This window comes from Psychrobacter fozii (genome assembly GCF_003217155.1).
In the GTDB taxonomy this organism is placed as follows: domain Bacteria; phylum Pseudomonadota; class Gammaproteobacteria; order Pseudomonadales; family Moraxellaceae; genus Psychrobacter; species Psychrobacter fozii.
Genome location: NZ_QJSU01000011.1, coordinates 1 through 101,245, shown reverse-complemented (window position 1 = coordinate 101,245; position 101,245 = coordinate 1). Strand labels below are relative to the sequence as shown.

The following is a 101,245-nucleotide window of genomic DNA, read 5'->3' as shown; positions in this document are numbered from 1 at the left end:
TTTTACCGTGGTCAACGTGTCCGATGGTACCAACGTTGACATGCGGTTTTAGACGTTCAAACTTGGCCTTTGCCATGGGTATTTCCTCTTTTTTTGGGATCAAATGCTTGGCTCGTATAAATACGACAACTAAGGCAATCTTGACCTCATTAAGATAATTGTTAAAAAATCACACATACTAATGTGCAGATATTATAAGAAAATAACAGCCAATAACAAGTCTTTTAACGAGTTATTGGCGTATTTTTCGATGACAATATAATGATATTAGCTATATTGCCGTCTTTAATAAATTTTTACTTACTCGTCATCATCTTTATTATTGAACTTAGAGATGATTTCAGCAGCAACTGATTTTGGAATCTCAGCGTACTTTTGGAATTCCATTGAATAAGTAGCACGGCCTTGTGACATTGAGCGCATTTGTGTGGCATAACCAAACATTTCCGCTAATGGTACTTCAGCACGAATCTGTTTAGTACCACCAGGTAAGTCTTCCATACCCTGTACTAAACCACGACGACGGCTAAGATCGCCCATGATGTCGCCCATGTAATCTTCAGGCGTTTCAACTTCTACTTTCATTACTGGCTCAAGTAGTGCTGGGTCAGCTGCCATGAAACCTTTTCTGAAGGCCATAGAACCAGCCATCTTGAATGACAATTCATCAGAATCGACATCATGATAAGAACCATCATACAAGGTCGCTTTTACGCCAACTACTGGGTAACCAGCAAGTACGCCGTTTTTCATGCGCTCTTGGATACCTTTATCAACGGCACCATGGAATTCTTTTGGTACAGTACCACCAACAACTTCTTCAGCGAATTCATACTCAGTATCGCCAGCTGGATCAAGTGGCTCAAGACGTAACCAAACATGACCGAACTTACCACGACCACCTGTTTGACGTACGAATTTGCCTTCTTGTTCGACAGTGTTACGAATCGTTTCACGATAAGCAACCTGTGGTGCACCGATGTTTGCTTCAACGTTGAATTCACGCTTCATACGGTCAACAAGAATTTCTAAATGCAGCTCACCCATACCACTGATGATTGTCTGACCAGATTCTTCGTCAGTATGTACACGGAACGATGGATCTTCTTTGGCCAAACGACCTAAAGCGATTGACATTCTTTCTTGGTCAGCTTTGGTCTTAGGTTCAACCGCTAGGCTGATAACTGGATCTGGGAATTCCATGCGCTCAAGCGTGATAACATTTTGCTCATCACATAGCGTATCACCAGTCGTTACGTCTTTCATACCAACCAATGCAGCGATGTCACCAGTACGGATTTCTTGCAACTCTTCTTGAGAGTTAGCCATCATCTGTACGATACGGCCAACACGCTCACGCTTCATTTTAACTGGGTTATATACGCTGCTACCTTGCGTCAAAACACCTGAATAAACACGAACGAAGGTTAAGTTACCAACGAATTTGTCATTCATGATTTTGAATGCTAAAGCTGAGAACGGTACATCATCAGATGCTTCACGGAAGCCTTCTGATTCATCTTTGTCATCAAGAATACCGCGGATAGCAGGTACATCCATTGGTGCTGGAAGATACTGAATAACCGCATCCAACATCTTCTGTACACCTTTGTTCTTAAAGGCAGTACCACAAAGCAATGGAATAATTTGGTTATCAATAGTCAACTGACGAATAGCAGTATTGATCTGTTCTACAGTCAATTCACCATTTTCAAGATATTCGTTCATCAACTCTTCGTTTGCTTCAGCAGCATTTTCTACAAGAAGCTCACGATATTCTTCAGCTTTTTCTTGTAATTCAGCTGGGATTTCGCGCTCGTCATATTCCATGCCTTGAGACGCTTCGTCCCAATAGATAGCTTTCATGGTTACTAGATCAACAACACCTTCGAAGTCATCTTCTTTACCAATTGGAATAACCAATGGTACAGGGTTGCCGCCTAAGCGGGTTTTGATCTGTTCGATAACACGATAAAAATCAGCACCAACGCGATCCATTTTGTTTACGAATGCAAGACGTGGAACTTTATATTTGTTAGCCTGACGCCAAACAGTCTCAGACTGTGGCTGAACGCCGCCTACTGCACAGTAAACCATGCAAGCGCCATCAAGTACACGCATAGAACGTTCAACTTCGATCGTGAAGTCAACGTGACCTGGGGTGTCAATGATATTGATACGATGTTCATCAAACTGTTTTGCCATACCTGACCAAAAGCAAGTAGTTGCCGCTGAGGTGATAGTAATACCACGCTCTTGTTCTTGCTCCATCCAGTCCATGGTGGCTGCGCCATCATGTACTTCGCCAATTTTGTGGCTAACACCGGTATAGAATAAAACACGTTCGGTAGTGGTTGTCTTACCAGCATCGATGTGCGCTGAGATACCAATATTGCGATAGCGTTTTAGGGGAGTTTTACGAGCCATAGTGTTTTCCTAGGAAAAGTCGTGTATATAATAATGTATTGTGTCTCTACCTCATACTCTATGACAAAGCGGACAGCTTCGTAATATTACTTACTGATTATTAAGCCTAATACGGACAAAAAAAGAGCAAATACTAAGAATAGTGTGGTATCAAATTTGGGATACTCTCTCGTTAAACCTAGTTAATAGTTAAATAGTGTCTTTTTAGAGAAGCATCTTGATAGATGTCCGCCATCTTAGTTGTAAATAGCTTTTGACTATTAGCAACTAAATAAATAATGGCGGCAATCAATAGAATAAATAACAGTGTAAGACTGGTTAACTTTAGCCAACCAGTCTAAAGCTACTAGTAAACAGTAGCTTAGAAGCGGTAATGAGAGAATGCTTTGTTAGCATCTGCCATGCGGTGAACTTCGTCACGCTTTTTCATAGCAGCGCCTTTGCCATCAGCAGCATCATTCAATTCGCCTGCTAAACGCAGTGCCATTGATTTCTCAGAACGCTTAGCAGCAGCTTCAGCTATCCAACGCATAGCCAATGCAGTACGACGGGAGGGGCGTACTTCCATTGGTACTTGGTAGGTTGCACCACCAACACGGCGAGCTTTCACTTCTACCATTGGGCGTACATTTTCTAAAACGTCTTCGAAGAAAGATACTGGATCTTCGATTTTACGTTTTTCGCTTACTGTTTCAAGTGCACCGTAAACGATACGCTCAGCAGTAGATTTTTTACCATGACTCATTACATGGTTGATGAATTTTGCAACAGTTTGGCTACCAAACTTAGGATCCGGTAGGATCTCACGGGTAGCAACGACGCGACGTCTTGGCATAATAAATTTCCTTGTCTTCAGGAGTGTCTGACATTCACAATCTCGCACCAGTTATTAATCAGGTGGCGTTATATCGAGTTGTCAGTCAGCCTTACTGCACGGCGGTATGTTTTAACAGTGAATTACTAATTTAATAATACTGTCAACACCAGACCCATGCACAGTTAATGTTTGGTATAAAAAGCTTATCTAATAACGATTAGTTATTAAACTTTAGGCTTCTTAGCACCATATTTAGAACGACCTTGCTTACGGTCTTTAACGCCTGCGCAATCCAATGCACCACGAACGGTGTGATAACGTACACCTGGTAGATCTTTTACACGACCACCACGGATAAGAACAACACTGTGCTCTTGTAGGTTATGACCTTCGCCGCCGATGTAGCTTGATACTTCATAGCCTGAAGTCAAACGTACACGACATACTTTACGCATGGCTGAGTTAGGTTTTTTAGGAGTCGTAGTATATACACGAGTGCATACGCCGCGACGCTGTGGGCACGCTTCCAACGCAGGAACTTTTGACTTTTCCTTGATGGTTTTGCGACCTTTACGAATCAATTGGTTAGTTGTTGCCATGAGGCATCCTTCTCCCGTTTGGTATAAAACAAAAAAATGGGGTAATGCACCATCCATCTGACGTTAATGACAGATTTTCGGAGCACCCATTTTTAGGACAGTGTATTATAAAGAGTTGTTGCTGCTATTTCAACCACTTATGAGTGATTGTACTTTACAACATTTGATAGATATGCATTCAGCCTGTTGCTGTACCCACTTAGCTGCCTTTAATTCAAAGCCAACTAGAAAATAAGTCACTAAACGTGGCATAAAAAACAATATCACATGTGGTCTGAATAAGATGTTTGGTGATAAATAGACATCTATGATAAGTAAATGGCGATATTATCTAAATTTTCAAGAGTTAAAAGATAATACCACCAATATTAATAGTTAGCGATTGGCCTATAATGACTTATAAACGCAACCTTATATAGAAAACTAAAAAATAGAGATGTTTAAATTGTCTTTATTTACTTTGCTTATCAGCAGACTTATCTTTTGCGTCGCTTGACGAGCTATCAGATGATTCATCTTGCTCGTCTGTGCCATCTTTATTTTCAGTATTGCTATCTTTGGTATGGTTGTCAGTACTTTCTTGCTCATCGCTGCTAGCCGCTTTGTCTACTTTTGCTTCGCTACTGCTGTCATCCGTAATTGCACGATTTGCCAGCTTGGCTTCTGGTGCAAAAGTCGCTTGAGCCACGCCGATTACTTCATCAATTAACTGACTGTTATAGTGCATGCCAATGACGACCGCTGTGGCCGGTAAGAAACGACGTACCCATGATAAGTTGATTTGATCCAAATCAATGCCAACCTGACTGGCGATATTATCAACTTGTTCTGCATAAAAATTAACGTTTTTGTTTTTTAGGCCTAGATTTTTGAGCTCGTTATGCAAACCACTATTTTGCGCATTATCGAGCAAGCCTTTACCAATACCGATACCAGCCAGCAATGCTTGTTTTTCTTGCATCTTGCTTAGGTCTGCATTTGATAGCAATTCATAAGCCATCTTGATACCTTGGCTGCCTGTCAACGGTTTGTTATAGACAGCAGCCAACTGATAAACGGTACGTAATGATACTAGTAACAACCACAACGTATCAGCCAACAATCCTAGCAAACCCGCCAATCCTGTCAAACCACCTATTGTCGCAAGCGCGCGGTTTTGATTGGCGATATCAGTGGCTAGCGCATAACGCTCCTCGTCATCTAAGTTGGCGATATTGGCAAAACGATGCTCACTAGGCAAATCAATCTGACTCCAGTTAGACGCAAGCTTTGCTATTTGCGCAAAAGCACCATCAACGGTTGTCTGAAAAAAGCTATTTGGCACTACTTTTTTGGCATATTTGCCATAAGTCGCAAAACGTGGTCCTAGCAATTGCTGAGTCGCTTTAAGTGTTTGCTCACGAAACAAATCTTGCTGATAATCTTCGTCGCCCAAATTGACCGCTTTGTATTGACGCGGCTTGCTTGTCTTAGCATTGACACCGTCAATGATTGCACCCATGCGCTCTAGATTATTACGGGTCAGAGAGCCAACGGTTTTAATGCTTTTAGAAAGAATGCTACGCTTTGCCATCGTGATGTCCTTAATGTGGTGATTGATTTTATAATAATAGATTTTTACTTATAATTGATATGCTATCTTAGCGAATGACTGTATTCAGTGTCAGTGCGAACAATGTTATCACCATTACAAACTTTGTATCTAAAAGTATAACTGAATCGATAACTGATGCTATGTTAAAGTTTATTTGTTCAGTGACATCCAAGCACAGCCTCATATATCTCTGGTCGATGTATCGATGACTGCCCTCTTCATACCACCTTTTATGTATTTAATTTTTGGATAACTTTTAACCTTAAGCGCTATTTTGTCGTTATTTTGCACTTGTACAAAGATTTTGGACGCTTGATACGTTATCATATGCCATAATTCACAGTACAGTTGTACTCGGATTTATAAAATATCCTTTATAAGAGTACATCTAGACAATATATCATTTAATTATGACAGCAATTATAGCTGCAACAGAAGCATTTGATAGTCAAAAATACGCTTTCTTTAACACACTGTTTTGACACATTGTGTGTTATGAGAGAGTGGTATGTTTGAGATCAAATAATAGAAGTAGATATTAAAAACGATTATTAAAAATAATTTATTAACAGTAATTATCAAAAAATCGTTATTTATAAGGAATAGAATATGCGCCGCGTTGTTATCACTGGAGCAGGGATTGTCTCTTGTATCGGACATGATTTAGCCACTGTTACTGCTGCTCTTAAGCACGGACAGTCTGGTATTACGTTCAATGACTCTTATGCTGAGCATGAGTTTAAGTCACAGGTCAGTGGTAGTATTGATAAATCAGTACTGGACACGTCTGCTATCGACCGTAAGCTTAAAAGGTTTTTTAGTGATGCCAGTCTCTATGCTTATGTTAGTGCGTTAGATGCCATCAAACACTCTGGATTATCACTTGATGTCATCAGCCAAAACCCACGTGTCGGTGTGGTTGCCAGCTCTGGCGGCGCTTCAACAGAAAATGTAGTCGCTGCTGTCGACGCCATGCGTGAGAAAGGTCTACGCGGTGTCGGCGCAATGGCAGTACCTAAGACTATGGGCAGCTCAGTATCAGCAGCGCTCGCAACAGGTCTAAAAATCCACGGTATCTCCTACTCTATCTCCTCTGCTTGTGCGACTTCAACACATTGTATCGGGCATGCTGCCGAGCTTATTCAACTAGGCAAAGCCGATGTCGTCCTAGCAGGTGGTAGTGAAGCTGAGCATTGGACTCAATCATGTATGTTTGACGCAATGGGTGCGATGAGTACTCAATATAACGACACGCCTAAGCAATCCTCGCGCGCGTATGACAAAGACCGTGATGGCTTTGTGATTGCAGCGGGTGGTGCGATGGTCGTCGTAGAAAGTCTCGAGCATGCACAAGCGCGCGGTGCTAATATCTTGGCTGAAATCGTCGGTTATGGTGCTAGCTCTGATGGTGCTGAAATGGTAGCGCCAAGCGGTGAAGGCGCCGTACGTTGTATGCAGCAAGCATTAGCCGAAGCTGGTTTGGAGAGCGTTGATTATATTAATACTCACGGTACCAGCACGCCTTTAGGTGACATCACCGAACTTAAAGCAATTGCTAAAGTGTTCGGTGGTGATGTCAGTAAAGTACCTGCTCTTAGCTCAACCAAGTCTATGACTGGTCATAGTTTGGGTGCGGTCGGTGCTCAAGAATTAATCTACTGCTTACTAATGCTACAAGAAGGCTTTATCGCACCAAGTATCAATATCGAAGAATTAGACCCTGCTGCTGAAGGCTTTGATATCGTCGCCCAAATGCGCGAAACCAAGCTTGAGACACTCATGAGTAACAGCTTTGGCTTTGGTGGTACAAACGCAACGCTAATCATCAAAAAGTTCGACGCGTAACCGATGCACGCAAAAAATCACAAGACTACTGAGCAGACAGATTCTGCCCTATCGCCAGCTACTAATCCTAGCTGGCGTTTTGGTGAGCTGCCTGCCGCAGAATTAATGCCGCATCTACAGCGTTATTTGCTAGCACAAGATGCTAAAGCAAATTGGCAGCTGGTTTGGCTGAATAATAATGGACGGCCCGTAATCGGCTTACTTCCTAAGGTGAGCTGGTCTGTCTATTTTAATACTGCTAATAATCAATTACCTGACACACAATTGGCTGCTTATAAAGTTATTCGACATGGCCGTGATGTTGAAACGACTAACGATGCTGATAATAGTAATGCCATCACAACGGCCTATATGAGCTATGCGGAATGGCAAAACAGCTTAACGACTTATAGTAAAGCTTATGAGACTGATGACAGAACATCGACAACTGATATCACTGAAAATCCCAATTATCATCATGGCCTAATAGGGTTTATCGGCTATGACATTGCGGCTCATGAGCTAAGTCCAGCTGCCAATATCGAACTCGCAGCACAGCCTTGTGCGGTATTGGGTCATTACGATATTTATCTGTCACCTAAAGAAACCAGCAGAACTGGTTGGCAGTTAACTGTCAATACAACGGCTGACAGCTCAGGCAAAACCGTTGATGACGAGTGTAGTGACAAAGCCGTCGTAGCGCTTATCTCATATCTAGACAGACTAGATAAAACGTTGTCTGACACATGTCTGAGTCAAAAATACCTTGAATCATCAAAACCTGCTCCTTTAATATTGCAAGCACGATGGGGCAAGCATGATTATCAGCAAGCATTTGACCGCACTCAGGACTATCTGAAACAAGGCGACTGCTATCAAATAAATCTGACGCAAGAATGGCACGGTCAGCTCTCTCATAAGACAAGCAATGCCCAATCAATATCTAATTTGATTGATTATTTACCTATGCTATATCGTAATACGCAGGCGCCCTTTGCAGGATATCTGTCAGTTAATAGCATGCATGACAGTCTAAACGCTCCTGATATACTTACGAATTCGTTTGAATTATTAAGCTGCTCACCTGAACTGTTTTTTACCTTCAAAAAAGATACCAACACTGGCAAACATCACATCATTACTAAACCTATTAAAGGTACGATGCCGCGTGGTGCAACGAGTGAACAAGATAACCGCTATAAAAACCAACTAAGCGATAGTGAAAAAGATCGTGCTGAAAATGTGATGATTGTCGATTTATTGCGTAATGATTTAGGCAAATATGCCAAAATTGGTAGCGTAAAAGTACCACAGCTATTTGCAATAGAAAGCTTTAGCAATGTGCATCATATGGTCAGCACCATCACCGCTGAGCTCAAAGAGAATACCCATCCGTTGGCAGTATTGTTCGGCAGTTTGCCTGCTGGATCTATTACTGGCACACCAAAAAAACGTGCCGTTGAGATTATATCTGAATTAGAAACAGCACCACGTGGTGCCTATTGCGGCACTATGGGTTATATGAATTTTGATGGTAGTGGTCAATGGAATGTACTGATTCGTACGCTGCAAGCCAACGCTTCATCACATAATGATTTGAATAGAGAAAAACACATCAGCTTATGGGCTGGAGGTGGTATTACTATCGCTTCTGACTGCGATGCTGAATACCAAGAATGTTTGGATAAAGTGGGTAATTTGCTATCAGTTCTTGCCCAAGAGAGTCCGAGTAAACAACATTGAGTGTTGTTTTGAGAAGTACATAAAAATAAAGCCTGCTCAACACAATGTCAGCAGGCTTTACTTTTATTAGTCAATATCAATACAACAGCGAAGATTCGTTAATTCGCAGCATCTTCAGTATGCGCATGCAATATTCTCAAGGCATTTATTAAAGACATATTGCTCGATACATGACATCCGTTCGTAACACATATTTAACACCTGATATCACTGGTGCACCTTCATGAAGCTGTAGATGTGCAAACAATAATGCTTGGCCTTTTTTCGGTGTAACAATATAAGTTGGCGTATCATTATTATACCAACCACCTTGCCATTGATAAAATTTTGTCTCGCCACCTTCGAAGTCGTCATTCAAATAAAACAATAGCGTTAAGAAGCTTTTATGAAACTTACCTTGCTCATAAGCACCATCAAAGTGTGGTTTGAACGTTTGGCCTTCGCCATAACGATAATAACGAAAACGCTCATTCAGCCCCGACAACTCCCATAAACCTTCATCCCATGTTTTTGGCAAATAACACGCTACTTGGTCAAAGAGTTCTTTTGCTAAGTCAGCATCATCAAATATGATACGGTCATTATTTCGGACACTCGTATCTGTTCGAAACTGATCATTCCCTAACGTAATTTGTGCCTGTTCATACTGCTGAACTTCACTTTTTTCAATGAGTTTCTCACATTCCAGCTCATTGAAAACGTGATCAATAGTGCAAATCAATGGTAAATTACGAATCACATTCAGATTTTTCATCTATATGCTCATCGCTCGCAGCGTAGTTAATGCATTGATCAAACGCTCATTCTGCTCTGCTGTACCAACGGTAATACGCAGGTACTCATTGATGCGCGGCTTATCAAAATGACGAACGATGATGCCTTGCTCACGTAACGCACTGGCCACAGCACTGGCATTACCCTCTTTGGGACGCACAAATACAAAGTTGGCGTGTGACGGCAGCACTTTATAATCCAAGGCTATTAGATCTGCTGTTAGTGACTCACGCAGGTCAATAACCTGCTGACGCGTTTGCTCAAAGTATTCAACATCTAAGACACTGGCAGTCGCACCCGCTTGCGCTAACTTGTCTAATGGGTAGCTATTAAAGCTGTTTTTCATACGGGTCAATGCTTCAATCAATGAGGCATTACCAAAGGCCATACCGACACGCAATCCAGCGAGCGAGCGTGACTTTGAAAAGGTCTGCGTCACAAGAATATTGTCATAATCATTGATTAAGCTTATGGCTGAGACAGTAGCATCTGAGCTATCCGCTTCTATCTGGGCAAAGTCAATATAAGCTTCATCAATCACGATCACTGAATTAGAGTGCTCACTCGCCAACTTACTGATATCTGCAAGCGATAGTAGCAGTCCAGTTGGAGCATTAGGATTGGCGATAATGATACCGCTACAAGGCTGGCGATACGCATCTGGGCTGATACTAAAATCAGCATCTAAGGCAATTTGTACCAACTCGATACCAAAGGTATGCGCGTATACGGGATAGAAACTATAACTAATATCAGGTGCTAAAACAGGACGCTCTTTTAAGAAAAAGCTAGCAAACACCAATGCCAATACTTCATCTGAGCCATTACCGACGAATACTTGATTGACATCGAGATTATATAATCCTGCCAATGCATTACGCAACTCATCAGACTCAGGTGCTGGATACAAGCGCAAATCATCTGCTTGACGTTCCAACACTTTAGCGATGGCTTCCCCTACTTTTGGAGAAGGTGGAAATGGGTTTTCATTGGTATTTAGTTTGCATAAATTGTCGTGTTGCGGCTGCTCACCTGGTGTATAAGGTGACAAATTGCGTGCTTTAGATGACCAAAGTCTCGTGTCTATCTTTAATTCACTCATAAGTTATCCTACTATTAGCCACAAAAATTATTAAAAAAGATGTCAACATAAATGACAAAATTAAATTTTACAGTATTCAAAAAATATTACTGATAACGATAACGAGCTGAGCGCGCATGGGCATCTAAGTCCTCACGCTGCGCTAAAATATCTGCTGTTTCCGCCAACGGTTTACTGCCTGCTTCACTACAATAAATAATAGATGATTTCTTTTGGAAGTCATAGACACCCAGCGGTGAAGAAAAACGCGCCGTACCTGAAGTTGGCAACACATGGTTAGGACCTGCACAGTAATCACCAATCGCTTCAGGCGTATGACGACCCATAAAAATCGCCCCAGCGTGACGAATATCATTGAGCAGCTCATCAGGATTGTCTACTGACAATTCTAAATGCTCAGGTGCCACCCGATTGATCACTGCAATACCTTCCTGACGGTCTTTAACTAAGATAAGCGCGCCACGGTTTTGCAATGAATCACGAGCGATATCAGCTTTTGGCAATTCTGCCAATGCTTTTTCGATCTCAGCAGCAACTTCAGCTAGCTGCTCTTCACTGGTCGTCACAAAAATAGCTTGGGCAATACGATCATGCTCAGCTTGTGACAATAAATCCATCGCCAACCAATCTGCACGATCTTGCGCTTCACCTTCTGCATAAACCAATACTTCAGAGGGGCCCGCAATCATATCGATACCAACTTGACCGAATACTGCACGTTTGGCAGCCGCCACATACTTGTTGCCCGGCCCTGTAATTTTATCCACTGCTGGAATTGTCGCGGTGCCATAAGCCAATGCGGCCACAGCTTGTGCACCACCAATAGTAAAGACACGATCAACCTGTGCCAAATGCGCTGCTGCCAATACCAGTGGGTTTAGTACACCTTTGGGTGCTGGCACGACCATGATGACTTCGGCGACGCCTGCTACTTTGGCAGGAATGGCGTTCATCAATACTGACGATGGATAAGAGGCCAGACCACCAGGGACATAAATACCTACACGATCAAGCGGTGTGACTTTTTGACCGAGACGATTGCCTAGCTCATCTTCATATTGCCACGTCTCTTGTACTTGGCGCTCATGAAATGTCTGTACGCGTGTGGCCGCTGTCGTCAATGCCCTCTTGACGGTCTCATCAAGGTTGGCAAATGCCTCAGCAAGCGATTCTTTGGATAGCTCTAGCTCTTGCATCGTCGTCGCTGGATGCTTATCAAATTGCTGAGTCAAGGCTAGCACCACACTATCACCATCATGGCGAACTTGCGCGATGATGTCATCAACGGTCTTCAACAAGTCGGCATCATTAACGGTTTCAAAAGCAAGCAACTCTGTCAATTGACTGTCAAAATCGGCATCTTGGGTACTTAGTTGGCGCATGACCTAATCCTATGGCTGAAATGAATAATGTAATGGTAGCGTGTATTGAATATTAACAATAATTTGGTGGCTTATACATCAGATTATACTGGGCTTTTATTCTCTGACAAGCAAATATGAAAAAACCAGTTTAGCACGCTATATCTATCATAGAGCACTAAACTGGTTTAAAAATTTGCATAACCATGCTTTATATTACCAATGATTGCCAGTGGCTTACGATGCACTAGCAATACTGTTTTTAAAGCTATCTAAAATCGGCTCAAGTAGTGCAAATTTACGCTTATAGCTGACTTGATTGACGATAAGGCGAGATGAAACATCACAAATGTGATCACGAGCTTCAAGCCCATTCGCACGTAAAGTATTGCCAGTATCGACCACATCCACGATCAAATCGCCGAGACCGACCAACGGGGCAAGCTCCATCGAGCCGTACAGCTTAATGACATCTACTTGCTTACCTTGGCTAGCAAAGTAAGCGCGCGCCACATTGACGTATTTGGTCGCGATACGTAGGCGACGATTTGGCAGTGGAGCACCTTTTACGCCAGCAGTCATCAGCTTACATTGAGCAATTTGCAAATCCAACAACTCATAAACATGATTGGCACCATGTTCAAGCAAAACGTCTTTACCTGCCACACCAAAATCAGCTGCACCGTGTTCTACATAGGTCGGCACATCACTGGCACGCAAAATCAATACACGTACATTGGGATTTGAGGTTGGGAAAATAAGTTTGCGCGAGGCTTCAGGATCTTCTAATAACTCAACACCAGCTGCGCGTAGCAGTGGCATGGTTTCTTCTAGAATACGGCCTTTTGATAACGCCAATGTTAAGCCTGAAAACTCATCATTTACTTCGTTTAATACACCGCTGGTTGGTAAGGCTTTGGTTGCTTCAGTCATAATGACATCGTATCCATGTACAGTTGACAGCCCCACTGAAGGGGGCTTTTAGTTGTATATTACTGAGCTTTTCGTGATAACACCAATTACATCCGTAGTGGACGAATTGGTGCTAGACAAGCCAGTTAATATTAATCGTTGGTATTAATACGTTCGATATTCACACCTAGCGCGCGCAGCTTGTTTTCAACGTCTTCGTAGCCGCGATCAATATGGTAAATACGGTCGATTAAGCTTTCGCCTTCAGCAGTCGCCGCCGCCATGACCAATGACATAGAAGCACGCAAATCAGTCGCCATTACTGGTGCAGCAGTAAACTTTTCAACACCTTTGACCACAGCAGTATGACCATCAACCTGAATAGAAGCGCCTAAGCGATTAAGCTCAGGGACATGCATATAACGATTTTCAAAGATATTTTCGATGAAAGTACTCGTGCCATCCGCAAGACAGCTAATCGCCATCAATTGCGCCTGCATATCAGTCGGAAAACCTGGATGTGGTTGGGTGCGAATATCAACAGCCAATGGACGGCCTTTCATCTGCGCACGAATCCAATCATCACCAGTGGTAATCACGGCACCCATGGCTTCAAATTTTTCTAACACTGGCGTTAATAATAGTGCAGATGTATTTTTGGTCAATACATCACCGCGAGTCATCAACGCGCCAGCAAGGTAAGAGCCTGTCTCGATACGATCTGGTACAACTGAATACTCACAGCCATGCAAGCGTTCAACACCTTCAATGGTCATGACCGATGTACCGATACCGCTTATTTTAGCGCCCATCGCCACCAGCATATTGGCCAAATCAACCACTTCTGGCTCTAGAGCACAGTTACCTAAAACGGTCGTGCCTTTAGCAAGCGCTGCTGCCATGATCACGTTTTCAGTACCGCCCACGGTAACCATATCAAATGAGAAGTTACAGCCTATTAGCCTGCCACCTTTTGGTGCCTGCGCTATGACATAACCATTCTCTACGCTAATCGTAGCACCCATCGCTTCAAAAGCTTTTAGATGCTGATCAACAGGGCGTGAACCAATGGCACAACCGCCTGGCAATGACACTTCTGCTTCGCCAAAACGTGCCAGCAATGGCCCAAGCACTAATATCGAGGCACGCATGGTTTTGACCAAATCATACGGTGCATAAAAATTATCGATATCTTTGGTATCGCACGTAACAGTATCGCCCTGTTTTTGGATTTTGATGCCCATGCCGCCGATCAATTCAATCAATGTGCGCACATCTTGTAGCGATGGCACATTGTGCAATGTCGTTGGGGTCTCGGCTAATATCATAGCTGCAAGTAACGGCAACGCGGCATTTTTGGCGCCTGAGATAGTAACTTCCCCTGCGATACGACTACTACCAGTGATTAAAAATTGATCCATAGAGGTGACAACCTAGCGATGAGTGTAGAAAATGGTGAAAATTAAACTTATAACCAACCACCTAAATGGTTAGTTTAAAATGTTCAATCGTATATATAACGGTTTAGCCTTTTGACTGGATATCCCATTCAGCAGGCGTTAATGCTTGAATATTGAGCGCATGAATATCCCCACTCGCAATCTTATCATTGACCAATGCATAAATCGCTTGTTGACGTTGAACGGCACGCTTGCCCTCAAAACTGGCATCAACCACACGTACATCAAACTTATTACCTTGATTAGCAGCTTGAATAAAAGCATCTGGGAAGTGTGTTTGTAAAAAGGCAATCAAATCGTCAGCGTTCATGCTCATAGAATATCCTGTTAATAGCGGTAAAAAAGGGTTTTATTTTGAATGCAGGTATTATAACAAGAGTTTGAACATCTTACAGCACTGTCTGTGTATAAGAAAACCTGAGCTATATATACAATACCTGCTGAACAATAAAAGCAGTAAGTGTTTAAGTAATCAGTACTTAAAACTACTTCAGCTCTTTATCCAAATACGTCAGCACTTGCGAGCGCACATCGTTCAACCAACGCAGTGGTGGTGCCATCGCACCGATACTGGTGGCATGACTGGCACCTTCTATTTCACTGACTTCCACCCTCGCACCATAGTCTTTTAGCGCTTTTGTCATATTGATCGTATTGGTGTCATAGACAATCTTGTCATTTTCAGCGGTCAATAATAGATAAGGCGGCTGCTCGCCTTTTAACTGTCTGTCGGGCATCACTTGATCAGGAGTCGCATCGGTAGGAAAAGCAGTAGCACTATCAAACTTTCTAAAGTCATAGCTATAAGGGCCTGCAATACCAACAACTGCTTTGATATCACTTGGTTTAATGCCGTAAGGTGCTAAGAAATCTTCGTTAGAGACTGCGGCAACTGCATTAAACGCGCCAGCTGATTGTCCCATAACGGCCATGCGCTGAGGATCTGCATGCAAGCTTTTGGCATTGTTATAGCTCCATGCAATCGCTTTTGCCGTGTCTTCTACATAATCAGGATATGGATGTTCGGGTGCTTTTCGATAGTTAATAACCGCGGTCACGTAGCCTGCGCGCGCCAGACTCTTACCCACGAAAGCATATTCTTCTTTGGTACCGTTTTCCCATGATCCACCATAGACAAACACGACCATAGGATAAGTATCAGTGATCGCAGTTTGGGCTTTCATGGCTTTTGCCAAAGGCTTCGGGTAATAGATATCTAAATCTTGTGAAGGCTCATCACCGTAGAGGATGTCTTTACTAACGCCAACGCCACCACTCGATGTAATGCCATTGACGATAGCCAGTGGTGATACAGCTTGCGCACTATGTGACGCTAGCGCGATACCCCCTATTGCTAGTACTGCTGTGAATCCTGCTCCGGTGAGTTTTAGCGTGCGTGGCTTTTTATAAGACGCTTTGCTATTAGAGGCTTGTTCATTAGATGTATTGCTATGATTGTTTGCGCTCTGCTGTGCGCGTTTCTCTAAATCCTTCATTTACCAGTATTCCTATTATATTTATAAACAATGATGAGCATTACCACAGCCACTTTATAAAATATCATTCACTAAAATTACCATTATTTATTGAAAGTACCATTCATTATTTGGTTGGCTGTTCTATTGCTGACTGTCTATATATTACTGGCTCGCTAAGGATTTATCGTGTTTTTCCTGTTAGTACTGTTTAGTCTTCTTGTCATTAAAATCCAATCACTTAACAGCCATCACTTATCTATCGGGTTTATAAATAATGACTGCTTTGTCAACCTAACTACTTCATCAACTTTGGCTTTACTGCTGATCTTTATACAGATCAATATAAGGACTAGAGGATGGCTGCTCACCTGTTGTGCCCTCTTCTGTCACTATAACTGGCGTGGCTGTATTGTTTCCTGCAGAGTTGCTAGGACTAAAATTATTAGTAGCAGCGGCACCTTCAACGACTGGTGTTGAATCAGCATTGCCCAAGTTATTATCAGTCATAATGTCGTCGTCGTTTATCTTTACCCCTCGATCATCCACGACTGTCGTCAGTAGCACCAGCTCTGTCACACCGACCGTCGTGTTGGCAATATCAATGAGATTACTCTGTTGAGTAGGTGTCATACGTCCCATAATATAGACCACGCCGTTATCGCTCACTGCCTTAACCTGTGAAGAACTAACACCGTTACTAGCGGCCACTTTTGCCAGCAATTTTGAAGTGATATAACCGTCTTGCACAGTAGAGCTATAACCTTTCGAGGCACTGACGTTCAATTCGTTATAAACGCGGCGCACATCAGGCATAGAACTAATAACTTTTTCAACTTCTACTTTGAGCGCCTCAGTCGGAACTTCACCGGTCAATAGCACCTCACTGTTGAAGCTATCAATGCCCATACGGCTGGTTTGTTGCAGGTTTTCTTGTAAACCATAGACATTAATTTTGGCAGTGTGTTCGATACTACGATCAAGCAGACGCTGCGGAATAGTGCGCTCTGTCATCGGCACACCATACGTGCCTTCTGTGCTATTGGTCAGATAGTTGGTCGTACAGCCAGTAACAGCGATACTGGCTAGTAGTATCATACCAATCGCTGTGCGGCTTGATGAGCCAAAAATAGCAGTGCGCAGATGCATCCGTGTCATGATTTACCTCTTAGGACATGATTGTGACAATTATATAAACTTAATGGATTGAACAATTTTGATCTAGCGGCTTTTAGGGCGTGTCATCAATTAGATTATGAGGCTTAAAATGAGAAAAATTGTAGATAAACAAGGAAGAAATTGCCGTGAATATGTACATATTGGCAAAATTTCTAACGATGTTTAGCAAAATTTAGCCATTTTAAGACCACTAAATGTATTAATGCGCTAATTGATGACACGCTCTAACATAGCTGCTTATAACAACTTGTAATACAGCTACTTATAACATAGCTACTTTACTGAATTTTTGCTGAAGGCGGTTAGGTTTTTGGTAACGATAGCTGGATACCAAATTCTATGTGCTGTTTTATTAGTTCTATTCACTGTTTAGCCGTACCGCTTCTATATATTGTCACCATGCCTCTGCTACGAAGGCACCCTGAAACCATTCTGGTTGAGTATCTATCTGTTGGTTTTTTTTGCTCACACTGTTAGCCGTATTATAAGCAATCACATCAAACCGACATTCATAATCGCTATATTCAGGATGCTGCTGCAAAAAATAGCGCGCAGCTTTGATAACTTTGCGTTGCTTACTCGCTGTAATACTAATGGCAGCATCGCCAAATCCTGACTGCTTGCGCTGACGAACTTCGATGAATACCAATGTTGACCACGCCTGTCCTGTTTCCATCATAACCAAATCTAGCTCGCCCACTTTCGGCTGTTGCCAATTTTGGACAATTAGTCTTAACCCTTGCGCCTGCAAAAACTCACGTGCATGCTGCTCAAACAAGCTGCCTTGGCGCTGTTTTGGTGAAGTGAGTGTCAAAGGTTTATGGTTCGCCATGATGTCGATTGGTCTGGTTAACATTTCAGAATTATCATAGCACATCATGCTAAACTAGCCACTTTCGCGTGCAGATGCTGGTATGGTTTTTTATGCTTTGCTTAAGTTCTATTTTTAACCAGTTTTGTCAGTCAGCTCGCCACATTATATTTTAATTCCCGCTTTTAATACTCCGAGGTTTTCATGTCTAGCCCTACCGCGATGCCAGCTTGTCTATATATCGTTGCCACGCCGATTGGCAATATGAGCGATATGACGCCGCATGCAATTGATGTCCTAAAGCAAGTCGCCATCATTGCCTGTGAAGACACCCGTACCTCAGGTAAGCTACTGTCATATTTTGGTATTGATACCAAAGGCAGCAAAACCGACGATGCTAAAGCATCAACGCCTCATCATAATGAAAACAGTGGTGCCGACGATACGGATACCACCCCAAAGCAAAAAGGCCATAACAAGCTGTGGGCCTATCACGAGCACAATAGCGCGATTCAAACACCGAAGATTATTGAGATGATTGAGCAAGGTCATTCGGTTGCTTTGATTAGTGATGCTGGGACGCCACTAGTCAGCGACCCTGGCTATCAATTGGTACAAGCAGCACATGCCGCTGGCGTCGCCGTGTCACCTATCGTTGGTGCCTCTGCTGCTATTGCCGCGCTATCAGTCGCAGGATTGCCGTCAGATCGCTTTAGCTTTATTGGATTTTTGCCAGCCAAAACTCATGGTCGCCAAAAACAACTGAGCGCATTAATCGCTCGTACCGAAACCCTGATATTTTACGAAGCACCGCACCGTATTATCGCCAGCTTAGAAGATATGGCAACGATATTTGGTACAGATCGCGAAGTCGCGTTTTGCCGTGAATTAACCAAAACCTTTGAGACGGTACGTAAGAGTACACTTGGCGATTTGGTTGAGTTTGTCAAAGCAGATGACAATCAACAGCGCGGTGAAATAGTCGTTGTCGTCGCTGGCGTGAATGTGGCTCAGGATTCAGATGACATCAGTATCCATGACAAATTATTGCAAAGATTGCTAGAAGACTTATCGGTCAAAAAAGCTGCAGCATTGGGCGCTGATATCACAGGCGTCAAAAAGAATGCGCTATATCAACGCCTACTTGAACTACAGGCCGAATAGCTTTTAAATATAAAAATGGGCGTTTATCACTTAATTGAGGAGAAGTAAGCAATGTACGATGTAATGGCGATAGGGAATGCGTTGGTTGATCACGAATATGTGCTATCTGATGCAGCATTAGATGAGACAGAACTGACCAAAGGTCATATGACGCTGGCTGGTATCGAGGAGCAACAACAATTACTCGCTTATTTTAAACTTGCTAACATTGACCCATCAAAACAAGCAGGCGGTGGCTCAGCTGCCAATGCGATGTATGCCTTTGCCAGTCTAGGTGGTAAGCCTTTTTATGCGTGCCGTGTCGGTGATGACGATCAGGGCGCATTTTACCTCAGAGACTTGCACGAAGCAGGCGTGGCCACCTCAGACAAGTCTATCCACGCAGGCGGTGTGACCGGTTCATGTGTGGTCGCGGTTACAGAAGATGGTGAGCGTACCATGCAGACTTATCTTGGCACCTCAAGTGAGATTGTCGCCGACAATGTTGATTTTGATGCATTGACGCAAGCAGACTGGCTATATCTAGAAGGCTATCTAGCGATGTCTGCGAGCATCCAACCAGCGATGACTCAGTTACGTCAACAAGCCGGTATTCATAATGCAAAAATTGCGGTGAGCTTTGCTGATCCTGCGGTAGTGCAGTTTGCGAAAGAAGGCTTGCTTAATATGCTTGGTAATAAAGTTGCCGTTATATTTTGCAACAGTGAAGAAGCTAAATTGTTTACGGATAAAAAACAAGTTAAAGCTGCTGCACGTGCCTTGCTTGAATACTGTCAAACTGCCGTCGTAACCGATGGTGCCAATGGAGCTATCATCGCCCATAAATCTGATGACCATTCAGACGTTGAGGTTTATGAAGTTGCTACACCAGTAGTTGCCGATGTCATTGATACCAATGGTGCAGGTGATAACTATGCTGGTGCATTCCTCTACGCGCTGTCACAGCAATATAGTCTGCCAGAGTGTGGTCGACTTGCCAGCGAAGTGTCAGCACAAATTATCCAACAGTTTGGGCCACGCCTTGCTTCACAAGACTATAAAGATATTGCTCAACGTATCTTATCAGCGTGATATAAATAGACGTTTTTGATATAAACAAAAAGCCCATAGCAAATCGATATGGGCTTTTTGTTTGTCACTCAATAAGCAAGTTACTCAGTTCAATGAGAGTATTAAGCTGAAGCTAGTGCCTGCTCTAAATCTGCTTTAATATCTTCAATGTGTTCGATACCAATCGATAGTCGAACCATGTCAGTACTTACGCCAGCATTGGCAAGTTCTTGCTCATTCAACTGACGATGTGTCGTCGTCGCTGGATGACAAGCTAGTGATTTGGCATCACCGATATTGACCAAACGCGTAATTAGTTGCAGTGCATCGATAAAGCGTGCACCTGCTTCCAAACCACCTTTAACCCCAAAGGTTAAAATAGCAGATGGCGTGCCTTTCATATATTTCTTAGCAAGCTCATGCTCAGGATGATCCGGTAAACCCGCATATTTCACCCAAGCAACTTTATCATGGTCACGTAGATATTCCGCAACGGCTTGAGCATTCTGCACATGGCGCTCCATACGTAAACCCAGTGTCTGCAAGCCTTGTAAAATACTAAAAGCATTCAATGGGCTAAGTGCCGCGCCAGTATTACGCAGCGGTGCCACACGAGCACGAGCGATAAAGGCTGCTGCGCCCACATCTTTGACAAAGTTCACACCATGATAACTGTGATCTGGCGTGTTTAATAATGGGAAACGCTCAGGATAATCACCCCATGCGAATTTACCACTATCGACAATCGCACCACCAATCGACGTGCCTGTACCACTCATATATTTAGTCAACGAATGAATGACAATATCAGCACCAAACTCAAAAGGACGACATAGCGCAGGTGTCGCAACCGTACTATCAATCACGACTGGCACGCCATATTCGTGAGCAATATCACTCAACGCCTGAATATCTACGATGTTACCCAATGGGTTACCGATACTTTCTGCAAAGACCATCTTAGTCTTATCATCGATTAAATCACGAATCGCTTCAGGATTTTTGTGGTCAAAGAAGCGTACTTCGATGCCTTGACGTGGCAACGCATGAGCAAATAAATTGTAAGTACCACCATACAAGGTCGACACAGCAACGATATTGTCACCCGCTTCACAGATGGTCTGAATTGCATAAGTGATAGCAGCCATACCAGACGCCACCGCAAGTGCACCGATGCCACCTTCAAGCGCTGCGACACGCTCTTCTAAAACTGCATTGGTCGGGTTCATGATACGGGTATAAATATTACCTGCGACCTTTAAATCAAACAAGTCTGCGCCATGCTGAGTATTATCAAAGGCATACGAGCTGGTATGATAGATAGGCACTGCGACGGCTTTGGTGGTGGGTTCAACGCTATAACCTGCATGAATCGCTAAGGTTTCAAGACGTTGAGTGGTCTCTGATTTTTGGGCTGCTTGCTGGTCTGCTTGTCCATCACTCATTATATATTCCTTTATTTCGATAAAAGTTATTAATCAATAAATGACTAATCAACAAATTATTAATCAATAATCTACCACTGAAAATTCAGCTAAAAAATAATCTACCAAATCATAGCAATAAAAAAAGCCAAGTTCATCAAAACTTGGCTTTTTAATTAAAATAACTTTTCGCTATTACTTAAGTCTGCAACTTCCAGCTAGACTTTTATTTGTAATAAGCGTTTTCAGTACGGGTATGATCCGTCTCATCAATGACTTGGGTCAACTCTGGTATTTGCTGCTTGAGCTGTACTTCAACGCCTTGACGCAAGGTCATGTCGACTGCTGAGCACCCTTGGCAACCACCACCGAATTTCAATACCGCTGTAAGGCCAACACCTTCTTCATCAATCAGCTCAAGCAACTGTACGTCACCACCATGGGCGGCCAGACCGGGATTAATCTCCGACTGTAATACGTAGTTGATGCGCTCTTCTACACTGGCATCCGCACCCACTTTAGGTACTTTAGAGTTTGGCGCGCGGAAAGTCAGCTGACCACCGAAACGGTCTTTATTATAATCGATAACGGCATCTTCTAGATAAGGAACTGAAGCCGCTTCGATAAATGCAGAAAAACTATCATACGTAAAACGCAGATCAGCGCTGTCTTCTTCGCCTGGCTGGTTGTACGCCATACAGCACTCTGCACGAGGGGTGCCTGGATGCTCAACGAAAATACGTACGCCGATACCGTCTGTATCTTGCTTAGATAACAAATCCGCTAAGTACCCTTGGGCTGACTCAGTAATAGTAATATTACTTTTTGCTTCAGTCTGATCAGTATCTAGCGCTGATTCATAGTCTGCTGATGGCGCTACTGGGCTATCAACTTGGTCATGCTCACTCATAATGTTTCCTATGCGTTATGACACAAACGCTATATCTATTATGGCTACTGTGTCGTGAATTTGAATGTTTAAAATTTTTACAGCTTGTATAAGACATGCAGGCTAGCAATATTTGAGATTTATTATTGTATGACGCTGCCCGCCATGAGTATAAAGTTTAATTCGTCTATAGCACTCATTATACCTGAATCAAGCATCAATTCCGACCACGCTACTGTGAATTGAACGGTGCCCACTGTAAATGGTTGTCATTGGTTTTTTTAATGATGCTACCTACTGGCAAAGTAACTCAATATTTAAACAATGAAAAACAAACATGTCTAATAGTTGTGTTGCTTAGTTGTGTTGGCTGCCAAGTTATTCTCTATATAAAGACAGCTATACCATTTATCAAGCATACTCAGCATTTTCGCTATGCGATACCGTTCACATCTCGTTTGAGCAAGTCATTTAGATTTGACGTAGTATTGATAGTTTGAATAACTTTGTGCACTGGCTTTATGAGCATGGTAGCTTTGATGGCCTTGTATAAATATTACGTATTTTTCGGATAGGATAATTTTTATGATGACACGGACGTTGCACCTAATAACTACCAAGGATGATGAGAAAATTGCCGTTTGGAAAGTAGTTGATACTATAGAAGACAGTACGATAGCCAACACATTAGAAAACAGCTTGCCTATTATAAAACCTCAAAATATATTTTTGACGCACGGGACCTTTTCGGACAAACAAACTTGCTTAAAAATCGCTGAGTATCTGGCTGGCCTTGGACACCACTGCTACATCATGGAGTGGCGCGGTCATGGTGATAGCTCAATGCCAAAAGAACAATTTAATTTCGAGACGGTTGCTACTTATGACTATGAAGCAACTTTCCGCTATTTTTTTGATGAATTAAAATTCGATAATTTACATTGTATTACTCATAGTGGCGGCGGTATTGGTTTGATTATGTTTTTAATTCAAAACCCACGCTATATCGATAAACTAAACAGCATCAGCATGTTCGCCTGCCAAGCTTATGGTGCAGCGTCAAAGCCTATCAGTCATGCGAAAATTATTGCAGCCAAAATACTCACGCGACTGCTTGGCTTCATCCCTGCCAGAAAATTAAAGATGGGCGCTTGTGACGAAAGCTATTATACGATGAGTCAGTGGTACAACTGGAATCTGCAAAGGAACTTTAAAAGCAGCTTCATAAAACAAAGCACGTTTAATGAAAGTGCGTTTAATGAAAGTATTGTTAATCAAGCGAGCACTGATACAACTGCCACTGACGACGAGCTTTTAGACTATCGACATCAGATGCCAAACATCACCATACCTGTATACGCCATCAGTGCCAGAGGAGATACATTCATCTCCCCTACTCATGGCTGTCAGATGCTCTTTGATGATTTTAAAAACCCTGCCAATGTCTTTCGCGAATACGCGCTCAGCCATGGTGATTTAGACGACTACACTCACAGCCGCATTATGATCAGCCGTAACGCTGCCAAAGAGATTTGGCCAACGGTGACCGATTGGATTGAGCGTCATGCTCGGTAGTTACTATGCCACTTAGCCACTTAGCCACTTAGCCACTTAGCCACTTAGCCACTTAGCCACTTAGCCACTTAGCCACTTAGCCACTTACTATAATAAACGCTTTATTATGTACAACAACTGCAAGGGTTGAAACTATTATGGCTGATAGTGGCTATCAAATAGTCTGTAGCGGTAGAATGATAACCAATCAAAACTAATGGTATGAGAATTATGCTTATGAACCAGCTTTTGAGCACTAGGTCGAACGAAGGTGTCATAGACCATAACCATCGCTGGCAACAGCGTTACAAGTCAATATTAGTCGCAGGCTCTATGAGTCTAGCCGGTCTGATGATCGGCTGCCAGTCAACTGCGACTACTCAACTTACGACTCCCCCATCCTTACCGCAAAATGCAGTCTTGATTAATAAGGCGACCAATTTATATCAAGTTGATAAGCTACTGTTTCGAAGTGAGCAGTTACGTGCAGCTGATATCCCTTTACTTAAAGCCAATCGTATTGACGCTATCCTTAATTTACGCTTTTTTGATCGAAATGATGATGAAAAATTACTAGCTGATATTATTAATGAGACGTCCTTAGACTTATATAATCAACCGCTTAAATCATGGTATGTTACTCCAAAAGAAATCGCTAAAGCCTTAAATACGATAAAAGATTTGCAGGCACAAAATAAGAGCGTACTAGTACACTGCTATCATGGTGCTGACCGTACAGGACTGATTATCGCTATGTATAGAATCATTGAGCAAGAGTGGTCTATTGAACACGCTAAGCAAGAGATGGTCGCTGGTGGATTTGGCTATCATGCCGTTTGGATAAATCTTGAGAACATGCTAAACCCTAAAACCGTGGCTGCTGTCCGTATAGAGATGTAGCCAAAAATTTTGTGATATGGCACTCAAGCTAGTAACTTTAAAAATCCTGCCAATGTCTTTTGTGAATACGCGCTCAGCCATGGTGATTTAGACGACTATATCATGGCTGCATTATGATTAGCCGTAACGCTGCCAAAGAAATCTGGCCAACGGTGACTGCTTGGATTGCAAAGCATTCTCCTTAAAATTATGGGTGTATTTATTTAACCTTGTCAGATCATGATGCACATCATCATTGACCGTTATACTATCCCAAACATCTTTCCACTTGTCAGCGAGTCATCGGCTGTGTCAGTATTGGCATTATTAATTTTTTACCAATGAAATATAAGTCGTAGGAAATTGGCGTCTATGAGTGAATTATCAGAGCAAAGTTCAGACACACAAACCCCTGATCAGAAAAGCAGTAAACACTATCGTTATTTGGTTTTCATTGGGCGTTTTCAGCCGTTCCATCGTGGACATAAAGCCGTCATCGACGAAGCATTAAAGCGCTCGGATGATGTGATTATGCTTATTGGCTCAGCCAACCTGCCACGTAGCTTACGCAATCCATTCAGCGTCGCTGAGCGTGCGGCCATGATTAAAGACGCCTACTCAGCAGAGGAAGCGGTACGTATTCACTGCGTTGGTCTAGATGATGCACTCTACAACGACACGCGCTGGCTACAATACGTGCAAGCAGGCGTAAAATCTGTCACTGGTGATTTGCAGGGCGATATTGGGTTGATTGGTCATTCAAAAGACAGCTCATCATATTATTTATCGCTATTCCCCAACTGGGACTCGGTCTCGGTGCCCAATTATCATAATCTATCAGCCACGCCGATTCGCGATAGCTATCTGATGGGTGCCACACCGACACCTGAGCGAACACCCGAATCAACCCGTAAAGTGCTGAATGACTTCAAAAAAACTGACGATTATCATCAGCTGCATGAAGAAGCAGATTTCATTGACAAGTATAAAAGACAGTGGGAATCCGCCCCCTATCCGCCTACATTTATGACGGCTGATGCTTTGATTGTGCAGTCTGGACATATCCTGTTGGTAGAGCGCCGTAGCATGCCAGGGCGTGGATTATGGGCATTGCCTGGTGGATTCTTGAATCCAAAAGAGACGTTGTTTGATGCCTGTATCCGTGAGCTACGGGAAGAAACACGCCTCAAAGTTCCTGAGCCAGTATTGCGCGGCTCTTGTCACAGTCAGCATACCTTTGATGATCCCTATCGCTCGGCACGTGGTCGAACGATTACCCAAGCATTTTATTTTCAGCTTAAAAATGACCCAAAAGGTCTACCAAAAGTAAAAGGTGGCGATGACGCAGCCAAAGCTTTTTGGTTACCGCTGGCAGAGCTTGATGCCACCATGATGTTCGAAGACCACTATGCGATTATTACCAAAATGGTTGGATTGTAAATTTACATAACGTTGACCGACTAGTACATCATTTACAACCTTATAATCAACTATAGTCTATATAATTTATTTTCTTAGTCTTTTATTTTTAAAACCTGATTTATCATTTTTGCACACGTTTTTGTACAACAGCTTTCACCGCCCGAGTCGATAGACGGCAAGGGTTAACCGCTGCAACTGCTCTTTCATCAAAGCAGCTGCGGCATTTCAAAGCAGAGGAGTTCTGTGATGTATACCAGTAATCTAAATAATTTAATTCTTAACAGCGACAGCTATAAAACCTCACATTGGGTGCAATATCCAAGCGGTAGCGAATATCTGTCAAGCTACATTGAGGCGCGTAAAGGCGACTATGATGTGGTATTTTTTGGCTTGCAAGCCTTTATCAAAGAATACCTAAGCACCCCTATTACCCACCAAGATATCGACGAAGCCGAAATGGTCGTTCAAGCGCATGGCTTGACTTTCAATCGTGCTGGTTGGGAGCATTTAGTAGACAAACACAATGGTTATCTACCATTACGTATCGAAGCCGTACCCGAAGGCAGCATCGTACCAGTGTCCAATGTGGTCTGCCAAGTCATCAATACCGACCCTGAATTTTACTGGCTACCAAGCTATATCGAAACCGCTTTATTACGTGCGATTTGGTATCCATCAACGGTCGCCAGCGTCTCGCATTATTGCAAAGACATCATTCGTAAAGCATTAGAAAAATCAGCAGACAACACCGAATCACTTACGTTCAGACTGCATGATTTTGGCTCACGCGGTGCATCTAGTCAGGAGTCTGTGGCACTCGGTAGCTTGGCGCATTTGGTCAACTTTGCTGGCACTGACTCAATGACGGCGCTAGTAGCTGCCAGTCGTTGGTATCAAATGGATAAAGACATGCCAGCGTTTTCTATCCCTGCAGCTGAACACAGTACAATGACTGCATGGGGCCGTGACGGTGAGACAGCAGCCTTTGCCAATATGATTGAACAGTTTAGTGGCGAAGGTAAAAGCTTCTCAGTGGTCTCAGACAGTTATGACTTATGGAATGCCATTGATAATATTTGGGGTGGCAGCCTAAAAGACGACGTAAAAAACATGGGCGGTACGTTAGTCATTAGACCAGACAGTGGTGAGCCTACCAAAGTTGTCCGCGAAGCATTAGAGCGCTTGGCAGTGAAATTCGGCACGACTGTGAATAGTAAAGGCTATAAAGTATTACCAGATTATGTACGGGTCATCCAAGGTGATGGTATCAGCCCACAAAGCCTAACCAAGATTATTGATGTCATACTAAAAGCAGGCTTCAGCGCTGAAAATGTCACCTTTGGTATGGGCGGTGGCTTACTACAACAAGTCAACCGTGACACCATGAGTTGGGCAATGAAAGCCAGTTCTATCTCTATCGATGGTGCATGGAAAGATATCTATAAAGATCCCATTACTAGCCGCTCGAAACGCTCAAAAAAAGGTCGATTGGCTTTGGTTAAAGACAGCAACGGACAACTAAAAACCATTAAGGCCGATGATTTAGCTGCCGATGCGGAAAACCTGTTGCGTGACGTTTATGTCGATGGTCAATTGCTAATTGAAGATAACCTAACGACTATTCGAGAGCGTGCTGGATGGTAGCAATATGATAAATAGTAATAAAATAGCGACAGTGGCAAGAGATGTCCTCCTTGCCCCTGTTTATCTTTATCAAGGTCGCAGAATTAAGCGCGATACCATCCGCTTGCCTGAGCCACACGGTGAAAGACATGGTCATCTCCAATTAAACCAAGCTATCAATACCCTGTCTGCTAATACACAAAAAGATGGCGTCCGAAAAATGCTAAACATCATGGTGGTTGGTGACTCAGCCGCCGCTGGTGTTGGTAGTCAAACGCAGCAAGAAGCATTAGTAGGCAAGCTGATCCCTACTCTGCAGCAGCAGTCTGCTATTCATACTCAGTTTGATGAGCTGACATGGTCATTGCAAGCAACTACGGGTCACACTAGCTTTGATATCTTGCGTCGGCTTTATATCCTACCCACTCCTAGCCAAGCGGTTGATGTCATGGTGCTGAGTGTCGGAGTTAATGACACCACTGCTAATGTCTCTGCGCGTAAATGGCAGCAGCAAATTGAAGACATCATTGCTATTGCTCAGCGCAAGTTTGGTGTGCGAGAATTGATTTTTTCAAGTCTACCACCGATGGCACAAATGCCTGCAATACCTACCCCGCTCAATAATTTCATTGGCGCCAAAGCATCGACTTTGGATAGCATACTGCAGCAGGTCTGTACCGAGCATGACAGTGTCACTTATATGGAAACTGACTTTCCGCGAATGATAGAAGAGCACTTTAATGGCAAACCTATCGATATTGCTGTGATGTTTGCCAGTGACGGCTTTCATCCTAGCAGCCTAATGTATGGCTATTGGGCGCAGCAATTATCAGAGCTGATAGTACAGGTATTAGACACTCCGACTGCTTAGGGCTTGCCTTAATTTCACCTTTCAAAAACACTACTCTAAAATTCAAACAAAAAAAACCGCTGAATATTCAGCGGTTTTTTATTGCTTTGCGAAATATATTTACACAATAAGTGTAAATTATTCTGCAGCGTCAGTATCAGCAGCTTTCTTACGGCCACCAAACGCACCAAAGCGTTTGTTGAAGCTAGCAACACGGCCTTCAGTAGAAGTTTTGCGTTGTTCGCCAGTATAGAATGGATGCGACGCACTTGAGATATCAAGTGGGTAGTATGGATATTCTGTACCTTCGTATTCACGAGTAGCTTTGGTTTTAGCAGTTGAACGAGTCAAAAAGAAAACGTCAGCGTTAGTGTCGTGGAATAAAACTTCTTGGTAATTAGGATGGATATCTTTACGCATAATAAACTCTCTATGTCCGATGTATGTATAGTGCTTTTGAGCAACATCTTAAATGATGTGCCAAATCAACAATGGCATACGTAACTGAGGCACTAAGGACATTTATAAGTATGGCAGCTGCATCACTGGCTTATTCCAGCACCCAACACCATTCCTCTGCTCACTTAGCCTTTCCCCAGCGGGAAAATCAAACCGCGATTTTAACGGTTTTCGGCGTCCGATGCAAGTCAGTCGGGCGCTAAGACTGTAATGATATGCCAATACAATCTTGATAAAGACCAATCAGTTCTAGAACACCAAAGAATAGTATGCCAATGGTAGTAAAAGCTATAGCAGTCGATACCCTAGAGTAGTGATCGAGATGAATACCGTAGTAATTGCATCATAGTTATATAGCTAATAGACCATAGCATGCCATATTATTCCGTTAGCAATTTGGCTAGCGTTAATACCCCTGATGCCAGCGGGCTGTCTTTACGATAAACAATCGATAGCTGAACTTGCTTTGACCCATGACTGAGTGGTGTCATGACCAATGATTTTTCATATCGACTACCGACCACCATGTTTTTACCAATGATGGTGTAGCCCAATCCCGCAGCGACACACCCCAATACACCGTCAGCGCTACTCATCAGCATCAGCTCATCACACCCTCTACCTGCTTCTTGTTGCCAAATAATGGCCTGTGTCCTATAACCGCAACCTTCGTCACGTACAAATAAGACAGGATCATGCTCACTATCTAGTGGCGTCACCATCATCAGCTCTTCTCTGACAACAGGAATCACCACCAGATCTTGATGCTTGGGTGCATTGCCGATTGCAGCACAGTCTACTTTATTATTTAATACCGCTAAGACCAACCTATCACTGGTATCTGTATAGATTTTAGCGCGAATCTCAGAGTGGTTTAACTTCAGTTGTTTCAGTGCCAATGGCATATGAACAGCAGCAAATGTCTCAGGCATACCGATTATTAATTCATAACTGTCTTTATTTCGCAGCATAGCCGATGTGGCTTGATACTCTAACTGTAAAATTTGATCAGCATAATCGCACAGCTGTCGCCCGCTCGGGGTTAATTGCAGCTTTCGACCAATGATATTGAATAGCTTGGTATCCAACTCCCTTTCGAGTTTTTTGATACGGTTGGTAATATTCGACTGAACGGTATGCAGTTTTTCAGCAGCCCCTTTAATACCGTCTTCATCAACAACCGCTTTAAACGTCTTTAACGTCAAAATCTCCATGTGAAAATCCTTATTCACTTATCAAACAGTTCTTATAATGAGAATACTTTGTTCTAGATAATTCAATTTTTAAGATTAACAGAGTCACGTATTCTTTGTTAATAACTTTCCGATATGAAGTAATAAAAATGTCAATAGAACTCACGAAAGTCCGTGTATACATGGCTGGAATTTGCAGTTTGATAGTGACCGTAGGGGTTGCTCGATTTTCGTATAGTCTATTGCTACCAGTCATGCAAGAAGGCGCTGGCTTAACAGAGTTAGGTGGTGGGTGGTTAGCCAGCACGAACTTTATGGGTTATATGTTTGGCGTTTTGATTGCTGCGAGCATGCATAATCTGAATTATAAATATCACTTACATCGTGTTTATCTTGTTTTAAGTGTGGTCACCTCTGCAGCTATGGTTCTGACCACAGATATAACCACTTGGGCGATATTAAGGTTCATCGCTGGTGTCTGTGCTTCAGGCGGATTTATTATTGCTTCAGGATTGATATTGAAATGGCTGGTAAAGAATAACCACCGTGCTGAGCTCGGGATTCATTTCGCAGGTGCAGGCTTGAGCATTGTGATTACCTCGTTATTGTTTGAGGCAATGCAAGCCCTATCAGCAGATTGGCAACAGCAGTGGTTAGCACTCTCTGTGTTAGCGATCATTTTTGCTGTGCCTGCATGGTTATGGATGCCACACCCTTCCATCGACAGTAAGAATCAAGAAGTGATTAAGGACAATCCACCAAGCAAGACATTCAAGTCATTAATGATGCTAGCCTATTTTTGTGCAGGTTATGGTTATGCGGTCAGTTCTACCTTTATCGTCGATATTGTAGAGAGTACAAAAGGCTTACAAGGACAAGGAGGATTTGTCTTTCTATTGATTGGCTTGGCCGCTACCCCAGCTGCACTTGTATGGGATCGTATTGCTCGGAGGTTTGGTTATCTTAGGACACTAATCGCCGCTTATCTTTTACAAATTATCGGCATCATACTACCTGCAGTCAATGACAGCTTACCTACGGTCATAATCAGTGCATTGTTATTTGGCGGTACTTTCATCGCTTGTGTGAGTTTGGTATTGACGATGGCCGGTAAATTCTTCCCAAGTGATCCTGCTAAATTCATGGGAACAATGACGTTATCGTATGGTGCAGCTCAAATCATTGCACCCATCTGTACAGGTTATATTGTTAAAATTTATGGAAGTTATGACCCTGGCCTGTATCTATCAGCCGCAGTCGTGACGATGGGCACACTACTCTTGTATGGTTTATTGAATTTAAAACATCCTCAACCAAAACCTATCACTCACAAACTATCAAAAAATGAGATTTAAACTTAAATCTGCATACTAAAATAAGTACCAAAACTATTACCAAAATAGCTAAAAGCAGCCACTCGATGGCTGCTTTTTTTATTGATATAAAAATAACGGCTTTATTATTGAACTATATATTCAATAAAACGCATAAAAGCTTTTGGTAGGCTTGTTAACCTCGAAATTTATTGTTATATTCATATATGTGAATTTACGAATATAATACATATCACTGAGGAAGTAGAAAAATGGATACAATAAAAGTTGATTTTATAGATATAGATAAAGAATGGGATAAGCAAATATCAGACTATCATTTTGACGTATACCATTTATCTGGCTGGATTGCGGCATCAGCCGTCGTCGATAAAGGCATGCCTCAAGGTATAGTCGCTCACTACAAAGATAAAAAAGTGTTTTTACCTATTATCATACGAGAGATAGACTCAGAGCATTGGGATGCTACTTCTACGTACGGCTACGGCGGTCCTGTGATGGACAAGACGCTAACCGATGCCCAGCTCGATCTCGTACTAGAAGGCATAAGAGCTTTTCTCTTTGAAAAAGGTTGTGTGTCATTATTCATGCGACTGCATCCAATCATCAATAAAGAATGGCTGCCTACCGTTGGAAAAGCGCTTACTCACGGCCTGACATTAATGTCTGACTTAACAAAATCAGAAGAAGAACACTGGAGCGAAACTCAAAACCGTCATCGTCGAGGCATCAAAAAAGCCATGAAAATGGAAGTTGTCACAAAAATTGAGTCCTTAGCCAAAGAAAGCGCCATGGTGTTCTCAAACATTTATAAAGAAACGATGGAACATGTTAATGCCAGCCAGTATTACTTTTTTGATGACAACTATTTTTTCAATTTATTTGAGAACCTTCAAGACAGAATACTACTAATAACGGCTTATCAAGACGGCAAAGCCATTGGTTCATCGATATACACAATCTGTAGAGAGTCAGGCATTATGCAGTTCCATCTCGGTGGTACACTCAACGCCTATACACATCTACAGCCGTCTAAACTTATTACTCATGTTGCTCGTAATTGGGGTAGAGAAAATAATTATAGCTTACTCCATCTTGGTGGCGGCCTAGGCTCCAACCTAGATTCTTTATATGAGTACAAAAAAGGATTTAGCTCACAAGAGCTGTTGTTTAAGACCTATAGACTCGTTGTCAATTCATCCAAATACGCCGCGTTGATTGCGAATAATTGGTTTACTGAAAACGATTTAAGCTCAGATTTTTTCCCTTTGTATAGAAAAGAGCCAACCAAAGAAACGGTATTGGAAGCTGAAGGAACTGAATCTCTAGTTAGTGTTTGATAAGCAGACTTACCTACTCTCAGCAAATATCAGCAAACAAAGAAGCAGCCATGATGATGGCTGCTTTTCTTCGACTGAAGGTTAGGTATATTTATTTCATTTTAACGATGTGCCAAACACCCAGTTTATTATCGCCATCTTTATCACCCGCCTTAGTATCATTGGCATAGAAATACAAAGGTTTGCCATTCATGGCCCATTGATACTTACCATCTTCGCGCTGAAATGCAGCAAACTGACCTGAGGCTTTCGCATTATCAGGTGCTAAAAATGCTGGCCATACTAGTAAACACGCAGCGCCACATTCTGATTTCCCCATAGCATCTTTATCAAAAGTATATAAGGTCATGTGATTGTTCGCATCAACCAACATACCGTTTTTGCTCGTAATGGGTGCCGTATTATTATTAGTAGCCTGCACTTCATGCATGCCAGAACCATACTTCCCTATTACATTGTTTAACGTTGAACAACCAGTAAGCGTCAAAACACCTGTCAACGCCGATAATATGAGCATACGTTTCATGATAACGTCCTTGTTATTGTCATGGTTAATTTTATTTAGAGTTTGCTTACAATCATACGACTTGAGTACATGTGCTTTGATTACATGTGATTTAAGTAAAAGCAAAAATGACCCAATCCTGACTTCAAGCTATTTAATATAGCATGGGCATATAGACAGTTGTTTTTATACAGAGTGGTCTTTACAAAACTGCTTATATCCTACGGAACAAGCCAACAAATCCATCGCACTGGATAGACAGTCCTACCTACTCGTTGACAAAACTCATGTATTCACTTACTTATTTGCCGTCATATTAGTTGTAGTTTTTCGTAAAATAACGCTATGGAATTTAAGAGTTACTAAACAATAGAAAATATTACCATTGCGGCCCAATATACATATTGAAGTTGGCAACTTTGCACGCATATCAACAGTTATAAGTTATTTAGACACAAGATATTTAATGAATACATCGAGCACTATTTGCTGTGAATGCTATTAAGGATATAACAACGACAATGACTCAATCTGTTATCAAAAATCAAACGCATCCTACCAAACGCGTCGGTATTCTAGGTGGTGGTACGGCTGGAGCAACTATTGCTATTCGCCTTGCAGCGTTAGGGCTTGAGACGTATTTATTTGAAAAAAACAAATCGCTGATTGATGGCCCGCCGATGTGTCATCTACATGCAGGGGGCAATCTATATCGCGAGATACCTGATGAGGACTGTGTCGCCCTACTAAAACAATGTATTGATATTTTGCGTCTTTATCCTTACACCATCGACGTACGTCCAACTGTATTTGCCGTGCCGACACGAGATGGTGGCCTACCCGAAGACTTGCTCCCACGCCTCGATATATTGACCGATGCCTATCGGGAGCTTATCGCTCAAGATAGCAGTAATAAAGTACTGGGTGAGCCGGAAGACTACTATCAGCTCTATAGCCATGAGCAGTTGATTGAGCTGTCCGAGCGTGAGCAAGTTGCTGTGCCAACGACCGTTGACGAATGGATGATACCAGTCGCTAAATATCTGGATCTGAACAAAGTCAAATTTCCATTAATCGTCGTACAAGAGTATGGCTGGAATATATTTCGCTTAGCGGCCTCTGCACAATTGGCATTAGCAGATTATGACCATGCCCATGTCTTTACCGATACTCAAGTACAACAAGTCATGCCTGTCGACTGCGAAAACTGCTCAAATGCGGATCACCATGTCACCAAATGGCGTATCGACTATCAACAAGCTGCTGGTTACGAATCAAATCTCGAATCAAAGCCTCAAACTGAGTCTATCGAGGTAGATTACTTGATCAATGCTTGTGGCTTTCGTACTGGTGTGATCGACGATATGGTCGGTGTCAAAGTGACTCGTATGGTCGAGTTTAAATCCTCTTATATTACGCATTGGGACAATGCTGGCGGACAGATACCAGAGATTATCGTCTATGGCAATCGAGGCACACCAGAAGGCATGGCGCAGCTAACCCCTTATCCAGGCGGCTACTTTCAAATACATGGCATGAGTAAATTCATCACTTTATTCGATGATGGATTGGTCGCTTCTAGCAAAGACAGCGCCCAACCCAAATTGCCACCGCAATATGTGCACTATATCGAAGATGGCTGGGACAAGGCACCGTTACAAGCGCGCAGTCAACAATCGATTGATTACGTGGCTGAGTTTGTACCGACCTTCCATAGCGCGCGTACGGTCGGTAATGCGTTATATGGTGGGCAGCAAATACCTGGGCAAGATGACACCTTGCGAGTCGCTGATGTGAGCCTATATTCTAATATCCGTTATGCGCGTGCTGAAAACGTCAAAGCGTCATCGACTCTAATCGCTGCTGATCAAATCGTTGACGAGCTGGCCAAACTTGGCTTGGTTAATCCTGATACGCCTGCGAATCGAAATCGCGATGCTCACGAATGGTCTTATCTGACACACAACGATAGTATGACTATTGATAGAGTCGCTCGTAGTTTGGCTGAAGAACGCGGCTTTCCCATAGCGATGGCGGGCGTGAACCATAGTATTCCTAAGAAGGACTTAGATACGGTATAGTCAATTTCATATACATATAAATGACATACGGTGTCAGGCTTATCTTAAGCTTTATCATTGGCTATTTAAAAATTGAGTAAAAAAAGGAGAGAGTGGCTAATAATAAGCCACTCTCTCCTTTTTTATACCTCTACGCTTGATTGCTTTGTGCTATTTATAACTTGAATCGATTACAAGCTAAATACCGCATAGGCTCGAACTTAGTTACCAGCCATTTTTTCTGTATCGACAGCACTATCGATGGTTACTACGGTTTTTAATAGGTCAATGGCTTCATCAATCGTATTGCACACCACCAAACGCTCAAGATCTTCTTGCTTCATAAAACCTTGGTCAGCAGTATATTTTAAATGCTCAACCATACGATCATAAAAACCATTGATATTGAGGATAATCATCGGCTTTTCATGCTGATATAGCTGACGCCAAGTAGCAATCTCCATGATCTCTTCTAATGTACCAAGACCACCAGGCAGTGTGATAAATGCATCCGCATACTCTGCCATCACTGTTTTTCGGGTGTGCATGGTATCAGTTAAGTGTAGACAAGTTAGCTGTTCATGAGCAATCTCATGTTTGAGCATAAAGGTTGGAATCACCCCAATCGCTTGCGCACCGCCCTTGATCACTTCATCTGCAACGGCACCCATCAGCCCAATACTAGCGCCACCGTAGACCAAACCCATACCGTTATCTGCTAACGCACGACCTAGCTCGCGTGCTGCTTGCTCGTAGACTTCTTTATTACCGAGACGCGAACCGCAATACACTGCCACTAATGGCATCGTCAATGCTGATTTATTCACTGCTTGCTCAATGTTAGTGATGTCTTGGCTAGTGATAACTTCATACGTATCGTTGTTAATCTTCATTTGCATATAGCTTCCTTAATGTTACATCGATTGTTTTTATTGAATGTCTATTGATTAAAAATTTAGCTATTAAAAAGTGTATGTATACTGGGGTATGCCCTCAATTCAAAAATAGATTTTTATGAAAACCTTGATAGATAATAGCATTTAAAATAAAAAAAATAGAACTTGGAAGTCATCTTCGAGTGCCTTCCTCACTAAGATTTATTTTAACATAAGCAACCCTGTCAGATATCAGCAACGATTTATCACTACGCAATGACTACATGCTCGAGACGGTTAGCTCTTATTTACTCATCAAACGCAATGATAAAAATGATAAAAATGATAAAAATGATAAAACATCCTAAGGCCAAACCATGGAAAACAGCCCTATCAATAATCAAATAGATACTGACTCTCAAATAGATGTTTACTCTCTAAGCATCATGACAGACCGTAATAAGGCATTGGCAGCGACCGTTTATCGCCCTACAGGAGCAATGAAAACAGCGATTATGATAGCACCAGCCACTGGTATCAAACGCCAGTTTTACCATAGCTTTGCGACCTACTTAGCAAAACACGGCTTTGGAGTACTGACTTTCGATAATGAAGGCATCGGCGAATCACTTTCTTCTGACTTATCTAAATGTGATGCGTCTTTGATTAGCTGGGGTCGCCATGACATGCCAGCCGTCCTTGATGCCTTACAAGATGAGTTCCCTAACGCAACTTATCATCTGATTGGTCATAGCGCAGGCGGTCAGCTCGTTGGTTTGATGCCAAATTATAAGGCTATCAAATCTGTATTCAACGTTGCTTGCTCATCAGGACGTATCAAAAACATGAATATGCCATATAAGCTCAAAGCAATAGGCTTTATGGATGCCTTTATCCCACTCGCTAACTTGACGCTAGGCTACACACCATCGGATAAAATCGGCATGGGCGAGCCATTACCGCGCGGTGTAGCTCGACAGTGGCGTGATTGGTGCAATGGCGCAGGCTATATCAAGACCGCTTTTGGCAAGAGTATACACACGCATTTTTATGACGAGCTAAGCATGCCAGCGCTTTGGTTGGGCTTTAGCGATGACGATATCGCCAATAGCAAAAACATGGATGACATGATTCGCGTATTTACAAAAATGCCAGTAGAAAAACGCTTTTTAGAACCCAAAGATTTCGGGCTAAATCATATCGGGCATATGCGTTATTTTAGTAGTAAAACCAATGCCAAGGCGCCAGAGCTTTGGCAGATGGCAGTTGATTGGCTGAATAAGCAGCATTAAGAAGGATATTTACTTTTCTGAGCTTTCGCTCTCTTCTGCTTTGATACGCTTGGTCAACGCAGAATACAGCGACGGCTGCATGTTATGAATATTGCCTATCATCCATTTAACATAGCTGATAGGTACCTCTTTAATTGGCTTGCCCTTATGCTTGCCAAACGGCATCTTACTCACAGGGGTCGCTTTATTAGAAATAGCATGCGCCGCTGCAAAATCCGTCGGAGCAATCTCTAGACGTTCGCAACAAGCCTGATAAAGCAGATAACACATGCGTGCATCACCTAGTGCATCATGAGCAGCCACCGTCATTCTACTTGCTTCGGACTTCCCCAATAGCTGCTCGATACACTTGGACTGACCGTAAGCACTCCATTCTGGAAAGGCTACCCTCGCCAGCCGCACCGTACATATGAGCTTGGCAGAGGGGCTACCAATCACTCGCCAATCAAAGCGCACATTATGACCAATCAGATATTCAGGCAATTCAAATTGGTCTAATTCAAAACGTTCAAGACCTGCTACATCCTCATCGGTAATGCCATGCACTTTGATAACAACGGGCGATATAGATCGGCCACTATTAAAGTATTTCATCCACTCAAACCCTGTCGCCACATTAATAGTCGCAACTTGAATAGGTCGTGGATCACGGCCTTGATCCGTTTCGGTGTCGATAATCAGTGCAGTGTCAAAGTCGGTCATATAATATGGGTCATCAATAGTGGCTGAAATGGCCTAATAGAAACGTTATAGTTAATAGCAATACGCTTGTCACATTTATAGTTATTGGGATAAAAGCCAAATATAACAAGCTCATACAGAAAGTAAAGGATAGAACTTCTACAATGTAGTATTCAATAATATAGAAAATTTAAGAGAGCCCTATGCTACCTGCCGATGAACATCAGCGAGCCAAACCCACGCTTTTACGCCGTGTACTAAGCGTACTCATTAGAGCTGCTGTATTGGTGATGCTATTGTTTATATTAGACAAACTGCTGCCAAGTATCAGTCAACAAACACAGTCATTTGTTGTGTCAAAATGGCAGCAGTTGAGCCTATTGCAGCAAGCTCTGCCCACAGAAGACAGCCTACCTTCTCCGTTACCAGAGCAGAATCTAACGGATACTTGGGGTGCTGCGCGTAGTCAAGGCCGCTCGCATGAGGGTATTGATATTTTTGCAGCGCGAGGCACACCGATACAGTCGACAACGCAAGGTATCGTCCGCAAAGTAGGTGAAAATAATTTGGGTGGTCGCGTGGTGGTCATCGTTGGACCTGGCGGCGCAGGACACTACTATGCGCATTTAGAAGATTATGCCGATATTACTCCCAACGACTGGGTGAATGCTGGTGATATCATTGGCTATGTTGGTGATAGTGGCAATGCAAAAGGCACACCGCCCCATGTCCATTATGGGATATACATCAATGGTAGCGCTGTGAACCCGTATCCATTTTTGCAAAAGAATTAGGGCATATTATTCATCTATAAATCAGTAATATTTTCGGTCTTAACTCGTAGGAGCAGATCGAACATAAGCTGCTGGGAATACCATGCTAAATGTGGACCCGACCCCTTCTACCGAGTCAATTTGTAATTTTGCCTCATGCTGGTACAAGACATGTTTTACAATCGCTAAGCCCAAACCTGTACCACCTGTGGCACGACTACGGCCTTTATCAATACGATAAAAACGCTCCGTCAAACGCTCAATATGCTGCGATGCAATGCCAATGCCATTATCCTCAACAGCGAACTTGCAGCCTTCTGACGTCTTGGTCCAGCTGATGGATATATCGCCACCTTTTGGGGTATATTTAATAGCATTTATCACCAAATTCGACAATGCACTATTTAGGTACATCTCTGAACCTTGTAGCCCGTCATAAGTATCTATCTGCAAATGAATGGTATGACCATACGATTGATTATAAGCTTGCGCATCATCATAGACATGAGTCAACAGCTTGGTCATATCAATATAAGTCAGCTCATGAGCCTCTTCGATTTCAATGCGAGATAACAGGAGCAAGTCATTTACAATTCTATTCATGCGAGCTGTTTGCTGAGTCATCAACTCAAAACCACGACGCCAATGCGGCGGCATATCTGGCTGATGTGAGAAGTTTTCTAAATACCCCATCATTACGGTCAGTGGCGTACGTAATTCATGCGAGACATTCCCGACAAAATCGCGGCGCATTTCTTCTAGATTATGCAATCGTGTCACGTCATAAATGATGAGCAGCTTTTCATCACCAAACGGTGTGATTTCACACTTTAGATAGCGCTTAGCATCTCGCCATGATTCTATATGAACGCCATCGTTAGGTATCGTTGTGGACTGATAATATTGACGGAATTCAGGGGCGCTGATGAAGTCAAAAATACTTTGACCTTTATCCGTTACTTGCAATAGCAGCAAATCCTCTGCCGCTTGATTCCACCACTCCAAACCATCATCATCATTGATTAAAATCACCGCATCTTTTAATGCTTGTACGGCGCTGCTGATTTTGTTAAGTTGATCCGTTGCATTTTTCTCAGAGGTTGGCTCTAACGTGCCCTGCTGGTTATTGTCTATTGGCATAGTATTGCTCATTTATTATCCTTACCACTATTCGCTATATTGGACCACGATTGCCAAGGCACTTTTAGGGTCAATTAACTGGGTTCAATAAAGCTAGAAAACCGGTAGCCTGTACCACGAACCGTCTGTATCAACTTATCACAGTCATGTGGGCGCAGTAATGTACGCAGACGTTTGATATGTACATCAATGGTTCTATCTTCAATATAGACGTTGCCACCCCATACCTGATCTAGCAGCTGTGTCCGCGTATAAGCACGCTCTGGGTGACTCATAAAGAATGCCAATAATCGATACTCAGTGGGGCCAACTTCGATGACTTTGCCTGTGGCTGTCACGCGCTGGCTCTTTGTATCTAGGCTCAGATTGCCTATTTCGATAGGCTTATCACTACTGAGCGCACTACTACGGCGCAATACTGCTTTAATTCTTGATATCAATTCACGTGTCGAAAAGGGCTTAGTCATATAATCATCAGCACCGGCATCAAGGCCATGAACCTTGCTATCTTCTTCACATTTAGCCGTCAGCATAATGACGGGGATTTCGGACAATATCTCATCATTTTTGAGCATACGGCAAAAATCAACACCGCTCTTATCTCCGGGCAGCATCCAATCTAATAAAATAAGCGCAGGCCTATGATCGACGACTTGCTGATGCGCCTCTGATACATCGGCTGCCTGCAAGCTATCAAATCCAGCCATTTCTAGTGTCATTACGATCATCTCACGAATCGCAGGTTCATCTTCAACAATCAAAATTTGCTCATTATACATACGGTATTCTCAGCGTTAGATGACAAAACTTAACTTATAAACAAGGCGATAGGTGCTCGCTATATTTTATCTATTAAACGGATTAATTATGACAGCTTAATGACATTTGTTTGAAATGCCTTATCCTTAATATTGAATCCGATGGTTTACTTTACCTCTAATAAAAAGTTCAGCGGCCCATCATTAATACTTGAGACCTGCATATCAGCGCCAAACTGACCAGTGGCCACATTTGCATGCTGGGTTTTGGCATAAGCGACCAATTGTGCAAACAATGTCTGTGCCATATCGGGCGCCATTGCACCACCAAAGTCAGGGCGACGGCCTTTATCGGTTTTTGCCATCAGAGTGAACTGTGATACTAATAGCAATCCACCAGCTACTTGCTGGACGTTTTTATCTAATTTACCATATTTGGCAGGATCATCATCATTTTCAAAGATGCGATAAGTCAGAATTTTATCGACCATTCTCTGCGCGCTTTGTAGCGTATCATCGTGACCCAAACCAATATATGCCAACACACCTTGCTCAATGGTACCGACACACTGTTCATTAATGGTGACACTCGCACCCTTCACTCGTTGTATAAGTGCTTTCATTTACTGACTCCTTACAGATTATGCTCATACAATAACATGCTGTCCATGATAAAATGCAGCCATTCACTTGCCCATTAATTATTACATTGAACTTTACTTTGGTAACCTCATTATGAATTTATTCACCACCTTGCAACAGCTTGTCCCGCAGCAGCAACTAAGCAAAGTTGCAGGCCGTCTAGCCGCAAGTCGCCACCCTTACGTCAAACGCGCATTTATCCGTAGCTTTGCTAAAGCTTATCATGTCAGTTTGGACGAGTATGAGCGCCAGAGCTTTAATGCCTATGAAAGTTTCAATGATTTTTTTACTCGTGAACTAAAAGACGATGCTCGCCCTATCGATACGACTGCTGACGGCATCGTTAGCCCTGCGGATGGTGTTATCTCTCAGTTGGGTCAGATTGAAGACCATAAACTGCTTCAAGCCAAAGGTCGTTACTACGATGTCGGGCAGCTACTTGCTGATAGCGAAGACGGCCATTATTTTGCTGATGGTAGTTTTGCGACCGTTTATCTAGCACCTAGTAATTATCACCGTGTCCATATGCCGTTCGATGGCACTTTAACCAAGACCCGTTACGTACCGGGTACGTTGTTCTCTGTCAATAATACGACTGCCGATAACGTGCCTGACTTATTTGCACGTAATGAGCGTTTGGTTTGTATGTTTGATACTAAGTATGGCAAAGCAGCCGTGGTGATGGTCGGGGCGATGATTGTCGCTGGTATCGAAACAGTAGCGACAGGTAAAATCTCACGTACGGATGATATCCAAGAAGCCAACCATGACATGAGCTTTGAGAAAGGTGATGAACTTGGCCGTTTTTACTTAGGCTCAACCGCCATTGTAGTGCTACCAAAAGCCGCAAAAGCTGCTTGGCAAGACAGTATGAAAGCCAATAGTGTTGTACAAATGGGACAGTTACTGGGCAATACCGATACCAAATAAACACTCTGCTACATCATAAAATACGAGTCAAAAAACAAGATTCGTAAAAAACAAAAGCCCCGTTAAGCGTAAATCATAACGCTTAACGGGGCTTTTTATTGATTACTTTTTACTAATTATTAAAAGGCACGACTCATCGCGAAAGCACTTCAGTATTAAAAGATATTCAAATCACCTTAATATCGAAAGTGCTTATGGATAGGATAGGCAAATAGGATGTTTTCCTCTTGCGTACCGCTGCCGATATTATGAATAATCAACGGTGTGCCATCCGCGGCTACTTTGTCCGAGACAATACCTATGTGCGGTAAGTTACTCTTTGGCAAACGCCATGACACGATATCTCCCGCTTGAAAGCTGTCTTTATCTGTAATTGATAATGTCTGGCCTTGACGCTCGAAGAATGCCTCCAGATTGGGCACACGACGATGGTCAATATTTTTGTCCGTCGATTTCAGTCCCCAATTCTTTGGATAGCTTGACCAGTTGGACTTCATGTCATGATTGACCAATTGCTGTAGATCAATGTTTTGCAGACGATACGCTCTGATGATGACATCAGTGCAGACACCGCTTTCTATCGGCACATCACCACGCGGAAACTCTAATTTACGATAAGCGGGATCATAGCTGGTGGTAACCCCAATTTGCTTTTTGGCATCGTGCGCCAATTTATTACCACTACTGATGGAGGTTGCGGCTTGAGCCATTTGTGCCAAGCCTAATACACCGACCAAGACCAGCGATGTACATAATGTTTTATAAGTTATAGATAATTTCATTTAACAATCTCTTTTTGGTTGAACCAATCACCAGTACTGTAGCACGTGCAAATGATAGCTAAGTTGCAAAATGTTTAAACAATCATCCTGTCCCTTTACAAATCAATCAACCACCCTTGCTGAGTCGCGTATTTGATATTTTCTGATAACCAGTCATGAATGCTAGGAAAGCTGTCTTTGATAAATGCATGTGCACCGCTCACTTGCGAGCGAGTGACACCCAGCTCAATCCATGTTTTTCCTTCGGTATTTAAATTGAGTAAAAAAGGCAGTAAACGATCAATCACTTTTAGCAGCTGAGTCTCCTTACTATCGCCTGTCTCTTGCTCTTCCCAAACTTCACTTAAATTCGTAATACCATTGCCACGCTCGTTCTGTAATCGAGCAATACCCTCACGCTCTTCTACGTGTGCAGTGCTACGCGTGCTGGCATACAAAAACGTATCGCCCGCATCAATCTCACCCAAATCATGTACCAGTGCTAACTTCAATAACTTTTCATGATTGACATCTAACTCAAACTGCTCAGCGATGGACCAACACGCCATGGCCAAATGCCAAGAATGCTCAGCAGAGTTTTCTAAGCGCGTGGTACCCGTCACATAGCTGCGACGATTGACTCGTTTAAGCGCATCCAACTCTAATAAAAAATGGGTAACGTCATTTATATCGATGTCTACAGCGCGTGTTGAATCGATTGATAAAATAGGTTTGGTTGATACTGCTGGATTAACTACTGACATACTGTTCTCTAACTTGTCTATGGATTGATTGCGCTTTATATTGCTTATATTAGAAATAGAAATAGCGCTGATTCTATCAAGCGCTATTTTTATAAAAACTATTCAAACATATCAGTATATGAATGATGCCAACGGCTTAACTATACGTCATGCCAAAAGCTATTTAATCAAATTGCTAATCGTTTTAAAGGCAGGATCTTCGCTGCTACGGCATAGTTCAAACAAAATAGTTTCGACCGTGGTAATCACACCACCTGCTCGGCGGATACGGCGAATGGCTTGCTTTTTATCATAAGGAAAGCGTGACCCAACCGCATCCCCAATAATGACGGGTTGCATACCGTTATCGAGTAAATCGAGTGCGGTTTGCAGCACACAGACATGCGCCTCTACCCCAAATAATAAAACAATGCTTCGATTCTGCTGAGCTAGATAGTGCCATGAGTCATTATTATCGCAAGCACTAAACGTGACCTTCTCAAAGCTTTTGGCATTAGTGCCTTCTAATATTTCACGTATCTCCGGCAATGTATCGCCTAGACCTTTTTTATATTGCTCATTGAGCATGATAGGAACATTCAGCGCTTGGAGACCTTTGATAAGCGTCACTGTTTTTTTGACGATATTCTCGTGGTCATAGATATGCGGGGTAAGACGCTCTTGCACATCAATAATCATGGCCTGCGTGTTTTCGCGAGCGATTCGATAGGTACGATCGGTAATCATAGTAGACATAGCGCACTCCTTGTACAACTGACGTTTATAATTCAAATCCGTTTTAGTTTTATCATGAATATTATCATTGTTGAACCAACTCTTATTTAGTCATACTTTGTTCAGTGCGTCAATGAAGATAAACTTAAATAATCGCTATAAAAAAACCTTAGCTTTTAGAGCTAAGGTTTTTTTATAGCGATTAAGACCATAAATGTGAAAGTTTATCGCTATTTTGCTTTTGTGTTTCTAATTTGGTGCAGTTGGCATCAAGTAGAACTTACTCTTTTGGCGTGTTTCCAGAGTCTTTGCTACCTTCAGCCCATTTCCCTAAGTTATGCGCTTGGCAGCTGTATTTCGCCATTCGCGACGCAGTACTTTCACTATTACCGTTATCCAATGCTTGCTGATAATTTTTCATATAAATACTGTCCGTTGGCTGACAGTTACTGCTTGTGGTAGCACATCCAGCTACTACAAGTATACCCAAAGATAATAATCCCATTCCCAATAAATTTTTCATATTCACTCTAAAAAGTTATAATAATATGATTAAAAACTAATTAATCGATTTTGATCTCAATAAAAAAACTCTGCACGAGTGCAGAGCTTTTATTAGAATCAATTCAATAAATCAACAATTACACACGCTCAATAATAGTCGCAATACCTTGGCCAAGACCGATACACATCGTCGCTAGACCGATTTCAGTATCTGACTGCTCCATTGCGTTTAGCAAGGTAACCGTGATACGGGCACCTGAACATCCTAGTGGATGACCTAATGCAATCGCGCCACCATTGATGTTGACGATGTCTTGCTTGTCCGTCAAGTTCAATGCTTTAAGTACTGACAAGCCTTGAGCTGCGAATGCTTCATTTAGCTCGATGGTTTGCATATCACTGATGCTCATGCCAGCACGTTTAAGTGCTTTTTGAGTCGCAGGTACAGGACCATAACCCATGATAGCGGCATCACAACCAGCCACTGCCATACTACGGATACGGGCACGTGGTTTTAGACCTAGCTCTTTGGCTTTTTGGGCGCTCATCACTAGCATGGCAGAAGCACCGTCAGACAATGCAGATGAGGTAGCAGCCGTTACTGTGCCGCCTTTAGGATCAAAGGCTGGACGTAGCTTTTGCATTTGTTCCATCGTTGCGTCTGGACGAATTACTTCATCAACCGTACACAGTTGCAAACGACCCGCAGCATCATGACCTTCGATACCGATGATTTCATTGTCAAAACGACCTTCGGTAGTCGCAGCCCATGCACGGCGATGTGACTCAAGACCAAACGCGTCTTGCTCTTCGCGAGTGATACCATTCATACGGCCCAGCATCTCAGCGGTCAAGCCCATCATGTTTGAGGCTTTTGCATAATGCTTAGAAGCAGCAGGGTTTAGATCAACACCATGCATCATGCCGACGTGACCCATATGCTCAACACCACCGATGATGAAGACATCACCTTGATTGGTCATGATTTGAGCAGCGGCAGTGTGAAGCGCCTGCATAGAAGAACCACACAGACGGTTGACTGTTTGGCCACCCGCTGTCTTTGGAATACCAGCTAACAGACCGATGTTACGACCGATGTTTAGGCCTTGCTCTAGCGTTTGGTTGACACAACCCCAGATGATGTCTTCAACGTCACGTGGGTCAAAGTCGTTACGCTCGACCAATGCACGTACCAATTCAGCAGACATGCTATCAGCGCGAACGTGGCGGAACATACCGTTTTTCGTTTTACCCATCGCTGAGCGTACGCCATCTACGATGACCACGTCTTTTGGACTTAAAATTGTCATACTATCTTCCTTTTCAATTTTTATTGTCAGTGTAGTCAGCTCAATTTACTACTATTAACTCGTCAATCTCGCTTAAAGTACAATAGGTACATTTGCGCTCGATTTCCTGGTACTAGTATTGAATTGAACCAACTATAATCGTACGTTCACTATTGGAGACGATTCATGTCTCCATTGCTTTCATGCAAAGATAACAAACGTACTGCACTTCATCCTATTAGTGACTGCCTATTACGCTGTTGCGTAAAAGGTCTCGCCCGCTGCTGCCATATCGCGAATCTTTTGCGGGGCTTCATAAGCTTTGCCTAGATATGCGTACTTTTCACACAATGCCAAGTAGTTCTCTAGACCCATTTGGTCAACATAACGGCAAGGGCCACCACGGAATGGTGGGAAACCTACGCCCATGATCATTGCCATGTCGGCCTCGCTTGGTGTGCTCACGATGTTGTCTTCTAAGCAACGCACTGTTTCATTACAGAATGCAATCATGGTGCGGTCAATGATGGCTTGATCGTCAAATTCTTGCTTTTCGCTATCTGTCGTGGTTTTTAGCAGCTCATAAGTGGCTTCGTCAGCGACTTTCTTTGGCTTGCCGCGTTTGTCCATTTCATACTTATAGAAACCAACACCGTTTTTCTGACCTAGGCGTTTGTTTTCATATAAAAGCTCAATAGCACCTTTATAATCAGGCTTCATGCGATCAGGGAAACCTTCTGCCATGACTTCTGCGCCATGAACACCAGTATCTAGACCGACGACGTCGATTAGATATGCAGGACCCATTGGCCAGCCGAATTTTTCCATAACTTTATCAACATGAGCAAAGTCAGCACCTTGTTTAAGTAGCAAGTCAAACGCGCCAAAGTATGGGAACAGAACACGGTTAACTAAGAAACCTGGGCAGTCATTTACAACTACTGGCACTTTACCCATTTTAGTTGCAAGAGCAACGGTAGTCGCAACGGCTTCTTCAGATGATTTCTTACCGCGGATAACTTCAACCAATGGCATACGATGTACTGGGTTGAAGAAATGCATACCAACGAAGTTTTCTGGACGTTCAAGCGCTTCTGCTAGGAACGTAATAGAGATGGTTGAGGTGTTTGACGCTAGGATACAATCGTCTTTAACCAAGCCTTCTACTTCTTTTAGAACCGCACGCTTCACGTTTGGATTTTCGACTACCGCTTCGATAACGATATCAGTTTCAGCAAAGTCGCCATAGTTAAGCGTTGGACGGATACGGCTTAAGGTTTCGCCCATTTTTGCTGGGGTCATTTTGCCGCGATCGACCATTTTACCAAGTAACTTGCTGGCTTCACCCATACCAAGGTCTAATTGCTCAGACTTGATGTCTTTCATGATGATTGGCAAGCCTTTGCTGGCTGCTTGATAGGCAATACCGCCACCCATGATACCAGCGCCTAGTACAGCGGCTTCATTGATTTCATGTGCTTTTTTGCTGTGTTGCTTCGCTAACTTCTTAACCAACTGATCGTTTAAGAATAGACCAACCAAGCTCTCTGCTTGTGGGGTTTTAGCCGCTTTTGCAAAACCAGCGGCTTCTACTTCGATTGCTTTGTCACGTGGTAAATTAACGTGCTTCTCAATCGCTGCGATTGCTAGCGCTGGTGCTGGGTACTGCTTAGGATTGGCTTTGGCAAAGATCATACCTTTGGCACTGTTGAATGCCATGGCTTGCTCAAGCTGATTTAGCTTAACAGGAACCAGTTTTTCTTCACGTTTTGCTTTCCAATCAAGCTCACCTGAGATACATTTTTTGACCAAGTCAATTGCCGCATCTTGCAAGTCATCAGCAGGAACCGTTGCATCAACCAAGCCTAGCTTTAGTGCTGCTAGTGCTTTTTTAGGAGCGCCAGTCGCGATAAGCTCAAGTGCATTGTCGATACCAATGATACGCGTACTACGAACCGTACCACCAAAACCTGGGAAGATGCCCAATTGGGTTTCTGGTAGACCGATAATCGCTTTATCGCTCATGACACGATATTCACAAACCAAGGTCATCTCACAACCGCCGCCCATTGCAGCACCATTAATGGCAGCTACTTTTGGAAACGGCAGGTCTTCAAAACGATTGAAAGCGTCATTGACATGAACGACCCAATCTTTGATCTCGCTTTCTGACTTCTTGAAAGAACCCACGAATTCTGTGATGTCAGCACCAGCGATAAACACGCCTTTGGCTGAAGTAACGATAAGACCTTTTACGTCGTCCGCTTTTTCTAGCGCACTAACTGCTTCACCAAACTGCTTATTGGTCTCAGCATCAAATTTGTTCACGCTCTCATTTTCGGCGTTGTACTGCATATTGGCGATGCCATCCTCTAGCATTGTCACCGTGATGCGATTTCCTTGGTATACCATGTGGAACTCCTTTCTATTGTAATAAAAACGATGTAATAAAATTTATGACTTATAAAGTTTATAACTTATAAAGCTACTTTTTAGACTGTAAAAAATAGCCGGTTATTGTTAGTAAAGTAAGTAATAGCACTGATTGGTCTGTATTCTCATCATGACAGACAAAAATAACGTCATCATGACAAACAACATGGCAGATTAACCAGTGAAGATGTCTTTATTATCTAGCGCTTATCATTATGTATTTATGGCTATATTGTTTCTTTAACACAAATAAATACGGCGCTTCATTTATATAATTTCTTTCAAGGTGCTACTGCTGCAAGTATTGATGTTATAAATACTGACTGTGATTTGGTTTTATATGGGTTGTCCGCTTAGATACAGGTATAAAACCCATGTTTTCATCATCAGACTATCTCTACGCCAATTAGTGTAGGGGATTATGACCCTCACTGTCACAAGCTAATACCATACTCGCAAGTCACTCTTAAATCACCTGTAAGCATTTACCTTATGCGCAAAGTGCTTTAGTGAATGATTGTATACTCAAATCAAGCGTGGCACTGTCAGGCTTTGAGTAAATATTGTCTTGCAGCGCATAAATAATAGCAGCAACCATCAAACATACGCCTTTATCACAACACATTCAATCCATCAGTGAAATCAATGACACGTAACGAGAGATTGTTAGAATATTATGGTCGCGAAAAACAGTCGCGAAAAACAATCGATTGATACTTTGTCACACACAAGCCATGCGCGCTATCATGCTACACTAATGTCGTTTTTACCTTATCCCTGATAATTTTTACTGCATTCCTATAAACTGCATCCCTATAAATGGTTGGATTATGACTGTTTCTTCTACGCTACACCCTACTCCTTTTGGCTTTATCTCGTTTGATAACAATGAACAATTTCATAGCACAGTGCGCGAGCAATTGGCGCAAGATATCGACGTGCTGTTTGCTTATGCCGAGCTGCCAAATCCGCTAATTGATGCCTGCCGTTATGTGATGACTGGACAAGGCAAATTGGTACGCCCACTGTTGGTCGCCAGTGCCTTCTCTAGTATCACGGCGAATAATGACAACAGTCTTAAACAGACAGATATTAAGCAAGAAAGCTCTGAACAAGATGACAGTCTGGATGCACTACTAGAAAGCAACGCTGACTATGATATGGCGCGCCGTGCAGCGCTAGCGGTAGAGCTGCTACATACCTATTCGTTGGTACATGATGACTTGCCCTGTATGGACGATGACGAGCTGCGCCGTGGTCAGCCGACTGCTCATATTGTCTTTAATGAAGCGACCGCGCTATTAGCAGGGGATGTGCTACAAACGCTCGCCTTTGAAGTACTGACCGCAGAGCTGCCTACCTTTGCGCCATTTGATACGGCTATCGCAAGCCAGCTCATGGCGATATTTACGCCACGTGCCAGACGTATGGTTTCCGGTCAAATGCTAGATCTCAATGCCGAGGCCAGTGACAGCATCTCACAAACTGATTTGGAAGCCATTCACCGTGACAAAACGGGTGCATTGATTGAAGCGGCCATGCTCATGGGTGGTGTCTGTGCTGGCGCGACCGCTCCTCAGCGTATGGCACTACAAGAGTGCGCTCAGCATATTGGTCTGGCCTTTCAAGTTCAGGACGATATATTAGATGTGACGACTAGCACGGATACGCTTGGCAAGCCTGCCGGTAGCGATGAAAAACTGGACAAGTCTACCTATGTAAAATTCATGGGCGTTGAGAAGGCGACTGACTATGCGCAATCGCTGTTTAATGACGGACGCGCAGCCATTATGCGTGAACTAAGTAGTGGTGAATTGAGTAGTGAAAACGAAAAAACAAATACAGACGCACTATTGGCATTGATTGAGTGGCTATGGTCGCGTAAGAAATAGTTTAGCGAATAACCGAAGACAAAAAATATCGTAGCAAACTTTATTAACCAAAACGGCAGTGAGTGGTCAACATGGACAGTAACCCTACCCCGCGTATTTACCTTGGCACTGGCGGCTATAGCGATACTGACATGCTCGGTACGCTGTATCCTACTGGCACCAAAAAGACGGACTTTTTACGTGAGTATGCCAAGCAATATGGTGCGGTGGAGATTAACAGCACGTTCTACGCACCTATCGGGCAAAAAGCCTTCGCGGGTATGGTTAATAAAGCCTACGTACAAACGGACAGTCAGTTAAAATTTGCTGTCAAACTGCATCAGGACTTCACTCATGCACGCAAAGGCACAAGCGAGCACGCACAGGCATTTTTGAACGCCTTATCGCCGCTTATCGAAGCAAATGCTTTAGCACCTTTACTATTACAGTTTCCGCATGGCTTTGATCGTACTCGCGAGCATCGCCTCTATCTGGCCAATCTTGTCAGTTGGTTTCAAGACTATCCACTCACCATTGAGTTTCGTCATAACGCTTGGCACACGCCGCAAGTGGTCGATAGCTTTCGGCAGCAAGGTCTAATTTGGTGTAGCGTTGATTATCCTAAGGTGAATGGCCTACCACCATCACGATTGATATTCACTGAACGCACTGGCTATCTGCGCATGCATGGTAATAACCTGAACTGGTGGGACGCTATGAGTGCAGCTGACCGTCATGATTATCGCTATAGCGAGGCGGAGATGCAGGACTGGGCGCAAGCGATTGCCAATCAACGTCAGCATTTCGATACGTTATACATCTTCTTTCAAAACACCACTAAAGCACATGCTTATTATAATATTGTGATGCTGCGTGAGGCATTATCCGCTCACCATTTTGAGATTTTTTAAACAAGAAACCATACAAGTAGATAACCATGGATTCACTCAGTCAGATTGTTTTAGGCGCTAGTGTGCAAGGTGCGGTACTGGGTAAATACCAAGGGCGCAAAGCTTATCTATACGGAGCCATGCTGGGCACGTTGCCCGATTTGGATGTACTAATACATTATCCTGACCCCATCAGTAATATGACCTATCACCGTGGTTTTAGTCATTCGCTAATCGTCCTGACGGCAGTAGGTATCGTGGGCGCGTGGGCAATCAGTCGCTATCATGCATGGCGCAACATGCCACTGCCTTACTCTACTGCGCGCTTGGCAACGGCCATGACGCTAGCGCTCACGACCCATCCAATTTTAGACAGCTTCACGGTCTATGGCACGCAATTGTTGTGGCCGCTACAAGAGTCTTTATCGCTGACGCCTTTTAGTATTGCGTCGATGTTTATCATCGATCCGCTATATACGTTGCCACTGCTCATCGCCATGATCGTAGGGCTGACACAAGGACGCAAGCTTGGTATTTTTAAAACTGGTGTATTAGTCCACTGTCAACGGCTTGCTATTTGGATGCTGGTCATCAGTAGTGGGTATTTGATGCTTTCATTAGGGCTAAAATATTACGCGCAAGACAAAGCTGAGCAAACGTTAGCAGCTGCCAAAATAGACAATATAGCTCGTATCAAAACCATGCCTGTGCTACCTACTATCCTGATGTGGCGTACGGTCGCTGAAGACGATCAAAATAGATTGATTGAAATACGTGGTAGCGTTTTAGACAGTCGCTTGCCTGAGTATCGCTATCTGACGCAGTATGATAACTCGCAGATGCTACGTGCAAACCTACCAACAGCGAGCCAGCCCTATGCGCACAGGCTGGATTGGTTCTCTGGTGATTGGACAGGCTACCGAACTCAAACAATGCTTGATGACGCTGTTGAACCTCACAAACAAGACGTCCAGTTGGTCGTTGATGACCTACGTATGATGGCAGGCGACACTGCGTTCTTTAGTTTTGTATTGGCTAATAAAACAGGACAACAGTCGCCATGGCAATCTGTTACGCCTATAGATGCACCCATTGTCAAAGTTGATAGCGAACCTGAAGTATCGCGTATTGAATTGGTGAAACAAGGGTTTGTGAGAGTGTTCGATGAGTCGGTCGTGGATAACGATGGTGGTTGGGTTTTGGTTGATGAGGATTAGTGCTAACCAAGAATAAAACATATGCTTATTACAAGATCTCGATGTTAAAGGAAGCGCTAGGTAGTGTTGGGTTTGAGGTGCCGAATATTGGTAGGTTGCCTTAAAGCACATACTTATTATAATATTTCGATATTAAGGGAAGCGTTGGGTAGGTTTGAGATGTTGTAGTGCTGATCTATTTTTATCAAATTTTCGCAGTAAACATAGCTTAAGTTGATTAATACTTTTCAACTCTAATTAATTATAAATAAGATGTTACGCTGTAATAACATTATCATAATACATCGGATGTTACTTCATATGAACAAGTGCCCAAATAAAGAAGTATTTGAATCATTATCTTCTACATTTGACCGTCTAGAGGAAGCCGCATGGTTTATTCGACTAATGGAAGAAAATTACCATTTCGCTGATAGGTTCAGATGGTCTCTATCCTCATTTCTCAAATCTCTTAAAGAGATTATGCAGCTGTTAACGATGGAACTGCAAAAAGATAAAATAACTTCTGCATTTGTAAAACAAAAAAAGACTGCACTTTCTTCGGATCCGCTAATTAGTTATTTATATAGACAACGAGATATAGTTGTTCATAAATCTATGCTTCAACCCGCTAGTACAGGCAGTGTTGGTTTTACGAGAGGTAAAGGTATGAAGTTAGGAATTGGAATGCCAATAGATCCTCTTAGTGATAGTGAAGAAGCAGTAAAAAGATATATCTACATTGCTGCGAAAGATGAAGACTTTCTTGGGATTCTTTACCAGGAAGATGATGGAAGTGGTGAATATACTTGCGTTGAGCGCCACTGGCGACTATCAGAATTTCCAGATATAGAGCTTACTCAACTGGCGGCCACTGCATGGGAAAAAGTAGCCCAAGCTCTTTTCGACGTAGCTGGTACGATGGGCGCTAAGCTGATAGAGCCTACATTTGAACTTGGAAACCCAAATGAAGTACGTTTCGAGTTATATAAACCAGAATGGATAAAAGAGCAGTTCAATTATTACAAAGAAAAGATTAGCGAAAATAATATATAAAAAGACAAAATAGCGCTTATGAAATCGTATCATTTTTTTGTGAGTACCGATTAAAAATCAACTTGCTATTTACTTTTAGTAAATAGTTTAAACCTCAAAAAAACTCTTTTATTAACGTCCTTTTTTCTTATCCAAACCCTTAACAGCTAAAGAATACTTTTCAACGCCAACCTCTTAACCTTTATGCTTTGCATCTGCGTAGACACAATGGATAAATTTATCTAAAAATAAGCCTACAGAACCGCTCTACTCATTATCTTTGCACACTGGTAACGTCTATACCGTCAATTAAGCATTATCAGTCAAAGTGCAATACAAGCACTCTGATATTTATTACCTATAATAGAGAGAATAATAATGACAACACTAACTAATAAAGTCGCGATTGTAACCGGTTCATCAAAAGGTATCGGCGCACAGATAGCCATATTGCTAGCATCAGCAGGGGCTAAAACCGTCATAAATTATGCAAACGATGACGCAGCAGCCAATGATATCGTCAACCAGATTAAATCAGCAGGCGGTGAAGCCATCGCTGTGCAAGCAGATGTCAGTAATACCAAGCAAGTCGAAGCGATGTTTGATGCCACTATTGATGCCTTTGGTAAGCCAGATATCTTGGTAAATAGTGCAGGCGTGATTATCTGCAAGCCTATCGCAGAGACGACCGATGAAGACTTTGACCGTATATTTGCTATCAATGTAAAAGGCACGTTTAATACATTGCGTGAGGCAGCAACTAAACTCAATGACGGTGGCCGTATCGTCAATCTCTCAAGTACGACCACTCGCATGATGCTGCCCACTTATGGCACCTATTGTGCGACCAAAGGTGCGGTAGATCAGCTAACCAGAATCTTCTCTAAAGAAGTTGGCACGCGAGGAATCACTGTCAATGCAGTGTCTCCCGGCCCTACCGATACTGAGCTGTTCCACGAAGGCAAAGCAGATGACACGGTAGAAAGCCTAGCTAGCATGTCACCGTTTAACCGTATCGGTGAACCAGTAGATATCGCCCGTGTAGTGGCATTTTTGGTGAGTGAAGAAGCCGCTTGGGTCACAGGGCAAAATATTGGTGCTAACGGCGGTATAGCGTAATATCGTTGTTCTACTAAGAACTATCGAGCCAAAAAAAGGACACCTCGCGGTGTCCTTTTTTATTAATCAAATACTTAGCTATTGAATATTATGCTTCAACGCCAGCGTCTTGACCTTTATATTTTGCATTTGCGTAGTCCCAGTTCACTAGCTTGTCTAGGAACGTGTCAACATAGTCAGGACGACGGTTACGGTAATCAACATAGTACGCATGTTCCCATACATCACAAGTCAATACCGCTACTTGGCCGTTCGCTAATGGTGTACCAGCGTTAGGGGTTTTAGCGATAGACAGTTTGCCACCGACTTTATCAGCCACTAGCCATGCCCAGCCTGAACCAAACTGAGTCAATGCTGCATTTTTGAACTCTTCACGGAACTTGTCATAGCTACCGAAATCTTCTTCGATTTTTGCTTTTAGATCACCAGTAGGTTCGCCGCCGCCGTTCGTTGGCGTCATGCAGTTCCAGTAGAACGTGTGGTTCCATACTTGAGCTGCTTGGTTGAACATACCTTGCTTGCTGTCATCGTTAGCAGTTGCTAGGATGATTTCTGGCAAAGTTTTGTCTTCTAGACCAGAACCTGGTAGCAAATCGTTAAGCTTGGTCACGTATGCATTATGATGCTTGTCGTGATGATACTCTAGCGTCTCGGCACTGATATGTGGCTCTAGTGCGTCTTTTGCATATGGTAGTTCTGGCAATGTAATGTTTGACATAGTTATTTTATCCTTGCTGTTTAGCCGTTAGTTTATAAAACTGATTATAGAAACTGAATTTTACGCTATTTTTACACCGCAAAAAACACTATAAAATAGCGGACTAAATTGGCTGAGTTTATTGTTTGAAACGAATATTATTGCTTGATACACGGTACTGCTCAATACAATATCACGTATTATTATGAATCCAAAATGAACCTAGCGGTTACTGCTTGCTATTATTCTCTGCTTAAAAGCCAAGTGTTTGACTTCATAAGCATTTATTAATTAAATATTCAAAAGTTACAGGATAATACTCGCTGTAGCTTGGCGAGTATTATAGCAACAATGGCCAAAAGTATCAGTTACCAAATGTTATAGACCGTACAATCAGTATAGCCATTAGCTATGTGTCAGCGGATAGCCCAGCGGATAGCCCAAGCTACCTCACAGACATCAATGACTACTGCAAATATGACGGTTAGCTAGATTTATAGACATAGTAAAAGACACTAAAAATAAAAGCTAGATTAACCAAACTCTACGTAATTATTTAACGGAAAGACACTATGACCAACACAAGCATCATCGACACTCCCCTACACGCGACACAATCAGCACCAAGTACCCAATGGGTGCTAGCCAGTAATAACAAAGGCAAGTTGGCTGAGTTTAAACGGTTATTCGCTGAGGCCAATCTAGAGGTGACAATCATCCCGCAAGGTCAGCTCGATATCGAAGACGCCATCGAAGACGGCTTGAGCTTTGTAGAAAACGCCATTATCAAAGCGCGTCATGCTAGCCGTATCAGCGGACTGCCTGCTATCGCTGACGACTCAGGACTGTGTGTGCCTGCACTCGGTAATGCACCGGGGATTTACTCTGCTCGCTATGCTGGTGAGCATGGTAACGATAGTAAAAATAATGCCAAGCTCATCGCTGACTTGCAGCCTATTCGTACTGAGCACGCGAGCGAGCCTATTAAAGGGTTATTTGTTTGTGTACTGGCGATGGTGCGCCATGCTGATGATCCATTACCAATCATCGCTCAAGGATTATGGCATGGCGAGATTTCAGAGACAGCGCATGGTGATGGTGGCTTTGGTTATGACCCATTGTTTTGGTTACCTGACTTACAAGCCAGTGCAGCCAGCTTGAGCGCTGCTGATAAAAACAGTATCAGTCATCGCGGTCAGGCCATTCAACAGCTATTGGCGCAACTGCCTTTATAAGTGCTCCCATAAAGGCAAGCAACATAAGGAAACATGACACCAAACAGATAATTTTTACTTTAATAATCAGATAGATTATACTGTTCTACTTTTAAAAATTTTGTCGAAAACCGTTATATGTCTGTATAATTCACCAAAAAGCGTTATTATGCGGTGCATTAACGGTTTATTATTGATATTTGATAGCATTTACAACCTCAGCAGTTTTATATTTTGTGCTGGCAGCGATTGCTACTGACACTGATATGGACGTTGCGGGCTATCATTGTCCCCTATTTATTCCAACGGCAATCCGTTGTACACGCCCGTATTTTGAGGCTCGGTTTGTCTATTACCATTTAATCCTAAGTACTGCTTAATTTTAAGTACTATCTAATCCTAAAGGTGTAATTAACATGGCTACAGATTTACAAGTCACAACCAACAAGCTATCTAACAAAGAAACCCAATTGACAGTTAAAGTACCTGTTGAAAAAATTCAAAACAAAGTCGAAGGCCGTATTCGCCAAGTTGCGAAAACTGCCAAGATTGACGGTTTCCGTAAAGGTAACGTCCCTATGTCACACATCCGCTCTCAGTACGGTGCTGGCATTCAACAAGAAGTTATCAACGATGTGATCCGTGATACTGTGTTTGAAGCGATCAAATCTGAAGACATCCGCGCTGTTGGCATGCCTAACATCGACGACGTAAAACTTGAAGATGACTTCTTGGTATATCAAGCGACTGTTGAAATCTTCCCAGAAGTAGACGTACAAGGTATCGATGAGATCGAAGTTGAGCGTCATACTGCCAAGGTTGATGAAGCTGACGTTGACACCATGATCGAAAACCTACAAAAGCAACGTGAAGAATTCGTTGAGAAAAAAGGCATGGCTGCGAAAGACAACCAAGTGACTTTTGACTTTGAAGGTTCTATCGACGGCGAAAAATTCGAAGGCGGCTCTGCTGAAGACTTCAAATTGGTTATCGGTAGCAACCAAATGATTCCTGGCTTTGAAGCGGGTATCAAAGGCATGAAAGCTGGCGACGAAAAAATCATCGAAGTAACTTTCCCAGAAGATTACCAAGCTGAAAACTTAGCAGGTAAAGAAGCTCAGTTCAAAATCAACGTAAAACTGGTTGAAAAATCTAAGCTACCTGAAATCGACGACGCGTTCCTTGAGCTATTCGGCGTAAAAGAAGGCGGTGTTGAAAAACTAAAAGACGACGTACGCAAAAACATGGAACGCGAAATCAAAAACGCTGCGCGTAGCCAAGTTAAGCAAGCGACTTTTGACGCATTGCTAGAAAAGAACGAGTTTGACGTACCAAACGCTATGCTAGAGCAAGAAATCGAGCGTCAACGCAACATGATGATGCAACGTTTTTCTCAGCAGTTCGGCGCGAATGCTGATAGCTTCGATAAAGACATGCTACCAAACGAGCTATTTGAAGAGCAAGCGCTACGTGCTGCCCGTCTTGGCATCATCGTTGCTCGTGTTATCGATACCAAAGGCTTAGAAGTAGATCAAGCACGCGTTGAGACATTCATCAAAGAAGCGGCTGAAAACTACGAAGATCCAGCAGAAGTGATCGAGTACTACACCACTGATAAGCAACAGCGCGCTAACATTGAGTCTGTTGTACTAGAAGACCAAGTGGTTGATTATCTAATCGAGCAAGGCAAAGTAACTGACAAAGAAGTTAGCTACCAAGACTTGCTAGCTGCTCAGCAACAACAGCAGCAAGCCATGTAGTCTAGACTGAGCGCTATCTGTTTTAGTTAGATAGCGCTCATGTTCTTAGCTCACAAAATACGGCCCCGATCATCGATTGGGGCCGTATTTTTATGGGTAAATATAATGAACTCAGTGAATAGCTAAATCATGTAATAGAAACTGATACTCTATAGTTGATTCAATTTAAAAGAGAGTCGAGGCAACCGAGTGCAGATATATATGTGATACTTCAAGCGAGGTTAACGCTGTAGCTATTCTATAGAGGATTGACTATATTTAGGTTAAAACAGGAATAAACACTGCTCCTAAACCTAGCACCACCAACCCACGTTGGAACCAAAAATGACCACCCAAGCGCTGTTGCAACTGCTGATTGATCACCATACCAACCGCATAGAGTCCTAACATAGACATCATCATACCGGCATAAAAACCTAACTGACCTGATACGCCGATCTGTGCTGGCAATTCCATCGCATGTGCCATACCGTGAAATACTGCCAAGCCGCCAAAAGTCATACTCAGCAATGGTACGTCACTTGTAGTTGCCGTGCTCGCTACTGACGTATTTAATGATGCAGCTTTTCCGCGCCATTGACCCAGTAACACGAATGCCAATACCGCAACTGACAACAGTATCGCCATCTCAACCATGCCAGCGGCCGAACCAAACGCACCACCACCTACCAAAGCACTGACTGTGGCTAAGACCGCGCCCAACGATAGCCCTCCTGCCAATGACATCATGCCCAAGCGCTGCTTTTGTAACCCGTAGAACAACATGCCCATACCGACTGCCAAAAACAAATGATCAAAGCCAGTCAGCGGATGCATCAGCCCTGCTTGCAAAGTACCTAACAGCGATGATGTGTGCGTAGCCGTTGAATGAATATGTCCTGCATGTGCCTGTGCCAATGACGGTAGCATCAATGAGGTCATCATCACCGTTGAGCCACCCGCTATATTACGAGCGGATAGAGCCTGTGAAAAATGCGTCTTTGTTATAGTTTTTGTATTGGTAGAGGCTGTCATGGGAGTGCTCCTTAATATTAATAATTTGGTTGTTCGTAGCTTGTAAGTCATAGTTCGCGAGCTTCTATTAACTAAGCAAGCATGCCTTGCTCTTTGATAAAGGCGATAATTTCATTCAGTCCATCCCCTGTTTTCATGTTGCTAAATATAAATGGCTTATCACCGCGCATTTTTTTGGCATCTCTTGCCATGACTTCTAACGAAGCCCCTACCATAGGCGCAAGATCAGTCTTATTAATAATTAATAGATCAGACTTGGTAATTCCCGGCCCACCTTTTCGAGGTATCTTATCGCCTGCTGAAACATCAATAACGTATAGTGTCAAATCAGACAGCTCTGGGCTAAACGTCGCCGCCAAATTATCACCACCTGACTCGATGATAATCATCTCTAAATCTTCGAAAGTTGCTTGCAGCTCGGCAATAGCAGTCAGATTAATAGACGCATCTTCGCGGATAGCCGTATGCGGACAGCCACCTGTTTCTACACCGCGAATACGCTCAGCAGGCATGGCATCATTACGGGTCAAAAACTCTGAATCTTCTTTGGTATAGATATCGTTGGTCACTACTGCCATATTGACCGTGTCGCGCATGTTTTGGCACAAACGCAACGTCAACGCGGTCTTACCACTACCAACAGGCCCACCAATGCCAAGGCGTAGGCACGATAATCCAGATGGCTGATTTTGGCGGTCGTTATCAGTCTGTAAGTCTGATATAGATTGAGAGTTTTTTGGTTTGAGCGGGGTTAGAGACATATTGAATTCCTAAAGCAGTTTGTATATTAATAAGTATAAATAGAAATAAAGGTACAATTATGAGCGGAATAATCGACTGTATTGCTCCTCATGCATACTTGAGAGGATAGCCAAATTGGGCAAGTTATTCGATATATTGAGTATTTCATAGAGGTCTTGGCATAGTTGCTGACAGTCTTGCTCTTCAAGCGAATCTGACGATACCATTAATGTATCAAAAGCATGCTGTATGTTAGTGCTAACGGCATCAATCTGCGCCGCCAACTCACTCTGTAATTGCCACAGGATACGCTGACCTGCCATCTGTCCTAACGGTACTGTCTTGACCGCAGCCAATACCATGTTTTCTAGTTGGGCGAAGCCATACGTGGTCATTGACTGTGCCAATGGTAGCTGCCAGTGCTGTGCAATATGAGCAAAAAGTGGCAAGTATCCGTCTTCAGGTATCTCAGCAGGTATACCGAGGCTAAGTACTTCATTGAGCCAAGATACCATTGCTTGAGCCAGTTGCTGAGACTCAAGCACAAACTCTTTACTCTCTAAGCCAGCATGATAATCGTGTGCTAGATTTGCAGCTAGCGTGTCATTACCTTGACCAAGTGCGAGCATTATTAGCCCTAATACGGGTAACTCGTAGCCGATAACAGCAAGCGCTAAATAGTCCTGCATAAATACCAGCGTACTGGCTTCGTCAGAGACCACGCCTGACTCAATCGCTGACTCAACACCTTGCGAATACGTATAACTACCAATGGGTAAGTTGCTCGATGCCAGCATCAGCAGCTGTCCAAGTTGGTCCGGCTGAGCAGACTGTGTACTGGTCACTTTGACTGCCCTACAGTCTCATGATGATGGCTGTGTTCGTGGCTATGGCTGTGTTCGTGCTTATTACTGTGCGAATGGCTATGTGAATCACTACTTGAATCCGCATGAGCATGTGAGTGAGAATGACCATGCGAGTGCCCTTGCCCTGACTGATATGCCCCTGTTTCAGGTTCAAACGGTACCGAAGCACCTTCAACCCGCAATCCAAGACGCTCTAACATTTGCGCAAGCACATGGTCGTTTTCAAAATATAACGCATAGCCTGCATCACCGTGGTCAAAACTATGGTCAAACATCAGTGGCACGTGCCGATTGCCTAAATGATAGGCGCCTTTCATCAACGTAAAAACATCATCAGCGGTGACTTTGGTGACGACCTGAGGTTTAGCGATGACTTGTATTAACTCACCTTCCTCATTGATTAGCACATCATTACCTTTGAGAGTACCTGTCCGAGGCAAGTCTACACCAACGCTCTCACCTGCAACCGTAGTGGCTTTAAATCGAGAATGCTGGCGAGTATCAAAATCTAACAGTAGATAGTCATTGGTTTGATGCTGTTTTGCTAATTGTGTTTTTTGAGCGTCATTTGGGGCATTTAAACGGGTATTAAATATCTTCATCATTATTATACTCTGGCTGTTGTTGCTCAAACGGTTAAGGCGTAAAACTCACAATATTTAGAATAATAAAATACTTGGAATAACAAAGTGTTTAGAGTAAAAAGTGTTTAGAGTAAAAAGTGCTTAGAATAAAAAGTAGCGCTGCGCCATGGGTAAGACATCGACAGGCTCGCAGGTTAGCATCTCGCCATCGGCACGCACTTCATAAGTCTCAGGGTTAATATCCATATCCGGACAGTAGCTATTAAAGCGCATGTCGCTTTTGCGAATATGACGAATACCATGTACTGGCTCGATAACTTTAGTCAAGCCAAGCTGCTTATCCACTTGTTTATCGATGGCAGCCTGTGACATAAAGGTAATGCTGGTTTGGGCAACCGATTTTGGATAAGTGGCAAACATAGGACGATAATGTACGGGTTGCGGGGTAGGAATAGAGGCATTAATATCGCCCATCGGCACAGCAGCGATAAGGCCACCTTTGATGATGCATTCAGGCTTTACCCCAAAAAATTTGGGCGACCATAACACCATATCGGCCCATTTTCCCTCTTCGATAGAGCCAACCATATCGCTGATACCATGAGTAATCGCAGGGTTGATGGTGTATTTTGCGATATAGCGTTTGATACGAAAATTATCGTTATCCTCACTGCGGTCGTAGTCCGTCAGCGTGATGAACTGCTGCTTATCCTCTATGGTTGCTGTTGCGTCTGGGGCAAGATGTCCGCGTTGCACTTTCATTTTGTGCGCAGTCTGCCACGTACGAATAACCACTTCGCCCACCCGCCCCATGGCTTGCGAGTCACTACTCATCATCGAAATCGCGCCCAAATCATGCAAGATATCTTCTGCGGCGATGGTCTCTTGGCGAATACGACTTTCTGCAAAAGCCACATCTTCAGCGATAGCAGGGCTCAAATGATGACAGACCATCAGCATATCGAGATGCTCGTCAATAGTATTGACGGTATAAGGGCGCGTTGGATTGGTCGAAGATGGCAAAACATGCGACTCGCCAATGGCTTTCAGAATATCAGGGGCATGTCCACCACCTGCCCCTTCAGTGTGAAAAGTATGGATACAGCGATTCTTGAACGCTGCTAATGTACTCTCGAGATAACCACTTTCATTTAAAGTATCGGTATGGATCGCCACTTGCACATCATACTCTTCAGCGACACTCAAACAGTTATCAATGGCTTGCGGAGTAGTACCCCAATCTTCATGTAGCTTTAGCCCTACGGCACCTGCTTCGATTTGTTCTGCAATAGGTTCTGGTACACTCACATTTCCTTTGCCCAGTAATCCGATATTCATAGGAATACTATCGGTAGATTTTAGCATTGAAGCAATATGATAAGCCCCTGGTGTACAGGTAGTCGCGAGCGTACCCTGTGCAGGCCCTGTACCACCACCAAGCATTGTGGTCACGCCTGACATAAGCGCTGTCTCACACTGCTGTGGTGCAATAAAATGAATATGGCTATCGACACCGCCTGCTGTCAGGATTTTGCCTTCACCAGAAATGATTTCGGTAGCACCGCCAATCGCAATATCGATGGCAGGCTGGATATCAGGGTTGCCCGCTTTGCCAATGCCGCTAATTCGACCATCCTTAATGCCGATATCTGCTTTGTAGATGCCCGTATAATCCATGACCAACGCATTGGTAATGACCGTATCGGCAACGTCAGCACCCAATAACTGCCCTTGCCCCATACCATCACGGATGACTTTACCGCCACCAAATTTAACTTCTTCGCCTTTTATCTCAATAGGTTTGCTAGCACGTGCACCACCCTCTAGTACCGCTACTTGATCGTTATCGGTACTCAATTGGCTCGTTAAATCAGCCTCAACCTGTAACCATAATTCGGTGTCGGCTAGGCGAACCTTGTCACCTGTTGTCGGACCAAAATGCTCAGCATAAATATGCCGACTCACTTTTTTCTGCGAGGTAACTGGCGGGTTTTCAGTATCTCTGTTATCTGATGCTGTGTCTGAGCTCGCGGCGCCCATCACACGCCCAGCAAAGCCATAAACTTCCTGCTTGCCAGCGTATGCTACCAACTCCACTTCACGTGACTGCCCCGGCTCAAAGCGTACTGCTGTACCAGGGATAATATTCAGGCGATAGCCACGCGTCTGCTCTCTCTCGAAACTCAAGGCATCATTGACCTCATAGAAGTGATAATGTGAGCCTATTTGGATGGGGCGATCGCCCGTATTAGCGACACTGATGGTCTGTACCTGCCGTCCTTGGTTTAAGATGATATCGCCATCTTGGATATGGTATTCGCCTGCTTGCATAAGAGTCGCCTTATTTTATAATTATCAGTTTAATAAGATAGTCGATTCAATTTAAAAGTAGTACAAGGCAACCGAGCGTAGATGTATATCTAATACTTCAAGCGAGGGTAACGCAGTAATAATTTTATAGAGGAATGACTATATGCCGTACTACACGATGGGATTATGTACCGTAACCAGCTTGGTGCCATCAGGGAACGTCGCCTCGATTTGCACTTCATCTACCATCTCCGCCACACCTTCCATCACATCATCAGCTGACAGATAGGTAGCGCCTTCACTCATTAATTCGGCAACTCTTTTGCCATCTCTTGCGCCTTCCATCAGTAGCATGCTGATATAAGCGATGGCTTCGGGATAGTTCAGTTTTACACCTCGGTTTTTGCGGCGTTCAGCCACCATGCCAGCCGTGAATAGCATGAGCTTGTCTTTTTCTGTCGGGGTCAAATGCATGGGACTTCCTTATTGTATTTATAATGTTCTGTATCACAGAGTAGCGTATTTCAAACGTTTAATGCCTTAACCAAAATAACGATTATATTTTTTTATATCAGAGTAACTTCATAACAAATTAAGTAGAATACAGCACCAAATCACGTGTCCCAGATCCGTGGACGACACGGCTCAAGTTGCCACCAGTGCTTACGTAAGACTTCTCTCAGCTGATAAAACGCTTCAAAGCAGCCACGCACATCTGTGCCTATATAGCGGATATTAATCGCTTGATAATTATGGGTGCAATAGACAGGTAGATCCGCTTCAGCGATTGCTTGCCGTAAAGTCAGTATCGTACTGTCCAAATAACGGGTTAGTGCTTGCTTGGTCGTCGCTTGCGCAGTCTCTGTCGTTTCTCGTGCTTTTGATGAGGATAAAGGCTTTTGATGTACGTCACTTAAACTTGGTACTGCCCAAAACGACCCATAGATATGCTGCCCTGCTAGCCCTAAACGCGATGTAAACCAGCGGCTTTGTGCTGACTGTGCCACACGTTCAGCAACGATGACTTTGCTTTCACGGTAGATATTCAAGCCTGTATGGTAATACCCTTGCAAAAACTGTTCATCATAGGCCTGCCGCCCAAAGACACTAATCTCCCATGTCAGTAAGCTAGATGAGTCCGTTAAATCAAAACGACTCGTCGCATGCATGTTGGCTTCGTTATAAATAATACTCTCTTGCGGCAGCCATTCTAGGCGAGCATCTCTGTCTAATGTGGCGTATACCTTTTGGCTAGCATATTCAGCCATGTCGTTTGGCACTGAGCTTATGTGGTTAGTATCATTACTATGCACACTGCCCTGATTCACTGGCATGGTGTTATCACAAGCGCTTTGTGTGGGCGACTGTCGATGCGAGGTTTTGCTTTTTTGGCTGACACTATCTTTGCCATACCACTTACCCGCCCCCGGTGTCGTAATGACAGCGTGACTATCGCTATCTAAACGCAGATCTATCGTCAACGTGTCACCACCTGCGATACCTGCTGGCGGATATAGCATTAAGATATGACAAATACCCTGCTGCACACGCGGCTCAGGGTATAAAGGGCGCTGTACCATCAAGGCGCCAGTATGCTTACGATGATAAAGCCGAGTTTTTGACTCAGCTGTGGCTATACCTTTGATAGTATTCGTACGTTTTACGCTGTCAAAATCTAACGCTAAAGAAGAGGCCCAGCTCATTTTATATACTCATCTACTAATTAGGGCGTGTTGAATATCAAATATAACACACGATTGTGATACTAAGAGGTCGAGCATTAAGCCGATCATACAAAACCCGGTGGTATAGTCATTCCACTATAAAAGAGAAAGCAACGATGCCAACAGTCAAAATGCCAAAAGCTTATGCAGCTGACTACACCAAACAACGACGTCACTCCATATATACAATCATTATGCCAACTTACTGATACTGGCTATCAGAGCAAGCAGTCGATACTATGCAAATGAATGATATTGCTTAGTTTTTGAGCACTGAAGTTTTTGGTCATATTGTCCACCTCACTTTCACGATGTCTCAAATAGATATCAATCATTCTTATTTTTTTAGCAGGCGCTAATTTGCACCAAAATTGTACAATTTACTATCACAAATGCACCAATTTTTATCATCATACTTCCTTTTAATGTAGCACCATATTCATAAATAATGAGTCACCTGTACTCCATACAGAGGTAGTCTGTCTACTATCTTTATGGAGGGTTTATAGGCAAGCCCCTTGATAAATGTATACAAACACCTTATTAATAGGGAGTCATTTATTATTTTTCACATTAAAAAGTTACTATTGCCCCGATAAAAAAGTTACCATTAGCTCAATTATTTTTAGCGACATCTAGATCGTAGCATTGCATCTAGTTAGTGTTAACAACAAGCGGTAGTATTTATCATGATAAGCACCCATAAAATCTTAACCGTTCGCTAATCCCAATCCCTTTATTTTATGTACTTATAAACAGGACATCTTTATGACAGATTATGATCGCATCACTGCCAACCCGCATTTTGATATGCTGATGAGTGCGCACAACGACATGCAATATACCCAAAGTGCACCTCAAGCTGCATTAGTGCCTATGGTGGTTGAACAATCATCACGCGGTGAACGCTCGTTTGATATTTTTTCACGTCTATTACGTGAGCGCGTTATCTTTTTGACCGGTCAAGTCGAAGATAATATGGCCAATCTCATCGTCGCACAGTTACTATTCTTAGAAGCTGAAAACCCTGACAAAGATATCCATCTATATATCAACTCACCAGGCGGTTCAGTGAGTGCTGGTTTGGCTATTTTTGACACGATGAATTTCATCAAGCCTGAAGTATCAACCATCTGTATGGGCGGTGCTTATAGCATGGGCTCATTCTTGTTGGCAGCTGGCCAAAAAGGCAAGCGTTATTCACTCGCCAATGCTCGCGTTATGATTCACCAGCCTTCAGGTGGCGCGCAAGGTCAAGCAACAGATATCGAAATTAATGCTCGTGAAATCCTGAAAACACGTGCACGTTTGAACAAAATATTGGCTGAGCGTACAGGTCAACCAGTAGAAAAAATCGAAAAAGACGTTGAGCGTGATTATTGGTTGGATGCAGACGAAGCAAAAGAATACGGTTTGGTTGACGAAGTATTAGAGCGCCGCCCTACTTCTTTATAATTAGCATATAACAGCCTTGATAAACATCAACTGCCTGAGCGCGATGCGTTTTGGCATTGATGCAAACAATCAAAATATTTGTAAGTTTTAAAATTTTAGGAGCGCCTTTTATGGCAGAAGACAATACCCCGCAGTGCTCGTTTTGTGGCAAAGCCAAAAGCGATGTGCAGCAGCTGATTGCCGCTGACGATGCCAATATCTGTAATGAATGCATTGAGCTATGTACCGATCTAATCGCTGACAGTGCCGAAGACGGCGATGATGACAACGAAATCGATACCTCTTGGGTCAATAAAAAACTACCAACGCCAAAAGAGCTACGTGCCAAACTTGATGAATATGTCATCGGTCAAGACGCTGCTAAGAAAGCATTGGCAGTTGCCGTTTATAACCATTATAAGCGTCTAAAAGTTAGCCAAACATTGGCCAATGACAGTAAAAAATCTAAGATTGGTGCTGATGATGCGATGGTTGAACTGGCGAAAAGTAACATCTTGCTCATAGGCCCAACAGGTTCAGGTAAGACATTACTGGCGCAAACATTAGCGCGTCTGCTTGATGTACCTTTTGCTATGGCTGATGCCACGACGTTGACTGAAGCAGGTTATGTCGGTGAAGACGTTGAAAACATCGTGCAGAAGTTACTTCAAGCATCTGACTATGATGTGGCCAAAGCTGAGCAAGGCATCATCTATATCGATGAAATCGACAAAATCAGTAAAAAAGGCGACAATCCATCGATTACCCGTGATGTGTCAGGCGAAGGCGTGCAGCAAGCATTGCTCAAGCTTATCGAAGGCACCGTGGCTGCTATTCCGCCACATGGCGGTCGCAAGCATCCACAGCAAGAGCTGATCCAAGTCGATACCAGCAACATCCTTATCATCGTTGGTGGTGCATTTGCTGGTCTTGATGCGGTCATTCAGCAACGTACTGAAAAAGGCGGTATCGGTTTCAACGCGGATGTCAGCTCAAAAGATGATAGCCGTCGCAGCTCAGATTTGCTACAGCAAGTTGAGCCAGAAGATTTGATCAAGTTTGGTCTGATCCCTGAGCTGATTGGTCGTCTGCCTGTACTTGCTGCACTACAAGAGCTTGATGAAGAAGCATTGGTACAAATCCTGACTGAACCTAAGAACGCACTGGTAAAACAGTATAAGTACTTGTTCGATATGGAAGGTGCTGAGATTAACTTTACTCAAGAAGCACTTGATGCCATCGCCAAAAAAGCCATGGAGCGTAAAACGGGTGCCCGTGGTCTGCGTTCTATCGTAGAGAATGCATTGCTTGAAACCATGTATGAGCTGCCTTCTATGGAAAATGCTAAGACCGTCATGGTTGATGCAGACGTCATCAATGAAGGCAAAACGCCTGAAATCTCTTAAGGTGTCTTTGAGTTAATATCGCTAGTTATACTTAATTAGCTATTAATACAAAAAAGCGTCTGGCAAATTTTGCTAGACGCTTTTTTTATTTCTTCTTATTAGTAATACTACACCCAAAAAGAAAAACTTATTCTGTGAATACAGCTAATACACAGTATATGTAAAACATACAAAAACCTATGTTATTTTGATTCTTGGTGACAGTATTAGTTATCAACTAACGATAAGAAGTTTCTAAACTATAGCCTTCCGACTTCATACAATAACCAATTAACTGCTTTGCTTTTGGTTGTGAAAGGTCTTTAGCATTAACTTCTACTCGACAGTGCCCAATTTGATCTGTGACGCTTTGTTTAGTTGCACCTTCTTTATGCCAATGAGTATAAGGCTTAGGAGTACTAGCACATGCAGATAAAATAAGAGTGGTAACAGTAATAACAATTAGTTTGTTGAAGCTATTCATATTTTTCAGATTCCAAAAATAATAATTTAAACAAAAGTTCGAGTACAATTAATATTATAATGATATAACTACAAAACAGCAACCTTGTAGCAATATAAAACTTAAGAGACTTTAATATTCACTTCGCTAGTTAGCATTTCGATTTGAATAAAGAAAATTGAAAAAGTCGTATATTTAAACAAAAATTCATGTGCATAAAGTGCGGAAGCTTTTTTTTGAACCACTAAGGCAGTTTCATATCACCATCTAACAACCAACCCATACGGCGCATCATGTAAGCAACCATGCCAGCAATGACAGCAGGTAATACAAACATCAATAAAATAATTGCTGTCCATAATTGACCCGTACTCATGATCTCTTGTGATGCTTCAATGACCCCAAACACACCGACTAAACCAGCAGTACCCATACCTGCCCCTGTAGCAGTACAGGCAAGCCCGAACCCTACTGTAGCGATAGGACCAACGATAGCACTGGCGATAACGGCTGGCAGTAGAATCAATGGCTTTTTTAGCACATTGGGGATTTGCAACATACTAGTGCCCAACCCCTGAGATATCACACCACTTACACCGTTGTCTTTGAAACTGGCAACCGCAAAGCCAATCATATGTGCTGCACAGCCAACTACTGCCGCACCGCCAGCCACACCGCCCAGCCCAATAGCAATACAAATAGCTGCACTTGAAGTGGGCATGGTCAGCAAGATACCGACCACGACTGCAATGACGACACCCATTAATAGAGGCTGCAACTCAGTGGCTGCTTGAATACCTTGACCAATAGCCGCGACAGCAGCAACGATAGGTGGATTCAGTAGCGCACAAACGGCTAATGCGACGGCACAGACCAATAAAGGAATTAACAAAATATCCAACTTAGTCTTGCCAGCGACCCAAGTACCAGCACGATAAGCAAATACAGAGGTCAAATATGCTCCTATCGGATTACCAGGCAATGCCACAAATGTCGCAGGCCCGCCTGCTTGCGGGGTAAAAAGCGTACCTGCCATCAAAGCTTCAGAATGTGCGCCTAGCATACCTGCTACCAAGCAACTTAGCATGACAAGCGTTGGTGCTTTTAGGTAGTAGGCAATGCCTACGCCGATACCCGCCCCCATCAATATTGATGCTAGCTTACCGACGGCAACTAATGCAGGCAAATCTAACCAGCCACCAATTTGTGAAATGATAAGACCCGCTATCAATGTGACAAAGAGACCTAGAGCCATACCAGTAAAAGCATCGATAAAATACTTCTGAAAAAAATATTTGATGGCGCCAGTAGATGCAGGTGTTGAGTCAGATACAGTCATAGCCATACTCGTTGAGGAAGTAATGATAAGATATAATAAAACCACAAAGTAAAATAGCGTTACTAAAAATAAGAGACAAAAAAAGCGTCATTACGACGCTTTTTTTATAAATAAACCATTAAAACTAGGGCGTGTCCTCATTTTAAAAATGGTGATAAAAACGAGATAAATCGCAGTCAAACAAGGAAAATAGCGCAGATAATATCGAGATATTAGTCAGCTATTTGACGCTGTTTGGCAAGATTTAGCCATTTTTAACCCATTTAGATGACTATCGATTGAATTGAGGACACGCCCTAATACAGCAACTAAATCTAACGGCGCTGTTCAACGATGATGGAGTCAATACCATTATTCTGTAAGCGCTGCTGAGCAGTCGTTACTGCTTGACGATTACTCATCGGCCGTGAGATCACTTGATAGATGGGCTCACCATTGCCCGTTGTATTCTTGGCGACTCTAGCATCTACACCAGCCATCAGTACCTGTGCACGGCGACGATCCGCTTCATCTGCATCACCAAAGCTGTTTATCTGCAAAATGTAAGTCGCAGCAGGCTTGGCAGCTTGAACACTGGCAGTACCTGCACCACTTGCTCGATTGGTTGCACTACTGGTGCTATTGGTCGGTGCTGTGCCATCATAGGTCGCATCTTCTTCAACGATCACGATATCATCACTAGCAGCATTGCCACGGCTAGGTTCGATCACGGTGTTTTCAGTAATACCAACATTGCCAGTGTCTTCACTGCTGGTCGCTGAAGCACCATTCGGCTGAGTGACCACGATATCAGGCTCAAAGGCTTCGATACCACCGATGCGATCATTGTTTATTTCACCAAAATCTTCATCAGGGATGGTCGCCATCTCTTGATTGGGTAAAATATCATAAAACTCATAATCGCCATTATCGGTATCAGTCTCGACTCGCGGCTGTACCTGACGATCAGGGTCATTGTCGGCACTGCTATCAGCAGGACTGAAATTAAATAATGGTGAGAGGTATATAAATACACCAATCATCAGTGTCAGTACTGCTCCGACAAACATCCATAACAAGCCTGATACGCTACTTGTTTTGCGCTTTTCAGTCGCACCTTTAGGTTTTTTGGCTAGCATGGATCTGGTTCTCCCTACTGAATCTATCTATCATAATCACATTATTGTTATCAATCGTCTATACTCATAATACTACATATTATAAAGTTGCTGCATGTTAGAAGCTTACTACTTATTAGCAAGCGACTACATGCTAGACGGTGCAGACAATCCTAACAAACCAAGCCCATTGGACAAGACCTGTCGCACGGCTTTAGACAAGCGTAGACGGGCTTGCATTAAGTCCAGCTCGTCAGCACTTGGCGTGCCACCAGAGGTCAAACTCATCGGCAAGATACGATTGCTGTCATACCAGCCGTGGAACAATGCGGCCAAATCTTTTAAATAATTGGTCAATATATGCGGCTCATAGCCAGTCGCGGCACGCATGAGGGTTGCTGGATAGCCTGCCAATAGTTTAATCAACTCATCTTCATGGGACGCATTAAGCAATTCTTGATGCGCCAAACCAACCGCATCATCTACTGTAAGCCCACTATTTTGCAAATTCTCTAATACTCGGCACACGCGTGCATGCGCATATTGAATATAGTGCACCAAATTATCTTTGCTTTGTGATTTGGCAAGCTCTAAATCAAAGTCAATATGCACTTCAGGCTTACGTGCCACATAATAGAATCTCGCAGCGTCATTGCCAACTTCTGCACGCAGTTCGCGTAAAGTGACAAACTGACCTGAACGCGAGGACATTTGTACTTTTTCAGAACCGCGCCATAATGCGACAAACTGTACGAGTACCACGTCTAAACGTTCTGCATCGATACCCAATGCTGTTAACGCTGCTTTTACACGTGGGACATAACCATGGTGGTCTGCGCCCCAAACGTTAATGACTTTGTCAAAACCACGGTCGAACTTATTTTTATGATACGCAATATCAGAGGCAAAATACGTTGACTGACCATTGGCACGGCGTACCACACGGTCTTTTTCATCACCGAAATCAGTCGATTTAAACCAGATATTGCCATCTTTTTCGTACAAGTAACCTTTGTCATCTAGCAACTGTAGAACTGGCTCAATCTCGCTATCGATAGATCTCTCACTGAACCAGCACTCATAGCGCACGCCAAAGTCATTTAAGTCATCTTTGATATCAGCCAAAATACTGCTCAATGCAGCATTTAAAAACAGCTCATAGCCATCACCAAGCAATGCTTTGCTATTGGCAATCAATCCATCAATGTGTGCTTCTTTATCGCCTGACAATAGAACTTTTTCGCCATCTGCATTGATCTCGAACTTAGCATCGGCAGGCACATCTTTGGCAACGTCTGCAAAGCTATGCACATAGCTATCAGCATGTTGCATTTTTAAAGTCTGGGCAATATCACTGACATAGTCGCCTTGATAGGCATTGACAGGAAAGGTCACTTGCTCGCCATTAGTTTCTAGATAACGCAAATATGTACTGGTCGCTAGAATATCCATTTGACGGCCAGCGTCATTGACATAATATTCACGCGTGACGTCATAGCCAATCGCTTCTAGTAGGTTTGAGACGCTCATGCCAAATGCAGCACCGCGTCCGTGACCGACATGCAAGCTAGATGTTGGATTGGCAGAGACGAACTCAACTTGGATTTTTTGCCCTTCAAACTGATCGCTTAAACCAAAACGGTCTTGTAAGGTAAAAATATCGTCCAATACCGCAAATTTGGCTTCAGCGTTTAAAAAGACATTTATAAACCCTGGCCCTGCGATTTCTACTTGGCGAATGTCTTGATTTTCAGGTAGCGCATTGACGATTTGTTCGGCAAGCTGGCGTGGATTGGCCTTAGCAGCTTTGGCAGCAGTCAGCGCGATGTTACTGGCAAAATCACCATGACTAAGATCTTTAGTACGGGTGATTTGGCTATTATTTTGCCAGTCAGCAGGTAGTGTACCGTCGGCTTGCAAGGTGTGAATAGCATCGTTGAATAGTGATGCAAGTGTATCAATTTGGGCTTGTGACATAGGGATTTGAACTCAATTAAATAAACAACAAAAACGATGTGAAAATGTGACGAGTGCAAGCAGTCAATAACTGCTTATTATAATAGCGACCGACATTGCAAGGGATAAAATAATACAAAAAGATAAGTAACCTGTAAATATAACAATCTTTACGCTTTATTGCACCATTTGCACCGAAATTAGTACTAAAATCTTACGGTTAAGACAGTCAACGCTAATAGTTGAGATAGGTGACAGACGTACTTTACGTACTTACTACCTATAAATCATGATAAAGCAGTATAAAAGTAGCTATTCAAAGCAGCTATTCAGTAAATATCAGCCCTATTGATTGTAGCGTTACTGTTGCTCGATACTGGGCAGTCGTTTATACCTGACTGCTTCCACGTTATAATAATGGTTTGTACGACTCTTCTTAGACATAAAAGAGGCGTTACTATTTTCTTATAGGATCATGCCATGTTTGCTATTGCTGCCAGTACTGTCACTAGTTGGGGATTGTACCTTTTATTGCCAATCTTTATTGCTTTCTTGTTTTTTATTATGTGGGATATCTCTAAAGAATCTCAAGCTGGACGCGCCGGTACATTTTGGATTTTCGTAGCGCTTGGCGCAGGCTGTGTTGGCTTCATCATCAAGATTATCATGGAAGTTGCCTTTAAAAAGTGGTTAATTTAATTAGGGCTTATCACTTCCTATGACTTCACTGACGTAGCTTGGTAAGTCCCACGCACCACCCAACTGAATCATTCGGCATAGTCCAGTGGCGATAGCCTTGGAGTTAACAAAGCTACTCCCATTCCAAGTCCATTCTTTGAGATAAACGCAATCTCCTAACCCTCGACCTCTGTGTCCACTGATTATCTGACCTTCATCATAGCTACCACCCGAGTAAGTTACTAAGCTAGGTTTGCTGGGGGTCGCGTCGTCAATGACCCAGAATCCTATGCCTTCATTGTATGCACCGCGCCAACAAACATGACTGGCAAGGGTATATCTAGCATCTAATGCCGTCAACGTCCAGTCACTATCTCCAGACCATTCCTCATCTGCATTTAGAGCATAGCACTCTTCTTTTAAGTCATCGTTAGATTCAGTAATAATCCAATTTTCAATATTTGCTCGCCAGTAATCCATTTTGGTCAAATCAATATTAGGATTTGGATCTTCTGTGGAGTAGACGGAAGCAGCAACTATTTTTGGGATTGGTATTGCAGATTTAAGCGTCATGGACGGCTGATTATTTTTACTGACCAATGCTAGCGGTGTACCTACACGGCCTTGACTTTCATCTAACTTGAGTAACACTGCTGATAGACCGCTGTCGCTGACATGCCAGCGATATGGCCCAGATCGAAACTCTATTTTAGTATTTTGTTTAGCCCGAGTCAGTAGTTGCTGAGTTTGATCCGTGCTTAAATCTCCAGATAAGGCTCCTGAATCCAGCTCTACCATTCCATAGTTTTTATCATTCAGATAAAGTGATACACGCGAACCGTGGCTTGCTAGCCAAGCATTCGCAGGTGAGGTCTCTACATCATCTACATTCTGTAACATGAGCCTAGCGTTTACAGCGCTTTCTTTGGGAGTTACAGTGAGTAATATCGTAGCCCCTCCACTAGCAGTGCCATCCTCGCTATAACCTGCTGCGCGGCAGGTCAAAGTATTGTCACAAACCACTTGCCAATCGTCTTTGATGAAGCCGCTGCCTTCAAATGGATCACCATAGACGTCACTGGCATGCACGGCGGTCGTTGCTAAAAATATGGTAGCAGCGCTAAACAGTGTCTTCGTAATCTTGTCTTGACTAATAAGCAGGGTGTTTTTCATAATAAGCTCACTTTTGAATCATTGTCTTTGCTGGTAGTACAGAAGTTGTTTATTCTAGAGTGCTACTTTTCACCACTTCGCTGACATAGGTTGGTAAGTCCCACGCACCACCAGCAAAACCTCGGCACATTCCTGAGCTAGAATCTTCTGATTTGGCAAAAGTTTGACCATTCCATACCCATACTTGTTTATTCCAACAGTCACCTAGACCTCGGTCTTTATGTACTGCCCAAATCTCACCATCAGAATAATCATTGCCTGCGGTGGTAATTAGCTGAGGGTTACGAGGTTTTGCACTATCTATAAGCCAATATCCACTAGCTGCGTTGTAAGCACCCATCCAACAGCTATGGACAGCTAAAGTATGAGTAGCATCAATAGGGATAAACTCCCAACCAGAGCTGTCGCCAGCATATTTTGCAAAATTTATAGAAGTGTCACTTTTAGGATTTATAAGCTCACAATCTCCCATCACATCCTCCGAACCTATTAACTGCTCAGAGTTGATATCTACCCACGTATTAATATTTTTCTGAAAATAAGCCAACCTTGAAGCATTTAACTGTTTATTGTCTTTGTCTGAATAAGCGAATGCTTTTTTTATCACAGGTGTTGGCTTAGCAGATTTTGGTGTTTGCTTACTAGCATGATTCTTACTCACCAATGCTATTGACGTACCCACTCTGCCTTGTACTTCATCCAGCTTCAGCAGTACAGCACCCATGCCTTTGTCACTAATCGTCCAGCGATCACTACCTACTCTTACTTCTATTTTTGTATTCAGGCGAGCGTGACGAAGCAATTGCTTGGTTTGATTTTCATCTAGCATATGCCTAGAATCATTATCACTTCTACTATTGATAGCGCCGTAACTTTTGTCATTTAGCCATAACTTGGTATGGCTAGATTCATTACCAGTATTCAAACTATCATCAGATGATGACTGGTAAAACTCATCATCTGAATATATAAAGTCTACATATACTTTTGGCAAAGCTTTCTTCGGCTCTACAACCATTAATATCGAGACTGGACCACTACCAACACCTTCTTCAGCATAACCTGCTGCTCGGCAAGTCAAAGTGTTGTCGCAAACCACTTGCCAATCATCTTTAACAAAGCCCCAACCTTCAAATGGATCACCATACGCATCTGATGCTACAGCAGGTAGCGAAAATAAACTGAACGTCATCAAAGCCATTACTAGTTTCACAATCTCTCATCCTTGTGTTAATTGCTGTTTGTCTTAGCGGCTGATTATATTGACTGATGGCGTTTCTACTACCCTAAAAAACTATCTTTTGGCAATTAATGTCGCGCGCATCGGTGCAGGATACCCTTCCATGGTTTTAGTCGAGTCATTAGGATCTAAGAAGTCTGCTAGCGAATGATAAGTCATCCATTCCGTTTTGCGCTGCTCTTCTGTCGAAGTCACTGCCACATCGACGCAGCGCACCTCTGAGAATCCCGCTTTTTCTAACCAACCAACTAATGCTGCCACTGACGGCAAGAAATACACGTTATTCATCTGCGCATAACGGTCGTGCGGTACGAGTACGGTATTGGCATCGCCTTCGATGACCAAGGTCTCAAGTACCAGTTCGCCGCCTTTGACCAACTGCCCTCGAAGCTGCTGCAAGTGCTCAAAAGGCGACTGGCGATGATAAAGCACGCCCATGCTAAATACGGTATCAAACAACTGGCTGTGCGCAGGCAGTGCTTCTAACGGTACAGGAATATAATGTGTGCGATAACGGCCCCTATCATGGGTATGAGCATGAGCATGAGTATGAGCATCTGCCGCACCAACGAAATGACGAATCGCCATAAACTGATGATAAAACAAGCATGATGGATCAATGATAATGACCGTATTCGCCCCTGCCCCTGCCATACGCCAGCCATGATAACCAGAGCCACCGCCCACATCTAATACTCGGCGACCTTTTAACTCACCCAAATGCGGTGCGACCCGTTGCCACTTCCAGTCACTGTGCCACTCAGTGTCAATCTTAATACCTGATTCATCATCGCCAATCTGACCGCCGATCTGGAACGGCCCTTTGCGCCATGGCATCAGCTGCTTGAGCAGTGCCATTGCTTGTTTACGCTCAGACTCATTTAAACTTGTCTCAATCGTCAATGTATCACTGTTTAGATCGACATTATTGACAGTTAAGTTTGGCAAACGAGCAACTGACGCTTGGTAGGCAGGCGCGTGCGCATAGTTGGCTTTGTCTTTTATATCACCTAGCCATGTTGGTAATTGCTTGAGCCATTCATAAGCGCTCGGCTGCTGCTGTGCCAGCTCTAGCAAGGTTAAATACAATTCGCGTTCGGCGTTGATGATAGTGTCGTTGAGCATAAAAGCAGGTTACCGTGTTGATTGTTATTTAAATGAATAAAATTAAAAGAGTTAGAACAAAGAAAGATAAGTTTTGATATATAAGTTCTTGTGAACTACGCATTTCCTTGTAGAATTTCCGCTTCACTACGAAAGTCTTCATATTCAAAAACACCATAGCCATTGTCCTGACTCTTGAAAACAATTTTACCCTCTTCTAACCAATTTAAGACATTTTTAGCATCATCAATAATCTCGGGATATAACTTATCTAAGATATTATCTATATTATGGTTTGATTCCGAAGTTTCGTAGTCTACTAGGCAGAGCCCATATATAATTCCTAGCTTGCCGAGAAACCCATAACCGTCACAATATAACTCGTACATCACCCAAATCGCATTACCACAACTTTCATCTTTATTGATAATTGAGTGTAGATATTCTGTTATTCGGTCAGCTTCAAATTTATAAAAATGGACATATTTCGCAAAACCATCATAAAAACCATTTTCAGAACTATAATCAAATGAAATCAGCTCAAGATACAAATCAGGGCTGCTAGACTCTAATACATCATCTTCATACAACCATTGCTCAAATGATTGTATGCTCATTTTTTTTGTTAATACTTGATGAATATTTTGTTCAGCTATAGATGGAATCATATTAGTGCCTTGTTAGCTCCCAAAATAAATCCTATTTAAACGCCACCACAGAAACAAAATTCAAAAACTGAAACCATGTCAGATGACGCTTAAAACCAACATCACTTAACCGTGCATGATGCTCGTCTAAGGTATCGGTAATAAGGACATTTTCTAACGCATTGCGCTTGCCGCTGATTTCCATTTCAGTATAACCATTGGCACGTTTAAAGTCATAATAACGCTCAACCAGCCATGCATCATACTGCTCATCAAATGCGTGGGTTTTTTCAGTCAGTACCAGTATGCCGCCTTCACTTAATGCCGCATAAATCTTCTCTAATACTGCGACTCTATCGGCAGCTGGTAAAAACTGTAAGGTTAAATTCAAAATTACCATATCGCATGGCTCAAGCTCCACATCGCGAATGTCTGCAGTAATCACCTCGATATCGTGTTCAGAATAATTTTCACTCAGTAATGTGGTCGCCTCTGTCGTCATCGCCGGTGAGATATCAATCGCCTTAATCTGCAAGTCTTGCGCCTCAAATTCGCCTGCTAGCGCCATCGTAGCCCCGCCAAGTGAGCAACCCAAATCATAAATACGGCTGACGCGTTGTCCACTCTCACTTTGCTGTCGATACTTACAATGACGACGGGCAAAGATAGGAAGCATCGCGAGCACTTGACCATAACCGGGCACACTGCGACGTATCATATCGGGAAAACAAGCCACTACCTGCTCATCAAATGAAAAGCGCGACGCTTTATCCAGCGGTGTGGTAAACGGTTTGTCAAATAGGGTGTCATGTTTGATGGTAGGCTTGGATTGGCTCATGGTGCGACTCGTTTTTGGATAATAGAACTTACATTAGGAAATATTTGGCGATTTTGCTCGTCATTATTAAGCGAGAACAAAGCAACGTATAGGTCATTCAATTTAACAAAGGTACAAGGCAACCGAGTGCAGATATATATGAAATATTTCAAGCGAGGCTAACGCTGTAATTCGTTTATAGTGAATGTCCTATAGCAAAAATCCATTATAACATTACTGTTTGTTACTTATCGCGTTTGGCTCGCCTGCTAAGCTGAATAAGTAGTGCTAAGGGTAGTGAGACATTGAAAAGAAACATTGAAAAATGAAAACATCACAACCAAATACAGCACTTAACTCATATCTATAATAATAGGAAAAATTATGCAAACCATTATATTAGGCGGTGGCTGCTTCTGGTGTACCGAATCCGTATTTTTATCAGTAAAAGGCGTGCAATCTGTCGTATCAGGTTATATGGGCGGTGACGCTGTCTCTGCTAATTACGAAGATGTCTGTAGCGGTACGACAGGACACGTTGAAGTGATCAAAGTCGAATTTGATGACAATATCGTACCGTTAGAAGTTATCTTAGATGCTTTCTTTGCGACTCATGATCCCACCACGATGGATCGTCAAGGCAATGATGTCGGTAGCCAGTACCGCAGTGTTGTGTTTTACACTGATGAAAATCAAAAACCAACTGTCGACCGTACCATTAATAAATTGCGTGATATGGGTGTCAGCGTGGTCACTGAAGTACATCCTGCCGTTGATTTCTACAAAGCTGAAGAAGCACATCAAGACTTCTTTAATAGAAACCCAGGACAAGGCTATTGCAACTTTGCAATCCCGCCAAAGCTTGCGAAATTACGTAAAGAATTCAGTCAGTACATGGTAAGCTAAATAGTGAATTACATCAGCATTTATGTGTTTAGAATAAATGCCTAGCGACATATCTGATAAAAGCCAAACGCCTATATTGCAAGCGTTTGGCTTTTTAATGTTGTCAGTACTATCCATTAAATCGCTATCGCAACAAACGTAAAATAAAGGCTAACCTCATGAATCCAGAATTTTGGCAAACACGCTGGCAGGAGAAACGCATTGGCTTTAATCAGTCTGTGGTAAATCCATTGTTAATGAAACACATGAGCTATTTAAACGTGCCAGCTGGTGGCTGCATCTTTGTACCTCTATGCGGCAAGTCGATAGATATGGTTTGGCTAGCAGCGCAAGGCTATGATGTGGTGGGTGTTGAATTAGTAGAAACAGCGGTACAGGAATTCTTCGCTGAACAAGATATCGTGCCCACCATGCATGAGCATACAACTATTCCCACTCTCAAATATTATCGAGGTCAGTTGTCGGGACAAACTATTACTTTATGGGTCGCTAATATTTTTGCACTGACGCCTAAAGATATTGGTCCCGTCGATGCCGTATATGATAAAGCGGCATTGATTGCCCTGCCAGCCGATATGCGTGCGAAGTATAGCGAGCACGTTCTACAGCTTATTAATAATGCTGATCAAGGATACGCACCGCAACTATTAATCACGCTCAATTATGATCAGAGTAAAAGAAATGGGCCACCCTTTTCAATTGACGATGAGCAAGTACAACAGTATTACGGCCAGCATTATCAAATCAGCGAACTCGCCGGCGAACCTACTTCTATAGGATCGACACCTAAATTAACGGTGACAGAGCATGTCTGGCAGTTAAATAATAAATAAAATGCTGAGCATAGCAATTAAGCAGCTATTAAAAAATAACGGAGCGTTCTTATGAAAATTTTAGTCAGCATGATAAGTTTAATCGCATTTTTGCTGGTTGCACTACCAGCACCGCTTTATAGATTTGGGGTTGTAGAGTTAGGCACTGCCTTTACAGGATTTAAATTTGGTCTGGTTGTTGGTATTGCGGCACTCGTACTATTGGCGATTCAAGTTATATTTAAACGTAAAACGGTCAGCCTTGCTAGCGCAGCAATAGCCGTTATATTTTCTACGATTGCTATCGCCCTTCCACTCGGCATGATGACTACTGCTAAAAACGTGCCGCCAATTCATGATATTTCAACCGATGTAGTGAACCCACCTCAGTTTGTCGCGATTGCGCCACTACGTGCAGATGCGCCAAATCCAGTAGAGTACGCAGGTGCAGAAGCGGCTGAACAACAACGCACGGCCTATCCTGAACTACGGACATTGACCTACTCTCAATCAAAGCCTGAACTGGTTGAAGCATCCAAACAAGCCATTGAGAATTTAGGTTGGGAGCTTGTCAATACTGATGCAGATAAAGGCATCGTTGAAGCAACAGAGACGACTGCTTGGTTTGGCTTTAAAGATGATGTCATCATTCGTGTGACTGACAACGATAGCGAACGCTTGGTTGATATCCGCAGTAAATCACGAATTGGCAAAAGCGATTTGGGTAAAAATGCGGCACGTATCCATGCGTTGATTGAAGAGTTGGATAGTGTACTGTCAAAATAATGAGGTTTGGATAGGGTGTGAATGACCGAAGCCGTACTGATTTTATCACCCTATTCATCTCGATATTTTTATCAGAAACCCTCTTCTAATCTTGCGCCAGCGTCAATTTATAGTAACCATTCACAATCTTAGTCCTTCGATACCTTTTCTTTACTGTTTAGATTGGTTACTCTAGGTGAGTACTGCTTTTACCTACTTTGTTTTACTTTTCAATGACCGTTTCGATGTTTATAGGATATTTTCATGCGTTTGACTTCACTTTCTAATTTATCGCTACTTAGCATCGCTGTTGGGCTAAGTTTTGCTAGCACTGCCCAAGCGGCTGCACCAGATGCCCCAGATTTATCAAATGCTGAATTCCAACAATGTTTAGATGGTCTAAAAAACTCTAGCAAATTCCGCGATGTGGACAGCTTTACTTTTAACAATTACCGTCCTAGCCAGCCTGATCCTAGTGTGATTCAGTCTCTTAACTATCAGCCTGAGTTTCAAAAAGACGTGTGGGATTATCTATCAGTGCTAGTGGACAAAGAGCGCGTAGAAGATGGTATCCGTGCCAAACGCCAGTGGAGTGACACACTACGCCAAATAGAGTCTCGTTATGGTGTAAAAGCTGAGCATGTATTAGGGGTATGGGGCGTAGAGTCAAACTTCGGTCAGACATTGGGCAAAAAGCCACTGTTTGAGTCTTTAGCGACCCTATCTTGCTTTGATCGCCGCCAGAGCTACTTCCAAGGCGAGTATGCAAATGCCCTAAAAATCGTCCAAAATGGTGATATCGCACCAAGTGATATGACAGGATCTTGGGCAGGTGCTTTTGGGCAGACACAGTTTATGCCAAGTACTTTTTTAGAGCTGGCCGTTGATTTTGATGGTGATGGACGCCGTGACTTAGTTAACAATGTTCCTGACGCACTGGCCTCCACTGCGAACTTTTTGAGTAAGCGCGGCTACCGCTCAGGCGAGCCTTGGGGTTATGAAGTCAAACTGCCTGATGGCTATTGGGCAGCGTCTGACCGTAAAAACAAAAAGTCTATTAGCCACTGGCGTGGTCAAGGTCTAACACTTGCCAATGGTGGCTCTCTACCGTCTGATTTAAGCAGCGCAGGATTATTATTACCTGCTGGTATTGAAGGCCCTGCATTTTTGGTTGGTAAAAACTTTGACACATTTTACTCATACAATGCATCAGAAAACTACGCATTGGCAATCGCTCATTTAGCAGACCTCATCACCCGCGAAGACAGTAGCAAAACCGACTTTGCAACAGCGTGGCCAACGGATGACCCAGGTATCAGCCGCCAACAAGCAAAAGACATTCAACAAGCACTATTAAATGCTGGTTATGATATTGGTGGTGTTGATGGCATTATTGGTGATAATACTCGTACTGCTATCCAGCAATACCAATCTAGTAAAGGTATATTTCCAGCAGATGGTCGCGCAGGACAGAAATTCTATCGCGCAATCGTTGGTAATGCAGCGCCAAATCAAACTCAGTATGGCCAACCTGCAAATAGCAGACCTTTAAACCCTGCCCCTGCTGATCGTATGGGACAACTGATCCAACAGCAAACGACCACGCCTAACAGCACTTATTCGGCGCAACCAGCTGCTCAATCATCAACGTCTGGCAATACACGCTACCGCCGCGTTACTAGTAACGATGGTACTATTCAGCTCGTCCGTGTTGACGAAGGTTCGTAAGATTAAATAATCTGTTCTTTAGCACATAAAAAAGCCACGCTATAATTAGCGTGGCTTTTTTTGGTTTTGTCAAATAACCATATAGCTTTTTGAAAGCTAGAATAACAACTTAAACGATAGGTGGTGGATTTGGCTTACCATTGTCACCATCCCAGTTTTCACGCGCTTTGTCATCTAAATCAGCAGGGGTTTTTGATTCCCACTTGCCATTCTCTTTCCAAGTTGCATCGCCCCAATCTTCGTCTTGTTCTTTTCTATCCAAATCTTTATAAGCTTGGCTTGGATCGATACCGCGGCGTTTCATATCTGCTACTTGCTCTTCTAATGTATGAAACTGTTCAGAGTCATGCATCGTTTTTTCTAAACCATCTAATTCATTTCTTAGTTCGTCACGTTTATCGTTACTCATTATATGCTCTCCTTAATGGGTCAATATCATTGTACGTTCTATACGTTTGTAATTTTAATATAAGCGATGTGTTCATCATAAACATCTAACCAGTCTTATTATCACCAGTCTTGAACGGATTCACAACCATTGGCTCGTATGCTTTGTATTACAAAACGTATTCGTAGAATCATATGTATTACTGACAATATCGAGCATGATGGATATTTTAAAATTGAGGAGATGTGAAAAGTACTAATAATAATTGCTACTAAAAAGGTATATTTATCATTGCGACTGAGAATCCGAGTTTTTCCACAGATTCTTTGCATAAAAGGTCAATTTCCAAAGCTCTTGTGAAGCTCGAGTACCGTAAGTGGTCAGCTGTATCCAGTTTGCACCAACCAGTTGACGCTGCAATTTATTTAAATCATCTTGAGAAATTTGGCAGCGCGAGACAGCATGAACATTGGGCATATCTTGTTTGACGTCTTGTTCGGCCTTTGATGCTATGAGGCGATTCATGGTGTTTTGCAAACCATAGCTAGAAAAGTTCGATGGGATTTTCATTAATGAGACCAGTATCTCCTCCCATGTCAACGCGAGCGGTCTGGTCACATCTGTTAAATTACCACCTTCATAAGCTTGGGCGCTATACTGAATCTCTATCGCTTCTGTCAATACAATTGGTTGGCTCACGCTATCCGCCGCAAAGGCTTCATCGACAGGACTGTCTTTCTTATCAGTTTTATTGGTAGATAGTATATCTGCAAATCTTTCAGCCACTGATTGGTTGCTGAACTTGATGGTTTCCTCATTAGCCCTTACCCAGCCGCCAGTCACCTTATGATCAACCATGATATTGTCGTAAGCTTTTGCGATCAGTTTTTCGATGTCAGCTTCTGTATCATAATAATATAGTTGATTGTCTTGCCTAGTCACCAACTTAATGAACTCTTGTAGTTGACGGCTAATGAGCGCATCTTGAGGATGGTTTTTGACTAACACAAATAAGGGTTTACTTTTGGCTTTAGCATTCAAATAGCTCAAATGCATTTGACTGACGCCTGTTCTTTGTACCGTACCGTAGCTGTCTCCAATGATCATCGCCACATAATCGCAGGAATCGATACATTGTCGACCATATAAAGAGGCTGTCGGTAATTGGCTCGACACATCATAGGTCAAAAATGCAAACGGCTGAAAAAATATCGCTAAGCTGTCTAAGACCAACAACTGGTCATTATCAGCGCATATGATATGAATATGGTAGCGACGGTTTGGCACAATCACCTCTAAAATCAGGTCATGATATAAAAGAATATGATATAAAAGAGAGCACAAATATCTTGTTTTGCACAGACTAGCACAGTCTTATAAAAATTGGGTTCAATTTATTTTAATGATATAAGTATGATTATGGGCTTTATATAAGCAGTATCAGTCGCCCTTACTTAGCATAATATTGTAATACGACTTCGCTGCCAAGCAACCGCGTAATCAAAACATCCAGTTTGTCATCATATTTAGTCGCATAAAAAACCAATGGCGACCGCAGATTAATATCTGAGCCACCAATGGCATCTAGAGCATTTGACTTACTCTCAGTTGACGCTGACAGCTGGTTTATGACCAATAGCTGTTTGACGCGCTCGGCTATTGCTTGTCCAGAGTCAACCACCTGCATCGATAACTGCTGCTGAGCAATCTCATCTAATAAGAATGCTTTAAAAAACGGATAATGCGTACAACCTAGCACCAACTGGTCAATACCATCATTTGCAAACACTTGTAGCTGCTGGCGCAAATTTAGCGCCGTTTCGCTATCCTCTGGCATCCCAGCCTCTACCCAAGGTACCAATTGCGGATCAAAATACTTGGTAACGATAGTATGGTTGGGTTTTGCGACGTTATTGATAACATCATTCAACAACGTACCATTCAAAGTCGCCTTGGTCGCTAATACTGCAACACGGCCACTTTTACTGGCGAGCACTGCTGGCTTCAAGGCAGGGACTAAACCAACGATAGGTAACTGTGGATAATAACGCCGTGCTGTCTCCAATGCATAAGCTGAGGCACTGTTGCACGCAATGACGATAAGCTTACAGCCTTGCTGATACAACCACTCTACTGCCGTCAACGTTAGCGCTTCGATATCTGCACTGTCACGATTACCATAAGGCACATTCAGCGTATCAGCATAATAAACATAACGCTCAGTAGGTAACTGCTTCGCTAAATGTAGATAGACAGACAGCCCCCCGAGACCAGAATCAAACAGTCCAATTGGCGCATTTCGACTTCTATTATGCACAGTAGTATTAATGCCAGTTTTAATAATAGTAGCATTAGATATACATTCAGAGCCGTTACTATTAAGGCCATCTGAGCGTACTTTGATTATATTCGGGGTATTACTTGCGGCAATATCCATGATTACGTTACTGCCATTTTTATACACATGTCGTCATCTTTATACTACTTATTCAATCGCGGATTGACTTAAATATGGTCATTCCACTATAAAAATATTACTGTGTTAACCTCGCTTGAAGTATTTAATATACATCTACACTCAGTTGCCTTGTACTACTTTTAAATTGAATCGACTATATCATACCGCTATCAGTGTTTTAGTTGGTAAAAATCATTCTATCTATTAAGTGTAGCGTAATTTACTAGTGTTGTTAATCGGCTGGCATCGATAATTGATATGAGCTGCCGCCACTTTGTAAGGTTAATATTACCTTACCATCTTGCTCTTTCAGTTCACCGATTTCTGTCAAATGATAGAAAGTGTTGCGACCGATCAGTGCGGTCAAACCATTTCTAACGGGCATATAAGGACGTATTTGCGTTTCGGGTATTTTGCCCTGATAACTTTCAGCCTCTACCTCTACATCAGCTGTTATACGGTCGATTGCATTATGACCTTTAGCATTATCACCTTTAGCATTATACGCCTTTAATATGATTTGATGCTCATCATCTAAACGCACCACATCACCTGTTGTGGTCGTAAACTCTAACCAACTTTTATTGCCCTCATTGACGATACCGACATCGTTGATTAGGAAGGGCGCATCTTCCACTTGAATGCGGATTTTTTGCACAGGAGTCTTCAAAAAGTACTCGGTGATGCCCTCATTTTCTTCTTTCCACAATATAGTCGCAAACAAGCTGACTAATGACTCTCTAGTCATTTCATCACCTTCATGCCACCACTCACCATTTGCCTTTATGACCAGATCCATATCAGCCACATTATCAGGATGCCAGTTCTCTAGTGGTGGTATTGCACGACCCTTGCGTGAGCCTGCACTAGACTTCAAATACAGGCTAAGCGCATCCATGTTATTTAGGTCGGGTGACACGTTATCAGGGACTTCAGCACCATTTTTACGATTACTAGCAGCACTATTATTATCATTATTCATTGTATAATCCTTTACCTAGTATTCAAAGTTTGGCAAATCTGTTATTACTATAAATTTTAGTTTCGGGTATGATGAGACCACGTCATCATAAACCACTCATTAACTCGATATTACCTTAACACCTATACTCATAAATGCGTATCGTGTTTATAGGACTTTTCTTTTATAATGAGTAACGATTTTTTATTTTTATTAAAACGATCAAGTGGCTATTGTGTTAATGACACATTTTACGTTATGTGTTGATATCTTTAAATAAATTGATCTCAATAGCAGCGTGATCAATTGATGCCGCAAAGACAGTTTTTATCGGGCAGCCATATGTCTGAGTAACGTTAGCGCCGCAACTCTATTATTCAATTGTTAAGCTAATGATGCCCTGAGATAAGCCACTAAAAGTTTAGGAGTAGGTATGCAAGAGCCAAACAATCAAGAAGCAATCATCGACGGTAATACTGTGAACACTGATAAGCCGGAAACAGCAAACCTGAACAAAGCAGAGCCAGAAGTTGCGACTCAAGAAGTGGCAGTTGAAGACGTCGCGGTGGAAGAGCAACTTGCTGAAGAAGTTATTATCGAAAAAGCACCAGAGCCAGTCGTAGAACCTGTAGCGGCAGAGCCTGAAATCGAACGTGAATCAATGGAGTTCGATGTCATCATCGTCGGTGGTGGACCTGCTGGTCTCTCTGCCGCTATTCGTCTACGTCAACTTGCTATTGCAGCTGGCAATGATGAATTTATGGTTTGTGTGGTCGAGAAAGGCTCTGAATTTGGTGCTCATACCTTATCTGGCGCGGTCATCGAACCACGTGCGTTGAACGAGCTAATTCCAGATTGGAAAGAAAAAGGCGCACCGCTTAACGTGCCAGCGACCGAAGATCGCTTCTACTATCTAAACTCAGCCACACGCTCTACTAAAGTGCCTGATTCTCTGATTCCAGGACCGATGCACAATGACGGCAACTATATTGTCTCCTTGGGTAATGTGGTTCGTTGGTTGGCCGTACAAGCAGAAGAGCTAGAAGTCATGATGTTCCCAGGCTTCCCTGCCGATGACATTTTATATAATGACGATGGCTCTGTACGCGGTGTCTTAACGGGTGATATGGGCGTGGCGGCTAATGGCGAAGCCAAGCCAAGCTTTGAGCCTGGTTACGAGCTGCTTGCCAAATATACTATCTTTGCTGAAGGTAGCCGCGGTCACCTAGGTAAACGCTTGATCAGCCGCTTTGATCTTGATAAAGACTCAGATCCTCAGCATTACGGTCTTGGCTTAAAAGAGCTGTGGGACGTTGTGCCTGAAAAACATGAGCAAGGCGTAGTGATGCATGGTCTTGGTTGGCCATTAACCGAAACGGGTTCTACTGGTGGCTGGTGGTTGTACTTTGATGAAAACAACCAAGTCAGCTTTGGTCTTGTCGCTGACTTGTCTTACCACAACCCATATATGTCGCCATTTGATGAGATGCAGCGTTTGAAAACGCATCCTGTCATTAAAAACGTACTGGAAGGCGGTAAACGCATCTCTTACGGTGCACGTGCATTGACCAAAGGTGGTCTAAATTCACTACCGAAATTCACCTTCCCAGGTGGTGTTTTGGTCGGTGATGATGCTGGCTTCTTGAACCCTGCCAAAATCAAAGGGACTCATACCTCGATGAAATCAGGTATGCTCGCAGCTGAAGCTATCTTTGAAGCCTTACAAGCTGACCGTCAGCATGACGAAGTCGTTGCTTATACAACCATGTATAAAGAGTCATGGTTATATCAAGATAACTATGAGTCACGTAACTTCTCGCCTGCGATACATCGCATGGGTCTGTTTATGGGCGGTGCTTTTACCTTTATTGAGCACAATCTATTAAAGGGTAAAATGCCATTTACCTTACATGACAATCTACATGACTATGATCAGCTTGAACGTGCTGCTCATGCTTATCAGCCAACTTACCTCAAGCCTGATGGCAAGCTGGTCTTTGATAAATTGTCGTCAGTGTTTATCTCTAATACCAACCATGCTGAAGATCAGCCTACGCATTTGAAACTGACCGATCCAACGGTTCCTGTCTCAATTAACTTACCTTTATATGCAGAGCCTGCGCGTTTATATTGCCCAGCCGGTGTTTATGAAGTGGTTAAAAATGCTGAAGGTGCTAAGTTTGTTATCAATGCACAAAACTGTGTACATTGCAAAACGTGCGATATCAAAGATCCTTCGCAAAACATCACTTGGGTAACGCCAGAAGGTGGCGGTGGCCCTAACTATCCAAACATGTAATCGATGATTGGAGTAGTTATTGCTCCAATATAGTCATTCCACTATAAAAATATTACAGCGTTAACCTCGCTTGAAGTATCACATATACATCTACATTCGGTTGCCTTGTACTACTTTTAAATTGAATCGACTATAGCGTAATAGCAGTTCAATAAAAAACCGCCCTTTCTATATACAGAAAGGGCGGTTTTTTGTACTTAAGGACTTCATTTAATCATCAAAATTAATCTGTCCATGCATCACGATTGGCTTCATCTTTCAGCTTCACGAAATCATCAGGGTTAAACTTGATTTGATCTCCTGTTTTGCCCTCTTTTATTTGACGTTCATAATCACGTAAAATTCTAAGCGCCACTGGAGATAGCATGACAATAGCCACCAAGTTAACCAATGCCATCAGACCCATTGATAAATCGGCGAAATTCCAAATAGCAGGTAAGCTAGCAACGGCACCAATGAACACCATACCCAATACCATGAAGCGGAAAACCATGATCATCACCTTGGCGTTTTTGGCACCAGAGATAAACTCAAGATTCGACTCACCATAGCTATAGTTGGCGATGATAGAAGTGAACGAAAAGAAGAAAATAGCGATGGCAACGAACACCACACCTAAGTCACCCACATACTGTGATAGTGCTAGCTGAGTCAGCTGAATACCTTCTTGTTCAACATTTGGATCGACCACACCAGATAATATGATAATCGACGCAGTTGCTGTACAGATGATGAGCGTATCCATGAATACACCTAGCATTTGCATGAAGCCTTGTACTGCGGGATGGTCAGGATGGCTTTTTGCAGTTGCTGCCGCATTAGGTGCTGAACCCATACCGGCTTCGTTAGAGAATAAGCCACGTTTGATACCATTAATCATTGCCTGAGCAATACCATAACCAATCACACCACCTGCTGCTTGCTCAAAACCAAATGCTGATTTTACAATCAAAGCAATCGCTGCTGGGAACTGGCTAAAGTTGGTAACGATAATATATAAGGCCAATAACACATACAAAATAGCCATGACTGGTACGATTTTACCCGCGATACGAGCAACCGAACGCAAGCCACCGAATACCACTGGCGCTACTAAGATTACTAGTATCAAGCCTGTCATCCACGTTGGAATACCGAAGGCTTCATGCGTTGCCTGTGCGATGGTATTTGACTGTACACCGTTGAACGCCAAACCAAAAGCCACCAATAGACATAATGAGAAAAATATAGCCAACCAGCGTTTACCCAGACCTTTTTCAATATAGTAAGCCGGTCCACCACGATAGACATTGTCATTGTGCGGTACTTTGTATGCTTGAGCGAGCGTTGACTCAATGAAGCTCGTCGACATACCGACGATTGCAGTCATCCACATCCAAAACACAGCACCTGGACCACCAAGATAAATCGCAATGGCTACCCCTGCTAAGTTACCTGTGCCGACGCGCGCTGCTAATGATGTCATCAATGCTTCAAACGAGCTAATACCGCCATCTTTACGCCCTTGATTGGAAACGCGTAATAGCTTCCACATATGGCCAAAATGACGAAACTGAATAAAGCGTGTAATAATGGTAAAGTAAAGACCTGCGCCAATCAGTACGAACACTAATAATCCATACCAAGGGTTACTGGCAATCAACCAATCATTGTTACCCCAAATAATGCTGACACCATAATTTACGATGCTATTAAACCAACCTGCTATTCCGTCATTCATACGGACTCCTCATTAACGATTAACACTTTATAGACTTTCTCTAAGAGTAGTACCGGTATCATATTTCGACCAATGCAGGACACTAAAGCATCTTGCTCAAAACATTCGATACCAAAATATCATGTGCATGATATAGACATTGAGTGATTAACGATTATCACATTTAGTTATTAATTCTGATAATATATTTATTAAATAAATGTTACTTACACTTGATATACTATAGAATGTATTGAGTAACAATTTAGCAGTATTTATTAAACTATTGTTGTATCATCCCTGCGATTTTAACTATTGAGAGGATATATACCAATATTAGATGCTATATAGATATCTTAAATGCACACTCAATTATTGCCATTACTTCTATTTAGTACGGGCAAAATGCATTTTAGACATTCATGTTGATGTAATATTTACTGGTCAACATGAATTTTTGGAACATTAAAAATGTTCAGGCCCTTGTCAGGAAGACAAGATTGCAAAAAAGACAGTGGATTGTCCTACTCCCTCCCTCTCTCTCTTCCTCGATAAGCCCTATTATTCCTATACAACATTTTTAATAAAAGTGACCGATGCAATACTGAAGCATTCATTTATCACTTTTGGCAATCAGCTTTCAGTAAAAATATGCTGTTACGTATTGCGTTTCCCACTGTTTGGCACAGTACGTATCTATTTTTTATGACCATTTAAGTAATAAAAAATAGCCAAAACCTTTCTCATGTTGTTGGTACTTTTTTAGTAACACTATTAAATAATTTTGGATTTGCAGTCTATCAAGCAAATTGTTGCCATAGATATAATATCGCGGTAATCGATAAATGTGAAACCATCACGATTTAGTAAAATTAGACCGACAATAACATTTTAGGTAAGACAAAAGGAGTTGTCCTATGGAGAACCACAGCGATTCATCTGGATATTGGAAAGCCAATATTCGTCTCATTCAAGGTTGCCTGGTCGTTTGGGTACTATGCTCGTACGGCTTTGGTATTTTGTTTCGTCCATTGTTAGCTGGTATCAAAATCGGTGGTACTGATCTGGGCTTTTGGTTTGCTCAGCAAGGATCTATTGGTATTTTTATCATCCTAATTTTCTTTTACGCTTGGCGTATGAATAAGTTAGATAAACAATATGGCGTAGACGAGGAATAGCCCCATGAGTCAATTTGTAATTAATCTTATTTTTGTGGGCCTATCTTTCGCACTATACTTCGGTATTGCGATTTGGGCTCGTGCTGGTTCAACCAGTGAATTTTATGTTGCTGGCGGTGGTGTCCATCCGGTTGTTAACGGTATGGCAACCGCTGCTGACTGGATGAGTGCGGCGTCATTTATCTCAATGGCAGGTCTGATTGCTGCTGGTGGTTATGGCGCTTCTACCTATTTGATGGGTTGGACCGGCGGTTACGTTCTACTAGCGATGCTTTTAGCACCTTACTTGCGTAAATTTGGTAAGTTCACGGTTCCGGACTTTATCGGCGATCGTTTTTACTCAAAAACGGCTGCTATGATTGCTGTGGTCTGTTTGATTACTGCATCGACCACTTACGTTATCGGTCAGATGACCGGTGCTGGTGTTGCATTCTCGCGCTTCTTAGAAGTTGAGAGCAGTACTGGTCTTGTTATCGCTGCTATTGTTGTCTTCTTTTATGCTGTACTTGGTGGTATGAAAGGGATTACCTATACGCAGGTTGCCCAGTATGTGGTTCTAATGATTGCCTATACTATCCCTGCCGTCTTTATTTCACTTGAGTTGACAGGTAACCCGATTCCAGGTTTAGGTTTGTTCTCAAACCATGTCGAATCAGGTGTGCCTATTTTGACCAAGCTGAATCAAGTCGTTACTGACTTAGGTTTTTCTTCGTATACTGCTGACGTACCTAACAAGCTCAACATGGTACTGTTTACCTTGACGCTTATGATCGGTACAGCAGGTCTACCACACGTTATCATTCGCTTTTTCACTGTACCTAAAGTCGCTGATGCTCGTTGGACTGCTGGTTGGACGTTAGTATTTATCTCACTATTGTACTTCACTGCTCCAGCAGTAGGTGCTATGGCGCGCTTAAACTTAGTAGATACTATCTATCCACAAGGTGTTGAAAACCAACCTATTCTTAATGATGATCGTCCTGATTGGATGAAAACTTGGGAAGAGACAGGTCTTATAAAGTATAACGATCTAAATAATGATGGTCGTATCCAATTATATAGCGACAGTGGACTTGGTGCCGCTCAGATCGCCCTTAATACTGCTCAAGCTGACGGTGGCGATGTTGCTGCAGCAACTGCAGCAGTAGAAACCGCTCGTATTGCACATGATGCAGAGCTTGATGGTCGTTTTGCTGACGCTGGATGGGCAGGTAACGAGCTTGATGTTAACGCTGATATCTTAGTTCTAGCGAATCCAGAGATTGCACAGCTTCCACCATGGGTTATTGGTCTTATCGCTGCAGGTGGTTTGGCAGCCGCACTATCAACAGCTGCAGGTCTACTGCTCGCAATTTCATCAGCCATCAGTCATGACTTAATCAAAGGTAACTTAAACCCAAATATTACTGATGCACAAGAGTTGAAGTATGCTCGTATCACTATGGGTGTGGCAATTGTAGTAGCGACTTACTTAGGTATGAATCCACCAGGGTTTGCCGCACAGGTCGTAGCACTGGCCTTCGGTATTGCTGCCTCTTCATTGTTCCCTGTATTGATGATGGGTATTTTCTCTAAACGCATCAACAATCTTGGTGCTATTGCAGGTATGTTGACTGGTTTAATAGTCGTTCTTGTCTATATCTTTATGTTCAAAGGTTGGTTCTTCATCAGCGGTACTGCTAACTTCCCTGATACTGAAGAGTACTGGTTATTTGGTATCTCACCATTATCATTTGGTGCAGTTGGTGCATTGCTTAACTTCATCGTAGCATTCGCTGTATCTTATGCTACTGCGCCACCACCAGCACATATCCAAGAGTTGGTTGAGAGCGTACGTTCTCCACGTGGCGCTGGCGGTGCAGTCGACCACTAAGCTCACAACTGAGGATATATCTTCTGTTACTATATATCACTCACAGGCAGTAATTGCTTGTGGGTGATTTTTTTATTCTATAGCTATAATAACTAGATTTTTAATTTATCCAATAGGTTCAATTAAACACATCTAACGCATTAAGGAATATTTTATGCTTTTTGAGTTTATCGCTACCATCGCTGCCGCATTTGGTATGGCTGGAATAGCACTTATCATAACTCACCTCAGCAAACTGGCAGGCAAACGCGCTCCTAAATGGCTGATTCCCTTATTTGCTGCTATTGGTATGTTTGCATTTCAAATAAACCAAGAGTACAGCTGGTATGGTCAACAAGTTGAAAAGCTACCAGAAGGCGTAGAAGTCGTCAAAACAGCAGAAAGCACGGAGTGGTTCCGTCCATGGTCTTACGCTAAGCCGCACATATTACGGTTTATCGCTGCAGATATTGGAAACGCTAGTGTACAAGTAGATAATCCAGATATACATTTATTCAATTTGTATTTATTTGAAAGACGAAGAAGTATAGAGAAAGTTCCTCAAGTTATCGATTGCAGTATTCCTGCACGTGCAGACTACGTTATACCTGAGAAAGGCAATACACTATCAATTGATGAACATGTAAAGCAAACGACCGCATGGCGAGATTTAGCCACAGATGATCCATTATTTATCAGCATTTGCACTGATAAACAAAGCTAACGAATTAAGACAGTAAATCCATTAGCAGTACATTTTTCAAAAAGATATACGATGATAAGGCGGTATTTTAGATGAATAAAAAATCTAGATTACCGCCTTATTTACTTTGCTTTTCATTGACGAGACCTTGGCGCATAAGTATGCTTAGAATTAGCTCCTAGCAGCAGCCCCGCACATAAACCACCGAAATGCGCGGCAAAGGAAATACCTTCTTGCGGCATCAAGCCCTCTTTGATAGTGAGCCAATACCCGGCCCCCATAACGATACAAGCCAATAGATAACCCCAGCGCCGTGCAAATACAGCCCCTCCTATCATGTAACCGAGCATCGCAAAACACAACCCTGAAGCTCCAATATGGATGGAAGATGGCGAACCGATAACCCAAGTGACTAACCCAGAAGCTACGACCAATTTAAGTATCGTTCGATAGGCGTTTTTTTCAAACAACCCGAATAAAAATAAAATTTGTAATAACGTTACCGTGTTGCCAAGTAAATGTGAATAACTACCATGCATCGTCCATGACGCAAAAACGCCTATCATGCTGCCCACATCTAGGGCACGTGGCACAATACCAAAAATATTCCACAGTCCAAATAATGCCACTTCATTCAGAAAAAACATTCCCCACATGGGTATTAGTACAAAAGCATATAAACCAAAAACTTGCTTGATTCGAGCTACGAACAAGGTAAATAATTGCCGCCAGTTCATATTATTTTTTATCCTTTGGGTTAATTGCTTCAAGCATTTCTTACGGATTTATAGCAAATAGTGGGTGCTCTACTGGTTTAAATGACAATAATGCAGCATCTTTATCAACCGTTAAATAGCTATCACCATGTAATAGTGACGTCGAGTGGTAAGGAACCAAAGCAGTAGGAATGAAGCTGCGTGCCGCATCGATATGTTTGATTGAGTCATCAAAAAAGATATGTGGTGCAAACGTTCTCAGGACTGCTGTTTTCTCCAACCCTCCTAAGAAGAACGCCATATCCACGTTTACGCCCCACTCTCGTAGCGTCTTAATAGCACGCAAATCAGCAGGTGCATTACGAGCAGTGACTAAAGCAATCTTTATTGGAGACAATTTCAGACCAGCTGGCAGACGCTCTTGCAGGCTCGATAGCTTGATTAACAGCTCAGCATAAGGCCCTTTTTCAATCGGCAAGTCACGCATCTGTGCTTCACGATCATGAAAAGCACGCAGACCTTTTTGTTTATAGAGCAACTCTCCTGAATCATCAAACAACACTGCATCGCCATCAAAGGCAATACGTAATTGCTCAGTATCTAATTCATAAGTATTAACAGGGGTCGCATCCAGTATCGCACAAGCACAAATATTGGCATCGGCAACTTGCTGCGCATCCTCACGATTGGTAGTCAGAAATAAATCGACATTGAAATCTTTTATGTAAGGCGCAACAAGGCTACCTGAAATAAATGCTGAGCGTGAAATATTAATACCATCTGCAAGAATGGCATTGAGTACCTGAATACCAGTGTCTGGACTACTTTTTGAGACAATGACCACTTCTACTAAAGGCGCATCGGTCTCTATATCTTGCATACTATTATTACAATAATGGTTGAGATTCAGCAATGCTTTGATTAGTGGATATCCAGCGCCAATATCTAAAGGATCATTTTCACGCTCGGTCATGTAGTCACGAAACTCTTTGATAGCGCTTATCGGGCGCTGCTCTAATAACTCTAATAAATAATTTTCTGATTCCGTTAAATCAAAAAGTGCGGTTGCAGAAATCGCAACTATAAGCGTGTTACTAAAATCAATTGCCATTATTTTCTCTACTTATCAAACTATTTATTCAGAAGTGCCATCCAGTTTACTACATTCACAAGCTCTTAGAATAATAAGAAAAATTATCTACCTATAGTCATTCCACTATAAAAGTATGACAGCGTTAACCTCGCTTGAAGTATCACCTATGACATCTACACTCATTTGCCTTGTACTACTTTCAAACTGAATCGACTATATAATCTACGCTAATAAAAAACTCACCTTCGAGCACTCAAAATTACCATTTATAAAGTGTCTCATAGTGTGACTTTATGGAGGATAAGTTAATAATAGAATAATGACGCCAACTTTTTCTTTGATCATAAAAAAACCATATTGCTATGAAAACAATATGGCTTTACTAGTGGAAACTTTAGATGAACTATAAGCTGTGATTTTTTAAACTTACTTTTACCAGTATAGCTTACGTTAGCAACACCAAAGATATCGCTGGGAAAGCAACCAAAATAACCAGTCGAATCAGATCAGAGACAATGAATGGCGCGACCCCGCGGAACATATCAGATAGCTTAATATGCGGTGCCATTGCCTTAATCACAAAGATATTCATCCCCATCGGTGGCGTAATCAGTCCAAGCTCTACTGTCAATACAGCGATGATACCAAACCACACTGGATCAAACCCTAACGCCACAATGATTGGATATACCACTGGAATAGTGATTACTAACATTGCTAAAGCATCCATGAACAACCCTAAGAGGAAGTACATGATTAAGATACAGATCAGTACAATCATTGGGCTGACATCTAACGTACCAATCCAAGTTGCTAGTGTATAGGACAAGCGTGATACAGAGATAAAGTAACCCAAAGCTTCTGCACCCAGTAGCATAAAAAACACCACTGCTGACAATGCGAGCGTCTCAATCAATGACTGCTTTAAACCATCTAAACGCATACCTTTGACAAAAGCATAAGCCCAAGAGACAAATGCCCCGACGGCTGCTCCTTCTGTTGGGGTAAATAACCCAAAGAAAATGCCAGCGATAATGACAATAAAAATAAAGCTAAATGGTATGAGTCCCGTTAGCGAGAGCAACTTGGCTTTTAACGAAGTAGGCTCACCGCGACGCGCTAAATGCGGCTTCCAGCGTACCATAACCATGACAGTGATTGAGTACATCACCATCCCTAACATACCAGGTAAAAAGCCAGCAATAAACATATCACCGACAGACTGCTGAGTTAGGATGGCATAGACCAGTAGCGCAATGCTGGGCGGGATCATAATACCTAACGTACCACCTGCTGCTAAAATGCCACAAGCAAAACCAGGTTGATAACCGTACTTTTCCATTTGTGGCAACGCAACTTTGGTCATGGTAGACGCGGTCGCCAATGATGACCCTGAGATTGAAGCAAAGATACCGGACGAGCCTATACCAGCAATACCCAGACTCCCCCTCACTCCACCAAATATTGTGCGAGTTGCATCAAACAACTTTCCTGCCATACCCGAATGAGAAGCAAAAACACCCATCAGTATGAATAAAGGAATGGCACTAAAATCATATTTTGCTAAAACATCAACTGGTAAATCCTTCAGCATCTGTACGGCACCAATCGGTGCTGTCACCGCACCGAAGCCAACCAAACCAACACCTAGCATAGCGAGCGCAACAGGAACACGCAGCATGACCATCGCAATCATGCACAACAAACCAATGGCGCCAATAATTTCTGGACTCATGCCCCTGTCTCCTCAGCATCAAAGAACTCGCCTGTTTTAAAGATATTAATGGATTCGATTAATGATCGAATGGCAAGTAGTATGCTTAAAAAGGCACTGATGGCGTAAATGGGCATCATAGATATTCGAAGATCTTGAGTGACTTTGCCATACTCTATCGCATCAAAAGCACTCTCATAAAGTCCCCATGTAAACACAATACCGATGATGAAGAAACCCATCATAAAAGTGCCCATCATGTAGCCTTTAACAGCTTTTGACATTTTTTGAGTGAAGACATCGACAATGATTTGTGAGCGTTCCACAAAAGCAGCAAAGGCAGCAAGCAAAGCAAATAACATGAAATACGACACAATTTCCACGCTACCTTTGACCGTAAATCCAAACTCACCACCAGTGAGCTTGAAAATATAACGAGCTGTTACATCTAGCATAGTTACAAGAACAAGAATAATAAGACTAACGCCACCGATGAACTGGCATAGCCTAGAAATAAAGGTGCTGATTTTGACTAAAAATGCCATGTGATACCTCCAATGAATTAAACCTTACAGGCTGCACTGGCGGCTTTTGCTTTTTCGTAGACACCATCAGCATCTAGACCCAAAGCTTTGACATCACTTAGATATTTTTGTGTTCCTTTTTCGAGCGGTCCTTTCCAGTCTGGATCATTTAGTGGATCAGGAATTTCGATGATTTCATCACCTTTGTCTTTAGCAGCTTGAATGGCCATCTGATCATGCTTATCGAATACTTCACCAACTTTGCTAGCAAGCGCCATTCCTGAGTTTTCATCCAAGACTTTCTTCAAATCATCAGGCAAAGTATCGTATTTGTCTTTATTCATAGTCACCATCAGCGCCGAACTATAAAAAGGAATATTGGTATGATATTTGGTAATCTCGTCAATCTTAAATGCCGTTACCGCTTCCCAAGGAAAACTCAACCCATCGACAACTCCGCGCTGTAACGAGGTATACATATCGTTCGCAGGTAAACCTACTGGTGAAGCACCAGCGCTTTCAATGATGTCACCTGCCACCGCAGAAGGACGGCGGATACGCATACCCTTCATGTCTGCAGGCGTTCGAATCAGCTTATCTGTTGTATGAAGCGCACCAGGGCCTCCACCATACATAAATAGCAAATGAGAGTCTTCATACTCACTGGCGAGCGTCCCATCATCATAAAGAGTCTGCAGCATACAGCCCATTTGGCTGGCTGAGTTTGACAATCCTGGGAGCTCAGTAATTTGAGTTAAAGGGAAACGACCATTGGTATAGCCGTGCGCTTGTGAACCAATATCTATCGTGCCTTTAGCAGCAGATTCATAGGTAACATCTGCTTTGGCAAGACCAGCAGAAGGATACAACTCTATTTTTAGACGACCATCAGAATCTGCCTCTATTTTTTTAGCCCAAGGTTCAAAGACCTCTGTGCTAATAGATGAGGTTGCGGGCCAAAAGTGTGAGAAGCGTAGTACAGTAGTTTCTTGAGAGGTGGCTGATGAGCCATCAGTTGTGTCAGCAGATTGGTTAGAACAGCCTAAAAGACTGGCAGCCGCTAAGGCACCAATTGAAAGAAGAGGAGCTAATTTCATTATCAATTCCTTTTGATAATTATAAGAGTAGGAGTAGAGCTTATATTTAGTACTTTAGATTAAAAAAATAACGAGTTATCCACAAAGTTAAAACGTTATTTATATAAACCTGTAATAAACACACCATTTAAAATTAACAGCTAAAATGATATAAGTCAAATCATTTTAGCTTATTAAAACCTGCAATATACTCAATAACCGTGCAAATATCTATGTAGGCTGAAATCTCTAAAAATAGGACGTATCTCCATGATAAAAATGAAATAAGCTATATTAGGGAGGGGAAAATATTACAACTAATATGGAGAAATTCATAAATTTTTTGACGAAATTTAGACGTTTGTAATATATTTAGAGGAATGTCTATTGAATTGAGGAAATAGCTTAAAAAGAAGCGTTATACAATATTTTTAGATATTTAATTACAGCAAGCCAAAAACTAATTATTTAAGAAAGCAGCTAGCTCCCCAAACTATAGGCAAAAGAAAACCCCCAACGCTCACGCGTTGGGGGTTTTCTAGGAATAGAGAGCTGACGATGACCTACTCTCACATGGACGAATCCACACTACCATTGGCGCAACGATGTTTCACTTCTGAGTTCGGGAAGGGATCAGGT

General features: G+C 42.7%; 89 protein-coding genes, 1 rRNA gene and 1 pseudogene. 33 read left to right on the top strand and 58 right to left on the bottom strand.

From position 1 onward, the window contains the following. The 5 genes and pseudogenes from DFP82_RS14775 to DFP82_RS13315 all read right to left on the bottom strand — a co-directional run. Positions 1-76 (bottom strand): annotated as a pseudogene (locus tag DFP82_RS14775) (hypothetical protein); the annotation flags it as partial. 224 nt (positions 77-300) lie between these two features. Further along, the gene (gene fusA, locus DFP82_RS13330; protein ID WP_110924208.1) at positions 301-2,427 is read right to left on the bottom strand and encodes an elongation factor G; all 2,127 of its coding nucleotides are present in this window, start codon (positions 2,425-2,427) and stop codon (positions 301-303) included. 361 nt (positions 2,428-2,788) lie between these two features. Beyond that, the gene (rpsG, locus tag DFP82_RS13325) at positions 2,789-3,262 is read right to left on the bottom strand and encodes a 30S ribosomal protein S7 (protein WP_110924207.1); all 474 of its coding nucleotides are present in this window, start codon (positions 3,260-3,262) and stop codon (positions 2,789-2,791) included. Positions 3,263-3,468: 206 nt separating this feature from the next. Then, positions 3,469-3,843 carry a 30S ribosomal protein S12 gene (rpsL, locus tag DFP82_RS13320; protein WP_011281154.1) on the bottom strand — a complete coding sequence of 125 codons (375 nt, stop codon included), beginning with the start codon at positions 3,841-3,843 and terminating at the stop codon, positions 3,469-3,471. A gap of 451 nt (positions 3,844-4,294) precedes the next feature. Continuing rightward, complete coding sequence (locus DFP82_RS13315) at positions 4,295-5,416, bottom strand: EcsC family protein (RefSeq protein ID WP_110924206.1); 1,122 nt, start codon at positions 5,414-5,416, stop codon at positions 4,295-4,297. Between the two features lie 630 nt (positions 5,417-6,046). Here DFP82_RS13315 and DFP82_RS13310 point away from each other — a divergent pair. Together DFP82_RS13310 and DFP82_RS13305 are read left to right on the top strand one after the other, a co-directional pair. Continuing rightward, the gene (locus DFP82_RS13310; RefSeq protein ID WP_110924205.1) at positions 6,047-7,282 is read left to right on the top strand and encodes a beta-ketoacyl-ACP synthase II; all 1,236 of its coding nucleotides are present in this window, start codon (positions 6,047-6,049) and stop codon (positions 7,280-7,282) included. 3 nt (positions 7,283-7,285) lie between these two features. Then, on the top strand, positions 7,286-9,004 hold the full coding sequence (locus DFP82_RS13305; protein WP_110924204.1) for an anthranilate synthase component I family protein: 1,719 nt from the start codon (positions 7,286-7,288) through the stop codon (positions 9,002-9,004). 148 nt (positions 9,005-9,152) lie between these two features. Here the strand turns inward: DFP82_RS13305 and DFP82_RS13300 are convergent, their stop codons facing one another. The 9 genes from DFP82_RS13300 to DFP82_RS13260 form a co-directional block, all read right to left on the bottom strand. After that, positions 9,153-9,758 (bottom strand): prolyl hydroxylase family protein, encoded by a 606-nt coding sequence (locus DFP82_RS13300; protein WP_110924203.1) that lies wholly within the window; start codon positions 9,756-9,758, stop codon positions 9,153-9,155. Beyond that, positions 9,759-10,880 (bottom strand): histidinol-phosphate transaminase, encoded by a 1,122-nt coding sequence (gene hisC, locus DFP82_RS13295; protein WP_110924202.1) that lies wholly within the window; start codon positions 10,878-10,880, stop codon positions 9,759-9,761. 86 nt (positions 10,881-10,966) lie between these two features. Next, positions 10,967-12,262 (bottom strand): histidinol dehydrogenase, encoded by a 1,296-nt coding sequence (gene hisD, locus DFP82_RS13290; RefSeq protein ID WP_110924201.1) that lies wholly within the window; start codon positions 12,260-12,262, stop codon positions 10,967-10,969. 216 nt (positions 12,263-12,478) lie between these two features. After that, on the bottom strand, positions 12,479-13,174 hold the full coding sequence (gene hisG / locus DFP82_RS13285) for an ATP phosphoribosyltransferase (protein ID WP_110924200.1): 696 nt from the start codon (positions 13,172-13,174) through the stop codon (positions 12,479-12,481). Positions 13,175-13,305: 131 nt separating this feature from the next. Next, entirely contained in the window at positions 13,306-14,574 is a 1,269-nt protein-coding gene (murA, locus tag DFP82_RS13280) for a UDP-N-acetylglucosamine 1-carboxyvinyltransferase (RefSeq protein ID WP_110924199.1), read from the bottom strand. A 103-nt stretch (positions 14,575-14,677) separates the two neighbouring features. Next, the gene (locus tag DFP82_RS13275; protein WP_110924198.1) at positions 14,678-14,929 is read right to left on the bottom strand and encodes a BolA family protein; all 252 of its coding nucleotides are present in this window, start codon (positions 14,927-14,929) and stop codon (positions 14,678-14,680) included. Between the two features lie 169 nt (positions 14,930-15,098). Beyond that, positions 15,099-16,109 carry an alpha/beta hydrolase gene (locus DFP82_RS13270; protein ID WP_110924197.1) on the bottom strand — a complete coding sequence of 337 codons (1,011 nt, stop codon included), beginning with the start codon at positions 16,107-16,109 and terminating at the stop codon, positions 15,099-15,101. 297 nt (positions 16,110-16,406) lie between these two features. Further along, complete coding sequence (locus DFP82_RS13265) at positions 16,407-17,246, bottom strand: BON domain-containing protein (protein ID WP_110924196.1); 840 nt, start codon at positions 17,244-17,246, stop codon at positions 16,407-16,409. 415 nt (positions 17,247-17,661) lie between these two features. After that, a complete protein-coding gene (locus DFP82_RS13260; RefSeq protein WP_110924195.1) occupies positions 17,662-18,147 on the bottom strand; it encodes a YraN family protein in 486 nt (161 codons plus the stop codon). A gap of 135 nt (positions 18,148-18,282) precedes the next feature. On the opposite strand from DFP82_RS13260, the gene rsmI reads away from it, so the two are divergent. Together rsmI and DFP82_RS13250 are read left to right on the top strand one after the other, a co-directional pair. After that, on the top strand, positions 18,283-19,242 hold the full coding sequence (gene rsmI, locus DFP82_RS13255) for a 16S rRNA (cytidine(1402)-2'-O)-methyltransferase (protein ID WP_110924194.1): 960 nt from the start codon (positions 18,283-18,285) through the stop codon (positions 19,240-19,242). 51 nt (positions 19,243-19,293) lie between these two features. Continuing rightward, a complete protein-coding gene (locus DFP82_RS13250) occupies positions 19,294-20,313 on the top strand; it encodes an adenosine kinase (protein WP_110924193.1) in 1,020 nt (339 codons plus the stop codon). Between the two features lie 101 nt (positions 20,314-20,414). Here the strand turns inward: DFP82_RS13250 and DFP82_RS13245 are convergent, their stop codons facing one another. Beyond that, on the bottom strand, positions 20,415-21,737 hold the full coding sequence (locus tag DFP82_RS13245) for an O-acetylhomoserine aminocarboxypropyltransferase/cysteine synthase family protein (RefSeq protein ID WP_110924192.1): 1,323 nt from the start codon (positions 21,735-21,737) through the stop codon (positions 20,415-20,417). Between the two features lie 205 nt (positions 21,738-21,942). Further along, positions 21,943-22,626 carry a Fe-S biogenesis protein NfuA gene (gene nfuA / locus DFP82_RS13240; protein WP_110924191.1) on the bottom strand — a complete coding sequence of 228 codons (684 nt, stop codon included), beginning with the start codon at positions 22,624-22,626 and terminating at the stop codon, positions 21,943-21,945. A 564-nt stretch (positions 22,627-23,190) separates the two neighbouring features. Between nfuA and DFP82_RS13235 the strand changes: the two genes are divergently transcribed. The 5 genes from DFP82_RS13235 (at position 23,191) to DFP82_RS13210 (ending at position 28,954) form a co-directional block, all read left to right on the top strand. Further along, positions 23,191-24,180, top strand: a complete 990-nt coding sequence (locus DFP82_RS13235; protein ID WP_110924190.1) for an alpha/beta fold hydrolase — start codon at positions 23,191-23,193, stop codon at positions 24,178-24,180. Positions 24,181-24,396: 216 nt separating this feature from the next. Further along, positions 24,397-25,059, top strand: a complete 663-nt coding sequence (locus DFP82_RS13230) for a dual specificity protein phosphatase family protein (RefSeq protein WP_220034750.1) — start codon at positions 24,397-24,399, stop codon at positions 25,057-25,059. A gap of 351 nt (positions 25,060-25,410) precedes the next feature. After that, positions 25,411-26,478: a bifunctional nicotinamide-nucleotide adenylyltransferase/Nudix hydroxylase gene (locus DFP82_RS13220; RefSeq protein ID WP_110924189.1), complete on the top strand. Its 1,068-nt coding sequence runs from the start codon at positions 25,411-25,413 to the stop codon at positions 26,476-26,478. Between the two features lie 228 nt (positions 26,479-26,706). Further along, positions 26,707-28,104, top strand: a complete 1,398-nt coding sequence (locus DFP82_RS13215; protein ID WP_110924188.1) for a nicotinate phosphoribosyltransferase — start codon at positions 26,707-26,709, stop codon at positions 28,102-28,104. Between the two features lie 4 nt (positions 28,105-28,108). After that, a complete protein-coding gene (locus DFP82_RS13210; RefSeq protein ID WP_245905726.1) occupies positions 28,109-28,954 on the top strand; it encodes an SGNH/GDSL hydrolase family protein in 846 nt (281 codons plus the stop codon). A gap of 117 nt (positions 28,955-29,071) precedes the next feature. Here the strand turns inward: DFP82_RS13210 and DFP82_RS13205 are convergent, their stop codons facing one another. Both DFP82_RS13205 and DFP82_RS13200 read right to left on the bottom strand, forming a co-directional pair. Beyond that, the gene (locus DFP82_RS13205; protein WP_110924187.1) at positions 29,072-29,353 is read right to left on the bottom strand and encodes a type B 50S ribosomal protein L31; all 282 of its coding nucleotides are present in this window, start codon (positions 29,351-29,353) and stop codon (positions 29,072-29,074) included. A gap of 419 nt (positions 29,354-29,772) precedes the next feature. Further along, positions 29,773-30,606 carry a LysR family transcriptional regulator gene (locus DFP82_RS13200; protein ID WP_110924186.1) on the bottom strand — a complete coding sequence of 278 codons (834 nt, stop codon included), beginning with the start codon at positions 30,604-30,606 and terminating at the stop codon, positions 29,773-29,775. Positions 30,607-30,734: 128 nt separating this feature from the next. On the opposite strand from DFP82_RS13200, the gene DFP82_RS13195 reads away from it, so the two are divergent. Together DFP82_RS13195 and DFP82_RS13190 are read left to right on the top strand one after the other, a co-directional pair. Next, the gene (locus DFP82_RS13195; RefSeq protein WP_110924185.1) at positions 30,735-31,940 is read left to right on the top strand and encodes a YbfB/YjiJ family MFS transporter; all 1,206 of its coding nucleotides are present in this window, start codon (positions 30,735-30,737) and stop codon (positions 31,938-31,940) included. A gap of 230 nt (positions 31,941-32,170) precedes the next feature. Further along, a complete protein-coding gene (locus tag DFP82_RS13190) occupies positions 32,171-33,259 on the top strand; it encodes a GNAT family protein (RefSeq protein ID WP_110924184.1) in 1,089 nt (362 codons plus the stop codon). A gap of 91 nt (positions 33,260-33,350) precedes the next feature. Here DFP82_RS13190 and DFP82_RS13185 read toward each other — a convergent pair whose 3' ends face one another. Next, positions 33,351-33,785: a COG4315 family predicted lipoprotein gene (locus DFP82_RS13185; protein WP_110924183.1), complete on the bottom strand. Its 435-nt coding sequence runs from the start codon at positions 33,783-33,785 to the stop codon at positions 33,351-33,353. Positions 33,786-34,285: 500 nt separating this feature from the next. On the opposite strand from DFP82_RS13185, the gene DFP82_RS13180 reads away from it, so the two are divergent. Next, positions 34,286-35,845, top strand: coding sequence for an FAD-dependent oxidoreductase (locus DFP82_RS13180; protein WP_110924182.1), 1,560 nt, complete (start codon positions 34,286-34,288; stop codon positions 35,843-35,845). A 200-nt stretch (positions 35,846-36,045) separates the two neighbouring features. Here DFP82_RS13180 and DFP82_RS13175 read toward each other — a convergent pair whose 3' ends face one another. Continuing rightward, positions 36,046-36,723, bottom strand: coding sequence for an LOG family protein (locus DFP82_RS13175; RefSeq protein WP_110924181.1), 678 nt, complete (start codon positions 36,721-36,723; stop codon positions 36,046-36,048). 353 nt (positions 36,724-37,076) lie between these two features. Between DFP82_RS13175 and DFP82_RS13170 the strand changes: the two genes are divergently transcribed. Beyond that, on the top strand, positions 37,077-37,991 hold the full coding sequence (locus DFP82_RS13170; RefSeq protein WP_110924180.1) for an alpha/beta hydrolase family protein: 915 nt from the start codon (positions 37,077-37,079) through the stop codon (positions 37,989-37,991). 9 nt (positions 37,992-38,000) lie between these two features. Here the strand turns inward: DFP82_RS13170 and DFP82_RS13165 are convergent, their stop codons facing one another. Then, positions 38,001-38,693 (bottom strand): putative quorum-sensing-regulated virulence factor, encoded by a 693-nt coding sequence (locus DFP82_RS13165; protein ID WP_110924179.1) that lies wholly within the window; start codon positions 38,691-38,693, stop codon positions 38,001-38,003. Positions 38,694-38,875: 182 nt separating this feature from the next. Between DFP82_RS13165 and DFP82_RS13160 the strand changes: the two genes are divergently transcribed. After that, positions 38,876-39,466: a M23 family metallopeptidase gene (locus tag DFP82_RS13160; RefSeq protein WP_110924178.1), complete on the top strand. Its 591-nt coding sequence runs from the start codon at positions 38,876-38,878 to the stop codon at positions 39,464-39,466. Between the two features lie 39 nt (positions 39,467-39,505). On the opposite strand, the gene phoR is transcribed toward DFP82_RS13160, so the two are convergent. The 3 genes from phoR to dtd all read right to left on the bottom strand — a co-directional run bounded on the left by phoR (position 39,506) and on the right by dtd (position 41,966). Then, positions 39,506-40,597 (bottom strand): phosphate regulon sensor histidine kinase PhoR, encoded by a 1,092-nt coding sequence (phoR, locus tag DFP82_RS13155; protein WP_245905725.1) that lies wholly within the window; start codon positions 40,595-40,597, stop codon positions 39,506-39,508. 62 nt (positions 40,598-40,659) lie between these two features. Further along, on the bottom strand, positions 40,660-41,364 hold the full coding sequence (gene phoB, locus DFP82_RS13150; RefSeq protein ID WP_110924177.1) for a phosphate regulon transcriptional regulator PhoB: 705 nt from the start codon (positions 41,362-41,364) through the stop codon (positions 40,660-40,662). Between the two features lie 146 nt (positions 41,365-41,510). Then, positions 41,511-41,966, bottom strand: coding sequence for a D-aminoacyl-tRNA deacylase (gene dtd, locus DFP82_RS13145; protein ID WP_110924176.1), 456 nt, complete (start codon positions 41,964-41,966; stop codon positions 41,511-41,513). 112 nt (positions 41,967-42,078) lie between these two features. On the opposite strand from dtd, the gene asd reads away from it, so the two are divergent. Further along, entirely contained in the window at positions 42,079-42,915 is an 837-nt protein-coding gene (gene asd, locus DFP82_RS13140) for an archaetidylserine decarboxylase (RefSeq protein WP_110924175.1), read from the top strand. Positions 42,916-43,091: 176 nt separating this feature from the next. On the opposite strand, the gene DFP82_RS13135 is transcribed toward asd, so the two are convergent. From DFP82_RS13135 to fadB, 6 genes are all read right to left on the bottom strand, one after another. Further along, positions 43,092-43,697 (bottom strand): DUF1287 domain-containing protein, encoded by a 606-nt coding sequence (locus DFP82_RS13135; RefSeq protein WP_220034749.1) that lies wholly within the window; start codon positions 43,695-43,697, stop codon positions 43,092-43,094. 95 nt (positions 43,698-43,792) lie between these two features. Continuing rightward, on the bottom strand, positions 43,793-44,440 hold the full coding sequence (locus DFP82_RS13130) for an HD domain-containing protein (protein WP_110924174.1): 648 nt from the start codon (positions 44,438-44,440) through the stop codon (positions 43,793-43,795). 159 nt (positions 44,441-44,599) lie between these two features. Then, positions 44,600-45,175, bottom strand: coding sequence for an isochorismatase family protein (locus DFP82_RS13125; protein WP_110924173.1), 576 nt, complete (start codon positions 45,173-45,175; stop codon positions 44,600-44,602). A 259-nt stretch (positions 45,176-45,434) separates the two neighbouring features. Next, positions 45,435-45,677 (bottom strand): hypothetical protein, encoded by a 243-nt coding sequence (locus DFP82_RS13120; RefSeq protein WP_110924172.1) that lies wholly within the window; start codon positions 45,675-45,677, stop codon positions 45,435-45,437. Positions 45,678-45,795: 118 nt separating this feature from the next. Beyond that, entirely contained in the window at positions 45,796-46,968 is a 1,173-nt protein-coding gene (gene fadA / locus DFP82_RS13115) for an acetyl-CoA C-acyltransferase FadA (protein WP_110924171.1), read from the bottom strand. A gap of 231 nt (positions 46,969-47,199) precedes the next feature. After that, positions 47,200-49,359 (bottom strand): fatty acid oxidation complex subunit alpha FadB, encoded by a 2,160-nt coding sequence (fadB, locus tag DFP82_RS13110; protein WP_110924170.1) that lies wholly within the window; start codon positions 49,357-49,359, stop codon positions 47,200-47,202. Positions 49,360-50,210: 851 nt separating this feature from the next. Here fadB and DFP82_RS13105 point away from each other — a divergent pair. From DFP82_RS13105 to DFP82_RS13085, 5 genes are all read left to right on the top strand, one after another. After that, a complete protein-coding gene (locus DFP82_RS13105) occupies positions 50,211-51,272 on the top strand; it encodes a polyprenyl synthetase family protein (protein WP_110924169.1) in 1,062 nt (353 codons plus the stop codon). Between the two features lie 71 nt (positions 51,273-51,343). Next, positions 51,344-52,162 (top strand): DUF72 domain-containing protein, encoded by an 819-nt coding sequence (locus DFP82_RS13100; RefSeq protein WP_110924168.1) that lies wholly within the window; start codon positions 51,344-51,346, stop codon positions 52,160-52,162. A 26-nt stretch (positions 52,163-52,188) separates the two neighbouring features. Then, on the top strand, positions 52,189-53,358 hold the full coding sequence (locus DFP82_RS13095) for a metal-dependent hydrolase (RefSeq protein ID WP_110924167.1): 1,170 nt from the start codon (positions 52,189-52,191) through the stop codon (positions 53,356-53,358). Between the two features lie 300 nt (positions 53,359-53,658). Next, positions 53,659-54,393 (top strand): hypothetical protein, encoded by a 735-nt coding sequence (locus DFP82_RS13090; protein WP_110924166.1) that lies wholly within the window; start codon positions 53,659-53,661, stop codon positions 54,391-54,393. Positions 54,394-54,750: 357 nt separating this feature from the next. Next, complete coding sequence (locus DFP82_RS13085) at positions 54,751-55,491, top strand: SDR family oxidoreductase (protein ID WP_110924165.1); 741 nt, start codon at positions 54,751-54,753, stop codon at positions 55,489-55,491. An 88-nt stretch (positions 55,492-55,579) separates the two neighbouring features. Here DFP82_RS13085 and DFP82_RS13080 read toward each other — a convergent pair whose 3' ends face one another. After that, entirely contained in the window at positions 55,580-56,209 is a 630-nt protein-coding gene (locus DFP82_RS13080; protein WP_110924164.1) for a superoxide dismutase, read from the bottom strand. A 551-nt stretch (positions 56,210-56,760) separates the two neighbouring features. On the opposite strand from DFP82_RS13080, the gene rdgB reads away from it, so the two are divergent. Continuing rightward, positions 56,761-57,423: an RdgB/HAM1 family non-canonical purine NTP pyrophosphatase gene (gene rdgB, locus DFP82_RS13075; RefSeq protein WP_110924163.1), complete on the top strand. Its 663-nt coding sequence runs from the start codon at positions 56,761-56,763 to the stop codon at positions 57,421-57,423. Between the two features lie 395 nt (positions 57,424-57,818). Further along, positions 57,819-59,162: a trigger factor gene (tig, locus tag DFP82_RS13070; RefSeq protein WP_110924162.1), complete on the top strand. Its 1,344-nt coding sequence runs from the start codon at positions 57,819-57,821 to the stop codon at positions 59,160-59,162. A gap of 258 nt (positions 59,163-59,420) precedes the next feature. Here tig and DFP82_RS13065 read toward each other — a convergent pair whose 3' ends face one another. The 7 genes from DFP82_RS13065 to DFP82_RS13035 form a co-directional block, all read right to left on the bottom strand. After that, positions 59,421-60,176, bottom strand: a complete 756-nt coding sequence (locus DFP82_RS13065) for a HupE/UreJ family protein (RefSeq protein WP_181416325.1) — start codon at positions 60,174-60,176, stop codon at positions 59,421-59,423. Positions 60,177-60,247: 71 nt separating this feature from the next. Next, entirely contained in the window at positions 60,248-60,937 is a 690-nt protein-coding gene (ureG, locus tag DFP82_RS13060) for an urease accessory protein UreG (protein WP_110924160.1), read from the bottom strand. Positions 60,938-60,994: 57 nt separating this feature from the next. Continuing rightward, on the bottom strand, positions 60,995-61,762 hold the full coding sequence (locus DFP82_RS13055; RefSeq protein ID WP_110924159.1) for an urease accessory protein UreF: 768 nt from the start codon (positions 61,760-61,762) through the stop codon (positions 60,995-60,997). Next, a complete protein-coding gene (gene ureE / locus DFP82_RS13050) occupies positions 61,759-62,385 on the bottom strand; it encodes an urease accessory protein UreE (RefSeq protein ID WP_110924212.1) in 627 nt (208 codons plus the stop codon). The genes DFP82_RS13055 and ureE overlap by 4 nt, the downstream gene beginning before the upstream one ends. Positions 62,386-62,508: 123 nt before the next feature. After that, positions 62,509-64,698, bottom strand: coding sequence for an urease subunit alpha (gene ureC, locus DFP82_RS13045; RefSeq protein ID WP_110924158.1), 2,190 nt, complete (start codon positions 64,696-64,698; stop codon positions 62,509-62,511). Positions 64,699-64,848: 150 nt separating this feature from the next. Beyond that, positions 64,849-65,151, bottom strand: coding sequence for an urease subunit gamma (ureA, locus tag DFP82_RS13040; protein ID WP_057761815.1), 303 nt, complete (start codon positions 65,149-65,151; stop codon positions 64,849-64,851). Positions 65,152-65,291: 140 nt separating this feature from the next. Continuing rightward, on the bottom strand, positions 65,292-66,380 hold the full coding sequence (locus tag DFP82_RS13035; RefSeq protein WP_110924157.1) for an urease accessory protein UreD: 1,089 nt from the start codon (positions 66,378-66,380) through the stop codon (positions 65,292-65,294). Positions 66,381-67,235: 855 nt separating this feature from the next. Here DFP82_RS13035 and clpP point away from each other — a divergent pair. Continuing rightward, the gene (gene clpP / locus DFP82_RS13030) at positions 67,236-67,856 is read left to right on the top strand and encodes an ATP-dependent Clp endopeptidase proteolytic subunit ClpP (RefSeq protein ID WP_197102574.1); all 621 of its coding nucleotides are present in this window, start codon (positions 67,236-67,238) and stop codon (positions 67,854-67,856) included. Between the two features lie 110 nt (positions 67,857-67,966). Beyond that, a complete protein-coding gene (gene clpX, locus DFP82_RS13025) occupies positions 67,967-69,241 on the top strand; it encodes an ATP-dependent protease ATP-binding subunit ClpX (RefSeq protein ID WP_110924156.1) in 1,275 nt (424 codons plus the stop codon). A gap of 217 nt (positions 69,242-69,458) precedes the next feature. Here the strand turns inward: clpX and DFP82_RS13020 are convergent, their stop codons facing one another. From DFP82_RS13020 to argS, 4 genes are all read right to left on the bottom strand, one after another. Continuing rightward, positions 69,459-69,704 carry a hypothetical protein gene (locus tag DFP82_RS13020; protein ID WP_110924155.1) on the bottom strand — a complete coding sequence of 82 codons (246 nt, stop codon included), beginning with the start codon at positions 69,702-69,704 and terminating at the stop codon, positions 69,459-69,461. A 223-nt stretch (positions 69,705-69,927) separates the two neighbouring features. Continuing rightward, positions 69,928-71,022 (bottom strand): PTS sugar transporter subunit IIC, encoded by a 1,095-nt coding sequence (locus DFP82_RS13015; RefSeq protein ID WP_110924154.1) that lies wholly within the window; start codon positions 71,020-71,022, stop codon positions 69,928-69,930. Positions 71,023-71,336: 314 nt separating this feature from the next. Further along, positions 71,337-72,140: an SPOR domain-containing protein gene (locus DFP82_RS13010; protein WP_110924153.1), complete on the bottom strand. Its 804-nt coding sequence runs from the start codon at positions 72,138-72,140 to the stop codon at positions 71,337-71,339. A 126-nt stretch (positions 72,141-72,266) separates the two neighbouring features. Further along, positions 72,267-74,096, bottom strand: a complete 1,830-nt coding sequence (gene argS / locus DFP82_RS13005; protein WP_110924152.1) for an arginine--tRNA ligase — start codon at positions 74,094-74,096, stop codon at positions 72,267-72,269. A gap of 459 nt (positions 74,097-74,555) precedes the next feature. On the opposite strand from argS, the gene DFP82_RS13000 reads away from it, so the two are divergent. Beyond that, on the top strand, positions 74,556-74,774 hold the full coding sequence (locus DFP82_RS13000; protein ID WP_110924151.1) for a DUF2788 domain-containing protein: 219 nt from the start codon (positions 74,556-74,558) through the stop codon (positions 74,772-74,774). On the opposite strand, the gene DFP82_RS12995 is transcribed toward DFP82_RS13000, so the two are convergent. From DFP82_RS12995 to cmoA, 5 genes are all read right to left on the bottom strand, one after another. Beyond that, entirely contained in the window at positions 74,775-75,926 is a 1,152-nt protein-coding gene (locus DFP82_RS12995; RefSeq protein WP_110924150.1) for a DUF1176 domain-containing protein, read from the bottom strand. A gap of 49 nt (positions 75,927-75,975) precedes the next feature. After that, positions 75,976-77,139: a DUF1176 domain-containing protein gene (locus DFP82_RS12990; RefSeq protein WP_245905723.1), complete on the bottom strand. Its 1,164-nt coding sequence runs from the start codon at positions 77,137-77,139 to the stop codon at positions 75,976-75,978. An 81-nt stretch (positions 77,140-77,220) separates the two neighbouring features. Then, the gene (gene cmoB / locus DFP82_RS12985; protein WP_110924148.1) at positions 77,221-78,291 is read right to left on the bottom strand and encodes a tRNA 5-methoxyuridine(34)/uridine 5-oxyacetic acid(34) synthase CmoB; all 1,071 of its coding nucleotides are present in this window, start codon (positions 78,289-78,291) and stop codon (positions 77,221-77,223) included. 95 nt (positions 78,292-78,386) lie between these two features. Continuing rightward, positions 78,387-78,938 (bottom strand): hypothetical protein, encoded by a 552-nt coding sequence (locus DFP82_RS12980; protein ID WP_110924147.1) that lies wholly within the window; start codon positions 78,936-78,938, stop codon positions 78,387-78,389. A 31-nt stretch (positions 78,939-78,969) separates the two neighbouring features. After that, positions 78,970-79,755, bottom strand: a complete 786-nt coding sequence (cmoA, locus tag DFP82_RS12975; protein WP_110924146.1) for a carboxy-S-adenosyl-L-methionine synthase CmoA — start codon at positions 79,753-79,755, stop codon at positions 78,970-78,972. Positions 79,756-80,118: 363 nt separating this feature from the next. On the opposite strand from cmoA, the gene msrA reads away from it, so the two are divergent. From msrA to DFP82_RS12955, 4 genes are all read left to right on the top strand, one after another. Then, positions 80,119-80,640, top strand: coding sequence for a peptide-methionine (S)-S-oxide reductase MsrA (msrA, locus tag DFP82_RS12970; RefSeq protein WP_110924145.1), 522 nt, complete (start codon positions 80,119-80,121; stop codon positions 80,638-80,640). Positions 80,641-80,798: 158 nt separating this feature from the next. Continuing rightward, positions 80,799-81,473, top strand: a complete 675-nt coding sequence (gene tmpT, locus DFP82_RS12965; protein ID WP_110924144.1) for a thiopurine S-methyltransferase — start codon at positions 80,799-80,801, stop codon at positions 81,471-81,473. 51 nt (positions 81,474-81,524) lie between these two features. Next, positions 81,525-82,238 carry a DUF1499 domain-containing protein gene (locus tag DFP82_RS12960; RefSeq protein WP_110924143.1) on the top strand — a complete coding sequence of 238 codons (714 nt, stop codon included), beginning with the start codon at positions 81,525-81,527 and terminating at the stop codon, positions 82,236-82,238. Positions 82,239-82,481: 243 nt separating this feature from the next. After that, positions 82,482-83,945, top strand: coding sequence for a lytic murein transglycosylase (locus tag DFP82_RS12955; protein ID WP_110924142.1), 1,464 nt, complete (start codon positions 82,482-82,484; stop codon positions 83,943-83,945). Positions 83,946-84,054: 109 nt separating this feature from the next. On the opposite strand, the gene DFP82_RS12950 is transcribed toward DFP82_RS12955, so the two are convergent. The 4 genes from DFP82_RS12950 to DFP82_RS12935 form a co-directional block, all read right to left on the bottom strand. Next, the gene (locus DFP82_RS12950; RefSeq protein WP_110924141.1) at positions 84,055-84,354 is read right to left on the bottom strand and encodes a hypothetical protein; all 300 of its coding nucleotides are present in this window, start codon (positions 84,352-84,354) and stop codon (positions 84,055-84,057) included. 267 nt (positions 84,355-84,621) lie between these two features. Next, on the bottom strand, positions 84,622-85,620 hold the full coding sequence (locus DFP82_RS12945; RefSeq protein WP_110924140.1) for a DUF4062 domain-containing protein: 999 nt from the start codon (positions 85,618-85,620) through the stop codon (positions 84,622-84,624). Between the two features lie 163 nt (positions 85,621-85,783). Then, positions 85,784-86,770 carry a glutamate racemase gene (murI, locus tag DFP82_RS12940; RefSeq protein WP_110924210.1) on the bottom strand — a complete coding sequence of 329 codons (987 nt, stop codon included), beginning with the start codon at positions 86,768-86,770 and terminating at the stop codon, positions 85,784-85,786. Positions 86,771-87,023: 253 nt separating this feature from the next. Continuing rightward, a complete protein-coding gene (locus DFP82_RS12935) occupies positions 87,024-87,773 on the bottom strand; it encodes a DUF1285 domain-containing protein (RefSeq protein WP_110924139.1) in 750 nt (249 codons plus the stop codon). Positions 87,774-88,413: 640 nt separating this feature from the next. Between DFP82_RS12935 and DFP82_RS12930 the strand changes: the two genes are divergently transcribed. Continuing rightward, positions 88,414-90,051, top strand: a complete 1,638-nt coding sequence (locus DFP82_RS12930; protein ID WP_110924209.1) for an electron transfer flavoprotein-ubiquinone oxidoreductase — start codon at positions 88,414-88,416, stop codon at positions 90,049-90,051. 223 nt (positions 90,052-90,274) lie between these two features. Here DFP82_RS12930 and DFP82_RS12925 read toward each other — a convergent pair whose 3' ends face one another. Then, complete coding sequence (locus DFP82_RS12925) at positions 90,275-91,771, bottom strand: alanine/glycine:cation symporter family protein (protein ID WP_110924138.1); 1,497 nt, start codon at positions 91,769-91,771, stop codon at positions 90,275-90,277. A gap of 896 nt (positions 91,772-92,667) precedes the next feature. Between DFP82_RS12925 and DFP82_RS12920 the strand changes: the two genes are divergently transcribed. The 3 genes from DFP82_RS12920 to DFP82_RS12910 all read left to right on the top strand — a co-directional run bounded on the left by DFP82_RS12920 (position 92,668) and on the right by DFP82_RS12910 (position 95,504). Then, complete coding sequence (locus DFP82_RS12920; RefSeq protein WP_110924137.1) at positions 92,668-92,928, top strand: DUF4212 domain-containing protein; 261 nt, start codon at positions 92,668-92,670, stop codon at positions 92,926-92,928. Between the two features lie 4 nt (positions 92,929-92,932). Further along, complete coding sequence (locus DFP82_RS12915) at positions 92,933-94,801, top strand: sodium:solute symporter family protein (protein ID WP_110924136.1); 1,869 nt, start codon at positions 92,933-92,935, stop codon at positions 94,799-94,801. 154 nt (positions 94,802-94,955) lie between these two features. After that, on the top strand, positions 94,956-95,504 hold the full coding sequence (locus tag DFP82_RS12910; RefSeq protein WP_110924135.1) for a hypothetical protein: 549 nt from the start codon (positions 94,956-94,958) through the stop codon (positions 95,502-95,504). Positions 95,505-95,617: 113 nt separating this feature from the next. On the opposite strand, the gene DFP82_RS12905 is transcribed toward DFP82_RS12910, so the two are convergent. From DFP82_RS12905 to rrf, 6 genes are all read right to left on the bottom strand, one after another. Then, a complete protein-coding gene (locus DFP82_RS12905) occupies positions 95,618-96,220 on the bottom strand; it encodes a rhomboid family intramembrane serine protease (RefSeq protein ID WP_110924134.1) in 603 nt (200 codons plus the stop codon). A 40-nt stretch (positions 96,221-96,260) separates the two neighbouring features. Further along, entirely contained in the window at positions 96,261-97,310 is a 1,050-nt protein-coding gene (locus tag DFP82_RS12900; RefSeq protein ID WP_110924133.1) for a 5'-nucleotidase, read from the bottom strand. 427 nt (positions 97,311-97,737) lie between these two features. Beyond that, positions 97,738-99,027: a TRAP transporter large permease gene (locus tag DFP82_RS12895; protein WP_110924132.1), complete on the bottom strand. Its 1,290-nt coding sequence runs from the start codon at positions 99,025-99,027 to the stop codon at positions 97,738-97,740. Next, positions 99,024-99,551: a TRAP transporter small permease gene (locus DFP82_RS12890; protein ID WP_110924131.1), complete on the bottom strand. Its 528-nt coding sequence runs from the start codon at positions 99,549-99,551 to the stop codon at positions 99,024-99,026. The genes DFP82_RS12895 and DFP82_RS12890 overlap by 4 nt, the downstream gene beginning before the upstream one ends. Before the next feature lie 17 nt (positions 99,552-99,568). Next, positions 99,569-100,627 carry a TRAP transporter substrate-binding protein gene (locus DFP82_RS12885; protein WP_110924130.1) on the bottom strand — a complete coding sequence of 353 codons (1,059 nt, stop codon included), beginning with the start codon at positions 100,625-100,627 and terminating at the stop codon, positions 99,569-99,571. A 529-nt stretch (positions 100,628-101,156) separates the two neighbouring features. Then, a 5S ribosomal RNA gene (gene rrf / locus DFP82_RS12880) occupies positions 101,157-101,245 on the bottom strand; the annotation flags it as partial.

Bases quoted from the DNA above. Each gene is read 5' to 3' on its own strand.
- fusA (WP_110924208.1), bottom strand. From the start codon at position 2,427: ATGGCTCGTAAAACTCCCCTAAAACGCTATCGCAATATTGGTATCTCA.
- rpsG (WP_110924207.1), bottom strand. From the start codon at position 3,262: ATGCCAAGACGTCGCGTCGTTGCTACCCGTGAGATCCTACCGGATCCT.
- rpsL (WP_011281154.1), bottom strand. From the start codon at position 3,843: ATGGCAACAACTAACCAATTGATTCGTAAAGGTCGCAAAACCATCAAG.
- DFP82_RS13315 (WP_110924206.1), bottom strand. From the start codon at position 5,416: ATGGCAAAGCGTAGCATTCTTTCTAAAAGCATTAAAACCGTTGGCTCT.
- DFP82_RS13310 (WP_110924205.1), top strand. From the start codon at position 6,047: ATGCGCCGCGTTGTTATCACTGGAGCAGGGATTGTCTCTTGTATCGGA.
- DFP82_RS13305 (WP_110924204.1), top strand. From the start codon at position 7,286: ATGCACGCAAAAAATCACAAGACTACTGAGCAGACAGATTCTGCCCTA.
- DFP82_RS13300 (WP_110924203.1), bottom strand. From the start codon at position 9,758: ATGAAAAATCTGAATGTGATTCGTAATTTACCATTGATTTGCACTATT.
- hisC (WP_110924202.1), bottom strand. From the start codon at position 10,880: ATGAGTGAATTAAAGATAGACACGAGACTTTGGTCATCTAAAGCACGC.
- hisD (WP_110924201.1), bottom strand. From the start codon at position 12,262: ATGCGCCAACTAAGTACCCAAGATGCCGATTTTGACAGTCAATTGACA.
- hisG (WP_110924200.1), bottom strand. From the start codon at position 13,174: ATGACTGAAGCAACCAAAGCCTTACCAACCAGCGGTGTATTAAACGAA.
- murA (WP_110924199.1), bottom strand. From the start codon at position 14,574: ATGGATCAATTTTTAATCACTGGTAGTAGTCGTATCGCAGGGGAAGTT.
- DFP82_RS13275 (WP_110924198.1), bottom strand. From the start codon at position 14,929: ATGAGCATGAACGCTGACGATTTGATTGCCTTTTTACAAACACACTTC.
- DFP82_RS13270 (WP_110924197.1), bottom strand. From the start codon at position 16,109: ATGAAGGATTTAGAGAAACGCGCACAGCAGAGCGCAAACAATCATAGC.
- DFP82_RS13265 (WP_110924196.1), bottom strand. From the start codon at position 17,246: ATGACACGGATGCATCTGCGCACTGCTATTTTTGGCTCATCAAGCCGC.
- DFP82_RS13260 (WP_110924195.1), bottom strand. From the start codon at position 18,147: ATGATGTGCTATGATAATTCTGAAATGTTAACCAGACCAATCGACATC.
- rsmI (WP_110924194.1), top strand. From the start codon at position 18,283: ATGTCTAGCCCTACCGCGATGCCAGCTTGTCTATATATCGTTGCCACG.
- DFP82_RS13250 (WP_110924193.1), top strand. From the start codon at position 19,294: ATGTACGATGTAATGGCGATAGGGAATGCGTTGGTTGATCACGAATAT.
- DFP82_RS13245 (WP_110924192.1), bottom strand. From the start codon at position 21,737: ATGAGTGATGGACAAGCAGACCAGCAAGCAGCCCAAAAATCAGAGACC.
- nfuA (WP_110924191.1), bottom strand. From the start codon at position 22,626: ATGAGTGAGCATGACCAAGTTGATAGCCCAGTAGCGCCATCAGCAGAC.
- DFP82_RS13235 (WP_110924190.1), top strand. From the start codon at position 23,191: ATGATGACACGGACGTTGCACCTAATAACTACCAAGGATGATGAGAAA.
- DFP82_RS13230 (WP_220034750.1), top strand. From the start codon at position 24,397: ATGAACCAGCTTTTGAGCACTAGGTCGAACGAAGGTGTCATAGACCAT.
- DFP82_RS13220 (WP_110924189.1), top strand. From the start codon at position 25,411: ATGAGTGAATTATCAGAGCAAAGTTCAGACACACAAACCCCTGATCAG.
- DFP82_RS13215 (WP_110924188.1), top strand. From the start codon at position 26,707: ATGTATACCAGTAATCTAAATAATTTAATTCTTAACAGCGACAGCTAT.
- DFP82_RS13210 (WP_245905726.1), top strand. From the start codon at position 28,109: ATGATAAATAGTAATAAAATAGCGACAGTGGCAAGAGATGTCCTCCTT.
- DFP82_RS13205 (WP_110924187.1), bottom strand. From the start codon at position 29,353: ATGCGTAAAGATATCCATCCTAATTACCAAGAAGTTTTATTCCACGAC.
- DFP82_RS13200 (WP_110924186.1), bottom strand. From the start codon at position 30,606: ATGGAGATTTTGACGTTAAAGACGTTTAAAGCGGTTGTTGATGAAGAC.
- DFP82_RS13195 (WP_110924185.1), top strand. From the start codon at position 30,735: ATGTCAATAGAACTCACGAAAGTCCGTGTATACATGGCTGGAATTTGC.
- DFP82_RS13190 (WP_110924184.1), top strand. From the start codon at position 32,171: ATGGATACAATAAAAGTTGATTTTATAGATATAGATAAAGAATGGGAT.
- DFP82_RS13185 (WP_110924183.1), bottom strand. From the start codon at position 33,785: ATGAAACGTATGCTCATATTATCGGCGTTGACAGGTGTTTTGACGCTT.
- DFP82_RS13180 (WP_110924182.1), top strand. From the start codon at position 34,286: ATGACTCAATCTGTTATCAAAAATCAAACGCATCCTACCAAACGCGTC.
- DFP82_RS13175 (WP_110924181.1), bottom strand. From the start codon at position 36,723: ATGCAAATGAAGATTAACAACGATACGTATGAAGTTATCACTAGCCAA.
- DFP82_RS13170 (WP_110924180.1), top strand. From the start codon at position 37,077: ATGGAAAACAGCCCTATCAATAATCAAATAGATACTGACTCTCAAATA.
- DFP82_RS13165 (WP_110924179.1), bottom strand. From the start codon at position 38,693: ATGACCGACTTTGACACTGCACTGATTATCGACACCGAAACGGATCAA.
- DFP82_RS13160 (WP_110924178.1), top strand. From the start codon at position 38,876: ATGCTACCTGCCGATGAACATCAGCGAGCCAAACCCACGCTTTTACGC.
- phoR (WP_245905725.1), bottom strand. From the start codon at position 40,597: ATGAGCAATACTATGCCAATAGACAATAACCAGCAGGGCACGTTAGAG.
- phoB (WP_110924177.1), bottom strand. From the start codon at position 41,364: ATGTATAATGAGCAAATTTTGATTGTTGAAGATGAACCTGCGATTCGT.
- dtd (WP_110924176.1), bottom strand. From the start codon at position 41,966: ATGAAAGCACTTATACAACGAGTGAAGGGTGCGAGTGTCACCATTAAT.
- asd (WP_110924175.1), top strand. From the start codon at position 42,079: ATGAATTTATTCACCACCTTGCAACAGCTTGTCCCGCAGCAGCAACTA.
- DFP82_RS13135 (WP_220034749.1), bottom strand. From the start codon at position 43,697: ATGAAATTATCTATAACTTATAAAACATTATGTACATCGCTGGTCTTG.
- DFP82_RS13130 (WP_110924174.1), bottom strand. From the start codon at position 44,440: ATGTCAGTAGTTAATCCAGCAGTATCAACCAAACCTATTTTATCAATC.
- DFP82_RS13125 (WP_110924173.1), bottom strand. From the start codon at position 45,175: ATGTCTACTATGATTACCGATCGTACCTATCGAATCGCTCGCGAAAAC.
- DFP82_RS13120 (WP_110924172.1), bottom strand. From the start codon at position 45,677: ATGAAAAATTTATTGGGAATGGGATTATTATCTTTGGGTATACTTGTA.
- fadA (WP_110924171.1), bottom strand. From the start codon at position 46,968: ATGACAATTTTAAGTCCAAAAGACGTGGTCATCGTAGATGGCGTACGC.
- fadB (WP_110924170.1), bottom strand. From the start codon at position 49,359: ATGGTATACCAAGGAAATCGCATCACGGTGACAATGCTAGAGGATGGC.
- DFP82_RS13105 (WP_110924169.1), top strand. From the start codon at position 50,211: ATGACTGTTTCTTCTACGCTACACCCTACTCCTTTTGGCTTTATCTCG.
- DFP82_RS13100 (WP_110924168.1), top strand. From the start codon at position 51,344: ATGGACAGTAACCCTACCCCGCGTATTTACCTTGGCACTGGCGGCTAT.
- DFP82_RS13095 (WP_110924167.1), top strand. From the start codon at position 52,189: ATGGATTCACTCAGTCAGATTGTTTTAGGCGCTAGTGTGCAAGGTGCG.
- DFP82_RS13090 (WP_110924166.1), top strand. From the start codon at position 53,659: ATGAACAAGTGCCCAAATAAAGAAGTATTTGAATCATTATCTTCTACA.
- DFP82_RS13085 (WP_110924165.1), top strand. From the start codon at position 54,751: ATGACAACACTAACTAATAAAGTCGCGATTGTAACCGGTTCATCAAAA.
- DFP82_RS13080 (WP_110924164.1), bottom strand. From the start codon at position 56,209: ATGTCAAACATTACATTGCCAGAACTACCATATGCAAAAGACGCACTA.
- rdgB (WP_110924163.1), top strand. From the start codon at position 56,761: ATGACCAACACAAGCATCATCGACACTCCCCTACACGCGACACAATCA.
- tig (WP_110924162.1), top strand. From the start codon at position 57,819: ATGGCTACAGATTTACAAGTCACAACCAACAAGCTATCTAACAAAGAA.
- DFP82_RS13065 (WP_181416325.1), bottom strand. From the start codon at position 60,176: ATGACAGCCTCTACCAATACAAAAACTATAACAAAGACGCATTTTTCA.
- ureG (WP_110924160.1), bottom strand. From the start codon at position 60,937: ATGTCTCTAACCCCGCTCAAACCAAAAAACTCTCAATCTATATCAGAC.
- ureE (WP_110924212.1), bottom strand. From the start codon at position 62,385: ATGAAGATATTTAATACCCGTTTAAATGCCCCAAATGACGCTCAAAAA.
- ureC (WP_110924158.1), bottom strand. From the start codon at position 64,698: ATGCAAGCAGGCGAATACCATATCCAAGATGGCGATATCATCTTAAAC.
- ureA (WP_057761815.1), bottom strand. From the start codon at position 65,151: ATGCATTTGACCCCGACAGAAAAAGACAAGCTCATGCTATTCACGGCT.
- DFP82_RS13035 (WP_110924157.1), bottom strand. From the start codon at position 66,380: ATGAGCTGGGCCTCTTCTTTAGCGTTAGATTTTGACAGCGTAAAACGT.
- clpP (WP_197102574.1), top strand. From the start codon at position 67,236: ATGCAATATACCCAAAGTGCACCTCAAGCTGCATTAGTGCCTATGGTG.
- clpX (WP_110924156.1), top strand. From the start codon at position 67,967: ATGGCAGAAGACAATACCCCGCAGTGCTCGTTTTGTGGCAAAGCCAAA.
- DFP82_RS13020 (WP_110924155.1), bottom strand. From the start codon at position 69,704: ATGAATAGCTTCAACAAACTAATTGTTATTACTGTTACCACTCTTATT.
- DFP82_RS13015 (WP_110924154.1), bottom strand. From the start codon at position 71,022: ATGACTGTATCTGACTCAACACCTGCATCTACTGGCGCCATCAAATAT.
- DFP82_RS13010 (WP_110924153.1), bottom strand. From the start codon at position 72,140: ATGCTAGCCAAAAAACCTAAAGGTGCGACTGAAAAGCGCAAAACAAGT.
- argS (WP_110924152.1), bottom strand. From the start codon at position 74,096: ATGTCACAAGCCCAAATTGATACACTTGCATCACTATTCAACGATGCT.
- DFP82_RS13000 (WP_110924151.1), top strand. From the start codon at position 74,556: ATGTTTGCTATTGCTGCCAGTACTGTCACTAGTTGGGGATTGTACCTT.
- DFP82_RS12995 (WP_110924150.1), bottom strand. From the start codon at position 75,926: ATGAAAAACACCCTGCTTATTAGTCAAGACAAGATTACGAAGACACTG.
- cmoB (WP_110924148.1), bottom strand. From the start codon at position 78,291: ATGCTCAACGACACTATCATCAACGCCGAACGCGAATTGTATTTAACC.
- DFP82_RS12980 (WP_110924147.1), bottom strand. From the start codon at position 78,938: ATGATTCCATCTATAGCTGAACAAAATATTCATCAAGTATTAACAAAA.
- cmoA (WP_110924146.1), bottom strand. From the start codon at position 79,755: ATGAGCCAATCCAAGCCTACCATCAAACATGACACCCTATTTGACAAA.
- msrA (WP_110924145.1), top strand. From the start codon at position 80,119: ATGCAAACCATTATATTAGGCGGTGGCTGCTTCTGGTGTACCGAATCC.
- tmpT (WP_110924144.1), top strand. From the start codon at position 80,799: ATGAATCCAGAATTTTGGCAAACACGCTGGCAGGAGAAACGCATTGGC.
- DFP82_RS12960 (WP_110924143.1), top strand. From the start codon at position 81,525: ATGAAAATTTTAGTCAGCATGATAAGTTTAATCGCATTTTTGCTGGTT.
- DFP82_RS12955 (WP_110924142.1), top strand. From the start codon at position 82,482: ATGCGTTTGACTTCACTTTCTAATTTATCGCTACTTAGCATCGCTGTT.
- DFP82_RS12950 (WP_110924141.1), bottom strand. From the start codon at position 84,354: ATGAGTAACGATAAACGTGACGAACTAAGAAATGAATTAGATGGTTTA.
- murI (WP_110924210.1), bottom strand. From the start codon at position 86,770: ATGGATATTGCCGCAAGTAATACCCCGAATATAATCAAAGTACGCTCA.
- DFP82_RS12935 (WP_110924139.1), bottom strand. From the start codon at position 87,773: ATGAATAATGATAATAATAGTGCTGCTAGTAATCGTAAAAATGGTGCT.
- DFP82_RS12930 (WP_110924209.1), top strand. From the start codon at position 88,414: ATGGAGTTCGATGTCATCATCGTCGGTGGTGGACCTGCTGGTCTCTCT.
- DFP82_RS12925 (WP_110924138.1), bottom strand. From the start codon at position 91,771: ATGAATGACGGAATAGCAGGTTGGTTTAATAGCATCGTAAATTATGGT.
- DFP82_RS12920 (WP_110924137.1), top strand. From the start codon at position 92,668: ATGGAGAACCACAGCGATTCATCTGGATATTGGAAAGCCAATATTCGT.
- DFP82_RS12915 (WP_110924136.1), top strand. From the start codon at position 92,933: ATGAGTCAATTTGTAATTAATCTTATTTTTGTGGGCCTATCTTTCGCA.
- DFP82_RS12910 (WP_110924135.1), top strand. From the start codon at position 94,956: ATGCTTTTTGAGTTTATCGCTACCATCGCTGCCGCATTTGGTATGGCT.
- DFP82_RS12905 (WP_110924134.1), bottom strand. From the start codon at position 96,220: ATGAACTGGCGGCAATTATTTACCTTGTTCGTAGCTCGAATCAAGCAA.
- DFP82_RS12900 (WP_110924133.1), bottom strand. From the start codon at position 97,310: ATGGCAATTGATTTTAGTAACACGCTTATAGTTGCGATTTCTGCAACC.
- DFP82_RS12895 (WP_110924132.1), bottom strand. From the start codon at position 99,027: ATGAGTCCAGAAATTATTGGCGCCATTGGTTTGTTGTGCATGATTGCG.
- DFP82_RS12890 (WP_110924131.1), bottom strand. From the start codon at position 99,551: ATGGCATTTTTAGTCAAAATCAGCACCTTTATTTCTAGGCTATGCCAG.
- DFP82_RS12885 (WP_110924130.1), bottom strand. From the start codon at position 100,627: ATGAAATTAGCTCCTCTTCTTTCAATTGGTGCCTTAGCGGCTGCCAGT.